At 61.4% G+C, this 113,222-nt stretch carries 108 protein-coding genes, 1 other RNA gene and 1 pseudogene (1 of these 110 running past the window's edge); 45 read left to right on the top strand and 65 right to left on the bottom strand.

Annotation, left to right across the window (positions count from 1 at the left end):
* The 3 genes from BLP82_RS06780 to BLP82_RS06770 form a co-directional block, all read left to right on the top strand.
* Window positions 1–1,310: the 3' portion of a mannose-1-phosphate guanylyltransferase/mannose-6-phosphate isomerase gene (locus tag BLP82_RS06780; RefSeq protein ID WP_092166219.1), read on the top strand. Its footprint begins 142 nt before the window's first position; only the last 1,310 of its 1,452 coding nucleotides appear in the window; its start codon lies off the left edge, out of view; its stop codon occupies window positions 1,308–1,310.
* Between the two features lie 181 nt (window positions 1,311–1,491).
* Window positions 1,492–1,956 (top strand): multidrug transporter, encoded by a 465-nt coding sequence (locus tag BLP82_RS06775; RefSeq protein WP_092166218.1) that lies wholly within the window; start codon window positions 1,492–1,494, stop codon window positions 1,954–1,956.
* 36 nt (window positions 1,957–1,992) lie between these two features.
* Window positions 1,993–2,817, top strand: coding sequence for an SDR family oxidoreductase (locus tag BLP82_RS06770; protein ID WP_092166217.1), 825 nt, complete (start codon window positions 1,993–1,995; stop codon window positions 2,815–2,817).
* A gap of 225 nt (window positions 2,818–3,042) precedes the next feature.
* Here BLP82_RS06770 and BLP82_RS06765 read toward each other — a convergent pair whose 3' ends face one another.
* From BLP82_RS06765 to BLP82_RS06750, 4 genes are read right to left on the bottom strand one after another with little or no spacing between them, the layout of a single operon-like run.
* Window positions 3,043–3,906 carry an efflux RND transporter periplasmic adaptor subunit gene (locus BLP82_RS06765; protein WP_092166216.1) on the bottom strand — a complete coding sequence of 288 codons (864 nt, stop codon included), beginning with the start codon at window positions 3,904–3,906 and terminating at the stop codon, window positions 3,043–3,045.
* A 10-nt stretch (window positions 3,907–3,916) separates the two neighbouring features.
* The gene (locus BLP82_RS06760) at window positions 3,917–4,117 is read right to left on the bottom strand and encodes a DUF1656 domain-containing protein (protein ID WP_003205331.1); all 201 of its coding nucleotides are present in this window, start codon (window positions 4,115–4,117) and stop codon (window positions 3,917–3,919) included.
* Window positions 4,107–6,311 (bottom strand): FUSC family protein, encoded by a 2,205-nt coding sequence (locus BLP82_RS06755; protein WP_092166215.1) that lies wholly within the window; start codon window positions 6,309–6,311, stop codon window positions 4,107–4,109. The genes BLP82_RS06760 and BLP82_RS06755 overlap by 11 nt, the downstream gene beginning before the upstream one ends.
* Window positions 6,308–7,930, bottom strand: coding sequence for an efflux transporter outer membrane subunit (locus BLP82_RS06750; RefSeq protein WP_256576561.1), 1,623 nt, complete (start codon window positions 7,928–7,930; stop codon window positions 6,308–6,310). Before BLP82_RS06750 ends, BLP82_RS06755 begins: the two co-directional genes overlap by 4 nt.
* 321 nt (window positions 7,931–8,251) lie before the next feature.
* Between BLP82_RS06750 and BLP82_RS06745 the strand changes: the two genes are divergently transcribed.
* A complete protein-coding gene (locus BLP82_RS06745; RefSeq protein ID WP_060740766.1) occupies window positions 8,252–9,220 on the top strand; it encodes a LysR family transcriptional regulator in 969 nt (322 codons plus the stop codon).
* 27 nt (window positions 9,221–9,247) lie between these two features.
* Here BLP82_RS06745 and BLP82_RS06740 read toward each other — a convergent pair whose 3' ends face one another.
* Window positions 9,248–9,505 carry a hypothetical protein gene (locus BLP82_RS06740; RefSeq protein WP_092166214.1) on the bottom strand — a complete coding sequence of 86 codons (258 nt, stop codon included), beginning with the start codon at window positions 9,503–9,505 and terminating at the stop codon, window positions 9,248–9,250.
* A gap of 235 nt (window positions 9,506–9,740) precedes the next feature.
* Between BLP82_RS06740 and BLP82_RS06735 the strand changes: the two genes are divergently transcribed.
* From BLP82_RS06735 to BLP82_RS06715, 5 genes are all read left to right on the top strand, one after another.
* On the top strand, window positions 9,741–10,898 hold the full coding sequence (locus BLP82_RS06735) for an efflux RND transporter periplasmic adaptor subunit (RefSeq protein WP_092166213.1): 1,158 nt from the start codon (window positions 9,741–9,743) through the stop codon (window positions 10,896–10,898).
* Window positions 10,895–14,011, top strand: coding sequence for a multidrug efflux RND transporter permease subunit (locus tag BLP82_RS06730; RefSeq protein WP_092166212.1), 3,117 nt, complete (start codon window positions 10,895–10,897; stop codon window positions 14,009–14,011). The genes BLP82_RS06735 and BLP82_RS06730 overlap by 4 nt, the downstream gene beginning before the upstream one ends.
* 9 nt (window positions 14,012–14,020) lie before the next feature.
* Window positions 14,021–14,704: a heavy metal response regulator transcription factor gene (locus tag BLP82_RS06725; protein WP_060740762.1), complete on the top strand. Its 684-nt coding sequence runs from the start codon at window positions 14,021–14,023 to the stop codon at window positions 14,702–14,704.
* Window positions 14,691–16,058, top strand: a complete 1,368-nt coding sequence (locus BLP82_RS06720) for a heavy metal sensor histidine kinase (protein WP_092166211.1) — start codon at window positions 14,691–14,693, stop codon at window positions 16,056–16,058. Before BLP82_RS06725 ends, BLP82_RS06720 begins: the two co-directional genes overlap by 14 nt.
* A 263-nt stretch (window positions 16,059–16,321) precedes the next feature.
* Window positions 16,322–17,815: a sensor domain-containing diguanylate cyclase gene (locus BLP82_RS06715; protein WP_092166210.1), complete on the top strand. Its 1,494-nt coding sequence runs from the start codon at window positions 16,322–16,324 to the stop codon at window positions 17,813–17,815.
* Window positions 17,816–18,064: 249 nt separating this feature from the next.
* Here the strand turns inward: BLP82_RS06715 and lpxC are convergent, their stop codons facing one another.
* From lpxC to rsmI, 18 genes are all read right to left on the bottom strand, one after another.
* Entirely contained in the window at window positions 18,065–18,976 is a 912-nt protein-coding gene (lpxC, locus tag BLP82_RS06710; protein ID WP_003178240.1) for a UDP-3-O-acyl-N-acetylglucosamine deacetylase, read from the bottom strand.
* Window positions 18,977–19,088: 112 nt separating this feature from the next.
* Window positions 19,089–20,282, bottom strand: coding sequence for a cell division protein FtsZ (ftsZ, locus tag BLP82_RS06705; RefSeq protein ID WP_072348503.1), 1,194 nt, complete (start codon window positions 20,280–20,282; stop codon window positions 19,089–19,091).
* 98 nt (window positions 20,283–20,380) lie between these two features.
* Window positions 20,381–21,640 carry a cell division protein FtsA gene (ftsA, locus tag BLP82_RS06700; RefSeq protein WP_003205342.1) on the bottom strand — a complete coding sequence of 420 codons (1,260 nt, stop codon included), beginning with the start codon at window positions 21,638–21,640 and terminating at the stop codon, window positions 20,381–20,383.
* Window positions 21,641–21,655: 15 nt separating this feature from the next.
* A complete protein-coding gene (locus tag BLP82_RS06695; protein WP_042729561.1) occupies window positions 21,656–22,522 on the bottom strand; it encodes a cell division protein FtsQ/DivIB in 867 nt (288 codons plus the stop codon).
* A gap of 3 nt (window positions 22,523–22,525) precedes the next feature.
* Window positions 22,526–23,491, bottom strand: coding sequence for a D-alanine--D-alanine ligase (locus tag BLP82_RS06690; protein WP_092166208.1), 966 nt, complete (start codon window positions 23,489–23,491; stop codon window positions 22,526–22,528).
* The gene (murC, locus tag BLP82_RS06685; RefSeq protein WP_060740758.1) at window positions 23,488–24,948 is read right to left on the bottom strand and encodes a UDP-N-acetylmuramate--L-alanine ligase; all 1,461 of its coding nucleotides are present in this window, start codon (window positions 24,946–24,948) and stop codon (window positions 23,488–23,490) included. The genes BLP82_RS06690 and murC overlap by 4 nt, the downstream gene beginning before the upstream one ends.
* Complete coding sequence (gene murG, locus BLP82_RS06680; RefSeq protein WP_092166206.1) at window positions 24,941–26,011, bottom strand: undecaprenyldiphospho-muramoylpentapeptide beta-N-acetylglucosaminyltransferase; 1,071 nt, start codon at window positions 26,009–26,011, stop codon at window positions 24,941–24,943. Before murG ends, murC begins: the two co-directional genes overlap by 8 nt.
* Window positions 26,001–27,218 carry a putative lipid II flippase FtsW gene (gene ftsW, locus BLP82_RS06675; RefSeq protein WP_092166204.1) on the bottom strand — a complete coding sequence of 406 codons (1,218 nt, stop codon included), beginning with the start codon at window positions 27,216–27,218 and terminating at the stop codon, window positions 26,001–26,003. The genes murG and ftsW overlap by 11 nt, the downstream gene beginning before the upstream one ends.
* Window positions 27,215–28,561 (bottom strand): UDP-N-acetylmuramoyl-L-alanine--D-glutamate ligase, encoded by a 1,347-nt coding sequence (murD, locus tag BLP82_RS06670; protein ID WP_092166202.1) that lies wholly within the window; start codon window positions 28,559–28,561, stop codon window positions 27,215–27,217. Before murD ends, ftsW begins: the two co-directional genes overlap by 4 nt.
* A gap of 5 nt (window positions 28,562–28,566) precedes the next feature.
* Window positions 28,567–29,649, bottom strand: coding sequence for a phospho-N-acetylmuramoyl-pentapeptide-transferase (mraY, locus tag BLP82_RS06665; protein WP_053124966.1), 1,083 nt, complete (start codon window positions 29,647–29,649; stop codon window positions 28,567–28,569).
* On the bottom strand, window positions 29,649–31,016 hold the full coding sequence (gene murF / locus BLP82_RS06660) for a UDP-N-acetylmuramoyl-tripeptide--D-alanyl-D-alanine ligase (protein WP_092166200.1): 1,368 nt from the start codon (window positions 31,014–31,016) through the stop codon (window positions 29,649–29,651). The genes mraY and murF overlap by 1 nt, the downstream gene beginning before the upstream one ends.
* A complete protein-coding gene (locus BLP82_RS06655) occupies window positions 31,009–32,472 on the bottom strand; it encodes a UDP-N-acetylmuramoyl-L-alanyl-D-glutamate--2,6-diaminopimelate ligase (RefSeq protein WP_092166198.1) in 1,464 nt (487 codons plus the stop codon). The genes murF and BLP82_RS06655 overlap by 8 nt, the downstream gene beginning before the upstream one ends.
* Complete coding sequence (locus BLP82_RS06650; protein ID WP_170842280.1) at window positions 32,472–34,211, bottom strand: peptidoglycan D,D-transpeptidase FtsI family protein; 1,740 nt, start codon at window positions 34,209–34,211, stop codon at window positions 32,472–32,474. The genes BLP82_RS06655 and BLP82_RS06650 overlap by 1 nt, the downstream gene beginning before the upstream one ends.
* Entirely contained in the window at window positions 34,211–34,504 is a 294-nt protein-coding gene (gene ftsL, locus BLP82_RS06645; protein ID WP_003178214.1) for a cell division protein FtsL, read from the bottom strand. Before ftsL ends, BLP82_RS06650 begins: the two co-directional genes overlap by 1 nt.
* On the bottom strand, window positions 34,501–35,448 hold the full coding sequence (gene rsmH, locus BLP82_RS06640; RefSeq protein ID WP_371914117.1) for a 16S rRNA (cytosine(1402)-N(4))-methyltransferase RsmH: 948 nt from the start codon (window positions 35,446–35,448) through the stop codon (window positions 34,501–34,503). The genes ftsL and rsmH overlap by 4 nt, the downstream gene beginning before the upstream one ends.
* A complete protein-coding gene (gene mraZ, locus BLP82_RS06635) occupies window positions 35,445–35,900 on the bottom strand; it encodes a division/cell wall cluster transcriptional repressor MraZ (RefSeq protein WP_003205355.1) in 456 nt (151 codons plus the stop codon). The genes rsmH and mraZ overlap by 4 nt, the downstream gene beginning before the upstream one ends.
* Window positions 35,901–36,208: 308 nt before the next feature.
* Window positions 36,209–36,562, bottom strand: an RNA gene (gene rnpB / locus BLP82_RS06630) — RNase P RNA component class A.
* Window positions 36,563–36,636: 74 nt separating this feature from the next.
* On the bottom strand, window positions 36,637–37,542 hold the full coding sequence (gene rsmI / locus BLP82_RS06625; protein ID WP_092166196.1) for a 16S rRNA (cytidine(1402)-2'-O)-methyltransferase: 906 nt from the start codon (window positions 37,540–37,542) through the stop codon (window positions 36,637–36,639).
* A 330-nt stretch (window positions 37,543–37,872) separates the two neighbouring features.
* On the opposite strand from rsmI, the gene BLP82_RS06620 reads away from it, so the two are divergent.
* The 4 genes from BLP82_RS06620 (at window position 37,873) to BLP82_RS06605 (ending at window position 41,317) form a co-directional block, all read left to right on the top strand.
* Complete coding sequence (locus tag BLP82_RS06620) at window positions 37,873–39,684, top strand: penicillin-binding protein activator (protein ID WP_092166194.1); 1,812 nt, start codon at window positions 37,873–37,875, stop codon at window positions 39,682–39,684.
* On the top strand, window positions 39,684–40,046 hold the full coding sequence (locus tag BLP82_RS06615; RefSeq protein ID WP_092166192.1) for a YraN family protein: 363 nt from the start codon (window positions 39,684–39,686) through the stop codon (window positions 40,044–40,046). Before BLP82_RS06620 ends, BLP82_RS06615 begins: the two co-directional genes overlap by 1 nt.
* Window positions 40,047–40,148: 102 nt before the next feature.
* On the top strand, window positions 40,149–40,742 hold the full coding sequence (locus BLP82_RS06610) for a phosphoheptose isomerase (protein WP_007928463.1): 594 nt from the start codon (window positions 40,149–40,151) through the stop codon (window positions 40,740–40,742).
* On the top strand, window positions 40,739–41,317 hold the full coding sequence (locus BLP82_RS06605; RefSeq protein WP_030139689.1) for a BON domain-containing protein: 579 nt from the start codon (window positions 40,739–40,741) through the stop codon (window positions 41,315–41,317). The genes BLP82_RS06610 and BLP82_RS06605 overlap by 4 nt, the downstream gene beginning before the upstream one ends.
* Before the next feature lie 589 nt (window positions 41,318–41,906).
* On the opposite strand, the gene BLP82_RS06595 is transcribed toward BLP82_RS06605, so the two are convergent.
* The 7 genes from BLP82_RS06595 to rplM all read right to left on the bottom strand — a co-directional run bounded on the left by BLP82_RS06595 (window position 41,907) and on the right by rplM (window position 46,784).
* Complete coding sequence (locus BLP82_RS06595) at window positions 41,907–42,320, bottom strand: ClpXP protease specificity-enhancing factor (protein WP_092166188.1); 414 nt, start codon at window positions 42,318–42,320, stop codon at window positions 41,907–41,909.
* Between the two features lie 16 nt (window positions 42,321–42,336).
* Window positions 42,337–42,954 carry a glutathione S-transferase N-terminal domain-containing protein gene (locus BLP82_RS06590; RefSeq protein WP_003178195.1) on the bottom strand — a complete coding sequence of 206 codons (618 nt, stop codon included), beginning with the start codon at window positions 42,952–42,954 and terminating at the stop codon, window positions 42,337–42,339.
* Between the two features lie 151 nt (window positions 42,955–43,105).
* Entirely contained in the window at window positions 43,106–43,888 is a 783-nt protein-coding gene (locus tag BLP82_RS06585) for a cytochrome c1 (RefSeq protein WP_060740747.1), read from the bottom strand.
* On the bottom strand, window positions 43,888–45,099 hold the full coding sequence (locus tag BLP82_RS06580; protein WP_030138561.1) for a cytochrome b: 1,212 nt from the start codon (window positions 45,097–45,099) through the stop codon (window positions 43,888–43,890). Before BLP82_RS06580 ends, BLP82_RS06585 begins: the two co-directional genes overlap by 1 nt.
* A complete protein-coding gene (gene petA / locus BLP82_RS06575) occupies window positions 45,099–45,692 on the bottom strand; it encodes a ubiquinol-cytochrome c reductase iron-sulfur subunit (protein WP_060740746.1) in 594 nt (197 codons plus the stop codon). Before petA ends, BLP82_RS06580 begins: the two co-directional genes overlap by 1 nt.
* A gap of 256 nt (window positions 45,693–45,948) precedes the next feature.
* On the bottom strand, window positions 45,949–46,341 hold the full coding sequence (rpsI, locus tag BLP82_RS06570) for a 30S ribosomal protein S9 (RefSeq protein WP_003205364.1): 393 nt from the start codon (window positions 46,339–46,341) through the stop codon (window positions 45,949–45,951).
* Between the two features lie 14 nt (window positions 46,342–46,355).
* The gene (rplM, locus tag BLP82_RS06565) at window positions 46,356–46,784 is read right to left on the bottom strand and encodes a 50S ribosomal protein L13 (protein ID WP_003205365.1); all 429 of its coding nucleotides are present in this window, start codon (window positions 46,782–46,784) and stop codon (window positions 46,356–46,358) included.
* Window positions 46,785–47,029: 245 nt separating this feature from the next.
* On the opposite strand from rplM, the gene BLP82_RS06560 reads away from it, so the two are divergent.
* Window positions 47,030–48,070 carry an NADP(H)-dependent aldo-keto reductase gene (locus BLP82_RS06560; RefSeq protein WP_092166186.1) on the top strand — a complete coding sequence of 347 codons (1,041 nt, stop codon included), beginning with the start codon at window positions 47,030–47,032 and terminating at the stop codon, window positions 48,068–48,070.
* Between the two features lie 133 nt (window positions 48,071–48,203).
* Here the strand turns inward: BLP82_RS06560 and BLP82_RS06555 are convergent, their stop codons facing one another.
* Window positions 48,204–48,545, bottom strand: a complete 342-nt coding sequence (locus BLP82_RS06555; RefSeq protein WP_371914116.1) for an acyl-CoA dehydrogenase family protein — start codon at window positions 48,543–48,545, stop codon at window positions 48,204–48,206.
* Window positions 48,546–48,578: 33 nt separating this feature from the next.
* Entirely contained in the window at window positions 48,579–49,715 is a 1,137-nt protein-coding gene (locus BLP82_RS06550; protein ID WP_092166184.1) for an acyl-CoA dehydrogenase family protein, read from the bottom strand.
* A gap of 245 nt (window positions 49,716–49,960) precedes the next feature.
* On the opposite strand from BLP82_RS06550, the gene BLP82_RS06545 reads away from it, so the two are divergent.
* Window positions 49,961–50,857, top strand: coding sequence for a GlxA family transcriptional regulator (locus tag BLP82_RS06545; RefSeq protein WP_170842279.1), 897 nt, complete (start codon window positions 49,961–49,963; stop codon window positions 50,855–50,857).
* Window positions 50,858–51,048: 191 nt separating this feature from the next.
* On the opposite strand, the gene zapE is transcribed toward BLP82_RS06545, so the two are convergent.
* The 3 genes from zapE to BLP82_RS06530 form a co-directional block, all read right to left on the bottom strand.
* Window positions 51,049–52,143, bottom strand: a complete 1,095-nt coding sequence (gene zapE, locus BLP82_RS06540) for a cell division protein ZapE (RefSeq protein WP_072409535.1) — start codon at window positions 52,141–52,143, stop codon at window positions 51,049–51,051.
* A 102-nt stretch (window positions 52,144–52,245) separates the two neighbouring features.
* Window positions 52,246–53,601, bottom strand: a complete 1,356-nt coding sequence (locus BLP82_RS06535; RefSeq protein ID WP_092166180.1) for a tryptophan--tRNA ligase — start codon at window positions 53,599–53,601, stop codon at window positions 52,246–52,248.
* A gap of 24 nt (window positions 53,602–53,625) precedes the next feature.
* A complete protein-coding gene (locus BLP82_RS06530) occupies window positions 53,626–54,255 on the bottom strand; it encodes an alpha/beta hydrolase (RefSeq protein ID WP_092166178.1) in 630 nt (209 codons plus the stop codon).
* A gap of 147 nt (window positions 54,256–54,402) precedes the next feature.
* Here BLP82_RS06530 and BLP82_RS06525 point away from each other — a divergent pair, with 147 nt between their 5' ends.
* A complete protein-coding gene (locus BLP82_RS06525) occupies window positions 54,403–54,840 on the top strand; it encodes a Z-ring associated ZapG family protein (RefSeq protein ID WP_003205372.1) in 438 nt (145 codons plus the stop codon).
* A gap of 233 nt (window positions 54,841–55,073) precedes the next feature.
* Here the strand turns inward: BLP82_RS06525 and BLP82_RS06520 are convergent, their stop codons facing one another.
* Window positions 55,074–55,811 (bottom strand): YiaD family glycine zipper/OmpA-like lipoprotein, encoded by a 738-nt coding sequence (locus BLP82_RS06520; protein ID WP_092166461.1) that lies wholly within the window; start codon window positions 55,809–55,811, stop codon window positions 55,074–55,076.
* A gap of 150 nt (window positions 55,812–55,961) precedes the next feature.
* Complete coding sequence (locus tag BLP82_RS06515) at window positions 55,962–57,137, bottom strand: aspartate aminotransferase family protein (protein ID WP_092166176.1); 1,176 nt, start codon at window positions 57,135–57,137, stop codon at window positions 55,962–55,964.
* 98 nt (window positions 57,138–57,235) lie between these two features.
* On the opposite strand from BLP82_RS06515, the gene BLP82_RS06510 reads away from it, so the two are divergent.
* The 4 genes from BLP82_RS06510 to BLP82_RS06495 all read left to right on the top strand — a co-directional run bounded on the left by BLP82_RS06510 (window position 57,236) and on the right by BLP82_RS06495 (window position 61,089).
* Window positions 57,236–58,153, top strand: coding sequence for a LysR family transcriptional regulator (locus BLP82_RS06510; protein ID WP_092166174.1), 918 nt, complete (start codon window positions 57,236–57,238; stop codon window positions 58,151–58,153).
* 243 nt (window positions 58,154–58,396) lie between these two features.
* Window positions 58,397–59,410 (top strand): sensor domain-containing diguanylate cyclase, encoded by a 1,014-nt coding sequence (locus BLP82_RS06505; RefSeq protein ID WP_092166172.1) that lies wholly within the window; start codon window positions 58,397–58,399, stop codon window positions 59,408–59,410.
* Between the two features lie 91 nt (window positions 59,411–59,501).
* The gene (locus BLP82_RS06500; RefSeq protein WP_092166170.1) at window positions 59,502–60,293 is read left to right on the top strand and encodes a DUF72 domain-containing protein; all 792 of its coding nucleotides are present in this window, start codon (window positions 59,502–59,504) and stop codon (window positions 60,291–60,293) included.
* A 91-nt stretch (window positions 60,294–60,384) separates the two neighbouring features.
* A complete protein-coding gene (locus BLP82_RS06495; RefSeq protein ID WP_092166168.1) occupies window positions 60,385–61,089 on the top strand; it encodes a hypothetical protein in 705 nt (234 codons plus the stop codon).
* A gap of 191 nt (window positions 61,090–61,280) precedes the next feature.
* Here BLP82_RS06495 and BLP82_RS06490 read toward each other — a convergent pair whose 3' ends face one another.
* The 10 genes from BLP82_RS06490 to hmpA form a co-directional block, all read right to left on the bottom strand.
* Window positions 61,281–61,595, bottom strand: coding sequence for a helix-turn-helix domain-containing protein (locus BLP82_RS06490; RefSeq protein ID WP_092166166.1), 315 nt, complete (start codon window positions 61,593–61,595; stop codon window positions 61,281–61,283).
* Window positions 61,592–61,936, bottom strand: coding sequence for a toxin (locus tag BLP82_RS06485; protein WP_092166164.1), 345 nt, complete (start codon window positions 61,934–61,936; stop codon window positions 61,592–61,594). The genes BLP82_RS06490 and BLP82_RS06485 overlap by 4 nt, the downstream gene beginning before the upstream one ends.
* A 139-nt stretch (window positions 61,937–62,075) precedes the next feature.
* The gene (gene cyoE, locus BLP82_RS06480; protein WP_063324463.1) at window positions 62,076–62,963 is read right to left on the bottom strand and encodes a heme o synthase; all 888 of its coding nucleotides are present in this window, start codon (window positions 62,961–62,963) and stop codon (window positions 62,076–62,078) included.
* Between the two features lie 11 nt (window positions 62,964–62,974).
* Window positions 62,975–63,310 (bottom strand): cytochrome o ubiquinol oxidase subunit IV, encoded by a 336-nt coding sequence (gene cyoD, locus BLP82_RS06475; protein ID WP_014340102.1) that lies wholly within the window; start codon window positions 63,308–63,310, stop codon window positions 62,975–62,977.
* Entirely contained in the window at window positions 63,311–63,937 is a 627-nt protein-coding gene (locus BLP82_RS06470; protein ID WP_092166163.1) for a cytochrome o ubiquinol oxidase subunit III, read from the bottom strand.
* Window positions 63,938–63,940: 3 nt separating this feature from the next.
* Window positions 63,941–65,971, bottom strand: a complete 2,031-nt coding sequence (cyoB, locus tag BLP82_RS06465; RefSeq protein WP_092166162.1) for a cytochrome o ubiquinol oxidase subunit I — start codon at window positions 65,969–65,971, stop codon at window positions 63,941–63,943.
* A gap of 3 nt (window positions 65,972–65,974) precedes the next feature.
* Window positions 65,975–66,922, bottom strand: a complete 948-nt coding sequence (cyoA, locus tag BLP82_RS06460; RefSeq protein WP_060740731.1) for a ubiquinol oxidase subunit II — start codon at window positions 66,920–66,922, stop codon at window positions 65,975–65,977.
* Between the two features lie 333 nt (window positions 66,923–67,255).
* Complete coding sequence (locus BLP82_RS30240; RefSeq protein WP_139197817.1) at window positions 67,256–67,603, bottom strand: hypothetical protein; 348 nt, start codon at window positions 67,601–67,603, stop codon at window positions 67,256–67,258.
* A 93-nt stretch (window positions 67,604–67,696) separates the two neighbouring features.
* The gene (locus tag BLP82_RS06450; RefSeq protein ID WP_092166161.1) at window positions 67,697–68,206 is read right to left on the bottom strand and encodes a disulfide bond formation protein B; all 510 of its coding nucleotides are present in this window, start codon (window positions 68,204–68,206) and stop codon (window positions 67,697–67,699) included.
* Between the two features lie 365 nt (window positions 68,207–68,571).
* Complete coding sequence (gene hmpA, locus BLP82_RS06445) at window positions 68,572–69,753, bottom strand: NO-inducible flavohemoprotein (protein WP_092166160.1); 1,182 nt, start codon at window positions 69,751–69,753, stop codon at window positions 68,572–68,574.
* A 153-nt stretch (window positions 69,754–69,906) separates the two neighbouring features.
* Between hmpA and norR the strand changes: the two genes are divergently transcribed.
* The 5 genes from norR to BLP82_RS06420 all read left to right on the top strand — a co-directional run bounded on the left by norR (window position 69,907) and on the right by BLP82_RS06420 (window position 75,141).
* Window positions 69,907–71,463: a nitric oxide reductase transcriptional regulator NorR gene (norR, locus tag BLP82_RS06440; protein WP_092166159.1), complete on the top strand. Its 1,557-nt coding sequence runs from the start codon at window positions 69,907–69,909 to the stop codon at window positions 71,461–71,463.
* Window positions 71,464–71,788: 325 nt separating this feature from the next.
* The gene (locus BLP82_RS06435) at window positions 71,789–72,691 is read left to right on the top strand and encodes a chemotaxis protein CheV (RefSeq protein WP_092166158.1); all 903 of its coding nucleotides are present in this window, start codon (window positions 71,789–71,791) and stop codon (window positions 72,689–72,691) included.
* 118 nt (window positions 72,692–72,809) lie between these two features.
* Entirely contained in the window at window positions 72,810–73,139 is a 330-nt protein-coding gene (locus BLP82_RS06430; protein WP_092166157.1) for a hypothetical protein, read from the top strand.
* A 79-nt stretch (window positions 73,140–73,218) separates the two neighbouring features.
* Window positions 73,219–73,968, top strand: a complete 750-nt coding sequence (locus BLP82_RS06425; RefSeq protein WP_092166155.1) for a YkgJ family cysteine cluster protein — start codon at window positions 73,219–73,221, stop codon at window positions 73,966–73,968.
* A gap of 201 nt (window positions 73,969–74,169) precedes the next feature.
* Entirely contained in the window at window positions 74,170–75,141 is a 972-nt protein-coding gene (locus BLP82_RS06420) for a 2-hydroxyacid dehydrogenase (protein ID WP_092166153.1), read from the top strand.
* Window positions 75,142–75,261: 120 nt separating this feature from the next.
* Here BLP82_RS06420 and BLP82_RS06415 read toward each other — a convergent pair whose 3' ends face one another.
* Complete coding sequence (locus BLP82_RS06415; protein ID WP_092166151.1) at window positions 75,262–76,164, bottom strand: DMT family transporter; 903 nt, start codon at window positions 76,162–76,164, stop codon at window positions 75,262–75,264.
* Between the two features lie 139 nt (window positions 76,165–76,303).
* Between BLP82_RS06415 and BLP82_RS06410 the strand changes: the two genes are divergently transcribed.
* The 4 genes from BLP82_RS06410 to fecA all read left to right on the top strand — a co-directional run bounded on the left by BLP82_RS06410 (window position 76,304) and on the right by fecA (window position 81,202).
* Window positions 76,304–77,179 (top strand): helix-turn-helix domain-containing protein, encoded by an 876-nt coding sequence (locus BLP82_RS06410; protein ID WP_092166149.1) that lies wholly within the window; start codon window positions 76,304–76,306, stop codon window positions 77,177–77,179.
* A 129-nt stretch (window positions 77,180–77,308) separates the two neighbouring features.
* The gene (locus BLP82_RS06405) at window positions 77,309–77,797 is read left to right on the top strand and encodes a sigma-70 family RNA polymerase sigma factor (RefSeq protein ID WP_092166147.1); all 489 of its coding nucleotides are present in this window, start codon (window positions 77,309–77,311) and stop codon (window positions 77,795–77,797) included.
* The gene (locus BLP82_RS06400) at window positions 77,794–78,753 is read left to right on the top strand and encodes a FecR domain-containing protein (RefSeq protein WP_092166139.1); all 960 of its coding nucleotides are present in this window, start codon (window positions 77,794–77,796) and stop codon (window positions 78,751–78,753) included. The genes BLP82_RS06405 and BLP82_RS06400 overlap by 4 nt, the downstream gene beginning before the upstream one ends.
* Window positions 78,754–78,862: 109 nt before the next feature.
* The gene (fecA, locus tag BLP82_RS06395) at window positions 78,863–81,202 is read left to right on the top strand and encodes a TonB-dependent Fe(3+) dicitrate receptor FecA (RefSeq protein ID WP_092166137.1); all 2,340 of its coding nucleotides are present in this window, start codon (window positions 78,863–78,865) and stop codon (window positions 81,200–81,202) included.
* Window positions 81,203–81,283: 81 nt separating this feature from the next.
* Here fecA and BLP82_RS06390 read toward each other — a convergent pair whose 3' ends face one another.
* Window positions 81,284–81,694, bottom strand: a complete 411-nt coding sequence (locus BLP82_RS06390; RefSeq protein ID WP_072409467.1) for an HPF/RaiA family ribosome-associated protein — start codon at window positions 81,692–81,694, stop codon at window positions 81,284–81,286.
* A 498-nt stretch (window positions 81,695–82,192) separates the two neighbouring features.
* Between BLP82_RS06390 and BLP82_RS06380 the strand changes: the two genes are divergently transcribed.
* Entirely contained in the window at window positions 82,193–82,510 is a 318-nt protein-coding gene (locus tag BLP82_RS06380; RefSeq protein ID WP_092166133.1) for a DUF3509 domain-containing protein, read from the top strand.
* On the opposite strand, the gene BLP82_RS06375 is transcribed toward BLP82_RS06380, so the two are convergent.
* A complete protein-coding gene (locus BLP82_RS06375; protein ID WP_092166131.1) occupies window positions 82,507–83,007 on the bottom strand; it encodes a phosphate-starvation-inducible protein PsiE in 501 nt (166 codons plus the stop codon). The genes BLP82_RS06380 and BLP82_RS06375 overlap by 4 nt on opposite strands.
* Window positions 83,008–83,312: 305 nt before the next feature.
* On the opposite strand from BLP82_RS06375, the gene BLP82_RS06370 reads away from it, so the two are divergent.
* Window positions 83,313–83,573, top strand: coding sequence for a YebG family protein (locus tag BLP82_RS06370; RefSeq protein ID WP_003205410.1), 261 nt, complete (start codon window positions 83,313–83,315; stop codon window positions 83,571–83,573).
* A gap of 351 nt (window positions 83,574–83,924) precedes the next feature.
* On the opposite strand, the gene BLP82_RS06360 is transcribed toward BLP82_RS06370, so the two are convergent.
* Window positions 83,925–84,944 (bottom strand): Glu/Leu/Phe/Val dehydrogenase family protein, encoded by a 1,020-nt coding sequence (locus tag BLP82_RS06360; RefSeq protein WP_060740711.1) that lies wholly within the window; start codon window positions 84,942–84,944, stop codon window positions 83,925–83,927.
* Between the two features lie 187 nt (window positions 84,945–85,131).
* Between BLP82_RS06360 and BLP82_RS06355 the strand changes: the two genes are divergently transcribed.
* A complete protein-coding gene (locus tag BLP82_RS06355; RefSeq protein WP_060740710.1) occupies window positions 85,132–85,935 on the top strand; it encodes a SirB1 family protein in 804 nt (267 codons plus the stop codon).
* Window positions 85,936–86,065: 130 nt separating this feature from the next.
* Here the strand turns inward: BLP82_RS06355 and maiA are convergent, their stop codons facing one another.
* The 3 genes from maiA to hmgA are packed head-to-tail and all read right to left on the bottom strand — an operon-like array spanning window position 86,066 to window position 89,328.
* Entirely contained in the window at window positions 86,066–86,704 is a 639-nt protein-coding gene (maiA, locus tag BLP82_RS06350; RefSeq protein WP_092166127.1) for a maleylacetoacetate isomerase, read from the bottom strand.
* 11 nt (window positions 86,705–86,715) lie between these two features.
* Window positions 86,716–88,020, bottom strand: coding sequence for a fumarylacetoacetase (gene fahA, locus BLP82_RS06345; RefSeq protein ID WP_092166125.1), 1,305 nt, complete (start codon window positions 88,018–88,020; stop codon window positions 86,716–86,718).
* 3 nt (window positions 88,021–88,023) lie between these two features.
* Window positions 88,024–89,328, bottom strand: coding sequence for a homogentisate 1,2-dioxygenase (gene hmgA / locus BLP82_RS06340; RefSeq protein WP_092166123.1), 1,305 nt, complete (start codon window positions 89,326–89,328; stop codon window positions 88,024–88,026).
* Window positions 89,329–89,480: 152 nt separating this feature from the next.
* On the opposite strand from hmgA, the gene BLP82_RS06335 reads away from it, so the two are divergent.
* Window positions 89,481–90,302, top strand: coding sequence for an IclR family transcriptional regulator (locus BLP82_RS06335; protein ID WP_092166121.1), 822 nt, complete (start codon window positions 89,481–89,483; stop codon window positions 90,300–90,302).
* Here BLP82_RS06335 and BLP82_RS06330 read toward each other — a convergent pair.
* From BLP82_RS06330 to BLP82_RS06315, 4 genes are all read right to left on the bottom strand, one after another.
* The gene (locus BLP82_RS06330; protein WP_092166119.1) at window positions 90,267–90,968 is read right to left on the bottom strand and encodes a hypothetical protein; all 702 of its coding nucleotides are present in this window, start codon (window positions 90,966–90,968) and stop codon (window positions 90,267–90,269) included. The two genes, BLP82_RS06335 and BLP82_RS06330, sit on opposite strands and share 36 nt — an antisense overlap.
* 198 nt (window positions 90,969–91,166) lie before the next feature.
* The gene (locus tag BLP82_RS06325) at window positions 91,167–93,716 is read right to left on the bottom strand and encodes a helix-turn-helix transcriptional regulator (protein ID WP_092166117.1); all 2,550 of its coding nucleotides are present in this window, start codon (window positions 93,714–93,716) and stop codon (window positions 91,167–91,169) included.
* 204 nt (window positions 93,717–93,920) lie between these two features.
* Complete coding sequence (locus BLP82_RS06320) at window positions 93,921–95,288, bottom strand: DUF1329 domain-containing protein (protein WP_092166115.1); 1,368 nt, start codon at window positions 95,286–95,288, stop codon at window positions 93,921–93,923.
* A gap of 22 nt (window positions 95,289–95,310) precedes the next feature.
* A complete protein-coding gene (locus BLP82_RS06315) occupies window positions 95,311–97,104 on the bottom strand; it encodes a DUF1302 domain-containing protein (protein ID WP_092166114.1) in 1,794 nt (597 codons plus the stop codon).
* 648 nt (window positions 97,105–97,752) lie between these two features.
* On the opposite strand from BLP82_RS06315, the gene BLP82_RS06310 reads away from it, so the two are divergent.
* On the top strand, window positions 97,753–98,535 hold the full coding sequence (locus BLP82_RS06310) for an ATP-grasp domain-containing protein (protein WP_092166113.1): 783 nt from the start codon (window positions 97,753–97,755) through the stop codon (window positions 98,533–98,535).
* A 107-nt stretch (window positions 98,536–98,642) separates the two neighbouring features.
* Here the strand turns inward: BLP82_RS06310 and BLP82_RS06305 are convergent, their stop codons facing one another.
* The 4 genes from BLP82_RS06305 to BLP82_RS06290 form a co-directional block, all read right to left on the bottom strand.
* Window positions 98,643–99,554, bottom strand: coding sequence for an SDR family oxidoreductase (locus BLP82_RS06305; RefSeq protein WP_092166112.1), 912 nt, complete (start codon window positions 99,552–99,554; stop codon window positions 98,643–98,645).
* Between the two features lie 348 nt (window positions 99,555–99,902).
* Window positions 99,903–100,805 carry an alpha/beta fold hydrolase gene (locus tag BLP82_RS06300; protein ID WP_092166111.1) on the bottom strand — a complete coding sequence of 301 codons (903 nt, stop codon included), beginning with the start codon at window positions 100,803–100,805 and terminating at the stop codon, window positions 99,903–99,905.
* Window positions 100,805–101,587: a class II aldolase/adducin family protein gene (locus BLP82_RS06295; RefSeq protein WP_092166110.1), complete on the bottom strand. Its 783-nt coding sequence runs from the start codon at window positions 101,585–101,587 to the stop codon at window positions 100,805–100,807. The genes BLP82_RS06300 and BLP82_RS06295 overlap by 1 nt, the downstream gene beginning before the upstream one ends.
* Window positions 101,588–101,728: 141 nt before the next feature.
* Window positions 101,729–102,184 (bottom strand): flavodoxin, encoded by a 456-nt coding sequence (locus BLP82_RS06290; RefSeq protein WP_060740696.1) that lies wholly within the window; start codon window positions 102,182–102,184, stop codon window positions 101,729–101,731.
* 155 nt (window positions 102,185–102,339) lie between these two features.
* Here BLP82_RS06290 and BLP82_RS06285 point away from each other — a divergent pair, with 155 nt between their 5' ends.
* Both BLP82_RS06285 and BLP82_RS06280 read left to right on the top strand, forming a co-directional pair.
* Complete coding sequence (locus BLP82_RS06285; protein WP_092166109.1) at window positions 102,340–102,813, top strand: PAS domain-containing protein; 474 nt, start codon at window positions 102,340–102,342, stop codon at window positions 102,811–102,813.
* A gap of 54 nt (window positions 102,814–102,867) precedes the next feature.
* Entirely contained in the window at window positions 102,868–103,473 is a 606-nt protein-coding gene (locus BLP82_RS06280) for a hypothetical protein (RefSeq protein ID WP_060740694.1), read from the top strand.
* Here the strand turns inward: BLP82_RS06280 and BLP82_RS06275 are convergent.
* Window positions 103,470–104,426, bottom strand: coding sequence for a MerR family transcriptional regulator (locus tag BLP82_RS06275; protein ID WP_092166108.1), 957 nt, complete (start codon window positions 104,424–104,426; stop codon window positions 103,470–103,472). The genes BLP82_RS06280 and BLP82_RS06275 overlap by 4 nt on opposite strands.
* A 219-nt stretch (window positions 104,427–104,645) precedes the next feature.
* Here BLP82_RS06275 and BLP82_RS06270 point away from each other — a divergent pair, with 219 nt between their 5' ends.
* The 7 genes from BLP82_RS06270 (at window position 104,646) to BLP82_RS06240 (ending at window position 109,369) form a co-directional block, all read left to right on the top strand.
* Entirely contained in the window at window positions 104,646–105,206 is a 561-nt protein-coding gene (locus tag BLP82_RS06270; RefSeq protein WP_092166107.1) for an antibiotic biosynthesis monooxygenase, read from the top strand.
* A gap of 209 nt (window positions 105,207–105,415) precedes the next feature.
* On the top strand, window positions 105,416–106,126 hold the full coding sequence (gene folM / locus BLP82_RS06265; protein WP_092166106.1) for a dihydromonapterin reductase: 711 nt from the start codon (window positions 105,416–105,418) through the stop codon (window positions 106,124–106,126).
* Between the two features lie 20 nt (window positions 106,127–106,146).
* The gene (gene folE / locus BLP82_RS06260) at window positions 106,147–106,707 is read left to right on the top strand and encodes a GTP cyclohydrolase I FolE (protein WP_060740690.1); all 561 of its coding nucleotides are present in this window, start codon (window positions 106,147–106,149) and stop codon (window positions 106,705–106,707) included.
* Window positions 106,708–107,088, top strand: a complete 381-nt coding sequence (gene folX / locus BLP82_RS06255) for a dihydroneopterin triphosphate 2'-epimerase (protein WP_025211888.1) — start codon at window positions 106,708–106,710, stop codon at window positions 107,086–107,088.
* Between the two features lie 99 nt (window positions 107,089–107,187).
* Window positions 107,188–107,484, top strand: a complete 297-nt coding sequence (locus BLP82_RS06250; RefSeq protein ID WP_003205454.1) for a DUF1244 domain-containing protein — start codon at window positions 107,188–107,190, stop codon at window positions 107,482–107,484.
* Window positions 107,477–107,815, top strand: coding sequence for a HopJ type III effector protein (locus tag BLP82_RS06245; protein WP_092166097.1), 339 nt, complete (start codon window positions 107,477–107,479; stop codon window positions 107,813–107,815). The genes BLP82_RS06250 and BLP82_RS06245 overlap by 8 nt, the downstream gene beginning before the upstream one ends.
* A gap of 303 nt (window positions 107,816–108,118) precedes the next feature.
* Window positions 108,119–109,369 (top strand): 2-aminoadipate transaminase, encoded by a 1,251-nt coding sequence (locus BLP82_RS06240; protein WP_092166095.1) that lies wholly within the window; start codon window positions 108,119–108,121, stop codon window positions 109,367–109,369.
* Between the two features lie 181 nt (window positions 109,370–109,550).
* Here the strand turns inward: BLP82_RS06240 and trxB are convergent, their stop codons facing one another.
* Window positions 109,551–110,513, bottom strand: coding sequence for a thioredoxin-disulfide reductase (gene trxB / locus BLP82_RS06235; protein WP_003205459.1), 963 nt, complete (start codon window positions 110,511–110,513; stop codon window positions 109,551–109,553).
* 311 nt (window positions 110,514–110,824) lie between these two features.
* On the opposite strand from trxB, the gene cysZ reads away from it, so the two are divergent.
* Both cysZ and BLP82_RS06225 read left to right on the top strand, forming a co-directional pair.
* Window positions 110,825–111,580 (top strand): sulfate transporter CysZ, encoded by a 756-nt coding sequence (gene cysZ / locus BLP82_RS06230; RefSeq protein WP_053125122.1) that lies wholly within the window; start codon window positions 110,825–110,827, stop codon window positions 111,578–111,580.
* Window positions 111,581–111,619: 39 nt separating this feature from the next.
* Window positions 111,620–112,819 carry a glycosyltransferase family 4 protein gene (locus tag BLP82_RS06225; protein WP_092166093.1) on the top strand — a complete coding sequence of 400 codons (1,200 nt, stop codon included), beginning with the start codon at window positions 111,620–111,622 and terminating at the stop codon, window positions 112,817–112,819.
* A 290-nt stretch (window positions 112,820–113,109) separates the two neighbouring features.
* On the opposite strand, the pseudogene BLP82_RS31545 reads toward BLP82_RS06225, so the two are convergent.
* Window positions 113,110–113,222: pseudogene (locus BLP82_RS31545) on the bottom strand (IS110 family transposase); the annotation flags it as partial.

The following is a 113,222-nucleotide window of genomic DNA, read 5'->3' as shown; positions in this document are numbered from 1 at the left end:
TGGACACGCCGATCGTGGTCTGCAACAAAGACCACCGGTTCATCGTCAACGAACAGTTGACCAACCGTAAGCTCGAAGCCCAGCGCATCCTGATGGAACCGTTCGGGCGCAACACCGCACCGGCCGTGGCGCTGACAGCGATGATGCTGGTCAACGAAGGCCGCGACGAGCTGATGCTGGTGCTGCCGGCCGACCACGTGGTGGAAGACCAGAAAGCCCTGCAACGCGCCCTGGCCCTGGCCACCGTGGCTGCCGAGCGTGGCGAGATGGTGCTGTTCGGCGTACCGGCCACCAAACCGGAAACCGGCTATGGCTACATCAAGTCGACCAACGATGCGCTGCTGCCCGAGGGCGTGAGCCGCGTCTCGCACTTCGTTGAAAAACCCGACGTCAAGCGTGCCACCGAGTTCGTCGAGGCCGGTGGTTACTTCTGGAACAGCGGCATGTTCCTGTTCCGCGCCAGCCGCTTCCTCGAAGAGCTGAAAAAGCACGATCCGGACATCTACGACACCTGCCTGCTGACCCTGGAGCGCAGTGAGCAGACCGCCGACACCATTACCTTCGACGAAGCCACCTTCGCCTGCTGCCCGGACAACTCCATCGACTACGCGGTGATGGAAAAGACCCAGCGCGCCTGTGTGGTCCCACTGTCGGCCGGTTGGAGCGATGTCGGCTGCTGGTCGTCGCTGTGGGAAGTCAATGCCAAGGACGCCAACGGCAACGTCACCAAGGGCGACGTGGTCGTCCAGGACAGCCGCAACTGCATGATCCACGGCAACGGCAAGCTGGTGTCGGTGATCGGCCTGGACAACATCGTGGTGGTCGAAACCAAGGACGCCATGATGATCGCCCACAAGGACAAGGTCCAAGGCGTCAAGCAGATGGTCAACACCCTCAACGCACAGGGCCGCACCGAGACCCAGAACCACTGCGAGGTCTATCGTCCGTGGGGTTCCTATGACTCGGTGGACATGGGCGGTCGTTTCCAGGTCAAGCACATCTCGGTCAAGCCGGGCGCGTGCCTGTCGCTGCAGATGCACCACCACCGCGCCGAACACTGGATCGTGGTCAGCGGCACCGCCGAAGTGACCTGCGACGAGAACGTGTTCCTGCTCTGCGAAAACCAGTCGACCTACATCCCGATCGCCTCGGTCCACCGTCTGCGCAACCCGGGCAAGATCCCGCTGGAAATCATCGAAGTGCAGTCCGGCAGCTACCTGGGCGAAGATGACATCGAACGTTTCGAAGACATCTACGGTCGCTCCACCCCGATCGAACGCGGCGTCTCGGTGAAAACCATCGCCCAGTAATGATCGACAACGATCAGTAAAGATCAGCGTTACAAGAAGCCCCCGTCCAGCCCACTGCGTCCCCTATCCGCAGTGGGTTGGGTGGGGGCTTTTTTTGAGTCGGGTGATTGCCTGGCATCATTGCTTCAACATTGCCCGCGCCCTTCGGTAGGATGTGCCTACGGTAACGGAGGCTTCCACCATGCTTATCGGCGTCTTGCTGGTCATCACCTGGCTCATCCTGCTGTTGCGCTACCCGGCCAAGGCCTTGCCGGTCTCCCTGGCGGCCTTCATCGGGCTGGGACTGGTCGCCGCGTGGGTGCTCTGGCAGGAAAACCGCGAGACCCGCCAATTGGAGCGCCTGGAACTGCGCATCCGCTATACCCCCGAACAATGCCCCGCCGACCGGCCGCTGTCGCTGACCCTGAAAAACAACAACGACGTGCCGCTGATCGAGCTGCGCTGGCGGGTCGCGGCCTATGCGCCCGGGGACACCATCAACCTGGCCGACAGCCCCTACAACGCACCGCGCTACCGTGGTCCCGGCGAATTGCAAGCCGGCGCCGACTGGCAAGACTGCCTGCCGCTGCCGCCCCTGCGTCCGGGTTATCGCCCGCAGACCCTGGAGTTTCGCGCCGAGCGATTGCACGGTAGCTTCTCCAACTGATTGCCCTCCCCCAACTTTTTGCACAAGGAACGCGCCATGCCTGTTGCGTTGATTACCGGATGTTCCAGCGGCATTGGCCGCGCCCTCGCCGATGCCTTCAAGGCCGCGGGTTATCAGGTCTGGGCCACGGCGCGCAAGGCTGAAGACGTGGCGACACTCGCCGCGGCCGGGTTCACCGCCGTGCAACTGGACGTCAACGATGGCCAGGCCCTGGAACAACTGGGTGAGCGGATCAACCAGCAATGTGGCGGCCTGGATGTGCTGGTCAACAATGCCGGCTACGGCGCCATGGGCCCGCTGCTGGACGGCGGCGTGCCGGCCATGCAGCGTCAGTTCGAAACCAACGTGTTCGCCATCGTCGGGGTCACCCGGGCGCTGTTCCCGGTGCTGCGTCGAGCCAGGGGGCTGGTGGTGAACATCGGCAGCGTGTCCGGGGTGCTGGTCACGCCGTTCGCTGGCGCCTATTGCGCTTCGAAGGCGGCGGTGCATGCCTTGAGCGATGCCTTGCGCATGGAACTGGCGCCGTTCGGTATCCGCGTGATGGAAGTCCAGCCGGGCGCCATTGCTTCGAGTTTCGCCAAGAATGCCGGCCATGAAGCCGAACAGTTGATCAGCGAACAATCGCCCTGGTGGCCCCTGCGCGATGGCATCCGCGCCCGGGCCAAGGCCTCCCAGGACAACCCGACCCCCGCCCACGAATTCGCCGCTGCGCTGCTCAAGGCGGTTCAACAACCCAAGCCACCCCGCTTGCTGCGTCTGGGCAACGGCAGCCGGGCGCTGCCGTTGATGGCGGGTTTGTTGCCCAAAGGGTTGCTGGAGAAGGGGTTGATGAAGCGGTTCGGGTTGGGAAAAACGCTGTAAGTACCGGAGAAGTAACAGGCATTACTTCTGTGGCGAGGGAGTCGGAGGCGAATACAAAACGCATCTTTAGCGAAGATCCAATGTGGGAGCGGGCTTGCTCGCGAAGACGCCGGCACAGTCGATATCAGTGCAAGCTGAACCGCCGCTTTCGCGAGCAAGCCCGCTCCCACAGAGGATTTATGGTGTGCGAAAAATTTTACTCTCGACCACAAGTAGCCAGTGATCTCAGCGTTTGTCGTTAGGCTCGACCACCACCGTGCAGGTCATCCCCGCCGCCAGCAGCACGCCGTCCGGCACTTCATCCAGATGGATGCGCACCGGCACTCGCTGGGCCAGGCGCACCCAGTTGAACGTGGGGTTCACATCGGCGATCAGTTCGCGGCTTTCGGGGTTGTCGCGGTCGTAGATGCCTCGGGAAATACTTTCCACATGGCCCTTGAGCGTCTCACCGCTCATCAACTGCAACTGCGCCGAATCGCCGACCCGCACCTTGGGCAATTTGGTCTCTTCGAAGAAGCCGTAGACCCAGAACGAATGCATGTCCACCACGGCCATTTTTGCCTCGCCGATGCGCGCATAGTCGCCGCGGTGCACATTGAGGTTGGTGACGTAGCCATCCACCGCCGCGCGAACGTCGGTGCGCGACAGGTTCAGCTCCGCGGCTTCCAATTGGGCCTGGGCCTGCTGGTAGTCGGCCAGGGCCGAGTCGGCGATGTTGCTGGCGTCATCGCGGTTTTCCCGGGAGATCACCAGGCTGTCCAAGTCGGCCCGTCGATGGGCGTTGACCTTGCGCATCTCCCAGGTGGCCTTGCGCGACGCCACCAGGGAACGCGCCTGCTTCACGGCGATGCGGTAATGCTCGGGGTCGATGCGCATCAACAAGTCGCCCTTTTTCACCAACTGGTTGTCGCGCACCGACACCTCGACCACCTCGCCGCTGACATCGGCGGCCACATTGATGATGTCGGCCCGCACCCGGCCATCGCGGGTCCAGGGCGTGTTCATGTAATGGACCCACAGCGTACGGCCGATCCACAACGCCAGGGCCAGTACCAACAGCGTCGCCAGCAGGCTGAAAAACTTTTTCATCGCATCGATCTCAACGATAGACCGTCAGCGCCAGCGCGCCGAACAGACAGGTAAACAGACTCAGGCGCAACAACGCCGGGTGCCAGAAGAAACGGTACAGGTCCAGCCCCGACAGGAAGCGGTCCAAGGCCCAGGCCAGGCCGGCGGCGATGAAGAACATCAGGGTCATGGTGGGCATGTACACGCCATGGAAGGCGATCTCACGGGGCATGTTCAGGTTCCTGGGGAAGCGATGTGGCATGCGCCATGGCATAGCCGGCCAATGGCGATTGCGGGTCCAGCAGCGAAGTGCGGATGAAATGCAGGTAGCTCTTCACCCGGCGCAGGGCCGAGGTGTCGAAATGCGGGGCGAAGGGTTCGTCGGTGGCCTGCACGCGGCCGATGGCATGATCCACCGCCACCAGCGCACGCTCCAGATTGCTCTGGCCCGGCTGACGGAACAGCCGCACCAGCGCCCGCCCCATCACCCGAATCGCCTGGCGCCATGGCTGGCTGTCGGCATACGCCGGGTGCACCGGCAAGATGGCCTGCTCCTTGCGCAACTCAATAATCGCGTGACCGACCTCCAGCACCACGAACATCCAGCGCAGCAAGTCCCGTTGCACTTGGGGTTGACCCGCCGCCAGCCCGTAGGCCTGGTGCAGCAGGTCGCGGGTGCGGCTCTCAAAACTCGAGGCCAGCCCCTTCAGACGACCGCTAATGGCGAACACCACTTGCTCGCGCAGGTCCTGCTCCAATCGGCGCCACAACCAGCGGCTGTTGGGCGGCAGGATGATCGCCCCGGCCGCGGCGCACACCAGCATGCCGAGGATCATCGCGATGTAGTCGTTGATGAAGGCGTAGGGGTTGTAGACCGTCAGGTTATCCGGCACCGAGCCGGTGCAGAAAAAGATCAGCAGCCCCAGCCCGACCCCGGCGTATTGCGGCCTGGAACTGAGGAACGAACCGAACATGATGACGGGGGCGAGCATCACGCAGAGCAACGGAAAACCATCGATCAGCGGGAAAATGAAAAACATCTCGACGAAGCCGACCAGCGCCCCGAACAACGTACCGCAGGCCATCTGGAAAGCCATGCGCTTGGGGTTCGGCGTCGCGGCCGACAAGCCTACGGTGGCGGCGGCGATCATCGTCATGGTCGCGCCGCTCGGCCAGGCCGTGGCGACCCAGTAGCTGCCCAGCACCAACAGAATGAAGGCGGCGCGAACCCCCGATGCCGTGGCGGCCAGCCAGTTGGTCTGGGGCACGAACGGTTCGTCCCAGCGCTCGCGTTCGTGGCGATGTTCGGCCAGGGAGGCGTGGGTCTGGGCGTAGCCGTGCAAGTCGTCGACAAAGCGATAAAGCAGCTCGTAAGCGGTATGAAAGTCCAACTGCTCGCCATCGCTTGGCGCGGTGTCCTGGAACGCTGCCCGCAAGCGCCGTACCTGGGCCGGCAGGTCGGCCTTGTAGTCCGCCAGCGCCGTCGCCAACCGCGCTGCGTCGGCGTCGGTCAAAGCCCGTGCGCTGAAGCCGTCCAGCAGCTCGGCAAGGTTTTGCAAACCAGGCTTGATGGCGTTCACCACATGATCCGCCGCCCCGCTGCGCAAGCGTTCGAGCAGTTGGTGCAAGGCATTGAAACGGGTGGTGACACCCATGAATTCGCTGTTCAAGCGACTGAGCCGGCCATTGCGCCGACGCATGTGGGGGTCTTCGAACACCGTCACGCTGCGCAGGCTCTCCAGGCCGACGGCTTCGGCGATGAAGCGCACGTTACCGGCCTCGAAGGCCTCCCGCTTGCTGCGTCCGCGCAAGCCGTCGGTGACAAACAGGGCGAACACGCCAAAGCGCTGGTACAAAGCGTTGCGCATGGCGGCGCTGGCGGTTTGCGGCAGGATCGCGGCACTGACCAGGGTCGAGCAGAGAATTCCCAGGGAAATCTCCAGCACCCGCCAGACCGCCGCCATGAACGCCCCCTCGGGGTGGGCCAACGCTGGCAAGCCGATCATCGCCGCGGTATAGCCAGCCAGCACGAAACCATAGGCGCGGAAGTTACGATACCGCGCCGCCCCTGCCGAACAGATGCCGACCCAGATCGCCAGGCAGCCAAGGAACAGCTCGGTGTTCTGGGCGAACAGAGCGATCAGCGCCACCATCACCGCCGAACCCGCCAAGGTGCCAAGGAAACGGTAGAAGCTCTTGGCGAACACCTGGCCGCTCTGGGGCTGCATGACGATGAATACGGTGATCATGGCCGTACGTGGTTGCGGCAGTTCCAGGCGCATCGCCAGCCACAAGGTCAGGAACGCGGCAAACAGGACCTTGAAGATATAGACCCAGGTCACCCCGTCGCTGCGGGCCCAGTCGAAGAAACCACGGCGCCATTCGAGGCGATACAGCCAGCGTGCGGGGGCAAGTAAGGACATCATTGGATGCTGCTTACGCATCGTGGCGAGGGCGCTTGCTCCCGCTTGGGTTGTGCCTTGTCGGAGCTGTGTAGGCGCGGTGTAGGAGCTGCCGAAGGCTGCGATCTTTTGATCTTTTGATCTTTCGCTTGAGACTCAAGTGTCTGGGGGAAGATCGCAGCCTCGTTGCACTCGACAGCTCCTACAGAGTCCAGCCCACCGCCCAACGCCGTCACCAGATCGGCATGGGCCGTCAGGCGAGCCGCCTCCACCCGCTGTTGCACCTGTTGCTGCTTGAACAGCAGGCTTTGGGCGTTGAGGACGTTGAGGTAGTCCGTCAGGCCACGTTGGAACGCTACCTTTGCGATGTCGTAGGTACGTTGGGCCGCGGCCACCGATTCGGCGGCGAAGACCTGCTGCTTGTCCATGGATTCGCGACGGATCAACTGATCGGAAATGCTCTTGAGCGCGTTTGCCAGTGTCTGGTTGTAGTGCGCCACGGCGATGTCATACCCGGCGGCGGCCTCGCCCAACTGCGAACGCAGGCGCCCGCCGTCGAAGATCGGCAACGTGATCGCCGGCCCGACGTTGTAGGTGAGTTTCTTGCCGGTCAAAAACTCCAGCGCCCCGCCACCTGTGGCCATGTAGCCGAGGCTCCCCACCAGGTCGACGTTGGGATAGAAGCCGGCCCGGGCCACATCGATGCCCCGGGCCTGGGCCGCCACTTGCCAACGCCCGGCCACCACATCCGGACGCTGGCCAAGCAGTTCGGCGGGCATGGCCGACGGCAGCTTCAAGGGCGCGCCGAGGGCCAGGGTCGGACGTTGCAACTGCGCCCCCGCTCCCGGCCCCTTGCCCGCCAAGGCCGCCAATTGATTGCGGCTCAAGGCGATGGCCTCGTCCAAGGCGTCGAGTTGGCGATGGGTCTCGGGCAGTGGCGCCTGGGCCTGGCTGACTTCGAAATGGGTGCCGATGCCACCGTCCAGGCGCTTCTGCGCCAGGTCGAGAATCTGCTCTTGTTGGCCCAGGGTCGCGGCAACGATATCGCGCTGGGCGTAGTGCAACGAAAACTGGATGTAGGCGCGCACGATATTGTTCTGCAATTCCAGTTGCGCCTGTCGTGCTTCAGCGGCGCTGACGTGGGCCAGGTCAACCGCCCGTTCGCTGGCATTGCGCTCACGGCCCCACAGGTCCAGGGCATAACTCAAGCCCAGGGAAGCATTGTTGTCCCAGGTCGTGGTGTCGGCCAACTCGCCCGGGCCGTAGAACTGATCGGAGGGCCAGTTATGGCGCTTGAGGGTCGACTCGCCATTGATCTGCAACGACTCGGCGGCCTCGGCAATGCCGGCCATGGCCTTGGCCTGGCGTACTCGTGCCGCGGCCATGGCCAGGCTCGGGCTGCCCTGTACGGCCAGGTCGATCCAGCGATCCAGTTGCCGATCGCCATAGGCTTGCCACCACTGGCGGGTGGGCCAGTGGGCGTCGCGGGCGGCCTCGCGGATGGCGGCATCGGTCGCCAGTTGATTGGCCGGCAACACCTGGCCTTGCGGCGCAATACCCCCGGTGCCGATGCAGCCGCTGATGGTTAACGTTAAAACCCAAACACTGAGAGTCTTCAGCTCTCTGCTGATGCAACGCGGCACTTGCGCAAAATTCCTGAGAGAGAGTCGAGAACCTGTAGGAGCACCCTGTGGGAGCGGGCTTGCCCGCGAAGGCGGTTACCCTGGCAACATCACCGCCAACTGACCCACCGCTTTCGCGAGCAAGCCCGCTCCCACAGGTACTGCACCAGACAGCAGGGCCAGACCAGCGCCACAGTGCCGGCAATTCTAGGCATCGCCCTCTCCGGCGATAAGCCGACCTTTCTGCGAATCTTTGTTACCGTTAACGCGATAATCCATTAGTCGGGTCCCGCATCTCTGTAACTTCATGTCACAATTTGCCACCTCCCAAGAGAGCCCTCCATGGACACCTTGCAAAACATGCGCGCGTTCAGCTGTGTGGCCGAAGCCGGCAGTTTCACCGCCGCCGCCGTGCAACTGGATACCACCACAGCCAACGTCTCGCGTGCGGTTTCCAACCTCGAAGCCCATCTGCAAACCCGCCTGCTCAACCGCACCACGCGGCGCATTGCCCTGACCGAGGCGGGTAAACGCTACTTGCTGCGTTGCGAGCAGATCCTGGCTTACGTCGAAGAAGCGGAAGCCGAGGCCAGCGACGCCCATGCGCGACCGGCCGGGCAGTTGAAGGTCCACACCATGACCGGTATCGGCCAGCATTTCGTGATCGACGCCATCGCCCGCTACCGCAAGACGCATCCGGACGTGACCTTCGACCTGACCCTGGCCAACCGGGTGCCGGACATCCTCGACGAGGGCTACGACGTCTCCATCGTGCTCGCCAGCGAACTGCCGGATTCGGGCTTCGTCTCCCAGCGCCTGGGGATCACCTACAGCATTGTCTGCGCCTCGCCCGCCTACGTGAAAGCCAGCGGTTGCCCGCAAAAACCCAGCGACCTGCTCAACCACGCCTGCCTGCGCCTGGTCAGCCCGGTCATCCCGCTGGAAAAATGGGTGTTCGACGGCCCGGAAGGCCAAGAGATGGTCACCATCAACAGCTCACCGTTCCTGGTGAACTCCGCCGATGCGATGAAAACCGCGATCACCAGCGGCATGGGCGTGGGGGTATTGCCGGTGTATGCGGCCATCGAAGGCTTGCGCAACGGCACGCTGGTGCGGGTCATGCCCAACTACCGCTCCCAGGAACTGAACCTCTACGCCATCTACCCGTCGCGCCAATACCTGGATGCGAAGATCAAGACCTGGGTCGAGTACCTGCGCGGCTCGTTGCCGGAAATTCTCGCGGCGCACCAGGCTGAGCTGACGGCTTACGAATTGAGTGGCAGCCTGGCAGGCGCACGGGTCACGAGCTGAAGTCGTCCCCGTGCTTGAAGGAGCAATTCAACGCTTGCCCATGGAACGCCGCGTGCCGGGAGGCGCCGCGCCCGGGGTCTTGGTGTGGCCATTCTTCGCGCCGTTCTTGTACCACGGCTGTTGCCCGGCGCCCTTGGCCGCCGCCAGTTCACCGGGTTTGAAGGGGAATTTGAAAGCCGGGATCGCCGCCTTGATGTCCTCGCTGCTGGAAACATCGCTGTCGGGCAAATCGGCCTGTTCGCCGCCGGGGAGATCGTCCGCGGGCGAAGGTGTCGGGGAAGTCATGTAAGGCTCCGGGTCATGCATGCAAGTCGGGCCCGAAGGGCGAGCCGCGAAAGGCGGCAGTATACCTGCCCGATATCACCGCGCGTTGGCAGTTTCATCCGGCATATGCATTCATCCGACAGCAAGCCGGGACAAAACTGACAAGCCTGTCAGTTAGGCGTCACCTTCCTGACCGGCTCGCAACGCTATATAAGAAAGCTCCAACTCTTGCGTCTCGAACCGGCCCTTCTTATCCATGCGCATCCAGAAGAAAACTGTCCTGATTGTCGTGCTGCTGATCGCCCTGGCGGCCCTCGCCCTCTGGTTTGTGCTCAAGCCCGTGACCGCCAGGCCCGGCGCTCCCGCCGCCGTTCCGGTACGGGCCGTCAGCGTGATGCAACAGGATGTACCGCGCTTTGCCAGCGGCATCGGCACGGTGCTGTCGCTGCACAGCGTGGTGATCCGCCCGCAGATCGACGGCATCCTCACCCGGCTGCTGGTCAAGGAGGGGCAACTGGTGAAGAAGGGTGACCTGCTGGCGACCATCGACGACCGCTCGATCCGCGCCAGCCTCGACCAGGCCCGGGCCCAGCTCGGCGAAAGCCAGGCACAACTGGCGGTGGCCCAGGTCAATCTCAAGCGCTACAAATTGTTGAGCGTCGATGACGGCGTCTCGAAGCAGACCTACGACCAGCAACAGGCGCTGGTCAACCAGCTCAAGGCGACCGCCCAAGGCAACCAGGCGGCCATCGACTCGGCACAGGTGCAACTGTCCTATACCCAGATCCGCTCCCCGGTGAGCGGTCGCGTCGGCATTCGCAACGTGGACGAAGGCAATTTCCTGCGTACCAGCGACGCCGAAGGCCTGTTCACGGTGACCCAGATCGACCCCATCGCCGTGGAGTTCTCCCTGCCCCAGCAAATGCTGCCCACCTTGCAACGGTTGATCGCCGCCCCCGAGCAAGCCTTGGTCAAGGCCTATATCGGCGCCGATGGCGCTACCGGGGAGCTGCTCGGCGAGGGGCGCCTGAGCCTCATCGACAACCAGATCAACGCCAACACCGGAACCCTGCGGGCCAAGGCTGAATTCAACAACGCCGCGCAACGGCTGTGGCCGGGGCAACTGGTGACACTGAAAATCCAGACCGCCATCGACAAGGACGCCCTGGTGGTACCGCCTACCGTGGTCCAGCGCGGCCTGGAGCAACACTTCGTGTACCGCATAAAGGGCGACAAGGTCGAGAGCGTGCCGGTGGAGATGGTTTACCAGGACAGCGACCTGCACATCATCAAGGGGGTGAACGCCGGCGACCAACTGGTGAGCGACGGCCAGTCGCGGCTCAAGCCGGGCAGCCACATCCAGGTGCTCAGCGACCCGCCCGCCCTGGCCAGGACCGCGGAGCCGCAACCATGAAGGGTCGCGGCTCGGTTTCGGCGTGGTGCATCGACCACCCTATCGCCACGGTACTGCTGACGTTCGCCCTGGTGCTGCTGGGGGTGATCGCGTTTCCTCGCCTGCCCGTCGCGCCCTTGCCGGAGGCGGAATTCCCGACCATCCAGGTCAACGCCCAGTTGCCCGGGGCCAGCCCCGAAACCATGGCGTCGTCGGTGGCGACGCCACTGGAAGTACAATTCAGTGCCATTCCCGGCATTACCCAGATGACCTCCAGCAGCGCCCTGGGCTCGACCAACCTGATCCTGCAATTCAGCCTCGATAAAAGCATCGACACCGCCGCCCAAGAAGTGCAGGCGGCGATCAACACCGCCGCCGGCAAACTGCCCAACGACATGCCGAACCTGCCGACCTGGCGCAAGGTCAACCCCGCCGACAGCCCGGTGCTGATCCTCAGCATCAGTTCCACGCTGATGCCCGGTACCGAACTGAGCGACTACGTCGAAACCCTGCTCTCCCGTCAGATCAGCCAGATCGATGGCGTAGGACAAATCTACATCACCGGCCAACAGCGCCCGGCGATCCGGGTCCAGGCCTCGGCCGACCGACTCGCCGCCATCGGCCTGACCCTGGCGGACATTCGCCTGGCGCTCCAACAGGCCAGCCTCAACCTGGCCAAGGGCGCCTTGTACGGTGATTCGAGCATTTCCACCCTGTCCACCAACGACCAGTTGTTCAAGCCTGCGGAGTACGGAGAGCTGATCGTGTCCTACCGGGACGGGGCACCGGTTCACCTCAAGGACATCGCCAAGGTGGTCAACGGCTCGGAAAACGCCTACGTCCAGGCCTGGTCCGATAACGAGCCCGGGGTCAACCTGGTGATCTTCCGGCAACCGGGGGCCAATATCGTCGAGACCGTCGACCGCATCCAGGCGGCCCTGCCCACCCTGCAAGCCATGTTGCCCGCCGCGGTGCAGGTCAAGGTGCTGATCGACCGCACCCAGACCATTCGCGCCTCGCTGCACGAAGTGGAAATCACCTTGCTGATCGCGGTGCTGCTGGTGGTGGCGGTGATGGCGTTGTTCCTGCGCCAGCTCTCGGCGACCCTGATCGTCTCGGCGGTGCTGGGGGTGTCGCTGACCGCCAGTTTCGCCCTGATGTACGTGATGGGTTTCAGCCTGAACAACCTGACCCTGGTGGCGATCGTCATCTCGGTAGGGTTCGTGGTGGACGATGCGATTGTGGTGGTGGAGAACATCCACCGGCACCTGGAGGCCGGCGACGGCATGCGCGAGGCGGCGATCAAGGGGGCCGGCGAAATCGGCTTTACCGTGGTCTCCATCAGTTTCTCGCTGATCGCCGCGTTCATTCCGCTGCTGTTCATGGGCGGCGTGGTCGGGCGCCTGTTCAAGGAGTTCGCCCTGACCGCCACCTCGACCATCCTGATCTCGGTGGTGGTGTCCCTCACGTTGGCGCCGACCCTGGCCGCGTTGTTCATGCGCGCCCCGGTGCATCACGCCCATGGCAAGGCGGGGTTCGGCGAACGCCTGCTGGGCGGGTATGAGCGGGGCCTGCGCAAGGCCCTGGCCCATCAGAAGCTGATGATCGGCGTGTTCGGCCTGACCCTGGCACTGGCGGTGGTGGGCTATGTGTTCATTCCCAAGGGCTTCTTCCCGGTGCAGGACACCGGCCTGGTGCTGGGCACCAGCGAAGCCGCCGCCGATGTGTCGTTCCCGGACATGGTGGCCAAGCACAAGGCCCTGGCCGATATCGTCGCCGCCGACCCGGCGGTGCAGACCTTCTCCCACTCCGTCGGTGTCTCTGGCAACAACCAGACCATCGCCAACGGCCGTTTCTGGATCGCCCTCAAGCCCCGGGGCGAGCGTGACGTGTCGGCCAGCGGCTTCATCGACCGGATCCGCCCGCAATTGCTGAAAATTCCCGGCGTGGTGCTGTACCTCAGGGCCGGACAGGACATCAACCTCAGCTCCGGTCCCAGTCGCGCCCAGTATCAATACGTACTCAAGAGCAACGACGGGCCGAGCCTCAACGCCTGGACGCAAAAACTCACCGACAAGCTGCGCGGCAACCCGGCGTTCCGTGACATTTCCAACGACCTGCAACTGGGCGGCAGCATCACCCACATCAACATCGACCGCAGCGCGGCGGCACGCTTCGGCCTCACCGCCACCGATGTCGACCAGGCCCTGTACGACGCCTTCGGCCAGCGGCAGATCAATGAGTTCCAGACCGAGACCAACCAGTACAACGTGATCCTGGAACTCGATACCGCACAGCGGGGCAAGGCCGAAAGCCTGGCGTATTTCTACCTGCGTTCGCCCCTGAGTGGGGAAATGGTGCCGCTCTCGGCCCTGGCCCGCTTCGATGCGCCGAGCAACGGCCCGCTGTCGATTGCCCACGACGGCATGTTCCCGGCCGCCAACCTGTCGTTCAACCTGGCGCCCGGCGTGGCCCTGGGAGACGCGGTGCGCCTGCTCGACCAGGCGAAGAACGAAATCGGCATGCCGGCCGCCATCACCGGTAGTTTCCAGGGCGCGGCCCAGGCCTTCCAAAGCTCGCTGGCGAGCCAACCGTGGCTGATCCTCGCCGCACTGGTGGCCGTGTACATCATCCTCGGCGTGCTCTACGAGAGTTTCGTGCACCCGTTGACGATCATCTCCACCCTGCCCTCGGCCGGCCTCGGCGCGCTGATCATGCTCTGGCTACTGGGCCAGGACTTCTCGATCATGGCGCTGATCGGGCTGGTGCTGCTGATCGGGATCGTCAAGAAGAACGGCATCCTGATGATCGACTTCGCCCTCGACGCCCAGCGCAACAAAGGGCTGGCGCCCCAAGAGGCGATATTCCAGGCGTGCCTGACACGCTTCCGCCCGATCATGATGACCACCCTGGCGGCCCTGCTCGGTGCCCTGCCGCTGATGCTCGGCTATGGCCCGGGCGCGGAACTGCGCCAGCCCCTGGGCATCGCGGTGGTGGGCGGCCTGTTGGTGAGCCAGGCGCTGACGCTGTTCACGACACCGGTCATATACTTGTGGCTCGAGCGAGTGTTCCATCGGCCCGCCCAGCAGCCAGGGTCGGCGCCGACGGCGGCGCTGGCGAGCACAGACCACTGAGGCGGGGCCATGCGCGTTCTGATCATCGAAGACGAAGAAAAAACCGCGGACTACCTGCACCGCGGCCTGACCGAACAGGGCTACACCGTGGACGTGGCGCCGGACGGCATCGAAGGGCTGCACCTGGCCCTGGAAACCGACTATGCGGTGATCGTGCTCGACGTGATGTTGCCGGGCCTGGACGGCTTCGGCGTGCTGCGGGCCCTGCGCGCCCGCAAGCAGACACCGGTGATCATGCTCACCGCCCGGGAACGGGTCGAGGACCGTATCAAGGGCTTGCGCGACGGGGCCGATGACTACCTGGGCAAGCCCTTCTCCTTCCTCGAACTGGTGGCGCGCCTGCAAGCCCTGACCCGCCGCAGCGGTGGCCATGAACCGGTGCAGGTAAGCATCGCCGACCTGTGGATCGACCTGATCAGCCGCAAGGCCACCCGCGCGGGCCAGCGCCTGGACCTGACCGCCAAGGAGTTCTCCCTGCTCAGCGTCCTGGCTCGCCGCCAGGGCGAAATCCTCTCGAAAACCGCCATTGCCGAAATGGTCTGGGACATCAACTTCGACAGTGACGCCAACGTCGTGGAAGTGGCGATCAAACGCTTGCGGGCCAAGCTCGACGGGCCATTCGAACAGAAGTTGCTGCACACCATTCGCGGCATGGGTTATGTGCTGGAGAGCCGCAGCGATGAGCGTCCCTGACAGCATCGCCCTGCGCCTGAGCGGCATGTTCACGCTGGTGGCGGCGCTGGTGTTCCTGTTGATCGGAGGCGCTTTGTACCAGCAGGTCGACAAGGGCCTGGGCCTGTTGCCCGAAGCCGAGCTCGATGCCCGCTACAGTGTCCTGGAGTCCACCGTCGGCCGCTACGGCACGCCTGAACACTGGGTGAAGATCAACAACAAGCTGCGATTGCTTGGCGAAGAAGACAAACGCATCCATTTCTGGATTGTCAGCGACGATCCGCGCTTTGAATACGGCGATCCCGATGCGCAGATCCGCACCTTTGCCCAAGGCCCGCTGGGTAAGCGCGACCTGACGCTGCCCCATCGGCACTACCCGATGAAAGTGCTGGTGAGCCAATTCCCGGCCAAGGACCAACGCCCGCCGCTGCGCTTCATGATCGGCATCGACACCGAGACCTTCTACCAGACCCAGCATCGCCTGTTGGTGGCGCTGGTGAGCCTGGCGATTGTCGGCGTACTCCTGGCCTCGTTGCTGGGCTACTGGGTCGCGCGCATCGGTCTCAAACCGCTGATCAAGCTGTCCGAAGAAGCCCGGCGCCTGGCCCCACCCCGCCTGTCCGGGCGCCTGCAACTGTCGCCCTTGCCGCCGGAGCTGAGCCAGTTCGTCAGTTCCTTCAACGCCACCCTGGACCGGGTCGAACAGGCTTACTCGCGGCTGGAGTCGTTCAACGCCGACGTCGCCCATGAATTACGCTCGCCCCTGACCAACCTGATCGGCCAGACCCAGGTGGCGCTGACCCGTGGGCGCTCGGCCGAACATTACTTCGAAGTGTTGCAATCGAATCTCGAGGAGTTGGAGCGGCTGCGCTCGATCATCAACGACATGCTGTTCCTGGCCAGCGCCGACCAGGGCAGCAAGGCCACCAAGTTGACCAGCGCATCCCTGGCCGGCGAAGTGGCGACCACCCTCGATTACCTGGACTTCATACTGGAAGATGCCCAGGTCCAGGTCCGGGTCAGCGGCGACGCCCAGGCCAACATCGAGATCGCTCACCTGCGGCGGGCGCTGATCAACCTGCTCAGCAACGCCGTGCAGCACACCGCGCCCGGGCAAGTGATCGACGTGCACATCGAAGCCCTTGGCGACCAGATCACCCTCGCCGTCACCAATCCCGGCGAACCGATCGCCGGCGAGCATCTGCCACGCCTGTTCGAACGGTTCTATCGCGTCGATGCCTCGCGCAGTAACAGTGGCGCCAACCATGGGCTGGGGCTGGCCATCGTCAAGGCCATTGCACTGATGCATGGTGGCGATGTGTTTGTGCACAGCGACCAGGGTGCCAATACGTTCGGGATCCGTTTGCCAGCCTGACGCCTCTCCCCCCATTGGGCTTGTACGCATCATCAGATCTTTCCAGGCCAATGAATGCTGGGCGAAAGCCAACTGTAGCAAAATCGGAATACCGTCCGAACGCGCCCCCAGCTTCCATTAATTACCGGGTAATTGCGCAAAACACTGATTGCCCGCTCTCATTGATCCAAGCACAATCAGCAAAAGGCCAGCATCTGGTTCATTGCCGGTTTGCAATCCTTTGGGACGGATCCCAGCCACATGACAATGCAGACATCAGAACCATGAGCGCGCGCAGTGCGACACCCGGCAACACCCCGCTTTCGAGACGTTCGGAACGGGTATTCGTACTGGCCAGCTCACTGGTTGTCATTGCGATCCTGAGCATCGTGACGTTTCTGTTGATCCGCGAACATGCCGCCGCACAACAGGCGGCGACACGTGCGGCGACCAATATCGTGCAATTGATTGACGCCGATGTGCTGCGTAACGTGGAGCTCTACGATCTGTCGCTGCAAGGTTTGGTCGCCGCCGCCAAACGCGACGACCTGAAAGACGTTTCGCCGACGATTCGCCATTTGGCGCTGTTCGACCGCGCCACCGCCGCCCCCTACAAAGGCGACATCCTGCTGCTCGACAAGCATGGCGATGTAATCGCCGACTCCGCCTCGGTCGAACCGCGCAAAGGCAATTACGCCGACCGGGAATATTTCCAGTCCCATGTCCAGGACCCGAGCCTGGGCATGATGATCAGTCGCCCGTTCCGTTCCAGGAGTCACGCGCAAGATTGGCGCATCAGCTTCAGCTATCGACTGAGCGACGAGCGGGGTGAGTTCATGGGCGTGGCCGAGGCCGCGATGCGCCTGAACTACTTCAGCCAGTTGTTCAAAAGCCTGAACATCGGCCACGGGACGGTCAACCTGATCAGCCGCGATGGGATTCTGTTGGCCCAGGAACCGCCCCTGGCCGACGACATGATCGGCAAGGACTTCAGCAACCGACCGAACTTCGTACGCATCCTGCGTGAAGGTAACGGCAGTTTTACCGGCACCTCCAGTGTCGATCAGACACAGCGGCTCTATACCTTTTCCCAGGTGGGCGACCTGCCATTGATTGTCGTGGTAGCGCTCTCCTACCAAGAGGTCTTCGCCTCATGGCAACGCACGGCGTTGTTGGTCAGCGGCGCCACCGGCGCGCTGTGCATCGGTTTGCTCTGGCTCACCTGGCTGCTGCGCCGCGAATTGCGCCGCCGTTACAGAGCCGAACGGGAACTGGCCCAACTGGCGTCCGTCGACGCCCTCACGGGCCTGGCCAACCGACGAACCCTGGACGAGACGTTGCAACAGGAATGGCTGCGCGCCCAACGTTCGGGCCAACCGTTGTCTGTGCTGATGATCGATGCCGATCATTTCAAGGCATTCAACGATCGCCATGGTCATCAACAGGGTGACGAGGCCCTGCGCACCTTGGCGCAATTGATCGGCCAGCATGTCCGACGCCCCGCCGACCTGGCGGCGCGCTATGGCGGAGAGGAGTTCTCGGTGGTGCTACCGGAGACCACCACCGCTGGCGCCTTCACCATGGCCCAGAATATTCGTGACGCGGTGGAACAACTGCCACCGGTGTCCGAGGGGGAAGCGCCCATGACGGTCAGTATCGGCATCGCCACCTGGACTCAAGGACCGTACAACGAACTCAAACAACTCTTGTTCGCCGCGGACAAGGCGCTGTACCAGGCCAAGGCCAGCGGGCGCAATCGTGTGGTCTGCGCGATGTAACACCGCAACACCCAAAGGCTATGGACACAGCGCGCTCTGTGGCGAGGGGATTTATCCCCGCTGGGCTGCGCAGCAGTCCTACCCACTGCAACTCGGTGCGCCAGGCTGATTGAGTCGTCTGCATTGGGGCTGCTTCGCAGCCCAGCGGGGATAAATCCCCTCGCCACAGGGCTTAGCTGATCCTCAGGAAACAGCCATAAAAAAAGGCCACCCGAAGGCAGCCCTTAAAAAACTAGAGAGGTTTTTTGCTTACACCGCCGCGACAGGGCGCATGTAAGAGATTGGTGCGGTGCTGGCGTCTTCGAACGTCACGACTTCCCAAGCATCTTTCTGCTCAATCAACTTGCGCAGCAGCTGGTTGTTCAGTGCGTGGCCGGACTTGAAGCCCTTGAACTCACCAATCAGGCTATTGCCCAGCAGGTAGAGGTCGCCGATTGCATCGAGGATCTTGTGCTTGACGAATTCGTCTTCATAACGAAGACCGTCTTCGTTCAATACACCATCGGAATCGACCACGATCGCGTTTTCAACACTGCCGCCGAGTGCGAGGTTGTGCTTGCGCAGGTACTCGATATCACTCATGAAACCAAAGGTACGGGCGCGGCTGACTTCTTTTACGAACGAAGTGCTGGAAAAATCCACGCTTGCACTCTGGGTGCGGTCACGGAAAACCGGGTGATCGAAATCGATCTCGAAGCTCACCTTGAAACCTTCGAAAGGGACGAAAGTGGCGCGCTTGTCGCCGTCTTCCACTGTCACTTCCCGCAGGATGCGGATGAACTTCTTGGCTGCGTCCTGCTCTTCCAGGCCAGCCGATTGAATCAGGAATACGAAGGGTCCGGCACTGCCATCCATGATCGGGACTTCGGACGCGGAGAGCTCGACGTAGGCGTTATCGATGCCCAGGCCAGCCATGGCCGAGAGCAAATGCTCCACCGTATCCACTTTGGTGTCACCGTTGACCAGTGTGGTCGACATAGTGGTTTCACCAACGTTTTCCGCGCGAGCAGGAATCTGCACCACAGGGTCGAGGTCGGCACGACAAAACACAATGCCGGTATCGATAGGCGCGGGCTTGAGGGTCAGGTAGACCTTCTCGCCGGAGTGCAAGCCGACACCTGTGGCACGGATAATATTCTTCAGGGTGCGTTGTTTAATCATGGCATGGGCCGCTTCAGCGCAAATTGCGAACTGGTATCAACAAAGGCTGGCGATGATAGCAGACCAGACCTTTGCTGAACACCAATCACCCGTATCCCCCTGATACATTTCATCAATCGGCCTGACGACGCAGGAAAGCCGGGATGTCCAGGTAATCCAAATCGTCTTGCGGATTCATCTTCGCGGCAGTCGCAGTACCGGCCTGGGCCTGGTTGCGCATAACGGTCGGACGGTCCAGGTCACGGTAGTTCACCGCAGGCGCTTCCTGACGCGCAGCCACTTGTTGTTGCGGTTGCGAAGCCATGGAGGTGTGAACGGTGTTGTCGATGACCTTCACAGGCTTCTCGATTTTCGCGCCCAGACCGGTGGCAACCACGGTCACGTGCAACTCGTCGCGCATGTCCGGATCGATAACGGTACCGACCTTGACCATCGCGTGCTCGGAAGCGAAGGCTTCGATGATGCTACCCACGTCGGAGTACTCACCCAGGGACAGGTCAGGACCGGCGGTGATGTTCACCAGGATGCCGCGTGCACCTTGCAGGTTCACGTCTTCGAGCAACGGGTTGCGGATGGCCGCTTCGGTGGCCTCGCGAGCACGGTTCGGACCGCTGGCGCAGCCAGTGCCCATCATTGCCATGCCCATTTCGCTCATGACAGTCCGTACGTCGGCAAAGTCGACGTTGATCATGCCTGGACGCTTGATGATGTCGGAGATACCGCGAACGGCACCGGCCAGTACGTCGTCAGCCTTGGCGAAAGCCGACAGCAGGCTTGCGTCTTTACCCAGGATGGTCAGCAGCTTCTCGTTGGGAATGGTGATCAACGAGTCGACGCTTTCAGACAGCAGACGGATACCTTCGTCGGCGATCTGCATACGCTTGCGGCCTTCGAAAGGGAACGGACGAGTCACCACCGCAACGGTGAGGATCCCCATTTCCTTGGCCACTTCGGCGATGATTGGCGCCGCACCCGTACCGGTGCCGCCGCCCATGCCGGTGGTGATGAACACCATGTTGGTGCCTTGCAGGACTTCAGCGATGCGCTCACGGTCTTCGAGAGCGGCCTGACGACCGACCTCAGGGTTGGCGCCGGCACCCAGGCCTTTGGTCACGCCAGTGCCCAGTTGCAGGATGGTTCGCGCGCCGATGGATTTCAGCGCCTGGGCATCAGTGTTGGCGCAGATGAATTCAACGCCTTCAATGTTGCTCTTGACCATGTGGTTGACAGCGTTGCCGCCGCCACCGCCGACACCGATTACTTTGATAACCGGGCTAGCGGGGATGTTGTCTACGAGTTCGAACATTTTCCCTCTCCTTTCATTCTCTAGTTTTTTCGCCTACTGCGTTTGCTGCGTCTTCCAGCGCCAAGCCTGAAACCTGCCGCGTGAAGCTTTGAAACTGTTTAGAAGTTGCCTTTGACCCAAGCCTGGAGCCGCTCGAACAGCGGTGCCTTCGGCTCGTCGCTGCTGTAGCTGTCGCGGCTGCCAATGCCTGAAAACGAGATCCCGTCGGACTGTTTCTGCAGGCCGTACATCAACAGGCCCACGCCGGTGGAATAGATCGGGTTGCGGACCACGTCATCCAGGCCCTTGACGCCATGGGGCACGCCCAGGCGCACCGGCATGTGGAAAATTTCTTCGGCCAGCTCCACCGCACCTTCCATCTTCGACGTACCGCCGGTCAGCACGATGCCGGCCGGGATCAGGTCTTCGTAGCCGCTGCGACGCAGTTCGGCCTGGATCAGCGTGAACAGCTCGTCGTAGCGCGGCTCGACCACTTCGGCCAAGGCCTGGCGCGACAATTCGCGCGGTGGACGGTCGCCGACGCTCGGTACCTTGATGGTTTCACCGGCACCGGCCAGCTTCGCCAGGGCGCAGGCGTAACGGATCTTGATTTCCTCGGCGTACTGGGTCGGGGTGCGCAACGCCATGGCGATGTCGTTGGTCACCTGGTCGCCGGCAATCGGGATCACGGCCGTGTGGCGGATCGCGCCTTCGGTGAAGATCGCGATGTCGGTGGTGCCGCCGCCGATGTCCACCAGGCACACGCCCAGTTCTTTCTCGTCGTCGGTCAGCACCGAGTAGGCCGAGGCCAGTTGCTCGAGGATGATGTCGTCGATTTCCAGGCCGCAGCGACGCACGCATTTCTCGATGTTCTGCGCGGCGTTCACCGCACAGGTCACCACGTGGACCTTGGCTTCCAGGCGCACGCCGGACATGCCCAGGGGCTCACGCACGCCTTCCTGGTTATCGATCACGTAATCCTGCGGCAGGGTGTGCAGCACACGCTGGTCGGCCGGGATCGCCACGGCCTGGGCCGCGTCGAGTACGCGCTCAAGGTCCGCGGAGCTGACTTCGCGATCACGAATCGCCACGATGCCATGGGAGTTCAGGCTGCGGATGTGATTGCCCGCCACGCCGACGAACGCCGAGTGGATCCGGCAACCGGCCATCAACTGCGCCTCTTCGATGGCGCGCTGGATCGATTGCACGGTGGACTCGATGTTCACCACCACGCCTTTTTTCAAGCCGCGGGACGGGTGTGTACCGATCCCGACGATGACCAGCGTGCCGTCGTCCGCGACTTCGCCTACCAGCGCCACCACCTTGGAAGTGCCGATATCGAGACCGACGATCATTTTCCCGCTTTGCACGTTTGCCATGGGTCCTGCCTCTTCTTAATTCTTCGCGACGGCGGGTTCGGCCGTCGTCGGCGCTACAGGTTCCCGCCAGCCAACGGCCAGGCCGTTGGCGTAGCGCAGATCGATGCGCGCAATGTTCGTAATCTGTTCTTTGAGCGTCTTGTCATAGATGGCGATGAAGCGGCGCATCTTTTCCACCAGGTTGCCGCGCCCGAGCAACAGCTCGATGCCCGGCCCCGAGCTGCCCGCGCCAGTGGTCAGGAACCAACTGCCGCGCTCACGCAATTCCAGGCGCGCGATGGAGAAGCCCAACGGCCGCAACATCTGGCTCAACACCTGGTATTGCTGCATCACTTGCTGCTGGGCCCGCTGTGGACCGAACAGTTGTGGCAAATGTTCATAGTTGGCCAGTTCTCGCGGCGTAAACGCCTGGCCCTGGTTGTTCAGCAACGACTCATCGCCCCAACGGGCCACCGGCAGTTGCTCTTCCAGGCGAATCGACACCTGGTCGGGCCACACCCGCCGGACTTCGGCGTGAGCGATCCAGGGCATCTGCTCCAGCTCCGTGCGCATGCCCGCCAGGTCGATGGTGAAGAAACTCGACGCGACGAACGGGGCGATCCGCTGCTGCACTGCCTGCTGACTGATGTAGCTCAGGTCGCCCTGGACGTTGATCCGGGCGATCGGCCGGTCGGCATAAGGCAGCAACCGTTGCGCGCCTTCATAGGTGCCGAACCCCAACGCCACCAGCAGCACCGGCCAGAACAGGCTCTTGAGAAAACCAAAATTGGCTTTCGGCAAGCGCGCCGACATCGGCTCTTTGGCAACCATTCGGCTGGCACCCCGCGGCACCGGCTTGCGACCGGGTGCGGATGGCTGATGACGAAGCGATGCGCCTTGCATGGCTTAACCTCTTGGCTCTTGAGGGCCGACACTGGCCGCCAGGATCGACAGCACCAGTTGCTGGAAATCCAGACCGGCGGCGCGGGCCGCCATCGGTACCAGGCTGTGATCGGTCATGCCTGGAGCGGTGTTGACTTCCAGGAACCAGAACTGCCCATCGGCGTCCTGCATCACGTCTGCCCGCCCCCAACCGGCGATACCCAGCGCCTCACAGGCCTTGGCCGTGAGGTTCATCAGTTCTTTTTCCTTGGCAGCGTCCAGCCCGCAGGGAATGCGGTACTGGGTATCGTTGGCGATGTACTTGGCGTCGTAGTCGTAGAACGTGTGGGGCGTGCCCAGCGCAATCGGGGGCAACACCTGGTCACGCAGGGTGGCGATGGTGAACTCGGGACCGGTGATCCATTGTTCGACCAGCACTTGCGAATCGTAGGAACTGGCGTCTTTCCATGCCGCGGTCAACTCAGGCAGCGAATTCACTTTCGCCATGCCGATACTTGAACCTTCATGGGCCGGTTTGACGATCAAAGGGAAGCCCAGTTCCGTGGCCGCCGAAATACAATCGGCCTCGCACGCCAGCACGGCGTGACGCGGCGTCGGAATGCCGAGGCTGTGCCAGACCTGCTTGGTGCGCAGTTTGTCCATCGCCAGGGCGGATGCCAGGATGCCGCTGCCGGTATAGGGGATCCCCAGGCATTCGAGCAGGCCTTGCATGCTGCCGTCTTCGCCGCCGCGACCATGGAGAATGATGAACGCGCGATCGATCTTTTCGCTCAGCAGGCGCTGCAGGAAATCGTCGCCCACGTCGATGCCGAAGGCGTCGACGCCGGCGCTTTGCAAGGCTTGCAGCACGGCGTTGCCGGACTTGAGGGACACCTCGCGCTCGGCGCTCTTGCCACCGAACAGCACGGCCACGCGGCCGAAGGCTTTCGGATCGAGGGTCGAGACCAGGTTGGCGTAGGCAGCAGTCATTTCAATTTCCCCTCGCTGGAGGCCACGATTGCTCCGGCGAATAACGGACTTTTCAACAGTTTCGGGGCCAGGCCACCGATGTCGCCGGCCCCTTGGCACAGCAGGATGTCGCCGGCGCGCAGCAACGGCTTGACCAGCGGCGCGAGGTCTACGCCACGTTCGATGTAGATCGGGTCCAACTGGCCGCGTTGACGAATGCTGTGGCACAGCTGGCGGCTGTCGGCCCCGGGGATCGGTTCTTCACCGGCCGGGTAGACTTCCATCAACAGCAGCACGTTGGCGTCGGCCAGCACCTGGACGAAATCGTCATACAGGTCGCGGGTGCGGCTATAGCGGTGCGGCTGGTAGACCATCACCAGGCGCCGCTCCGGCCAGCCACCGCGCACGGCCTTGATCACCGCCGCGACTTCGGTCGGGTGGTGGCCATAGTCGTCCACCAGCATCACGTTGCCGCCGTCCACCGGCAGTTCGCCGTAGACCTGGAAGCGTCGGCCCACGCCCTGGAACCCGGACAGGCCCTGGACGATGGCTTCATCGCTGACGCCTTCGTCGGTGGCGATGCAGATGGTGGCCAAGGAATTGAGCACGTTGTGGTTGCCGGGCATGTTCACCGACACGTCCAACGGCTCGCGATCAGGGCGCAAGACGGTGAAGAACGTCTGCATGCCTTGCTGACGCACGTTGATGGCGCGCACGTCGGCGTCTTCGCCAAAGCCGTAGGTCACGGTCGGACGCTTGATCAGCGGCAGGATTTCACGCACCACCGGGTCGTCCAGGCACACCACGGCCAGACCGTAGAACGGCAGGTTGTGGAGGAATTCGACGAAGGTTTTCTTCAGTTTGTTGAAGTCACCGTCGTAGGTCGCCATGTGGTCGGCGTCGATGTTGGTCACCACGGCCACCAGCGGTTGCAGATGCAGGAAGCTCGCATCGCTCTCGTCGGCTTCGGCGATCAGGTAGCGGCTGGTGCCCAGCTGGGCATTGGTGCCCGCGGCATTCAGACGACCACCGATCACGAACGTCGGGTCCAGGCCACCGGCCGCGAACACCGAGGCGATCAGGCTGGTGGTGGTGGTTTTGCCGTGGGTACCGGCCACGGCGATGCCATGGCGATAGCGCATCAGCTCGGCGAGCATCTCAGCCCGTGGCACCACGGGAATGCGGCGTTCCAGGGCGGTGGCGACTTCCGGGTTGGAGGTGTTCACGGCGCTGGAAACCACCAGCACGTCAGCATCGGCGGCGTTCTCGGCACGGTGACCGATAAAGATCTGCGCACCGAAGGACTCCAGGCGCTCGGTGACCGGGGAAGCCTTCAGGTCGGAACCCGAGACCTGGTAACCCAGGTTCAGCAATACCTCGGCGATCCCGCACATGCCCACGCCGCCGATACCGACGAAGTGGATGCGGCGGATACGGCGCATTTCCGGTTGCGGCATGGCTTTGCGATTCTCAACCATGGGCCACCTCCAGGCAGGTATCGACCACTTGGGCCGTGGCATCGGGTTTGGCCAGGCGGCGGGCGGCGCGGGCCATGTCTTCAAGTCGTTGCGGCTGCATCAAAACCTCTGTCAGGCGGGCGGCAAGATCCGCGGCGCCAGTCGTTCTTTGCGGCATCAGGAAGGCAGCGCCTTCACGGGCCAAATAATCGGCGTTACGGGTCTGGTGATCGTCGATGGCGTGGGGCAAAGGCACCAGCATCGAGGGCAGACCGGCGGCGGCCAGTTCACTGATGGTCAGCGCGCCTGCGCGGCAGACCACCAGGTCGGCCCAGCCATAGGCTTGGGCCATGTCTTTGATGAAAGGCTGCACTTGCGCCTCGACGCCGGCGGCGCGGTAGCGCTCGGCGGTCACTTCATCGTGGTTTTTGCCAGCCTGGTGGAACACTTCCGGCCGCAGGTCGGGAGCGACCAGCGACAAGGCTTCGGGCAGCAATTTGTTCAACGGTTCCGCCCCCAGGCTTCCACCCAGGATCAGCAAACGCGCCTTGCGTCCAGCCAGGGCCGGGCGCGGTGTTTCCAGGAACAGCTCGGTACGCACCGGATTACCGGTGGTGCGGCGGCTGCCCGACAGGGTAAAGGTGTCGGGAAAAGCTTCACAGACCCGGGCGGCCAACGGCACCAGTAACCGATTGGCGGTACCGGCCACGGCGTTCTGCTCGTGGACGATCACCGGCACGCCGGCCAGTTTTGCCGCTACGCCACCAGGGCCGGTCACATAACCACCGAACCCGACCACGCACACCGGGCGCAACCGACGAATGATCGCTCGCGCCTGCCAGATCGACTTGAGCAGCATCAGCGGCGCCTTGAGCAACGACAACTTGCCCTTGCCCCGCAGGCCGCTGGCGTCGATCCGGTGCAGTTCGAGGCCGGCGCCAGGCACCAATTCGTTCTCGATGCCCCGCGGCGTACCCAGCCAGTGCACGGTGTAGCCCCGTGACTGGAACTCCCGGGCACAGGCCAGCGCCGGGAACACGTGCCCGCCGGTACCGCCCGCCATGATCAGCACGTTAGCGCCCATGAGTCGGCTCCTCGGCGAAGTCGCTCTCCTGGAATTCCATCTCTTCGCTGCCCAGGTGGGTTCGGCTCTCCCATTCGATGCGCAGCAACAGACCGAGACAGGCACAGCAGATCACCAGGGAACTGCCGCCATAACTGAGGAACGGCAGCGTCAGACCTTTGGTCGGCAAGAGGCCGACGTTCACGCCGATGTTGATCAGGAACTGGCCGATCCACAGGAACGACAAGCCATACGCCACGTAAGCGGCGAAAAACTGCTTGGCCTTCTCGGCCCACAAGCCGATGTACATGCCGCGCACGCAGACGAACACGAACAGGGCCACGGTGCACAGGGAGCCGACGACGCCCAGCTCTTCGGCCAGTACCGAGAATACGAAGTCGGTGTGGGCTTCCGGCAGGTAGAACTGCTTCTGCACGCTGTTGCCCAGGCCGACGCCCAGCCATTCGCCGCGACCGAAGGCAATCAGGGCCTGGGTCAATTGATAGCCGGAACCGAACTGGTCGGCCCACGGGTCGGTAAAGGTGATCAAGCGCGCCATCCGGTACGGCTGCGCCTGGACCAGAACGGTCACGGCCGCCACCGCCAACGCCACCATCAGGATGAAGCGAAACAGTCCGACCCCACCGAGGAACAGCATCGCCGCTGCGGCGCCCATCATCACTACCGTGGCGCCGAAGTCCGGCTCCATCAGCAGCAGGCCCGCCATGGGCAGCAAGACGATGAACGGCTTGAAGAACCCCATCCAGCTCTCGCGCACTTCTTTCTGGCGACGCACCAGATAACCGGCCAGGAAAATCACCACGAAGACCTTGGCGATCTCCGAGGGCTGCACGTTGAAGAAGCTGAAGCCGATCCAGCGCATCGAGCCGTTGACCTCGCGGCCGATCCCCGGCACCAGCACCATCACCAACAGGCCGAAGGCACCGAGCAGCATCAACCAGCCCAGGCGTTGCCAGGTAGCGATCGGCACCATCATGGTGACGATGCACGCGCCCAGGCCGATCACCAGGTAAACCAGGTGGCGGATCATGTGATAAAGGGTGTTGCCCGACTGCACGGCGGCCACTTCCGACGACGCGGAGGTGATCATCACCAGGCCCAGGCCCAGCAAGGCCAGGCAACCGGCGAGCATCGGGAAATCCAGGTCGATGCCACGTCCGGTGATCAACGGCGACGGGTACGGCTTGATGATGTTCATCAGGCTCATGCCAAGTCCTCCGCGGCCCGGGCAAACAACTGCCCACGCTCTTCATAGTTCTTGAACATGTCGAAACTGGCGCAGGCCGGTGACAACAGCACCGCATCGCCCGGGTGCGCGAGAGCGCGGCATTGCTGCACCGCCTCGTCCAGCGAACCGACGCGAACCAGCGGCACGGCATCGCCGAGGGCCTGGGCGATCAATTCGCGGTCGCGTCCCATCAGCACCACGGCGCGGCAGTTGGCCGCGACCGGATCGCGCAAGTCCTTGAAGTCGGCGCCCTTGCCGTCGCCGCCGGCGATCAGCACGAGCTTGCCTGCGATGTCCGCCCCCAGCCCTTCGATAGCCGCCAGCGCGGCACCGACGTTGGTGGCCTTGGAGTCGTTGTACCAAGCCACGCCATCGAGATCGCGCACCCACTGGCAGCGGTGTTCAAGACCGGCAAACGTGCGCAGGGCCGACAGCATGGCGTCGAACGGCAGGCCGACCGCATGCCCCAGGGCCAACGCGGCCAGGGCATTGGCCTGGTTATGGGCGCCACGAATCTTCAGTTCGCGCACCGGCATCAGGTTCTGGAATTCGAAGGCCAGGTACTTCTCGCCATTCTCTTCGCGCAAGCCGAAGCCTTTGAAATCCGGAACCCCCAGGCCGAAGGACCAGCACGGCATGCCCTCGCCCAGCAACGGACGGGTCAAGGCGTCCTGGCGGTTGAACACCACCTGCCGGGCCCCGCGGAAGATCCGGTGCTTGGCCAGGTGATAGGCCGGCAGGCCGCTGTAGCGGTCCATGTGGTCTTCGCTGACGTTGAGCACGGTGGCCACTTCGGCGCCCAGGTGGTCGGTGGTTTCCAGCTGGAAGCTCGACAACTCCATCACGTACAACTCGATGTCGTCGCTGAGCAGGTCCAGGGCCGGGGTACCGAGGTTGCCGCCCACGGCGACGCGCTTGCCGGCCGCCGCGGCCATCTCGCCCACCAGGGTGGTGACGGTGCTCTTGGCGTTCGAGCCGCTGATGGCAACGATCGGCGCCTTGGCGTTACGGGCGAACAGCTCGATGTCGCCGGACAGTTTCACGCCACGGGCAGCGGCCGCCTGCAGGGCCGGAGTCGCCAGGGCCAGGCCGGGGCTCACGTAGAGCTCATCGGCGCGGCACAGGAACTCGACGTCCAGCTCGCCACAACGCACGTCCACCTGGGGATAGTCACGGCGCAGCGTGGCCAGCTCAGGCGGATTTTCCCGCGTGTCGGCAACGGCAAACGACACGCCCCGGTTCGCCAGGAAGCGAACCAGGGACATGCCGCTCTTGCCGAGGCCGACAACGATGCGGAAGTGGTCAGAAGCGATCAGGGACACTCGTTCTACCTCAGCTTCAGGGTGGCAAGGCCGATCAGCACCAGAATCACGGTGATGATCCAGAAACGGACGATCACACGCGGCTCGGGCCAGCCCTTGAGTTCAAAGTGGTGGTGGATCGGCGCCATGCGGAATACGCGGCGGCCGGTCAATTTAAAGGAAGCAACCTGAATGACGACTGACAGGGTCTCCATCACGAACACGCCGCCCATGATGAACAGGACGATTTCCTGGCGAACGATGACAGCGATGGTGCCCAGGGCCGCGCCCAGCGCCAGCGCGCCGACGTCGCCCATGAAGACTTGCGCCGGGTAGGTGTTGAACCACAAAAAGCCCAGGCCGGCACCGATCAGCGCACCGCAGAACACGATCAGCTCGCCCGCCCCCGGCACATAAGGGATCAGCAGGTATTCGGCGAATTTCACGTTACCCGACAGGTAGCAGAAGATCCCCAGCGCGCCGCCGACCATGACCGTCGGCATGATCGCCAGGCCGTCGAGGCCGTCGGTGAGGTTAACCGCGTTGCTCGAGCCAACGATGACCAGGTAGGTCAGCACGATGAAACCGGCGCCCAGCGGAATGCTGTAGTCCTTGAGCATCGGCAGGATCAGGGTGGTTTCCACCGGCGAGGCGGCGGTCATATAGAGGAAGATCGCCGCGCCGAGGCCGAACACCGACTGCCAGAAATACTTCCAGCGACTTGGCAGCCCGCGGGAGTTCTTCTCGATCACCTTGCGATAGTCGTCGACCCAGCCGATGGCGCCGAAGAACAGGGTCACCAGCAGCACGACCCAGACGTAGCGGTTGGCCAGGTCGGCCCAGAGCAAGGTGCTGATGCCGATGGACGACAGGATCAACGCGCCGCCCATGGTCGGGGTGCCGGATTTGGACAGGTGCGATTGCGGACCGTCGTTACGGACCGACTGGCCGATCTGCAGGTTCTGCAGGGTGCGGATCATCCACGGGCCCAGGAACAGCGACAACGACAACGCGGTCAGCACACCCAGGATCCCGCGCAGGGTCAGGTACTGGAAGACCGCGAAGCCTTTGTGGAACTGTTGCAGGTACTCCGCTAGCAGCAGCAGCATTAATGTTTCTCCGTGGAAGCGCCGCACAGTGCCGCGACGATGTTTTCCATCGCTGCGCTGCGTGAGCCCTTGATCAATAAGGTGGTATTCGGGTCCTGCTCGGCGCCCAGGGCCTGGATCAGTTCGGCTTGAGTGGTGAAATGCCGCGCGTGTTCGCCAAACGCGGCGACCGCATGGGCCATCATCGGACCGACCGCATACAGCGCATCGACCTTGCCGCGGGCATAGGCACCAACGTCGTGATGGCCCTGTTGCGCCCATTCGCCCAGCTCACCGATATCACCCAACACCAGCACGGTGCGGCCGGAGAAACCGGCGAGGATGTCCACGGCCGCGCACATGGACGACGGGTTGGCGTTGTAGGTGTCGTCGATCACGCGCATGCCGTTGCTGGCCAGTTGCGCGACGGAGCGCCCCTTGACCGGCTGCACGGCGTTCAGCCCGGCGATGATGCCCGGCAGCGACACGCCCAGGGCATGGGCGGCAGCCGCCGCGGCCAGGGCGTTGGCAACGTTATGGGTGCCCAGCAGGTTCAACTGGACCCGCTCGGCACCGTCGGGGCTGTGCAGGTTGAAGGCCGGGCAACCGCGGGCATCACGGTCCAGGTCGCTGGCGTAGAAATTCGCGGCGAGGTTGCTCAGGGCAAAGGTCAGCACCTTGCGCTCGCCCGCCCGGGTCTTCCAGATTTCGAAAGCCTTGTCGTCGAGATTCAGCACGGCGACGCCATTGGCATCCAGCCCTTCGATGATCTCGCCCTTGGCCTCGACGATTTTTTCCGGACCGCCGAACTCGCCGACGTGGGCGGTACCGGCGTTGTTGAGCACCGCCACGTGAGGCTTGGTCATGGCCACGGTGTAGGCAATCTCGCCGAGCCGCGAAGCCCCCAGTTCGATGACGGCGGCGCTGTGTTCCGGCGCCAGTTCCAGCAAGGTCAGTGGCACGCCGAGGTCGTTGTTCAGGTTGCCACGGGTCGCCAGCACCGGCCCGCGGGTGCGCAGGATGCTGGCAAGCATTTCCTTGACCGTGGTCTTGCCGCTGGAGCCGGTGATGGCCGCGACAGGGTTGCCATACGCCGCACGGTTCAGTGCACCGAGCTGGCCCAGGGCCTGGCGAGTGTCGTTGACGAGCAATTGCGGCAACGTGCTGTTGCTCACTTCCCGCTCGACCAGGGCCGCGACCGCACCTTTGCCCGCGACCTCATTCAAGTAATCGTGGCCATCGAAACGCGGCCCGGTCAGGGCGACGAACAATTGCCCCGGTGCGATTGCCCGGCTGTCGATGCTGACACCGTCGAAACTGGCGTCCGCGGCGATGAGGCGCGCATTCAGGGCGTTGGTCAGTTCGCTGAGCTTCAGGGCCTTAAGCATGGGCCACCTCCCACGCGGTCAGGGCGTGATCGGCTTCCACCAGATCGGAGAAAGCATGGCGTTCGCCATTGATTTCCTGATAGTCCTCGTGGCCCTTACCTGCCAGGACGATGACATCGTCCACCGAGGCGCTGGCGATCAACTGGGCAATGGCCTGGCCGCGACCGGCGACGAAGATGACGTTATCCACAGCAGTAAAACCGGCGCGGATGTCGTCGAAAATTCGCAACGGGTCTTCGCTGCGCGGGTTGTCGTCAGTGACCAGCACACCGTCTGCCAGCCGCTCCACGACTTCGGCCATCAATGGGCGCTTGCCGCGATCACGATCGCCACCGCAGCCGAACAGGCACAACAACTTGCCCTTGGCGTGAGGACGCAGGGCCGTGAGGACTTTTTCCAACGCGTCGGGGGTATGGGCGTAATCGACCACCACCAACGGTTGGGCCCCACCGCCCAGGCGCTGCATGCGCCCGGCTGGCCCTTCCAGCTTTGGCAACACTTTGAGAATCTCGTCCAACGCGTAGTCCAGGCCGAGCAAGGCGCCGATGGCCGCCAATACATTGCTCAGGTTGAAGCGGCCGAGCAACGTGCTGCGCACGTGGTGCTCGCCCTGGGGCGTGACCAGCGTGGCGCGTACGCCTTCGTCATTGAACTGCGCCTGACGTATATAAAGGTAGGCGCTGGTATCTTCCAGGCTATAGGTGATCAACCGGGACTCGCGCTTGTCGGCGGCCAGTTGCCGACCGAACTCGTCATCGAGGTTGATGACCCGGCATTTCAAGTCATTCCAGGCAAACAGCTTGGCCTTGGCTTCTCCGTAGGCCTGCATGGTGCCGTGATAATCCAGGTGGTCCCGGGACAGGTTGGTCAACACCGCCACATCGAATGCCAGCGCCGTCACCCGGCCCTGGTCCAGGCCATGGGACGAGACTTCCATCGCAACAGCCTTGGCACCGGCCTTCTTCAGGTCCGCCAGGGTCGCTTGCACGGCAATCGGGTTCGGCGTGGTGTGCAGGCCGCTTTCCAGCGCGCCATGAAAACCATTGCCCAAGGTGCCGACAATGCCGCAATGCTGGCCGAGCAGGTCCAACGCCTGGGCCACCAGTTGGGTCACGCTGGTCTTGCCGTTGGTACCCGTCACGCCCACCAGGTTCAGGTGACGGCTCGGATCGCCATAAAAACGCCCGGCGATGTCCGACAGCTGCGCCGCCAGGCCCTTGACCGGAATCAAGGGCACGTCAGTGATGGGCAGCACGGTGGCGCCTTGCACCTCATAAGCCACGGCAGCCGCGCCACGCTTCAAGGCGTCGGCGATATGGTCACGGCCATCGACACGGGCGCCCGGCACCGCCAGGAACAAGTCCCCGGCACGTACATTGCGGCTGTCCAAGGCCAATTCACGAATCAGCAGATCGTGACCGGCGTGGGCGAAAATCTTGTTCAGGCTCAGGGACATCAGCCACGCCCTCCTTCGGCTTTCAAGGGAACGACCGGTGCGGTATTGGCCTGCTGGGTCGGCGGCAGGTTATCCGGGGTAATGTTCATCAGGCGCAGGGTGCCGGACATCACTTTGCTGAACACCGGCGCCGAGACCAGGCCACCGAAGTAGCCCGCCTTGCTCGGTTCGTCGATGACCACGACGATGGCGTAGCGCGGGTCGCTCATCGGGCCGAAGCCGGCAAACAGCGAACGGTAGGAATTCTCGGCGTAGCCTTTGGTGCCCACGGAGGTTTTACGGGCCGTACCCGATTTGCCTGCCACGTGGTAGGCCGGCACCTGGGCGCGATAGACACCGCGCGGAGCCTCGATCACCTGCTGCAGCATGCCCTGCATGGTCTTGGCGACGTTTTCCGGGATCACCTGGGTAGTTTGCGGCGCCTTGTCGGTCTTGATCAGGGTCAGCGGCGCCATGCGCCCGTTGTTCGCCAACGCTGAAAACGCATGGACCAACTGGATCGCGGTCACGGAAACACCGTAGCCGTAGGACAACGTGGCGGTTTCAGCCTTGCGCCAGTCACGGTAGTTAGGCAGGTTGCCGACACGCTCGCCCGGGAAGCCCAGGCCGGTGTCCTGGCCGAGACCGATTTTCTGAGCCAGGCGATAGATCGTTTCGCCGCCGATATCGAAGGCGATCTTGCTCATGCCGACGTTACTGGAGTTGATCAGGATGCCGGTCAGGTCGAGCACCGGGCCTTCGGTCTTGGACACGTCGCGGATGGTGTACTTGCCGATCTGCAGGGTGCCCGGGTACACCTCGACGGTGTCGCTCGGCTTCCAGCGCCCGGTTTCCAGGGCCGCGGCCATGGACACGGCCTTCATGGTCGAACCCGGCTCGAACACGTCGATCATCGCGCGGTTGCGCATCATCGCCGGCTGCAGGTTGCGACGGTTGTTCGGGTTGTAGGTCGGCTGGTTGACCATCGCCAGGATCTCGCCGGTCTTCACGTCCATGATCACCAGGCTGCCAGCCTTGGCACCGTTCTCGACGATGGCATTGCGCAGCTCGCGGTTGGCCAGGTATTGCAGGCGCAGGTCAATAGACAACGCCAAGGGCTTGCCGGCCTTGGCGTTTTTGGTGACTTGGACATCCTTGATCAGCCTGCCGCGCCGGTCCTTGATGACCTGCCGCTTGCCGGCGACCCCGGCGAGCCATTCGTCATAGGCCAGTTCGACACCTTCCCGGCCCCGGTCATCGATGTCGGTAAACCCGACCATGTGGGCCGTGACCTCACCGGCCGGGTAGAAACGCCGGAATTCCTCGATGCCGTAGACACCGGGTACTTTCAAGTCGAGCACGCTCTGGCCCTGCTCGGGGGTCAAGCCGCGCACCAGATAAATGAACTCTTTGTTGGCCTGGGCTTCCAGGCGCTCGGCCAGCGCCTTGGGGTCCTGCCCGAGGGCGGCGGCCAAGGCCGGCCATTTTTCCTTGGCCAACTGCATTTCCTTGGCGTTGGCCCACAAGGTGGTCACCGGGGTACTCACGGCCAAGGGTTCGCCATTGCGGTCGGTGATCAGGCCACGGTGAGCCGGGATCGGAATATGCCGCACACTGCGGGCGTCACCCTGCCCCTTGAGGAAGTCACGGTCGACGACCTGCAGGTCGATGATGCGCCACGAAATCGCCGCCACCATGATCCCAAGCAAGCCCAGGACCAGACGAAACCGCCACGGGAACAGCGCCCCTTCGAGTTTCATCATGGCGCCACCATTTGCACTTCGGCGGCGCCGGGAATGCGCATTTTCAACTGTTCGGTGGCCAGGACTTCGATACGGCTGTGGGCGGTCCAGGTGCTCTGTTCCAGGATCAACCGACCCCACTCGGCCTGCGCCTTGTCGCGCACGCTGAGTTCGTTATAAAGGGTATTGAGCAACTGCCGGTTCCAGTGCGCGCTATAGGACACAGCGATGGCCGACACGAGCACGCCGATAAACAGCAGCAGCATGAAAAAGCTGCCGCCGGGCAGGGGCTTGGCGAAGAGCTTGCTCACCGTAACTTCTCCGCGACGCGCATGACGGCGCTACGGGCACGTGGGTTGGCCTTGAGTTCAGCTTCGGAAGCGAACTGCGCTTTGCCATGGATCTTGATTTTCGGCACGAAGGCTTCGAAACGCACAGGCAGGTTGCGCGGCAGGTTATCGGCTTCACCCTTGGTGAGCTTGCGCATGAACAGCTTGACGATACGGTCTTCCAGGGAATGGAAGCTGATCACCACCAGACGACCGCCGATCTCCAGCGCCTCAAGCGCCGCTTCGAGGCCCACTTGCAGATCGCCCAGTTCGTTATTGACGTGGATGCGCAAGCCCTGGAAAGCCCGGGTCGCCGGGTTCTTGCCCTTTTCCCAGGCCGGGTTGGCCACTTTCAATACCTCGGCCAGGTCGCCGGTGCGCTCGAAAGGCTTGATGTCGCGGCGCTCGACCACGGCGCGGGCCATGCGGCCGGAGAAACGCTCTTCACCGTATTCCTTGAAGACACGGGCGATTTCTTCCACCGGGGCGGTGTTGACGAATTCGGCGGCGCTGATCCCGCGGGACGGGTCCATGCGCATGTCCAGCGGGCCGTCATTGAGGAAACTGAAGCCGCGCTCCGGGTCGTCCAGTTGTGGCGACGACACACCCAGGTCGAGCAGCACGCCACTGACCTTGCCGGCCAGGCCACGCTCGGCGACTTCCGCGCCCAGTTCGGCAAAGCTGCGCTGCACAACGACAAAGCGGCCGTCTTCGGCCGCCAGCGCTTGCCCGGTGGCAATCGCTTGAGGATCCTTGTCGAACCCCAGCAACCGGCCGTCCGGACCGAGCTGGCTGAGAATCAACCGACTGTGCCCGCCACGCCCGAACGTGCCGTCCAGATAGCAGCCATCAGCACGTACGGCGAGAGCCTCGACGGCTTCGTCAAGCAGTACGGTGATGTGGTTAAAGCCGCTATCAATAGTCACAGGATCAAATCACGCAGTTCGTCAGGCATGGCGCCCGGTTGTTGAATAGCAGCGAGGTCAGCGGCAGAAACCGCATTCCAGGCATCTTCGTCCCACAGTTGGAACTTGTTCAGTTGCCCTACCAGCATCGCGCGCTTGTCCAGCTTGGCGTACTCGCGCAGGCGCGGTGGCACCAGGAAACGACCGCTGCCATCGAGCTCGAGGTCGACGGCATTACCGATCAGCAAGCGTTGCAGGCGGCGGTTTTCTTCACGCAGCGAAGGCAGTGCGCGCAGTTTGGTTTCGATGATTTCCCACTCATCCAGAGGGTAAACACACAAACATGGGTCAACGGCGTCGATCGTGACGATTAACTGCCCTGAACTTCGCGAAACGAGCTCGTCACGATACCGGCTGGGCATGGCGAGCCGGCCTTTTGCATCGAGACTGATAGCGTTAGCTCCGCGAAACACGTCAGCGTTTCTCCACTTTTTGGCGTTTTACCTTCAAAAAAACCCACTTCATGCCACTTTCCGCCACTTGCGCACACTATAGGAATGCGCCCACCGCACCGTCAAGGCGCGTAATGAAGGAAAAGCCTTATAGATCGGAGATTTAGGAGCGTTTCAGGAGGGGTAACAAGAATCTGACGTAGGAAAATTCGCTCCAACCTGAAGCAGCACAGGGGGCTGCGCGCACAAGTTAAAGTGATTTATTAAGAGTAAGATTTTTTTGGTATTAGGAACTGCGTCTGCCAGTGATTCCGGCAGGAAGGGAAAAGGTGGAGAGTCGATCTGTAAGCCGGGTTCTGTCTTGAACAGTCATTCGTCTACGATGGCCATCACTGGACATCTTTAGCAACCTACCCGGTCCCAGCGCGGGCCACGCCTTGGGACCCTATTTGGTCTTGCTCCAAGTGGGGTTTACCTAGCCACGAACTGTTGCCAGCCGTGCGGTGCGCTCTTACCGCACCTTTTCACCCTTACCGGCGCCGAAACGCTTAGGCGGTTATTTTCTGTGGCACTTTCCGTAGGCTCACGCCTCCCAGGCATTACCTGGCACTTCGCCCTATGGAGCCCGGACTTTCCTCCCCCCCCTAATTCTCATAGAGGGCAGCGACTGTCCGATCGACTCTCCGCCGCGAAGGTTAACGGTAGAGCGCTTGAAGAACAAGCGCTAAAAGCCCCAGGCCAGCACCGTGTCCCGGTTTCACTGGCCTTTCTGTTTTTCCAGTGCGACCTGATACAGCACATTCTTGCGCTCGCCAGTGATCTGCGCCGCAAGGGCCGCAGCGCGCTTGAGGGGCATTTCCTCCAGCAGCAGGTTCAGGACGCGCATCGCCTCGCCGCTGACGGCGTCCTCGCTTTGCGGCGGCGTCCAGCCCGCCACCAGCACGACACACTCGCCGCGTTGCTGGTTGCTGTCGCTTTCGACAAAGGCGCGCAACTCGCTCAACGGCAGTCCCTTGAGGGTTTCAAAGGTCTTGGTCAACTCCCGGGCCAGCAGCGCCTGGCGTTCGGCACCGAACACCAGTTCCATGTCCTGCAGGCATTCCAGAATGCGGTGCGGCGCCTCATAGAAGATCAGCGTACGCGGCTCTTCCTTTATAGCTTCCAGGCGTGCCCGCCGCCCCACCGCCTTGGCCGGCAGGAAACCTTCGAAGATGAAACGGTCCGACGGCAGGCCTGCCGCCGACAGCGCCGCGATCAACGCGCAAGCCCCCGGCACCGGCACCACGCTGATACCCGCCGCCCGGGCCTGGCGCACCAGATGATAGCCGGGGTCGGAAATCAACGGGGTACCCGCATCGGAAATCAGCGCGACGTTATCGCCTGCCAGCAGCCGGGTAATGAAACGACTGCCTTCGTCCCGCTCATTGTGCTCATGACAGGCCGCCAACGGCGTGGAGATGCCGAAATGTTGCAGCAGGCGCTGGGAGTGACGGGTGTCTTCAGCCGCGATCAGTGCAACCTCCTGCAGGATTTTCAGCGCCCGGGCACTGATATCGTCCAGGTTGCCGATGGGCGTCGCCACCACATAAAGCGAGCCGGCAGCGGAATTCAAAGCACCTGGAGCAGTCAAGACACATACCTCATGATCGGTAAAAACCGCCATTGTAGCGTGTGCAGCCCGTCTCGGCTGTTCACATCAGCCATTGTGGCGAGGGGATTTATCCCCGCCGGGCTGCGCAGCAGCCCCAAAAAAGACTGGAAACCATTCAGCCTGACAAACAGAGGTGGAAGGTCTTGGGGCCGCTGCGCGGCCAGCGGGGATAAATCCCCTCGCCACAGGTTTAGTGCCGCCGCCTGAGTGAGTAGCGTCTTTTGTAGCATGCCGCACTCTTTGAAATACCTAAATTGATCGATTCACACCAGTAACATCGCGCCCCGGCCAGTGCTTGGGTACAATTCGACGCTAATTTGATCTCGTATCAGGAACACTTACATGATCGCTTGCCTGCGGCTGCTCTCCGCCCTCTGCCTCGCTGCCCTCCTGGCGGCCTGCGCCAGCTCGCCCTCGTCCAGCCTTGGCGAACTTCCACGGACCCCGGATGCCAGTATCGAGCAGTTGCTCGAACAGGCCACCCAAAGCAAAACCCCGGAAAAAGCCGCCCTGCTGCGCCTGAGCGCCGCAGACCTGGCCTACCGCCAGGGCAATGCCGGCCAGTCCGCACAGATCCTGCAACAAGTGCCAATGGAACAACTCAAGCCCGGCCAGCAGATTTTCGCCAGCACGCTGTCGGCGGAACTGGCGATGACCCGCAACCAGCCCAAGGCCGCGCTGACCGCCCTGAGTCACCCAAGCCTGCAACACCTGAGCGAAATGCCAGTGGAGCAGCAAGTCCGCACCGGAACCGTCCGCGCCCGCGCCCTCGAAGCCGACGGCCAGACCCTGGCCGCCGCCAAGGAGCGCATCTTCATCGCCCCCTTGCTGAAGGACGACGCCGCGGCGAAAAACCACGAAGCCATCTGGTCGCTGATCGCCTCACTGCCCACCGACCAGTTGCAGCCCACCGCCAACGACGACCTCGGTGGCTGGTTGAGCCTGGCCCAGGCCGTCAAGACCGCCGGCACCCTGGAACAGCAGCAGGCGGCCATCGACCACTGGCGCGAACAGAACCCGAAGCACCCCGCCGCCCTGCAACTGCCGACGCCCCTGGTCAAGCTCAAGGAACTGGCCAGCCAACCACTGAGCAAGATCGCCCTGCTGCTACCACAAAGTGGCCAGCTGGCAGCGGTTGCCAAGGCCTTGCGCGAGGGTTTCATGGCCGCGCACTACCAGGCCCAGCAGGCCGGGCAAACGCCACCAAGCATCCAGTTCTATGACAGCGCCAACCTGACCTCCATGGACGAGTTCTATCGCAAGGCCCAGGCCGACGGCGTGCAACTGGTCATCGGCCCGCTGGAAAAACCCCTGGTCAAGCAGATCAGCACTCGCCCGCAATTGCCAATCACTACCCTGGCGCTGAACTACAGCGAAGGCGAGCAAGGGCCGCCGCAACTGTTCCAGTTCGGCCTGGCACCCGAGGATGAAGCTCGCGAAGTGTCCCGTCGCGCCCGCGCCGATGGCCTGCACCGCGCCGCCGCCATGGTACCGAAGGGCGAATGGGGCGATCGTGTACTGAAAGCCTTCAGCCAGGACTGGCAGGCAAATGGCGGCACCATCGTCGCGATCGAACGGGTCGACCAGCCGGTCCAACTGGCCCAGCAGATCGCCGACATGTTCCAGTTGCGCCAGAGCGAAGGTCGCGCCAAGAGCCTGCAAAGCACTGTTGGCACCACGGTCGCAGCCCAGCCGTCCCGTCGCCAGGACATCGAGTTCATCTTCCTGGCCTCGACACCGCAGCAGGCCCAGCAGATCAAGCCAACCCTGAACTTCCAATACGCCGGCGACGTACCGGTCTACGCGACGTCTTCGGTGTTCAGCGCCAGCGGCGACCAGAACCAGTACAACGACATGAGCGGCATCCGCTTCTGCGAAACCCCGTGGCTGCTCGACGCCAATGACCCGCTGCGCAAGCAGGTCACCGCGCAGTGGCCCCAGGCGGGCGGCAGCCTGGGCCGGCTGTACGCGATGGGCGCGGATGCCTATCGCCTGGCACCACGCCTGGGCCAGCTCAAGACGCTGCCGGACAGCCGCATCGAAGGTTTGTCGGGCAGCCTGGCCGTGTCTCCCACCCAGCGCGTACAGCGTCAACTGCCATGGGCCGAGTTCGTCAACGGCCAGGTGCAGCGCCTGCCGGACACCCAGCGCTGATGCCTGACCGATCACGCCAGCAAAGCGGACGGGATGCCGAGGGCCAGGCCCTCGCGCATCTCCAGCAACACGGCCTGCGGCTGGTGGCGCAGAACTGGTTGTGCAAACGCGGCGAGCTTGATCTGGTCATGCTTGACGGCGATACAGTAGTATTCGTCGAAGTCCGCTACAGAAAAAATACCCAATGGGGTGGCGCGCTCGACAGCATTGACGAGCGCAAGCGCCAGAAGCTGGTGTTCGCCGCGCAGCATTTCCTGCAACGCGAATCTCGCTGGGCCGATTACCCCTGCCGCTTCGACGTGGTTGCCATCGACAGCAACGCCGCCCAGTTGAACTGGCTGCAGAACGCCTTCGACAGTTGAACGCCCATGCCGAGCCGGACACCTTCACCTAACTTTTTTGCTCTTTGCTTTGCGCGCCGCACATGTTTGTGCCTATAAGCCGCGCTACTTAAGGTCACACAGATGGACATGCAATCGCGAATTCGCCAGCTTTTTCAGGCCAGTATCGACACCAAGCAACAGGCGATGGACGTACTTGCACCGCACATCGAGCAAGCCAGCCAAGTGATGGTCAACGCCTTGCTCAACGAGGGCAAAATGCTTTCGTGCGGCAATGGCGGCTCGGCCGGCGACGCCCAGCATTTCTCGTCGGAACTGCTCAACCGCTTCGAGCGCGAACGCCCGAGCCTGCCGGCGATCGCCCTGACCACCGACAGCTCGACGATCACCTCGATCGCCAACGACTACAGCTACAACGAAGTCTTCTCCAAACAGATCCGCGCCCTGGGCCAACCCGGCGATGTGCTGCTGGCGATTTCCACCAGCGGCAACTCGGCCAATATTATTCAAGCGATCCAGGCCGCACATGATCGCGAAATGATTGTCGTAGCATTGACCGGTCGTGACGGCGGTGGCATGGCATCACTGCTATTGCCCGAAGACGTCGAGATCCGCGTACCGGCCAATGTCACCGCACGTATCCAGGAAGTCCACCTGCTGGCGATCCACTGCCTTTGCGACTTGATCGACAGCCAACTGTTCGGGAGTGAAGAATGACCCCTAATCGCCTAGGCCTTCTGGCCTTGACCCTGTGCCTCGGCATCAGCGGCTGCACATCGGTGGTTAACGCCAGCCGGGAGAAGCCGATTGAAGACGACCGCGGCACCCGCACCTTCGGCAGCAAGATCGACGACTCCCTGATTGAAACCAAGGTCGGCGTGAACATTGCCAAGGCCGACCCGGACCTGGACAACAACTCGCACATCGTCGTCACCAGCTTCAACGGTGTCGTACTGCTGGCCGGCCAGACCCCACGCGCAGACCTCAAGGCCAAGGCCGAGCAGGAAGCCAGCGCCGTACAGCGGGTCAAGACCGTGCATAACGAACTGCAGGTTCTGCAACCCTCCTCGCTGCTGGCGCGCCAGAACGATGCGTGGCTGACCACCAAGATCAAGACCCAGATGCTCACCGACGCCAGCATTCCTGGCTCGCGCATCAAGGTTGTGACCGAGAATGGCATCGTTTATCTGCTGGGCCTGCTGACCAAGCAGGAGGCCGCCCAGGCGACCAACCTGGTGCAGGGGGTATCCGGGGTGCAGAAGATCGTCAAGTTGTTTGAATATATTGACTGAGGTAACTCGCGGCTCTTGAGGCTGCATGTGGCTGGAAAAAACGGCGCTCACTCATACAGAGGAGCGCCGTTTTTTTATTTGGTCGGGGGCGCCCAGATCAAGATCAAAAGCAAAAGCAAGGCGGCCTTATAGCCGACCTGTCTCCTCTGGCTGCACCCCAATCAACTGTGGGATCGGGTACAGCCGGAGGAGACAGGCCGGCTATAAGGCCGCCTCGCTTTTGCTTTGCTTTTGCTTTTGATCTGGGCGCCCCATTAACCACGCCGGCCGAACGCAGGCATTGCGCAGTGGGCATCCCGGCATGGATGCCGGGATAGCCGCGCTGGGCCATGGATGGCCCTTCGCGGCGGCCCACGGAGCAATGCCGGAGTGAGGGAACACCGAGCCTAGGCGAGGTGCCTAGTGGTGGGGCAGAAGCGTTTTGCTTACTTTTGCGCTTCTCAAAAGTGAGCCGCCGTAAGGGCGGAACCGCCAGTAGCCGTTACCGCAGAAACGGATATACACACCAATCCAACAGTGAATGCAGCCAAAAAAATGCCCACATCTCACGACACAGGCATTTTCCTCAGCGAACAGATCACCTGCTTCGCTACTTCACCACCTTGAGACTAGGCCGACCACTAGGCCGCGGCGGCTCGTCATCCGGTGGTGGCAGATCATCATCCGGCTCCAACTCTTCTTCGCCGTCCAGCGGCGCTTCCAGCTCAAACACCATGCCCTGGCCATTCTCCCGGGCATAAATCCCCAGAATCGCCGCAACAGGCACGTACAGGGTGTGCGGCACACCACCGAAGCGCCCTTCAAAACTGACGGCATCATTATCCATGTGCAGGTGACGCACAGCGGCTGGCGACACGTTCAGGACAATCTGCCCATCATTGGCAAAACCCTGCGGCACCTGCACCGATGGAAACTCGGCATTGACCAGCATGTGCGGGGTGCAATCATTGTCCACAATCCACTCGTAGAGCGCGCGGACCAGATAAGGTCGACTGGAGTTCATAGCGGCTCCCTAAGCCTTAGCGCATGTCGCGTTCGACACCAGACAGACTCGCCTGGAATGCCTCGCGCGCAAATTGGCGCTCCATATAATCAAGCAGCGGCTTGGCAGGCCGCGGCAGTTCGATACCCAGAATCGGCAAACGCCAGAGTATGGGCAATAGGCAGCAATCCACCAGACTTTGTTCCTCACTGAGGAAAAACGGCTTGTCGACGAACAGCGGCGATACGCCCGTCAGGCTTTCACGCAATTCCTTGCGCGCCACGACCCGCGCCGGCTCCTTGGTCCGGGAATCCAGGATCAGATCCACCAACCCGCACCAGTCACGCTGGATGCGATGGATCAGCAAACGGCTGTTGGCACGCGCGACAGGATAAACCGGCAGCAAGGGTGGATGCGGATAACGCTCATCCAGGTATTCCATCACCACGGTCGACTCCCACAACGCCAGGTCACGATCGACCAATGTGGGCAGGCTGCCGTAAGGGTTCACTTCGATCAGCTTCGGCGGCTGACGACCCGCTTCGACGTAAATGATCTCGGCGCTGACACCCTTCTCTGCCAGTACGATGCGTACCCGGTGGGAATAGTGGTCGGCGGGGTCGGAGTAACAGGCCAACCGATTGGTCACGCCCATGGCGATCCTCCTCGCTTGTTGAAATTATCGAAAAACGGAAAAACGAGCGCGCCCAGAGGGCGTCTCTCGTAACACCTGGCGGGCCAGGCTCGTTACATATCTAGAGACGCCCTTGGGCGCGCACGATTAACAGCAATGGCTTACAGCTTTATCAATGCACGTCTTTCCAGTATTCACGCTTGAGCAGGTAAGCGAATACGAAGAAGAACGCCAGGTACAGCAATACATAGGTACCGATGCGCTGATGCTCCAGCTTCACCGGGTTGGCCGAGTAGGCCAGGAAGGTCACCAGGTTCTTGACCTTCTCATCGAACTGCTCCGGGGTCAGGCTGCCAGTGTTCGGCAATACGGTCAGCTGGTCGCAGGCTTCATGAGTCAAAGCGGAGCCTGTCAGCGGATCGAATTGCTTTTTGCCGTCTTCAACGATCTGAACCTGTTTGCAGCCTACCACCTGGCGCCCCTGGAGGCCGACCAGAACGTTAGGCATGCCGACGTTCGGGAAGACCTTGTTGTTCACGCCCCAAGGACGTGCAGGGTCTTCGTAGAACGAACGCAGGTAACCGTAAAGCCAGTCGGTGCCACGCACACGGGCAACCAGGGTCAGGTCCGGCGGCGCGGCGCCGAACCAGGTCTTCGCGTCCGCAGGCTGCATGCCGATGGTCATGTGATCGCCCAGTTTGGCACCGGTGAACACAAGCTTCTCGAGCATCAGCTCATGGGGGATGCCCAGGTCATCGGCAACGCGCTCATAGCGCTGGAACTTGGCACTGTGGCAACCCATGCAGTAGTTGGCGAACGTACGTGCGCCGTCCTGCATGGCCGCTTTGTCGGAAACGTCGATGTCGACTTTTTCCAGCTCCGGACCACCGTGTTCAGCCGCGAAGGACAGTACAGGCATAGCAGCAAGAATCAGTACAGCAAATAGCTTTTTCATCAGCCAGTCACCCTTTCCGGAACCGGTTTGGTCTTCTCGAGCCTGGTGTAGAAAGGCATCAGAATGAAGTAGGCGAAGTACAGGAAGGTGCAAACCTGCGACAGCAACGTGCGCCCTGGTGTCGGTGCCAGTACGCCCAGCACGCCCAGGATCACGAACGAAATGCAGAACACCACGAGCCAGATCTTGCTCAGCCAGCCTTTGTAGCGCATCGACTTGACGGGGCTGCGGTCCAGCCACGGCAGGACGAACAGCACAGCAATGGCCGCGCCCATGGCGATAACGCCCAGCAGCTTGTCCGGGATCGCCCGCAGGATCGCGTAGAACGGCGTGAAGTACCAGACCGGGGCAATGTGCTCAGGGGTCTTGAACGCGTTCGCCTGCTCGAAGTTCGGCTTCTCGAGGAAGTAACCGCCCATTTCCGGGAAGAAGAACACGATGGAGCAGAAGATGAACAGGAAGACCACCACGCCGACGATGTCTTTCACGGTGTAGTACGGGTGGAAGGCAATGCCATCCAGCGGTACGCCGTTCTCGTCCTTGTGCTTCTTGATGTCCACGCCATCCGGGTTGTTCGAGCCGACTTCGTGCAGCGCGAGGATGTGCAGTACCACCAGGCCGAGGATCACGATCGGCAAGGCGACCACGTGCAGGGCGAAGAAGCGGTTCAGGGTGATGCCCGAGATCAGGTAGTCACCACGGATCCACTGGGTCAGGTCGTCACCGATGACCGGGATCGCACCGAACAGCGAGATGATCACCTGGGCGCCCCAGTAGGACATCTGGCCCCACGGCAGCAGGTAGCCCATGAAGGCCTCGGCCATCAGCGCCAGGTAGATCAGCATGCCGAAGACCCACACCAGTTCACGCGGCTTCTGGTACGAACCGTAGAGCAAGCCACGGAACATGTGCAGGTAGACCACGATGAAGAACGCCGAAGCGCCGGTGGAGTGCAGCAGACGCAGGATCGAGCCGTACTCGACGTCGCGCATGATGTATTCGACGGAGGCAAATGCTTCTTCCGCCGACGGGGTGTAGCTCATGGTCAGCCAGACACCGGTGACGATCTGGTTGACCAGAACGAGCAGTGCCAGGGAGCCAAAGAAGTAGAAGAAGTTGAAGTTCTTCGGAGCGTAGTACTTGCTGAGATGGTCTTCCCACATTTTGGTCGCGGGAAAGCGCGCATCAACCCAATCCATTAGTTTGCTCATCACGCTTTCTCCGTATCGACGCCAACGACAATGATGTCATCGGTCTCATAGGAATGCGGGGGAACTGGCAGGTTCAGAGGTGCAGGCTGCGACTTGTAGACGCGACCGGCCAGGTCGTAGTGGGAGCCGTGGCAAGGGCAGAAATAACCACCGACCCAGTCCTTGCCCAAGTCGGCAGGCGCCACTTCAGGTCGGAACGTTGGCGAGCAACCCAGGTGCGTACAGATCCCGATCAGCAGCAGGACCTCTGGCTTGATCGAACGCGTCTGCGGGTCGACATAGGTCGGTTGCGTAGAGTTCTTCGAGGACGGGTCGGACAACTGACCCTCGATCTTTTTCAGATTCCCCAGGATTTCCTCTGTACGGCGGACGATGAACACCGGCTGGCCGCGCCACTCAGCAATCATCTGCTGGCCTGGCTCGATCTTGCTGACATTCACTTTCACCGGTGCACCTGCGGCTTTCGCCTTGGCGCTGGGAAACCATGACCCCACGAACGGGACCGCAGCCCCCACCGCTCCTGCAGCACCCACCACGGATGTGGCTGCTACCAGGAAGCGACGCCGGCCTGCATTCACGCCGTCATTGCTCATTCAGTCCTCTCCCATCAGCTTTGTGGCCTGTTAGATCAGGCGTCTACTAAGTAAAAATCTGAACTTATAAAAATTTTGCCGAATGGTAATGAAAAGCCCCAATTCTGACAAGGTAATTACCAAGCGGCCAAACCGCCAAGCCTTGTAGTATAGGGGCTCTACGAATGTGGCAAGTTGTCACAGAGCAATTCTTTTGCCCATAAAAAAACGCCCAGCTCCGTGAGGAACTGGGCGCCTTTTGAAAGCGGAAGTGAAATTAACGCTTCGAGTACTGCGGACGCTTACGCGCTTTACGCAGACCGACTTTCTTACGTTCAACTTCGCGAGCATCGCGAGTTACGAAGCCGGCTTTGCGCAGAGCACCACGCAGAGTCTCGTCGTAATCCATCAGGGCGCGAGTGATGCCGTGGCGGATTGCGCCAGCTTGACCACTTACACCACCACCGATAACGGTGACGTAGATGTCGAATTTTTCGACGGTCTCGGTCAGTTCCAGCGGCTGACGAACTACCATGCGGGCAGTTTCGCGGCCGAAGAAGTTATCCAGGGAGCGGTTGTTGATGGAGATGTTACCAGTGCCCGGACGCAGGAAAACGCGTGCGGTTGCAGTCTTGCGACGGCCAGTGCCGTAATTTTGAGTCGCCGACATAATGAACTATTCCGTTAAAACTTCAGTTCTTGGGGCTGCTGAGCAGTATGAGGGTGAGCAGCGCCCGCATAAACCTTCAGCTTACGATACATGTCGCGACCCAGTGGGTTCTTAGGCAGCATGCCTTTAACCGCGGTCTCGATCACGCGCTCAGGGGCTTTGGCGATCAGCTTTTCAAAGTTGATCGACTTGATGCCGCCAGGAAAACCGGAGTGGGAGTAGTACATTTTGTCAGTGGTTTTAGCGCCAGTAACACGTACTTGCTCAGCGTTGATCACGACGATGTAGTCACCGGTATCAACGTGAGGGGTGTACTCAGGCTTGTGCTTGCCACGCAGACGGCTCGCGATTTCGGTGGCCAGACGACCCAGGGTCTGACCAGCAGCGTCGACGACAAACCAGTCGCGCTTTACTGTTTCCGGTTTAGCAGTAAAAGTTTTCATTCTTTATAGCCTCAGGGGCCGCCCTGTAAATTAGACGGCGGATCTTACTGAATAGTGCGTACTTTGACAAGTCAAAGGCAGCCGGATACAGACGCTTTCGGGGGCTCGGGTCGGCGCGTCCGTTCAACGGCAAGATTCTTCGGCGGCGGCGCATCACTTCCACTGCAGAAAGAGGTGCGCAATTATGCAGATTGCGAAAAATATTTCAACCTGCTTTTATGATTGTTTTGCCCAAGGAGTTCCCGATGGACTATCGCCAGCTAGGCCGTACCGATCTGAACGTGAGTGCCCTGTGCCTCGGCACCATGACCTGGGGTGAGCAGAACAGCGAGGCCGAGGCCTTCGCCCAGATCGAACGCGCCAAGGGTGCCGGCATCAATTTCATGGACACCGCCGAGATGTACCCGGTGCCCCCCAAGGCCGAGACCTACGCCACCACCGAGCGCTACATCGGCAATTATTTCAAAAGCCGCGGCGACCGTGCCGACTGGATCCTGGCGAGCAAGATCGCCGGTCCCGGCAACACCATCGACTACATCCGCGACAAGAACCTCAAGCACAACCGCCAGCACATCGTCGAAGCGCTGGACGCCAGCCTCAAGCGCCTGCAAACCGACTACATCGACCTCTATCAGTTGCACTGGCCGGAGCGCAGCACCAACTTCTTTGGCCAACTGGGCTACCAGCACAAGGCCGACGAAACGTTCACACCGCTGGAGGACACCCTCGAAGCCCTGGACGAGCAGGTCCGCGCCGGCAAGATCCGCCACATCGGCCTGTCCAACGAAACACCGTGGGGCACCATGAAGTTCCTGGCCCTGGCCGAGGCCCGTGGCTGGCCGCGGGCGGTGTCGATCCAGAACCCGTACAACCTGCTCAACCGCAGCTTCGAGGTCGGCCTGGCGGAAATCGCCATCCGTGAACAGTGCGGCCTGCTGGCTTACTCACCCTTGGCGTTCGGCTTCCTGTCGGGCAAATATGAGAACGGCGCACGACCGGCCAAGGGTCGTTTGACGCTCTACAGCCGCTTCACACGCTATTTCAACGCTCAATCGGAAGCCGCGTGCAGCCGGTACGTGGCGCTGGCCCGTGAGCACGGCCTGGACCCGGCACAGATGGCCCTGGCGTTCGTCACCCAACAGCCGTTCGTGACCAGCAACATCATTGGCGCCACCACCCTGGAGCAACTGGACAGCAACATCGAAAGCTTCGACCTGAAGCTGTCGGACGAAGTGCTGGCGGGGATCGAGGCGATTCACAAGGATCAGCCGAACCCTGCGCCTTGATCGGCCGGTAAAAAGTCTTCGCGAGCAAGCCCGCTCCCACAGGGGATTTGTGTCTGAACACTCTTTTGTGATCGACGCAGGACTCCTGTGGGAGCGGGCTTGCTCGCGAAGACGATCTTGAGTTCACCCTGGATCAAAGCGACCGCGCAATGATCTCCTTCATGATTTCATTGGTCCCGGCATAGATCCGCTGCACCCGCGCATCCGCCCATGCCCGGGCAATCGGATATTCCCACATGAAGCCGTAGCCGCCATGTAACTGCACGCACTCGTCGAGCACCTTGCATTGCAGGTCGGTGCCCCAGTACTTGGCCATCGCCGCCGTCGGCACGTCCAGCTTGCCTTGCAGGTGCAGTTCCAGGCAGCGGTCGACGAAGACCCGGCCAATCTGGATTTCGGTAGCCATTTGGGAATGCCGCCAGGGACGCTCCGCGTTCCACTTCTGGAGGGTGACGCAGAGCGTCGCAGGATGCATTCCCACGCAGAGCGAGGGAACGATCACGCGGCATCACAGCGACCGCGCGATAATCTCCTTCATGATCTCGTTAGTCCCGGCATAGATCCGCTGCACCCGCGCATCCGCCCATGCCCGGGCAATCGGATATTCCCACATGAAGCCGTAGCCGCCATGTAACTGCACGCACTCGTCGAGCACCTTGCATTGCAGGTCGGTGCCCCAGTACTTGGCCATCGCCGCCGTCGGCACGTCCAGCTTGCCTTGCAGGTGCAGTTCCAGGCAGCGGTCGACGAAGACCCGGCCAATCTGGATTTCGGTAGCCATTTCCGCGAGCTTGAAACGGGTGTTCTGGAAGTCGGCGATGGTTTTGCCGAACGCCTTGCGCTCGCGGGTGTAGTCCAGGGTCCATTGCAGCGCCGCTTCGGCCGAAGCCAGGCCGCCGATGGCGACGGTCAGGCGCTCCTGGGGGAGCTCTTGCATCAGGTAGGCAAAGCCCATTCCGGCCTGCCCGAGCAGGTTGTCCTTCGGCACGCGGACATCCTGGAAGAACAGTTCCGACGTGTCCTGGGCCTTCATTCCGACTTTTTCCAGGCGCTTGCCCTTTTCGAAGCCCGGCGTGCCCGCCTCCACCAGGAACAGGCTGGTGCCCTTGGCGCCAGCCTTGGGATCGGTCTTGGCGACCACAATCACCAGGTCCGCCAGGAAACCATTGGTGATGAAGGTCTTGGAGCCGTTGATGACGTATTCGTCACCGTCCAGCACCGCCGTGGTCTTCACCCCTTGCAGGTCGGAACCGGCGCCCGGCTCGGTCATGGCGATGGCCGTGACCATTTCTCCGGACACCAGTTTCGGCAGGTACTTGTGTTTCAGCGCCTCACTGCCGTAATGCAGGATGTACGGCGCGACGATGTCGGAATGCAGCGAGAAACCGATCCCCGTCAGCCCCAGGCGACCGATCTCCTCGATCACCACCGTGCTGTAGAGGAAGTCCGCGTCCAATCCACCATAGGTTTCTGGAAGGTGCGAGCACAACATGCCCGCCTCCCCCGCCTTGTTCCAGAGCTGGCGATCGACATGCCCCTGTTTTTCCCACTGGCTGTGGTACGGCACGGCTTCTTTTTCGAGGAAGGTTCGTACGCTGTCACGAAACAATTCGTGCTCGGGACTGAACAGTGTTCTTGGGATCATGGCTCACCTATGGTTATTGTTGGACGTGGTTATCCGATAGAGCCTAAGCCTGCGGTGTACGACAGGACACTGGACACATCCGACAAAAAATAAGACGATCCAGCCGTCTAGTGACCACTTTCCCCTATAAAAATAAAAGATGAATTATGTCTATGCACGTCTCCACGCCCTTGAGGCGCGTCAGCATCCTGGCAATCGACCGAGTCTTCGCCTTCACCCTCATGCAAGCCAAGGATTTTTTCCACCTGGCCAGCCTGCGCTATGGCAAACAACTGGGCCACGGTCTGACGCCGGCGTTTGAAACCCGGCTGGTCAGCCCCGATGGCAAACCGGTGAACAGCTTCAGCGATGTGATCATGCCGGTGGACGGTGGCTTGGAAAACACCGACATCATCATCCTGCCGGCCTTCTGGGATGATTTCGCCAGCCTCTGCCAACGCTACCCCCAGATACTGCCCTGGCTACGCGAACAACACGCTCGCGGCGCGGTCCTCTGCGGCGAAGCCACCGGGGTGTTCTGGCTGGCCGAGGCCGGTCTGCTCGACGGCAAGGAAGCGACCACCTACTGGCGCTTCTTCAATGCCTTCAAGGAGCGCTTCCCCCAGGTGCACCTGAACCAGGACAAGCACCTGACCGACGCCGACAACCTGTTTTGCGCCGGCGGCGCGACCTCAGCCTGCGACCTCTATATTTACCTCATTGAACGCTTCTGCGGCGCCAACGTGGCCCAGGCCGTAGCGCGGGACATCCTGTATGAAGTGCAACGCAGCTATTCGCCGGGACGGATCGGCTTTGGCGGGCAGAAACTGCACCAGGACGTGATCATCCTGCAGATCCAGCAATGGCTCGAAGAGCACTTCGCCGATAAATTCCGCTTCGAGGATGTTGCCCGGGAGCATGGCATGAGCATCCGCAATTTCATGCGCCGCTTCCAGACCGCCACGGGCGACAAGCCGCTGCATTACCTGCAACGACTGCGGATCGAAACCGCCAAGGGCCTGCTCTCCGGCAGCCGCAAGAGCATCAAGACCATCAGCTACGAAGTCGGCTACGACGACGCGAGCTTTTTCGCACGGCTGTTCCGGCAACATACCGACTTGTCGCCGAACCAGTATCGGCAGCAGTTTCAGCAGGCGGCGTAGCCCGAGAGCCTGGCACGATCCACTGTGGGAGCGAGCTTGCTCGCGATGGCGGTGGTTCAGCAGCACTGATGTTGACTGACAAGACGCCATCGCGAGCAAGCTCGCTCCCACAGGGTTTTGCAGTGAACGACTGATTTCGAGCATACAAAAAAGGCCTGCGAACGCAGGCCTTCTTTGCTTTGCGAATCGCCCTACGGCTTATGCGCCCGCGACAGGAATTCGTGGGATTGCATCTCCAGCAAACGACTCAAGGTCCGCTGGAATTCGAAGGTCAGGCGACCGCCGGTGTAAAGGTCCTTGAGTTCGACTTCGGCCGAAATGATCAGCTTCACGTTACGGTCGTAGAACTCGTCGACCATGTTGATGAAGCGACGGGCGATGTCGTCGGTGGTGACGCTCATCTGCTCGACGCCGCTGAGCAACACGGCGTGGAAGATCTTGCCCAGCTCGATGTAGTCGTTCTGGCTGCGCGGGCCGTCGCACAGTTCGCGGAAGTCGAACCAGGCCACGTCGTCACAGGTGCGGATGGCGCGGATCTCGCGGTTTTCGATGATCAGCACATCGTTTTCCACCGCCTGGGTGCATTCCGGCGTCAGGGCGCGGAAGCTCTTGCGCAGGCTTTCTTCGGCGGCGGCATCCAACGGAAAGTGGAACAACTCCGCTTGCTCGAGGTGACGCAGGCGGTAGTCGACGCCGCTGTCGACGTTGACGATTTCGGTGTGTTCCTTGATCAGCGCGATGGCCGGCAGGAACCGCGCCCGCTGCAGGCCGTCCTTGTACAGGCCGTCCGGCACGATGTTCGAGGTGGCGACCAGGGTCACGCCATTCTTGAACAGCTCTTCCATCAAGGTGCCCAGGATCATGGCGTCGGTGATGTCGGAAACGAAGAACTCATCGAAGCAGATCACCCGGGTCTCGTCGGAAAAACGCTTGGCGATGATGGTCAGCGGGTTCTTCTCGCCCCCCAGGGTCTTCATTTCCTCGTGCACGCGCTTCATGAAGCGGTGGAAGTGCGTGCGTGTCTTTTCCTTGAACGGCAGCGCTTCGAAGAAGGTGTCCACCAGGTAGGTCTTGCCACGGCCAACGCCACCCCAGAAATACAGGCCCTTGACCGGTGCCTGGTCTTTTTTGCCGAACAGTTTGCCCAACAGGCCCGGCTTGTTGTTCGAGGCCGCGACCAGGTCGTCGTACAGGCGCTGCAAATGCCGCACCGCCGTTTCCTGGGCTGCGTCGTGGAAGAACTCCGGGCGTTTCAGATCAGCTTGATATCGTTCTAGGGGCGTCATATTCGTTAGCAAGGCAACAAAAACGGGCCGTCACTGTAGCGATGGCCCAGAGGAATGGCAATCGGCCCTTATTCGGGCCGATGGTCGGGTAACGCGCCGCGATCAGTCCTGGGCAGGCGTCAGGGCAACGCGCAGCGCATCGATGGCCGCATCCCGGGCGACGCTGTCGGCGAAGGCCGGGCTGTTCGCCACGCACTCACCGTCGAGCCAGACGCTGAAACCCAGGTCGTCGCTGCGTACGTCCAAGGGTTGGCCGGATTGCAATTGCTTGGTCACCTGCCCTGCGGTCTTGCCGTCGGCAAAATTGTTCGACAGCAACAGTTGCTCGCCATCGGCAGAAAGCAGGCGGAAACGGAAACTGCCGTCATCCTCGCGGAAGCTGACGAAACGAGCCGCCTTGGCCGCTTTCTTTTTGACCTGGGTTGCCACCTGGACCTGGCTGACGAACGAACGCAGGCCAACGGCCTCGCGCAGTTCGTTGAGGAACGGCGTTGCCACGGCCCGGGCCTTGCTCGCACCCAGTTGCAGGATGTCTTCAAGGTCCGACGGACGTTCGATGAACTGGTGATAACGCTCGCGCGCTTCACCCAGCTCGCTGTCGAGCAACTGGAACAGGCGGTTCTTGGCTTCGCCCCAACCCAGGCCTTGCAGCAGTTCGCTGCGGAACTCAGCGGACTGGGCCGGGGTGGCGAAGGCCTGGAACAGGGTGAACAGGTGCGAATTGTCCGGATCCTTGGCTTCGCCCGGGGCACGGGAGTCGGTGACGATCCGCGAGATCGCGTCCTTCATGTCCTTGGCGCTGCTGAACAACGGGATGGTGTTGTCGTAGCTCTTGGACATCTTGCGGCCATCGAGGCCCGGCAGCGTGGCGACGCTTTCTTCGATCAGCGCTTCGGGCATGGTGAAGAACTCCTTGCCCTGGCCGAACAGATGATTGAAGCGCTGGCCGATGTCACGGGCCATTTCCACGTGCTGGATCTGGTCGCGACCGACCGGGACCTTGTGGGCGTTGAACATCAGGATGTCGGCGGCCATGAGGATCGGATAGCTGTAGAGGCCCATGGTGACACCGGCGTCCGGGTCTTCGCCGGCCTCGACATTCTTGTCCACCGAGGCCTTGTAGGCGTGGGCACGGTTGAGCAGGCCCTTGGCGGCAACGCAGGTCAGCAGCCAGGTCAGTTCCGGGATCTCGGGAATGTCGGACTGGCGATAGAACGTCACGCGGTCGACATCCAGGCCGCCAGCCAGCCAAGTGGCGGCGATCTCCAGGCGCGAACGCTGGATACGCAGCGGGTCATCGCACTTGATCAGGGCGTGGTAGTCGGCCAGGAAGTAGAACGAATCGGCGTTGCTGTCGCGGCTGGCGAGAATCGCCGGACGGATGGCGCCGGCATAGTTGCCAAGGTGCGGGGTGCCGGTGGTGGTGATGCCGGTCAGGATACGGGTACGCGTCGTCATGGGTTATCGCTTGTCAGACTGCTATCAATTCGAGAGGCGCGGCAGGATCAGATCCTTGAGATCGGTCAGCTTGCCATGAAAAAAGTGTCCGCATTCTGCCACTTTCAGCAGCTCATGGGGGCGTTGGAGCGTGTCGGACCATTCGTAAACCAGCTGCGGATCGACCACTTCGTCGGTTTCCGGCTGGATCACGGTCAACTCGCCACCGGTCGACAAGGGCGATTGCTCGTCCAGGCGCATCACCGCCGGGGCCACCATGAACAGGTGCTTGACCGGTTGCCCCTGGGCTTCCAGGCGCCCACCGAGGCTGGCGGCGACAAAGCCGCCGAAGGAAAAACCGAACAGGGTCAGGGGCAATTGCGGGTATTTTTCACGCAACCATTGGGCGACAGCCTGGGCATCATCCACTTCGCCGGTGCCCATGTCATGAGTACCTGCGCTGGCCCCCACGCCACGATAATTGAAACGCAACGTAACCAGCCCGGCATCACGGGCAGTGCGTTGCAGGGTCGAGACCACTTTGTTGAGCATGGTCCCGCCTTGCACCGGATTCGGGTGGCAGATCAGTGCCAGGCCACGGGGGGCCTCGCTGTCCAGGTACAAGGCTTCCAGTTGGCCCACGGGGCCATCGATGACGACAGGGGTTTCGCGCATAAGCAAGGGAAAGAACTCCGTGACCCCGAATTGGGTCGACTCGTCTAGCTAAAGTCTGTGCCTGGCATGATTGCGATGTTCTTCGCGGTATACAGCGCAGGTCCGAGCCGTTAACGTAAAGCAAAGCCGTTTATAGAGGAAGGACTCGTGGAACACTCGCTCTTAGTTTGGTTGTTGCCGACTCTTGCCCTGGTTGCCGGTGTCGCCATTGGATTCCTGCTTGCCCGACTGCTGCCCAATGCGGTGCCCAACAGCACGCAACGTCAGCTGGACGACATTCAGGAACGTTTCGACAGTTATCAGAATGAAGTGGTCACCCACTTCAACAGCACCGCTTCTCTGGTGAAAAAACTCACCCAGAGCTACCAGGATGTCCAGGATCATTTGTCCGAGGGTGCCAATCGCCTGGCCCTGGACGAGCAGACTCGCCAGCGCCTGCTCGCCGCCCTGCAAGCCGATGCGGCACAGACTCCACGGGAACGCCTGACCCCGCCAAAAGGGATCCAGGAACCGCCGCGGGACTACGCCCCCAAGGCCCCGAATTCACCCGGCATGCTCGATGAGCATTACGGTTTGAAGAAGTAATTTGCGAGCGACACCCAAAAGCCCGCCCGATCAAATGATCGGGCGGGCTTCATTTTAGTCCAGGAAAATCCCCCTGTGGGAGCGAGCTTGCTCGCGATGATGGCGGCACATCCCACATCAGCGGCTCAGGCAGACCGCTATCGCGAGCAAGCTCGCTCCCACAGGGGTTGGCGCCAGCCACAAAAAACGGGGGCCCTGTTTCCAGAGCCCCCGTTTCATTTACCGCCCAACCGTTATGGGTACTGCTGGTAAGTCTGCCCCTGCTGCTGCGGCGCCTCCTGGTATTGCTGGCCAGGAATCGCCTTGAGGTTGACCTCGACACGACGGTTTTGCGCGCGGCCATTGACATCGGCGTTGCTGGCCACCGGGTTGTCCGGGCCGGCGCCACGGGACGAGAGGTTGGCACCGCTCACGCCCTGGGACGTCAGGTAGGTCGCCACGCTCTGGGCACGGCGCTGGGACAGGTCCATGTTGTGCTGGCGGCTGCCGGTGCTGTCGGTGTAACCGACGATCTCGATCTGGTTCTGGTTGAACTCCTTGAGGGAGTTGGCCAGGTTGTTCAGCGGCTGGTAGAAGCTGGACGCGATGTTCGCCGAGTCGGTGGCGAAGGTGATGTTGCCGGGCATGATCAGCTTGATCTGGTCGCCCTGGCGCTGCACTTCAACGCCGGTATTGGCCATGCTGGCGCGCAGTTTCTTTTCCTGCTGGTCGGCGTAGTAACCGTAGCCGGCCGCGGAAGCCCCCACCACCGCCGCACCGATCAACGCACCCTTGCCCCGGTTATCGTGACCGATGGCCGCACCGGCCAACGCCCCCGCCAGTGCACCGAGGCCGCCGTACTTGGCGGTTTTGCTCATGCCCGACGATTCGGTAGAGGCCTGGCCCTGGTTGTCATAGGGGTTAGGCGACGCACAGCCGGACAACAAGGCCACAGCAGTAGCGACAACGATCAAGCGACGCGAGGTGAACATGGAATGCTCCTGGTTTTCAGTCTGAAGTGCCAGGGCGTAGGCAATCGACTCTGGCAGGCGTTGGAACGCGGCAATCGTTAAAAATTCCGTCCCGCTGCGTTGCGCTTCGCCCGGCTGCTTCATGAAAAACCGTCGTCTGGGCCGGTTGCCTCAGCCCTGGGCCAGGCAGCGGCTCACGCCCCTGACAATCATCTCCACTTCCCGCCCATCGATCGTCAGCGGCGGCAGCAGACGGATGGTCTGGCCCCGGGTGACATTGATCAGCAGGCCGTGGTCCCGAGCGGCGCGAAGGGTCAGGTCGCGGACCGGTTGCTTGAGTTCGATGCCGATCATCAAGCCCTGGCCGCGAATCGCCAAGACATTCGGGTTGTCCGCCAGCTCGGCCCGCAGCCGGCTCAGCAATTGTTCGCCCTGGTGCCTGGCGTTCTCCACCAGCGCTTGTTCCTCGATGATGTCCAGCACCGTGCAGCCGACCCGACAGGCCAGTGGATTGCCGCCGAACGTACTGCCATGGCTGCCAGGGGTAAACAACTCGGCAGCCTTGCCCCGTGCCAGGCAGGCACCGATGGGCACACCGTTGCCCAGGCCTTTGGCCAGGGTCATGACATCCGGCACGATGCCCTCGTGCTGGAATGCGAACCATTGGCCGGTGCGACCGATGCCGGTCTGGATCTCGTCGAGCATCAACAGCCAGGCGCGCCGACTGCACAGCTGCCGCAAGGCCTTGAGATAACCCGGTGGGGCGAGTTGCACACCGCTTTCACCCTGGATCGGTTCCACCAGCACCGCGACGATGCGCTCGGCGTGAGCCTGTTGAATCTGTTCCAGCGCCGCAAGATCGCCGAACGGCACCTTGATGAAATCCCCCGGCAACCGGTTGTAGCCCAGCCGCACGGACGGACCGTCACTGGCGGACATGGTGCCCAAGGTGCGCCCATGGAACGCGTTGTCCATGACCACCACCAAGGGCTGCTCGATACCCTTGTGCCAGCCGTAGAGGCGCGCCAGTTTCAGCGCGGTTTCGTTGGCCTCGGCGCCAGAATTATTGAAAAACGCCCGCTCCATCCCCGACAGCCGGGTGAGCTTTTGCGCCAGGCGTTGCTGCCAATCGATGCTGTACAGGTTGGAGGTGTGCAACAGCAGACCGGCCTGCTCGCTGATGGCGGCCACCAGCCGCGGGTGGGAATGGCCGACATTGGTCACCGCCACGCCCGCCACCGCATCGAGGTATTCGCGACCGTCCTGGTCCCACAGGCGCGTCCCCAAGCCATGGGTGAAATTCAGCGCCAGGGGTTGGTAAGTGGTCATCAGGCAGGCAGCGGTCATGGCATCAAGCTCCATCGGGTGGTTTTTTCCAGTATGGTTAGCCACCAGGGCTGGATAAACGCTGATTTACTTCAATCATTTAAAAGCCGAGCTTGATAATGGACCTGTTCCAGGCAATGACCGTTTACGTGAAGGTGGTGGAAACCGGGAGCCTGACGGCGGCGGCCCAGGCGTGCGAAATGTCCACCACCATGGTGGGCAATCATCTTCGTGCCCTGGAGCAACGCCTCGGCGTGCGCCTGATCAACCGTACGACGCGGCGCCAGCGTCTGACAGAATTCGGCTCGACCTACTACCAGCGCTGCCTGGAAGTACTGGGGCTGGTGACCGACTCCGAACGCCTGGCCGAACAGACCCAAGGCGAGCCCACCGGCACTCTGCGCATCACCGCGCCGCTGACCTTTGGTACCGAACGCCTTTCGCCGGCACTGGCCGAATTCAGCCAGCGCTTCGCCCAGGTCAAGCTCGACGTGGTGCTGACCAACCAGCGCCTGGACCTGCTCGACCATGGCTTCGACGTCGCCATCCGCCTCGGCCATCCCGACCCGAAGCTGATTGCCCGTCCGTTGCTGGACTACACCCTGACCATCTGCGCCTCCCCTGCTTACCTGGCCCGGCGCGGCACGCCGGAACAACCGGCGGACCTGCAACGACACGACTGCCTGTCGTTCGCCTATTCAGCAGCAGATGAATGGCGCTTCGCCCAGGATCACTGGCCCATCAACGGGCCGGACGGCGAGATCAAAGTCCCGGTGAACGGACCGATGCTGATAAACAGCTCTTCGGGCTTGCATCGCGCCGCCCTGGCCGGGATGGGCGTGGTGATGTTGCCCGATGCCCTGGTGGCCCAGGACCTGAAGGAGGGGCACTTGGTGGCGTTGCTGCAGGGCTACCAATTGCCCCATCGGCCGATGAGCCTGATGTACGCGCAGGATCGCTACCGCTTGCCGAAACTGCGCAGTTTTGTCGAGTTCGCGCTGGAGAAATGGGGCAAACCCCAACCCCCAGCCCAATGATGCTGTGGCGAGGGGATTTATCCCCGCTGGGTTGCGCAGCAACCCCAAGACTGTCGGTTCACATCGCAGGTGATGTCGGGTTTGATGACTTTTGGGGGGCCGCTACGCGACCCAGCGGGGATAAATCCCCTCGCCACAAAAGCAAACCCCGTCTGAACATCCGCCGCTAGTTCCCCACCCCCCCATCAGCTACTCTTCTTCTTGGACGAGCATTTTGATATCAAGGCCGACGAGGAAACGACGATGGGAGACGCCTCGAACATCGACATGCTGCGGTTCGACCTGTCCGATCTGGACGAAGGCGTACTGCACACCATCCTGGAACTGGTCAGCGATGGCATCTGGGACTGGAATGCCAACACCGGCTTCGTCTACCGAAACCCCGGCTGGTACACGATGCTTGGTTACCTGCCTCATTCACTGGACAACACCGTGTTGACCTGGGAAAGCGTGATCCATCCGGAGGATTACCCACGGGTCATGGCGTTGTTCGACGACTACCTGGAACAACGATCCCATCGCTACCAGGCCGAGTACCGTTGCCGCATGCGCGACGGGGCCTACATCTGGATCGAGGATCGCGGCTACGTGATCGCCCGCAACCCGGACGGCACGGTGGCCCGCATGATCGGCGCCCATCGCAGTATCGATGACAAGAAGCGCCTGTTCGAGCAACTGGAACGGCGTAACAAATCCTTGGAAGCCATCATCGAAGAACGCACCCGCGAACTGTCCCGGGTCAACCATCAGTTGCAGCTCCAACTCGACGAGAACCGCAGGCTTGCCGAAACCGATGCCCTGACGCGGGTCGCCAACCGTTATCGCCTGGACCAGGCGCTGCCGCTGGCCTGTGAGCGCGCACAGCGTTTCCGCGAGCCGTTGTCGTTGATCGCCATGGACGTCGATGACTTCAAGGACATCAACGATCGCTACGGCCACGCCTTCGGTGACGCAGCGCTGGTGCAAGTGGTGCAGAGCGTCAAGCGCTGCGAGCGCGGCAATGACTTGCTGGTGCGCTGGGGCGGCGACGAATTCATCATGATCTTGCCCAACACCGCCCTGGCCGACGCCCGCCTGCTGGCGGAAAGCATTCGTCGTGGCCTGTCCGACCTGCTGCCGGTGGGCGACTTCCAGATCACCATGAGTTTTGGCGTAGTGCAGCGCTTGGAGGATGAACAGCACTCGGCGTTGCTGCACCGGGCGGACCAGGCGCTGTATCGCTCCAAGATGGCGGGCAAGAATGTGATTTGCGAATGAACGGTACCCTGGCCCAAACACAAAAAAGAATGCAGACATGAGGCGTTGGCAGCGGTCATAGCCTGTATACCTCGCGATCAGGCCTGCGCCCTTGCCAACTCGACTTCCCTCCTCCTCACGCCTTTACCTGGGCTGCGCCGGCTGGTCGCTGCCCCGGGAGCATTGGCCGGCCTTTACTGTCGACGGGACGCATTTGCAGCGCTACAGCAGCCGGTTCCCCGCCGTGGAGATCAACAGCTCGTTCTACCGGCCGCATCGCCCCGCCACGTATGGGAAGTGGGCCGGCAGCGTTGCCGGGGACTTCCGCTTCTCGGTCAAGGTGCCCAAGCAGATAACTCATGAACGGCGGCTGATCGACTGCGAAGGGCTTGTGGATGAATTCCTCGGGCAATGCTCGCAACTGGAAGAGAAGCTTGGCTGCCTGTTGATTCAGTTGCCACCGTCGCTGGCCTTCGAGGCTGCCGTGGCCGAAGTATTCTTCAAGGCCTTGCGAGACCGTTATCAAGGTCATGCGGTGCTTGAGCCACGACACCCGAGCTGGCTCGTACCCCAGGCCGCGACGATTCTGCAAGACGCGTGCATCGGCCGCGTCGCCGCCGATCCGTCACCCTTGCCCGGCGGCGATCAACCCGCTGGCTGGCCTGGCATTCGCTACTACCGGCTGCACGGTTCGCCACGGATCTACTACTCAGCCTACGAAGACGCCTGGCTGGAGCGCCTCGCCCGAACCTTGCAAGCCGATCCCGACACGCCGACCTGGTGCATCTTCGACAACACCGCCAGTGGCGCCGCGACCGCCGACGCGTTGCGCTTGATGGACCTGATGCAGGACGCAAAGCCGTCACCGGCAACAAATGGTCAGTTGCTGCCGGTCCGACCGTGACAACACCGCTCGGGTCCAATAGATTAGGCGACCGGAAAAAAGCTCAATGCCTTTCTCGCCTCATCCCGCTAACAGAAGTAGTGAAATTTCAATGTCCGATTCCAACACCGCTGAATCCGTAGTCACCCTGTCGTCCAAAGCGGAATACGAAAACTCCATCAATCTTTCACAGCATCTGCCCCAGGCCAAAACCATCAGCGAAATGGTCCTCGATGCGTTCCAGTCGAACCGCGAAAGCGACCAGATCCGCGAACTGCGCAACGCCATCCGCCAGGCCCACGATGCCTTCGACGACGACAAGGCCTACGAACTGATGGGCCAGCTCAAACAGCTCAAGGACGCCGAAGCCGCCGACTTCGCGGCCCTGGAAGACCTGAGCAGCCGCTTCCCGATCAGCCGCATCCTCTCCAGCTACAAGGACGACCCGTCGTTCCAGGAACTGGTCTACGGCCTGGCCCTGAAAGTGCTGAACCAGACTCACCAGGCCATCAGCAACCCGAGCGGCAGCAAGGGCAAGGCCTCGCGGGCCAAGAAGGAAGCCGAGGTGTTTGTCATCAGCAAGGACGGCATCAGTGTCACCCTGCCCCTGCGCACGCCGCGCTCCAAGCCGAACGTCGACCGCGAGGCCTTCGAGTTCCTGGGCTTCAACTTCATAGGCGAAGGCGACGAAGCCGAGTTGGAAAGCGAAACCTTCCTGGACAATGACGGCACCGAACAACCGGCCACCCGCAAAGGCATCGTCACTGCGTTGCAACAGCAGAAAGCCTTCGACGGCTACAGCATCGCGCAGCAATAAGCCTCACCCGAGGACTCTGTGGGAGCGAGCTTGCTCGCGATGAGGCCGGCACATTCAGCACTCATGCAGGCTGAACCACCGCTGTCGCGAGCAAGCTCGCTCCCACAGGAACATCGACGGCCCGCAAGCCCCATGAAAAAAACCCGCGCTTCTCTCGAAGGCGGGGCTTTTTCATGGGGGGTATGAATGCCTCAAACAGTGCCGAGCCGCTCGACCATGTCTGGAAACTTCTCGACCAGTTTGATCAACAAAGCCGCCTGGGCATTGGGTTTGGACTTCTCCTGCTCCCAATTCCTAAGGGTGCCAGGACTGGTCCTGATGCTCTTGGCAAAAACGGCCTGAGACATATGGAGCTTGTCGCGCAACGCTACGATTTCTTGCGCCGACACCTCGGGAACCGGTTTGTCTTCGATCGATATCTGACGAAGGGTAATCTTACCCTCCCGTTGAGCAGCCATCTCCCCGACGCCTTGCATCATCTCGGCAAACAGATCACGTTTTTTCATAAGGTCCCTCGCACTTTCAACTCTGCTTCTATGGCGCGCTTGAGCATCTTCTCTTGCTCGGAGGTCAGGTTTTCCAACTCGTCCTTGTTATAGATCGCGAACATCCAGAACTGACGATCATTCATGAGCCAATAGTAAATGACTCGCAACCCGCCACGTTTGCCTTTCCCACGACGTTCATCGAACCAGCGCAGCTTACGAAAGCCGCCGGTACGTGGCATGACGTCACCGACTTCTGGATGCTGCAGCATATAGGACTGAAGCAGGCGATATTCATCGTCACTCAGATAATGACCAACCGTGGCCGTGAACGTAGTCGTTTCAAAAAATAGGGTATGCATGGCAGAAACTATAGGCAAATTGCCTACAATTCAACAAACCATAATCTATTGCGATGAATGACAGCCAATCCATGCCCCACCTAGACAAAAAACCCCGCGCTTCTCTCGAAGGCGGGGCTTTTTTTGCAACGTCTGAAGCTTAAGGCGCGTACGTCAGCAGCAGCTCACTCGGTACTTTGAAGTCCAGGGACATCATGACGCTCAGGGCGGTGATGGTGAAGATCGAGAACACGAACAGCTTGCGTGCCCAGACCGTGTCATCCACCGCCTTGTAGCCGGTCCAGGCCATGTACAGCCAGTACATGCCCATGGCGGCGGCGACGGCGAGGTAGCTCATGCCGGCGTAGCCGCTGAAGGTCAGCATCAAGGTCGCCACCAGGAAGGCCAGGATGTAGAGCAGGATGTGCTTCTTGGCTACCAGGATGCCGCGCTTGACCGGCAGCACCGGAATCGACGCTGCCAGATAGTCGTTGAAGCGGAAGATCGCAATGGCGTAGGAGTGCGGCATCTGCCACAGGCTGAACATCACCAGCAGCGTCAGCGCCGCCATGTCGAAGCTGTTGCTCACCGCCACGTAGCCGATCACCGGCGGCATCGCTCCCGACAGGCTGCCCACCAGCGTGCCGTGGACCGACTTGCGCTTGAGGTACAGGCTGTAGAGGCCGACGTAGATGACAAAACCGATCACCGCGAACAACGCCGCCAACGGATTGGCCACCCAGTACAGCAGCGCCACCCCGGCCACGCCCAGCACCGTGGCGAATGCCAGGGCCAGTTGCACCGGAATCAGGCCCTGGACCAGCGCCCGATTCTTGGTGCGTTCCATCTTGATGTCGATGTCGCGGTCGATGCAGTTGTTGAACACGCAACCGGACGCCACCACCAGGGAAGTGCCGATCATCGCCGCCAGGAAGATGGCCAGATCGACATGCCCTTTCGAGGCCAGGAAAAACCCGCCTGCCACAGAAAGCACGTTACCGAAAATGATCCCCGGCTTGGTGATTTGGATAAAGTGCTTCAGGGACATCCGGACTTTCCTCAGTGCGCCATCATGTTGGTGTGGATGCTGAACATGATCCACAACGACAGGCCAACCAGCAGGACAATCACGATCGCGGCAAAGACAAACGCGACCACGTTGTTACGTTGGGCGGCGGAGCGGTCCAGGTGCAGGAAGTACACCAGGTGCACCAAGACCTGGACCACGGCGAAGATCAGGATGATCCACAGGGTCAGGCTCTTGGGCAGCGACGGGTACATCACCAGGCCGAACGGGATGACGGTCAGGATCACCGACAGGATGAAACCGATGGCGTAGGACTTGACGCTGCCGTGGCCGGCGTCATGGCCATCATGGGAATGTGCGTTAGCCATTTACAGGGTCCCCATCAGATAAACAACGGTGAATACGCAGATCCACACCACGTCCAGGAAGTGCCAGAACAGGCTCAGGCAGCTCAGGCGCGTCTTGTTGGTGGCGGTCAGGCCGTTTTTCTGGACCTGATACATCATGATCGCCATCCAGATCAGGCCGCTGGTCACGTGCAGGCCGTGGGTGCCGACCAGGGTGAAGAACCCGGACAGGAAGCCACTGCGGTTAGGACCGTAGCCCTCGGAGATCAACATGTGGAACTCGTTGATCTCCATGCCGATGAAGCCGGCACCGAACAGGAAGGTAATGGCCAGCCAACCCAGTACCTGGGTTTTCTTGCCTTTGAACAACGCCAGCATGGCGAAGCCGTAGGTGATCGAACTGAACAGCAGCAGCGCGGTTTCGCCCAGTACATAAGGCAGTTCGAAGATGTCGTGGCCCGACGGGCCACCGGCGACGTTGTTAACCAGCACCGCGTAGGCCGCGAAGATCGACGCAAACAGAATGCAGTCGGTCATCAGGTAGAGCCAGAAACCGAATACGGTCATCTCGCCCGAGTCGTGGTGATGGTCATCGTGCCCATGGTCATGACCATGGGCGTGTCCAACAGTGGTCACTAAGTTCGACATGGTTTAAGCCTGTTCCAACGAGGTTTCAACACGGGTGGCGGAGGCGGGGACTTTCCCGGCCGCTACCAGGCGCTTGTGCTGCTCGGCTTCGATGCGCTCGATGACATCCACCGGCACCATGTAGCCCTGATCGTCACGGGCGGCATGGATCACGAAATACACCACGGTGCCGACCAGGCTGGCGATGGCCAGCCACCAGATGTGCCAGATCATCGCGAAGCCGAACACGGTCAGCAGCGCCCCCATGACCACACCGGTGGCGGTGTTGTTGGGCATGTGGATCGGCTCGTACTTGGCCGGGACCGGATACGCGGTACCGTTTTCCTTGGCTTCGGTGAACGGGTCGATCACGTCCGCTTTCGGCAGCACGGCAAAGTTGTAGAACGGCGGTGGCGAAGAGGTCGACCATTCCAGGGTATGGGCATTCCACGGGTCGCCGTGTTCGCACATGTTCTCTGGCTTGTTGCGGTCGCGCACGCTGACATACAACTGGATCAACTGGCAGGCGATGCCGACAGCGATCATCACCGCACCGAACATGGCGACGTACAGGTACGGCACCCACTCAGGGTTGGTGGTGGTGTTCAAGCGACGGGTCATGCCCATGAAGCCCAGTACATAGAGCGGCATGAACGCGACGAAGAAGCCGGTGATCCAGAACCAGAACGCTGCCTTGCCCCAGCCTTCGTGCAGCTTGAAGCCGAACGCTTTCGGGAAGTAGAAGGCAAAGCCGGCGATGTAGCCGAACACTGCGCCACCAATGATCACGTTGTGGAAGTGCGCGATCACGAACAGGCTGTTGTGCAACACGAAGTCAGCACCCGGGATGGCCAGCAGTACGCCGGTCATGCCGCCGATGGCGAAGGTCACCATGAAGCCCAGGGTCCACATCACATGGCTGGTGAAGCGCAGACGGCCCTGGTAGATGGTGAACAACCAGTTGAACAGCTTCACCCCCGTCGGGATCGAAATCAGCATGGTCGCCAGGCCGAAGAAGGCGTTGACGCTGGCACCCGAACCCATGGTGAAGAAGTGGTGCAGCCAGACCATGAAGCCCAGTACCGAGATCGCGCCGGAAGCGTAGATCATCGAGTGGTGGCCGAACAGTTTCTTGCCGGAGAAGGTCGAGATGACTTCGGAGAAAATCCCGAACGCCGGCAGGATCAGGATGTACACCTCAGGGTGACCCCAAGCCCAGAACAGGTTGACGTACATCATCGGATTTCCACCCAGCTCATTGGTGAAAATGTGGAAATCCATGTAGCGGTCAAGCGTCAGCAAAGCCAGGGTAGCGGTCAGGATCGGGAAGGAAGCGACGATCAGGACGTTGGCCCAGGTGCAGGTCCAGGTGAAGATCGGCATGTCCATCAGCTTCATGCCAGGGGTACGCATTTTCACCACGGTGGCGAGGAAGTTGACCCCCGTCAGCGTCGTACCCAATCCGGAAAGCTGTAGCGCCCAGATGTAGTAATCCATCCCCACGCCCGGACTGTATTGCAAGCCCGACAGCGGCGGATAGGCCACCCAGCCAGTCTTGGCGAATTCGCCAACGCCCAGGGACAGGTTGATCAGCACCACGCCGGACACCAGCAGCCAGAAGCTCAAGGAGTTCAGGAACGGGAAGGCAACGTCACGGGCGCCGATCTGCAGCGGCACCGCAAGGTTCATCAGGCCGGTGAAGAATGGCATCGCCATGAAGATGATCATGATCACACCGTGGGCGGTGAAGATCTGGTCATAGTGTTCAGGCGGCAGGTAGCCAGGCGAACCCTCGGTGGCCATGGCCAGCTGGGTACGCATCATGATGGCGTCGGCAAAACCGCGCAGCAGCATGACCATGGCGACGATGATGTACATCACGCCGATTTTCTTGTGGTCGACCGAGGTCAGCCACTCGGTCCACAGGTAGGTCCACTTCTTGAAATAAGTGATGCCTGCAAACAATGCCAGACCACCGAGCGCGATGATGGCGAGGGTCACCATGACAATCGGCTCGTGGAACGGGATCGCTTCCCAACTTAATTTACCAAACATCGTTTACTCCTCTGCCCCGGCAGCTGAATGCGAGCTCATGTCCATCCCTTCCATGTTGTGAGCCACTTCCTTCTCGTTCTTCTCGTGGTGCATCGGCTTGCCTGGATTCATCCCTTCATATTTGTCGATGATGGTCTGGAACAGGTTCGGCGTAACCGACGAGTAGAGTTCGACTGGGTTGTTCTGGCTCGGTTTGGAAAGGGCTTCGTATTCAGCTTTTTCAAGCTGTTTAGGTGCCTTCTTCACATCGTTGACCCAGGCATCGAAATCTTCTTGGGTCGTGGCGATTGCTTTGAACTTCATGCCGGTGAAACCCGCGCCGCTGTAGTTGGCGGAGATACCGTCGAGTTCGGCGTTCTGGTTGGCGATCAGGTGCAGCTTGGTCTGCATGCCCGCCATCGCGTAGATCTGGCCGCCCAGGCCCGGGATGAAGAACGAGTTCATCACAGTGTCGGAGGTGACCTTGAAGTTGATCGGCGTGTGGGCCGGGAACACGATCTTGTTGACGGTGGCGATGCCTTGTTCCGGATAGATGAACAGCCATTTCCAGTCCATCGAAACCACTTCGATGGTGATCGGCTTGACGTCCGAATCCAGCGGACGGTAAGGGTCCAGGGCGTGGGTCGACTTGTAGGTGATGTAACCCAGGGCAATGATGATCAGCACTGGAATCGTCCACACCGCCACTTCGATCTTGGTCGAATGGGACCATTTCGGCGTGTACGTGGCCTTGGTGTTGGTTGCGCGGTACTTCCAGGCGAACAGGAAGGTCATGACGATGACCGGCACGACGACCAGCAACATCAGCAGTGTGGCGGTGATGATCAGGTTTCGTTCATCCAGGCCGACCTGGCCCTTGGGATCGAGCAAGGTCATGTTGCAGCCTCCCAGCAGCAACGTGCCGAGCAGCGGCAACAAGCCTAGTAATCGGGGGTACCTGTTTTTACTCATCTCACGACCTCTAAAGCAGCTTGCGCAATGCAGTTGGGTTTTGATCGCCAACACTTCACCCTGCCAAGGGTTGGCATTTCTTGGATTGAATAAGGGCTGCCCATCGAACGTCAGCGGCTGTTCGACACATCCCGGGCCAGCAGTGAGTTCTTATTCGTTGGTCAAAAGGCCTAGTTCAAGCCCAATTCCATTTGGTGCGGGTAGTTGGAGGCACCGACACCTGGGGTCGCATGGGGCGCTGGCGCCCTTCGACCACTCTCATGCTCAAGTCTGAGCCGGGTCGGAAAATCGGTGCGGGCGATTGTAGTGAGGTGACGCGCTGTAGACCATGTCTCATCCCGAAATAATTTTTAACCGATTCGGCAACAATCTCTTGCTGATATTGCAACGGGCCAGCATGGTATCGAAATTCATTCTCAACAAGAACCCCAAAAAACGTAGGTCTACTACGCCCGATTTAGACAGCTCGAGAGGCTCTTCAAGAGGTTTTTTGCCCGGCAAATGCCCAGTTTTCGGGGCCTCCACCGCCTGACGCGTCGCTGTTAAAAATGCCTGCCGCAGGCGATACGCCAGTTGCGAAATCAGACATTTTTTTGTTACAGGAAAGCGTGCGTTATCTCTCTCGCAAAGGCTGAGCGCCGCAAGATATGTGACAACGTGTCGCACATTGCCGAAGGTCATTCTTGCCTCGGATCAAGGACGCTCCGTCTTGAGCGTGAAACGTAAAACGCCCCGGCTCTCCAGGAGAGAACCGGGGCGTTTCATCGAGGCGTTTCAGCGAAGCGGTTTGCGGTTACGCGATACCAGCAACGGCACCAGAACCACCGTCAACACGAAGGCCACCAGCGCCCATTGCGCCAGGGACAGACCCAGGATCGGTGGGTAAGGCGTGGAGCAAAAGCCATCGACCTGGAAACCCAGCGGGAAGATCTTCGCCAGCGGCAGGTCATCGACAATCGGTTGCAATACGTCGATGCCGCAACTGACCGCGGGGAAGAACTGGGTGTACACGTGATGCCCTGCCACACCGGCACCGGCCAAGGCACAGAGCACTACCAGACCTTCGAAGATCGTCAGGCTGCGGCGGGTGCGCATGGCGGCGCCGATGAAGGCGAAGATCGCGATCAGCAACAGCGCATAGCGTTGCAAGATACACAGCGGGCACGGTGCCTCGCCGAGGGCCACCTGCATGTACAGCGCACCGCCGATCAGCGCCAGGCAGATCAGCCCCAGCAGCACCAGATAGTGTCGCTCACGGCCTAGCCGCATCATTTCCTCACTCATTGCGTTTCCCTTTGTCTGCATGGATCGACGCGCAGCCTCGCGACACCCGGCGCGCAATCGGATGTATCGAAGTCTACACGCTGACCATGACAGTGAACGAGCAGCGAGCGTCGACATTGGAGGGAATAGACCGCAAGAAAGTTAAGCGGGGATTAATTCTGGCAGTTGGACAGGGATGGACCTGCCGCCGCTATCGCGAGCAAGCTCGCTCCCACAAGGAGTTTGCCCTGGCCTTATGGTCAGCCACCTTGTGGGAGCGGGCTTGCTCGCGAAAGCGATGGGTCAGCTTGCATCAATGTTGGATGTGCCGCCGTCTTCGCGAGCAAGCCCGCTCCCACAAGGGATCTGTGGCGGGCGTGGAGACCTTACTCCAGCGCCGCCGCCGGACCGAAGAATTCGTAGCGGCTCTGCCGGTCCGGCACGCCCAGGGCCTTGAGGTGGCGCTTGACGGCGCCCATGAAACCCTTCGGCCCAAGGAAATAGGCGTCCAGGTCACGCTGCTCCGGCAGCCATTGCGCCAATTGCTCCTGGCTCAGCAGCCCCACCTTATCCGCCGCCGGGCTCAAGCCGTCGTCTTCGTCGTAGCAGTAGAAGCGCTTGAGTTGCGGATGCCGCGTGGCCAAGTCGTCGATCCAGTCGCGGAAGGCATGGGCGCGGCCGTTACGTGCACAGTGGATGAAATGCACCGGCCGCTCGGTTTGCAGTGCCGCCTGCAACATGGCCAGGGTCGGCGTGATGCCGACGCCGCCGCTGATCAGCACCAGCGGCTTGTCGCTGGCGGTCAGGTAGAAATCCCCGGACGGCGGGAACAACTGGATACGGCTGCCGACGTCGAAATGATGATGCAGGTGGTTCGACACCCGCCCGCCCGGCTCGCGCTTGACGCTGATCCGATACTGACCATTGTCCGCCAGGGCCGACAGCGAATAGTTACGGCGCACTTCCTCGCCATCGAGGATGAGCTTCATGCCGATGTACTGGCCCGGCTCGGCCACCAGGATCGGGCCTTTGTCCGCCGGCTCGAAGTAGAACGAGGTGATCTCCGAGCTTTCCTGGACCTTGGCCGCCAGGATGAACTCACGCTCGCCACGCCAGCCGCCCGGCGCCTCGGCCTTCTTGTCGTACATGCCGGTTTCGGCACCGATCAGGATATCGGCCAACTGGTTGTAGGCGGCGCCCCACGCCGCAATCACCTCGGGCGTGGCGATCTCCGCGCCCAACACCTCGGCAATGGCTCGCAGCAGGCACGCGCCGACAATCGGGTAGTGTTCCGGCAGGATCTGCAAGGCAACGTGCTTGTTGACGATTTTCGCCACCAGGTCGCCCAACTGGTCGAGCTGGTCAATGTGCCGCGCATACATCAACACGCCGTTGGCCAGCGCACGGGGTTGATCGCCACTGGCTTGGTGAGCCTGGTTGAACAGCGGGCGCACTTGCGGGTATTCGGACAGCATCATGCGATAGAAGTGAGTGATCAGCGCTTCACCCCCGCTTTCAAGCAATGGCACGGTGGAGCGAATGATGGCGCGTTCTTCTTGGCTGAGCATAAGGTGACTCCATGCAAGGACTTGAATAACAACTACGGCTCTACTATCAGTTTCCGTGCCACAATTTATTTTCTTATTTTTCAATTAGTTAAATAAAAAGTAGTCATAAAGACACAGAACGATTTAGAGTCTTTTGGACTACATGGAGTCCTTATGACTGCAACCTCTCTGCTCACAGCCTTGCTGCCCCTGGTGGCGGACCTGTCCCGCGAACTGCCTGAAGGCGAGCGCTATCGCCGCTTGCTGGGCGCCCTGCGTGCGCTGCTGCCCTGTGACGCAGCCGCGCTGCTACGCCTGGACGGGGACTGCCTCGTGCCCCTGGCGGTGGACGGTTTGAGTACCGATACACTGGGCCGACGCTTCCGGGTCAGCGAACACCCACGCTTCGAAGCGCTGCTGGCAAACCCGCAGCCCACCCGTTTCGCCGCCGACAGCGGCCTGCCCGACCCGTACGACGGGCTGGTCGAGGGGCTGGCCGAGCACTTGGAGGTCCACGACTGCATGGGGTGTCCGCTGTTCGTCGACGAGCGCCCCTGGGGCCTGCTCACCCTGGATTCCCTGGACCCGGAACGCTTCGAACCCATCGACCTGAGCGCCCTGCAAGCCTTCGCCAGCCTCGCCGCCGCCACGGTCAGCGCCGCCGAACGCATCGAGCGCCTGGCCTTGAAGGCCGAGGATGAGCACCGTCGCGCCGAGGTCTATCGCCAGGCCAGCGGCCAGCAACATCGCGACATGGTCGGCCAGAGCAAGGCCCACAAGCGCCTGGTGGAAGAGATCGCGCTGGTGGGCGGCAGCGACCTGACCGTATTGATCACGGGCGAGACCGGTGTGGGCAAGGAACTGGTCGCCCAGGCCATCCATGCCGCGTCGAAACGCGCCGGGCAGCCGCTCATCAGCCTCAACTGCGCCGCCCTGCCGGATACGCTGGTGGAAAGTGAACTCTTCGGCCACGTACGAGGCGCCTTCACCGGGGCGACGAACGACCGGCGCGGCAAATTCGAACTGGCCGACGGCGGCACCTTGTTCCTCGATGAGGTGGGTGAGTTGTCCCTGACGGTCCAGGCCAAGTTGCTGCGGGTGTTGCAAAGCGGCCAACTGCAGCGCCTGGGTTCGGACAAGGAGCACCGGGTCGATGTGCGCCTGATCGCGGCCACCAATCGCGACCTCGCCGAAGAAGTGCGCAACGGCCGTTATCGGGCCGACTTCTACCATCGCTTGAGTGTGTACCCATTGCAGGTACCGGCGCTGCGTGAGCGCGGACGGGACGTGCTGCTGCTCAGCGGCTTTTTCCTGGAACAGAATCGTTCACGCATGGGCCTGGGCAGCCTGCGCCTGACCAACGACGCCCAGGCCGCACTGGTGGCCTACGACTGGCCGGGCAACGTACGCGAACTGGAACACCTGATTGGCCGCAGTGCCCTGAAGGCCTTGGGCCGCTGCCCGACGCGCCCGAAGATCCTCAGCCTCAGCGCCCAGGACCTGGGTTTGCCCCAAGCCCCTGTGGATAACCCTGCCCCATCATCCACCGGCCCGACACCGGCACAGGTGGGCGTGACGGGAGACATGCGCGAAGCGGTGGACGAATTCCAACGCAATTTGATTGCCGCCTGCCTGGAGCGGCACCAGCACAACTGGGCCAGCGCCGCCCGGGAGCTGGGGCTGGATCGGGCGAACCTGGGGCGGATGGCCAGGCGGTTGGGGCTAAAGTAGTGTCCTTGAGCAGCCACTGAGGCCCTCTGTGGCGAGGGGATTTATCCCCGCTGGGCTGCGCAGCAGCCCAAAAATCTACCAACCCGGAGTATCAGACTGAATGCGTTCAGCCTTGTTTGGGGTTGCTGCGCAACCCATCGGGGATAAATCCCCTCGCCACAGGTAAATCCCTCGCCACAAGATGAGCGTCCGCAGGCCGCTGACTTGAAATTGGCTGTCGACCGCTTTCGTCCTAAAGCCTGCCCCCGACAAGTCGATAACCCAATATCAAAAGCTGTTTTGGCGATCTTCAGGCTCGCCCCACCTTTTTCCACAGAAGGTTTTTATGTCTTCCAACAAAGCCCGCGCAGATTCACTTTCGCTTCTGCTGTTTACCTTGCGCAGCGGCAAGCTGATGGCGATCAACCTGCTCAAGGTCAGTGAAATCATTCCCTGCCCACCGTTGACCAAACTGCCGGAGTCCCATCCGCACGTCAAAGGCATCGCCACCCTGCGCGGGACGTCGTTGTCGGTGATCGACCTGAGCCGCGCCATTGGCGAGCGGCCGCTGGAAGATCCGGACGGCGGTTGCCTGATCGTCACCGACGTGAGCCGTTCCAAACAGGGCCTGCATGTGCAGGCGGTGAGCAAGATCGTGCATTGCCTGACCACCGACATCAAACCACCGCCCTACGGTTCCGGCGGCGTGCGGGCGTTCATCACCGGCGTGACCTCGGTGGACGGTACGCTGGTGCAGGTGCTGGACATCGAAAAGGTCATCCACGGCATCGCCCCGGCGCAGATCGAAACCGCGCCGACCGAACTGAGCATGGAAGACGCCGAAGTACTGGGCAACGCCCGGATCCTGGTGGTCGATGACAGCCAGGTCGCGCTGCAGCAATCGGTGTACACCCTGCGCAACCTGGGCCTGCAATGCCACACCGCCCGCAGCGCCAAGGAAGCCATCGACTGTCTGTTGGAGCTGCAGGGCACTGCGCAGGAGATCAACCTGATCGTTTCCGATATTGAAATGTCGGAAATGGACGGCTACGCCCTCACCCGGACCCTGCGCGAAACGCCGGATTTCGCGCACCTCTACGTGTTGCTGCACACGTCGCTCGACAGCGCCATGAACAGTGAAAAGGCGCGCCTGGCCGGCGCAAACGGGGTGCTCACCAAGTTCTCGTCACCGGAGTTGACCAAGTGCCTGATCACCGCGGCCAAGGCCGTCGCCGAACAAGGGCGCTGACACCCACCCGCGGCAATGCAGGCCGAACGCCGGGAGGCTGCGATCGTCGCGGCCTCTGAACACTGCTCCAACCTCAGGCATACTCCTGCCCTGGTTCCCCTGAACAAGGACATTGTTGATGAAAACCCCTGCGCTGATATTCCTCGGCCTCACTGCCGCCATGGCCTTTGAGGCTCAGGCTTCCAGCCCCGACGCCTGGGCCGCCTACGACAAAAAAGTGCTCGCCAGTTGCCTGAAGGCCAGCGGCCTTAAAGACCCCGAACCCGTCGGCACCGCCGCGCAATTCGACGACCGGGTGGGCTACACCGCTGTGTTGCTGCAAGGCCAATACCCTCAGAAACACATGAAGGGCGCAACCGGCACCGAGTTGTGCCTCTACCGCAAGAAAACCGGGACCGCCTTCGTCACCGAATGGGACTCGATCCGCCCGACCGACGCCCCTCGATGAATGGCGCATAACTTGCTTCGCAGGGCTTATCGCGGCGTTTTTCCGGCGCCGCTTTCAGCCTATTGCCTTTGGTCGATCAATGAACACCACGTTTTCCTGTGTAGGGTGCGGTAAATGCTGTACCGGCCATCACGTTCCCCTGACCCTCGACGAAGCCAGGATGTGGGCCAATGACGGCGGCCAGGTGATTGTCCTGGTCGAGGCCTTCCTGCCCAATGGCCTCGGCCTTCCGGTGGCGCAACGTGAACATGCCGAACGACGCTCGGCGGTGGTCCGTAGCGGCACGAGCGACGCGCGGGTAGCGATCACGTTCGCCGCTTATAACGTGGGTCGTTGCCATAATCTGGACGACGAAAACCTGTGCCGCATCTATGAGCGCAGACCCTTGGTGTGTCGTATTTATCCCATGGAAATCAATCCACACATCCCGCTCGATCCCGCCGCCAAGGATTGCCCACCGGAGTCGTGGGAAACGGGGCCGCAGTTGATACTGGGCGGTGAATTGGTGGACCAGGAACTGGCCCGCTTGATCGAGCGTTCACGCCAGGCCGATCGTGAGGAAATCGCGATCAAGGAACGCATCTGCATGTCTCTGGGCATCCACACGACGGCGTTGAAGGGCGACGGATTCACGGCCTACCTGCCGAACATGGCTGCGTTTGCCGCCGCTATCGATCAAGCCCGCTCGCAGCCGTTGGACCTGGCGGCTGGCGAATGGCAGTTCCACCTGTCCGGCGAGGACGTGGCCAACCAGGTTTCGGCCAGCGGCGCGCGGGTGGTCACTGAAGCACCGGTCACCTACGCCTTCATTTCCCTGCGGGCCGCCTGAGTTTGTAAAGATCCCCTGTGGGAGCGAGCTTGCTCGCGATAGCGGTCTGTCAATCAATTGCGAGTGACTGGGCTGGCGCCATCGCGAGCAAGCTCGCTCCCACAGAAGACTGGTGTCGGTGCGATTACACCCTGCCCTCTCGCCTAACCCGCGCCAGGAATGTTAGCGTGCTTGGTATTCCTTGCAGATGAGCCTTGCACGATGAAAAAAACCGTACTTGCCTTCAGCCGTATCACGCCCCCCATGATCGAACGCCTGCGCCAGGACTTCGACGTGATCGTCCCCAACCCGTCGAACGGCGACATCAACGCGCAGTTCAACGAAGCCTTGCCTCACGTCCACGGGCTGATCGGTGTCGGTCGCAAGCTCGGCCGCGAGCAACTGCAGAGCGCCGCGAACCTGCAAGTGGTTTCCAGCGTGTCGGTGGGCTACGACAACTATGACCTGGCCTACTTCAATGAACGCGGGATCATGCTCACCAACACCCCCGACGTGCTCACCGAAAGCACCGCCGACCTGGCCTTCGCCCTGCTGATGAGCAGCGCCCGGCGCGTGGCCGAACTGGACGCCTGGACCAAAGCCGGGCAATGGCAAGCGACGGTCGGCCCGCAGTTGTTCGGCAGCGACGTGCATGGCAAGACCCTGGGCATCGTCGGCATGGGCAACATCGGCGCAGCCATTGCCCGGCGTGGCCGGCTGGGGTTCAACATGCCGATTATCTACAGCGGCAACAGTCGCAAGACCGAGCTGGAAAACCAGCTGGGCGCACAATTTCGCGAACTGGACCAATTGCTGGCCGAAGCCGATTTCGTTTGCCTCGTGGTGCCGTTGAGCGAGAAAACCCGCCATCTGATCGGCCAGCGTGAACTGGGCCTGATGAAACCGAGTGCCATCCTGGTCAACATTTCCCGTGGCCCTGTGGTAGACGAACCAGCGCTGATCGAAGCATTGCAGAACAACCGCATCCGCGGTGCCGGGCTGGATGTCTACGAGAAAGAACCATTGGCCGAATCGCCGCTGTTCCAGCTGAAAAACGCCGTGACCCTGCCCCACATTGGCTCGGCGACTCACGAAACCCGTGAGGCCATGGCCAATCTGGCTGTGGATAACTTGCGCAGTGCCTTGTTGGGCGAGCGACCGCAGAACCTGGTCAACCCGCAAGTCTGGAAATAAATCCTCCGCAAAAGCCCCCGGGGGAACACACCGTGGCGAGGGAGCTTGCTGTGGCGAGGGGATTTATCCCCTCGCCACAGCAAGCTCCCTCGCCACGGTATTCTCGCCAGGCGTTCTGTCTCAGCGTGCACCCAGCGCGACATTCGTCGCCACCGGCCGTGGCTTACGAAACACCAGCACGTTCCCCAGCATCACCAGCACCAACCCCACCAATGCCGGCACTGTCCACTGGTAGCCCTCGACAAACGCCGAGACATTCAACGCCACCACCGGGAACAGCACGGTGCAATAGGCCGCCCGCTCCGGCCCCATGCGCCCGACCAGTGTCAGGTAGGCGGTAAAGCCGATCACCGACCCCGGAATCACCAGGTACAACAACGAGCCGATGTAGCGCGTGTTCCATTCCATGTCGAACGGAATGCCTTTGAACCCACACCACACCGCCAGCATCGCTGCGCCATAGGCCATGCCCCAGGCATTGGTGGTCAATGGCTTGAGGCCGGCTTTCTGTTGCAGGCTCGACAGCATGTTGCCCGCCGAGAAACACAACGTCCCCAGCAGCGCCAGTGCCAATCCGAGCATCGTTTGCGGGCTTGCGCTGTGGCCGGCCAGTTCCGGCCAGAACAGCAAGGCCAGCCCCGAAAGCCCCAGCGCGCCCCCCAACAGCACGTTACGGGCAATCCGCTGACCGAAGAAAACCCGGGCATTGAGGGCGTTCCAGAGGGTGGCGGTGGAAAACACCACGGCGACCAAGCCACTGGGGATCCATTGACTGGCAGTCAGGAAGCACATGAAGTTGATGCAGAACAGGCACAGGCCCTGGGCAACGCAAATCAAATGGCCGCGCCGATTCATCACCTGCAAGCGTCGGCTGAGCAGGAGCATGGCAAACAGGATCAGCGCCGCGAGACCGAAGCGATAGACAATCGACACCGGGATGGCGACCACGCCCAACTGCAGTTTCAGGGCGATCCAGGTCGTGCCCCAGATGAGCACGGTAAGCAGGTACAACGAGAGGTTCATGGTGACGGCTCCTGACAATGACCTTCAGTGTCACGCCACCGCCGCTGCGGCACTTGCATAAACTTGCGGTTTTGTCGGCTGGCGGGCTGGCAGGAGCGGGGCGAGGGAGTAGGATGCAAGGCGTTGGAGAGAACCGATCATGCCCACATTGCAAAGCCTGCAAGTCTTCCAAGCCCTCAACAGCTCGCCCAATGCTCGCCTGGAGCACAGCGCCGAGCTCGGAGACGGCATGGCGGCCGCTTTGTGGAGCAACCAGCACGACGCCCAGGACTACGAGGCACCGACCCACCATACGTTGTCCTGCTACATCGCCGGTGGCACCGGTACGTTTCGCCGCGAACGACCCGAGACCACAGGGGCGCCGGGCAAACTCTGCGTACTGCCCGCCGGACATGAATCGGCCTGGGTCATCAACGGCGACATTCGCCTCGCCCACCTGTATTTCAGCGCGGAACAATTCGCCCTCGGGTGCATCACGCTGCTGGACCGCGAACCGCGGCAGGTGCAACTGCACGAGGAAACGTTCCTCGACGACCCGCAGCAGGCGCATCGCTTTCGCCAGTTGATCGCGCTGAACTGGGACGAACCCGGGGAACGCCTGTTGACCACCAGTTTGGCCCATGACCTGCTCAACCACCTGCTGCTCAGTCAGGTCGGCCAGCGCCAGGGGCTTCGCCTCAAGGGCGGCCTGGCGGCTCACCAGCGGCGGTTGCTGGTGGATTACGTCGACAGCCACCTGGCCGACCCCATCAGCCTCGGGCAATTGGCGACGTTATGCGCGTTATCCGAATACCACTTCGCGCGGATGTTCCGCGAAAGCTTCGGGCTGCCGCCCCATCAATATGTACTGGCCCGGCGCCTGGCTTGCGCGCAACACTTGCTGCGTACCACGTCACAACCGTTGGGCGAGGTGGCACTGGCCTGCGGATTTGCCAGCGCCAGCCACTTCACCAACCGTTTTCGCCAGACCTTGGGGGCGAGCCCCGGGGAATATCGACAGGCATTCTTGCGCTAGGCACCACCACGCTCCGGCCAAATGAAACAACCAGGCACTGATCCCGATTGCCGTAGCCACTGCCGCGCCTCTACAATGCGAACAATTCTTGTTCTCTAGCACAGCTCAGCGCTGTCGGGATGTTCCTCGTTGCCGCCTGCACACACCGTCGAAGTGCTCTACAACGCCCATCACAGTTGGCTCAACAGCTGGTTGCGAAGAAAACTCGGGTGCCCCGACAGTGCCGCCGACCTGGCGCAGGACACGTTCATGCGCGTGCTGACGACGCGCGATCCGCAGCCTGTCCTGGAACCCCGCGCATTCCTTACGACCATTGCCAAGCGCGTACTGTTCAACCATTACCGCCGCCAGGACCTTGAGCGCGCCTACCTCGACACCCTCGCCCAACTGCCGGAGCAGGTGGCGCCGTCGGAGGAAGAACGGGCAATCATCCTGCAAACCCTGACGGAACTGGACCAACTGCTCGATGGGTTGCCGCGAGCGGTCAAGCAGGCGTTTCTGCTGGCCCAGGTCGATGGCCTGACCTACAACGAAATCGCCCGTGAACTGGGGATTTCCCTGGCAACGGTCAAGCGCCATCTGAACAAGGCAGCGATGCGCTGCTACTTCGCCTTATGACCCCGTCGATCAACGGCGCACCTGACGTCAGCGCCCAAGTCGCCGAGCAGGCCGTGCACTGGCTCCTGGAAATGCAGCAAGGCCCACTCGACACCCGCCAACAGCAAGCCTGGGAGCAATGGCTCGATGCTCATAGCGAACATCGCCGTGCCTGGGAACATATCCAACGGGTCAATCAACGGCTGCGCAGCGTATCCCCTGCGTTAGCCCATGCGACCCTCAATGCACCGAAGTCCGCCATGCGGCGGCGGGCGCTCAAAACGTTACTGGTACTGGGGGCCGGCTCAACGTTGGCCTGGGGCCTGCGTGAACGCCAGTGGCTGCCACCCTTGATGGCCGACTTTCGCAGCCCGGTGGGCGAACGGCGTCGCCTGATGCTGGATGACGGCAGCCAGTTGCAGCTCAACAGCGGCAGCGCGGTCGACGTTCGCTTCGACGCTCACCGTCGCTTGATCCGCCTGCTGGAGGGTGAACTGTTGTTGACGGCGGCCCGGGACCCCAGGCCCCTGCACGTACTGACCGCCCATGGCCGGCTGGAAAGCCGCAACGCCCGGTTCAACGTACGCGAATATCCGGAACACACCCAGGTGGCGGTGTTTGAAGGCGAGGTGGACATTCACAGCCGACACGGCCCGTCTTCGTTGCTGGGTGCATCACGGCAACTGAGCCTTGGCATCAACGGCGCCGGGCCCGCCACGGCGCTGGATGCCAACAGCGGTGCCTGGACGCAAGGCATGCTGATAGCCGCGCACATGCGTCTGGCGGACTTTCTCGACGAACTCGGCCGGTACCGCCGCGGCCAATTGCACTGCGACAAGGCGGTTGCCAACCTTCTGATCTCCGGAACTTATCCGCTGGACAACAGCGAACGAATCCTCGATCTGCTGGAAGTCAGCCTACCGGTCCAAGTACGCCGCTTTACCCGCTATTGGGTCTCGGTCGAGGCCCGTGCTTGAACCATGACCGTCCTGCCGAAAAAAAACCTGCAACCGTGAGCTGTTTTCCCTGCCTCGGGTGACAGAGAAGGAAAGCCACTTCGATACAACCTTCTCGAGACCCTCATCCATGCCGCAACAACCTACCCGTCTCACCCCACTGGCCCGTACCATGCGTCAATGGCTCCTGGGGGCCAGCTTGAGTTTCGTCGCACTGCCTTGCGTACAGGCTGCCGATGCCAAGGCCTATCACATCGCGCCGTCGTCACTGGAAAATGCCCTCAATCAGTTCGGACGCGAGGCCGGGGTGCTGATTTCCTTCGGCTCGCAGACGACCGCTGGCCTGCAGAGTCGCGGCCTGGAAGGCAGCTACAGCCCAGAGCAAGGGCTGAGCGCGCTGCTCGAAGGCACAGGCCTGCAAGCCCGGCCCGAGGGAGATAACGCCTTCAGCCTGCAACCGGCCACCAACACCGCGATGGACATCGGCACCACCACCGTGGTCGGAGACTGGCTCGGCGACGCCGCGCAAGCCAATGTCTTCGAACACCCCGGCGCCCGTGACGTTATCCGTCGTGAAGCGTTCGAGCGCCAGGGTGCGACGCAGGCGCGGGATGTACTCAATCGCATTCCCGGCGTCAATGCACCGGAAAACAACGGCACTGGTAGCCATGACATGGCGCTGAACTTCGGTATTCGCGGGCTCAACCCACGCCTGGCCTCACGCTCCACGGTGCTGATGGACGGCCTCCCGGTGCCTTTCGCACCTTACGGCCAGCCGCAACTATCGTTCGCACCGGTCAGCATGGGCAACATGGACGCGGTGGATGTCGTACGCGGCGGCGGCGCAGTGCGCTACGGCCCGCAAAACGTCGGCGGCGTGGTCAACTTCGTGACGCGGGCGATTCCCGATGCACCCACGGTAAAGGGGGGCTTCCAGACCGAGACGAGCCCATCCTCCAGCCATGACGGTTTCAAAACGTACTCCAATCTGCTGGCGGGCGGCACCGCCGACAACGGCTTGGGCGGTGCCCTGCTGTATTCCGGCACCCGTGGCGGCGACTGGCGCGAACACAGCGACACACAAATCGATGACCTCATCCTCAAGGGCAACTACCAGCTGGACGAGGCCAACAGTTTCAATGCCATGGCCCAGTATTACGAAGGCGAGGCCGACATGCCCGGCGGCCTGAATGTCGCCGACTATGATGCCAACCCGTATCAGTCCACACGTCCGAACGACCGTTTCTGGGGCCGTCGCACCCTGGTCAATTTCGGCTACCGCTACCAGCAAGACCGCCGGGAATTCACCGCCAGTACGTTTTTCACCAAGACCTTGCGCAGCGGCTATCTGGACCAGGGCACCTTCCTGTCCCTGTCACCTCGCGAATATTGGGTACGCGGCCTGGAAACCCGTTTCGCCCAAGGTTTCGACCTCGGCCCGACCAGCCATGAGGTCGGCGTCGGCTATCGCTACATCAACGAGGCCGGCCACGAACTGCGATACCGCACGCCGATCGCCAGCAACGAATTGCCGACAACCTCCAGCCGCAACGACCGTGATACGCGCGGGGGCACTGAGGCCAATGCGTTTTTCATCGATGACCGGATCGACATCGGGAAATGGACCATCACGCCGGGTGTTCGCTACGAAATGATCGAATCCCAGCAAACCAACAACCTGACGAATGTGAAGTACAAGGGCGACTACAACACGGCCTTGCCGGCATTGAACGTGCTGTATCACCTGACCGATGAGTGGAATCTGTACGCCAACACCGAAGGCTCGTTCGGCAGCGTGCAGTACAGCCAGATGCCCAACCGTGTCAGCAGCGGTGAAGTGAAACCGGAAAAGGCCCGCACCTGGGAACTCGGCACCCGCTACGACGATGGCAACCTGCGGGCGGAGATCGGCGCGTTCCTGATCAACTTCGACAACCAGTATGAAAGCAACCAGACCAACGACTCGGTCATTGCCCGAGGCGAGACTCGCCACCAAGGCATCGAAACCAGCATCAACTACGCCCTTGATGGCCTGAGCCCTGCACTGGCCGGTTTCGACGTGTATGCCACGTATGCCTTCGTCGATGCCACCATTCGTGAAGACGGACCGAACAAAGGCAACCGCGTGCCATTCTCTTCGAAGCACAAAGGCACACTGGGCGTGGGTTATACGGACGGGCCGTGGAAGCTGAACCTGGACAGCACCTATCAGAGCGCGCAGTTTGCCGACAATGCCAACACCCGGGCTGAAAGCGCCGACGGCAGTACCGGCAATATCCCCGGCTACATGCTGTTCAGCAGCCGCGCTGCCTATGATTTCGGCCCGCAACTGTCGGACCTGAACGTGGCGGTGGGCGTGAAGAACATCTTCAATACCCAATATTTCACCCGCTCGTTCGACGACAACAACCGAGGCAAGTACGTGGGGGAACCGCGCACGTTGTATGTGCAGACGTCCGTGGCGTTTTGAGTCGGGGCTACGGTGAACCGCTGAAACAAGACGGGCCTGCGATTGCAGGCCCGTTCGGTGAGTGACTTTAAGCGAGCAGGCTCAGCCGTTGAGGGCGGCCCGTTCGTTCTCCAGGAATTCTTCTTCCAGCAGCGCATCGGCCAAGGCAACGGATTCGGTCGGTGTCGCAATGGCAGCGCGCTTGCCGCGCAGTTTGCCGAACAAGTGCTCCAAGGCGTTTTCAAGCTTGGTGGCCGCCCCCTCGATCGCCAGTTCCAGCGAATCGGCCTTGTGTGTCACGGAAATCGGCTGGTGGCCTTTAGGCCGCGCTTCAAGCTGGCAACGCAGGTCATGGGGACCGGGCTTGTCGCCGTTCTCGTCCCGCAGATGAACCTCGACCCGTGTCAGGTCTTCTTCATAACGTTCGAGCGTGCTTTCGATGGTAGTACGTACCCACTCCTCCAGTCGGATGCTGCTTTGAATATGGTTATCGCTGTTGACTTGGATTTGCATAGTTCATCCCTTATTTCAGCTAGCTCGCCGGGGGCCATCGACGTGAATGCAACGGCCCCTTGAATACAGAGTCGGGCTGGCGGAAGAACAATTCAACCCCTGGAAAAATATAAATATCCATTTGCAAATAAAGCCGGACAGCGGACAAAAGCACTGTTACTGTCGGGAGTTGCCCCGCCCTGCCCACCCGCCGCAAATCGTCTCCCTCCCTGCACCGTCAACGAACATCCACACGTTATTGCCCCGAAACGGGCAGCCGCATTCCAGAGCGTTCGGCGCTTGGACGCCGGGATCATTGTCCAACAGTTTTTCCGGCATGCCACTTGCTAACACCCTATAGGAGCCGCCGCAGGCTGCGATCTTTTGATCCTGAGACCTGCCCGGCCCCAGGAATCTGGAGATGAACACGATCATGGAATGGCCGATGGTCCGGTGTTGCGAACTAATCCCGATCACGGCCGGTCAACAACTGCACGTTCAATCAGGCGGTGACGCATCATGGACAACCCTTTTCAGATCATTACCGACGCTTTTGCGCCGCACTATCAAATCAACCTGAGCATTCAGGGCCTGGACGGCAGCATCATGCTGACCCTGTCCAAGAGCGGGCGCATCGTCGCCAAACGCATGATCAGCGCCCAGCAACGCAACGACCCGGAACGGCTCAAGCGCCTGGTGCAAAGCATTCAGTTCGGCATCGCCATCGAGCAGGGCCACAGCGCCGTGGCCATCCTCGAAGCCATGACCGGCGGCGAGAACATCAAGCTGCCACCGCCGCATGCACAGGGTGCGGTACCTTCTGCCGCCGGCCTTTAAATCTCACCTTTCTCCACTTCGGCATGTTCGCTGGAACCCGCGCCGACCTTGCGGTGCGGGTGCTCGATCTTCACCGAGGGGAACTGCGACGAAGCGTAGCGCACCACCAGGATCGAAAACGCCAGCAGCAGGATGCCACCGCACAGGTAAATGATCCCCAGGTCGGGCGGGCTGTGGTGGGAAACGTTGGAAATCAGCAAGCGCGTCAGTGCGGTGATCGCCACGTAGATCAGAAACCGTACCGGCATGTGGTTGGTCTTGAAGTAGATCCCGACCATCGCCCCCAATTCCAGGTAGATGAACAGCAGCAGGATGTCGTCGATCTTGATGTGCCCCGTCTCGAGCATCTGCAAGAACTCCATCACCGCCGCCCACGCGGTGACCGCACCGATGGCGAACAGCGCCAGGTAGTGGAAGGTCTCGACGAACAGGTTTCCCAGGGACTCGGCCAGTTGATGGACGTTCTGGCGCAGGTTCTCGGCCCAGTTTATTTTCACGATGTAGTTTCCTTAGGTCGGTTCGACCGGATGATGCGGGTTGGACGTGACGGTTGTTCTGCATGCAGAAAAAAGGCCAGCGACTGAGGGTGAGATGGCGATAGGCTGGTATCCGGCACTTTTGGGAGCTTCATGCGGCTTTGTCCCGAGCAAGCTTTGCTCCCAAAAGCTTCGCTCTCACATGCCGAAATCGGTCTACATTAAAAAGCCACTATCCAAAGCAACAGGATTCGCTTATTCTTTTGCCTGTATATAAACACAGTAGTCGCAAAGACAAACCAATGTGAAGGCATGTGAGGTGGTGAATGGCCGTCGAAGTGGTATACCGCAGCAGCCGAGATCTGGAGCGCTTGTTCATGGATAAAGCCGAAGCTGACCGTCATGACAAAATGCTGGAGCTCGCCGAATTGCTGGCCGAAGTGTTGCAAAAAGCCGTTCCATCGCTGAGCGAGCAACAGGTCGAAGAAGCCGGGATCTACATGGCGAAGAATCGGGATGTGTTCGCCAAGGCTTTCAAGAGCCAGCCGGACGCCTTGTCCGAACTGCTCAACCCGTCGGACGAGTAACCCAAAAAGATCGCAGCCTTCTGCAGCTCCCGCATGGAATAACCGTGCAGGAGCTGCAGAAGGCTGCGATCTTTTTAGTAATAACGACGCGAATCTGATCGCCGACCTGCTGGAACAACCGGACAACGCCGCACGCCTGGATAACACCCGACGCCGGGTGATGCATTTGTGTGAATGCTTTCCGGTGTATCTGCTGAGGTAATGGCAGGATAAGGGCAGGACGCCTTACGCAAGAAATAAAGGCGAGCAAACTGTGGGAGCGAGCTTGCTCGCGATAGCGGTGTGACGGTCGATAAAGACGTTGAATGCACGGCCGCAATCGCGAGCAAGCTCGCTCCCACAATTGGATTTTCAGCGGTACAGCAGACGCTCCGCCAACTCATCGGCCACCCGCGCCGGTGAGCGCTTCTCCGCCTGGGCGTGGGCGAAGACTTCCGTGAGCCTGGCACCGATCTTCGACAAATGTGCGGTGATCGTCGACAGTTCTTCGCCGCGATGCTTCAGCGCGACATAGATCAGCCCACCGGAGTTGATTACATAGTCCGGCGCATAAAGAATCCCGCGCCTCTCCAACTGGTCGGCCACCTGCAGGCTGCTCAACTGATTGTGGGCCGAGCCGGCAACGGCCGAGCAGCGCAGTTGCGCCACGCTGTGGCTGTTGAGCACCCCGCCCAGGCCGCAGGGGGCGAGGATGTCGCAGGGGGTGCTGAGCAGCGCGTCGTTGGCGATCGGATGGGCGCCCAGTTGCTCCATGGCCAGTTGCACCTTGCCAGGGTCAATGTCACTGACCAGCAGTTCGGCACCCGCCGCGTGCAGTTGTTCGGCCAGGGCATAACCGACATTGCCCAGGCCCTGGATCGCCACCCGCAGGCTTTCGAGGTTATCGCTGCCCAGGCGGGCCATGGCGGTGGCACGGATGCCGGCAAAGACGCCCATTGCCGCGTGGGGCGCGGGGTCTCCCGAGGCCGTGGTGCTGGTGACATGGCGGGTCTGCTGGGCGATGCAATCCATGTCGGCCACCGACGTGCCGCTGTCGATGGCCGTGATGTAGCGCCCGTCCAATTGCTCGATACAACGACCAAAGGCTTCGAACAGTGCCGCCCGACTCTCGACATGGGCCGGACGCATGATCACCGCGACCCCGCCGCCCACGGGCAAGCCGGCCAGCGCCGCCTTGTAGCTCATGCCTTGAGCCAGGCGCACGGCATCTGCCACGGCACTTTCGTCGTCGGGGTAGGCAAGATAACGACAGCCCCCCAGGGCAGGCCCGGGACGGCTGCAATGAATAGCAATCACCGCCTTCAACCCGGTCGTCGGGTCTACGCTTAGGTGCAGCGATTCAAGGCGGGAGCTTTGCATGAGAGCAAACATCGTAAGGCTCCCGAATCACTTTTGTTTGTTTCGCCAGTATAGGCGTGCAGTCGAAAATTGCTGGAGCACGCCGGAATAAGTCGCCAGGGCGGTCAGTCTTTTTTGGCATAACCTGTGACAACGGCTGTTCGAGACTGGACGAAAATCCATGGCAGGGCTAAAACGGGAGCATAGCCCGGAGAGTTCGATGAAACCGCGCCAAGCCTTTTTTGATTGTCTGCACCGCTCACCACCAGCGCTGTTCGAAGCGGCGTTGTGGATCGCTGCCGAACATGATCGCGACGTCGACGTCCCGGCCTTGCTGAAGGATTTCAAGGAGCTGCAACAGCGGGTCAGCCATGGCCTGCCGATGCTGCCTGTCAGCGAGCTGGGCCAGCCCTTGTTGCGACGGCTCAATGACCTGGGTTTCGCCCAAGACGACTTCACCCCCCTGCGACCGCGCGCGGCGTTGCTGGACCAAGTCCTGGCACGCAAGCGCGGGCAGCCCCTGGCCCTCGGGCTGATTGCCCTGGAACTGGCCCGCGGCCTGGAAATTCCGATGGTCGGTGTCAATTTCCCCGGGCACTTCCTGTTGAAGGTGCCCGGCGCCGATCACCTGCTCGATCCGTGCGGTGGGCGCCGGTTGTACCCCAATGATTGCCGGGAACTGCTACAGCGCCAATACGGCGCGAACATGCTGCTCAAGGCGGAACACCTGGTCAACGCCGAGCCGATGCAGATGCTGCAGCGCCTGTCGCGCAACCTGCGCCAACTGCATCTGGCGAACGACGATTACATCGCAGCCCTGATCGACGCCGAACGGGTGCTGGAACTGGGCAACGCCAGCGCCGCCGATTACCTGGCCCGCGCCAGCCTGTATCAGCGACTCGATTGCCCCAACGCCGAACGCTTCGACCTGGAGCATGCCCTGATGCTCAGCGACGATCCGATCCAGCGAATCCGGCTGACGGAGCGGCTGGGGCATTTGCCGCCGAATTCGGTGGTGCATTGAGCGGTGGCAGGCATACAGATTCAGGTTGCTTGTTGAATCGCTATCGCGAGCAAGCTCGCTCCCACCGTTGATCCGAATCAATGTGGGAGCGAGCTTGCTCGCGATAGCGATGCAACGGCCTACATCAATATCAAGCCGGGGTATCCGGCTGCCTCGCCGGATGCGCCTGTTGGAACGCTGGATGCCCAGCCGCCAATGCCGCCACGCGACGGATCCGTGGATACCCCTGCAAGGAAACATTGAACCGCTCGGCAGCGTACAACTGCGGGATCAAGAACACATCCGCCAACCCCGGCAGCGCGCCGAAGCAGTAGCCGTCGTCGCCAATCAACTGCTCCACCGCCGCCAGGCCCTGGCTGATCCAATGCCCGATCCACTGCGTCACCTGCGCTTCATCGTGGCCCCACTGCCGCAGCTGGTTGAGCACGCTGACGTTGTGCAGGGGATGAATGTCGCAACCGATCAATGCGGCGACCCCACGCTCGTGGGCGCGCACCGCCAGGTCGGCACTGAGCAGCGGCACCTGGGGATAACGCTCCTCCAGGTATTCGATGATGGCCGGCGATTGCACCAGCAACGCGCCCTCATCGGTACGCAGCGCCGGCACACGGCCCTGGGGGTTGATCGCCAGGTAGGCCGGCTGGCGATGCTCGCCCCCAGGCGCAGCGATCAGGTTGACGGGCAAGGCCTGGTAATCCAGGCCCTTGAGCGCCAACGCAATGCGCACCCGATAGGACGAGGTGGAGCGGTAGTAGGTATAGAGTTCCATGCGCTCCCCCCTCAACGCGCCGGCAGGATCTTGCCCCGGCACTCGCCAAAACCGATGGAGGCGAAACCCTCGCGGCGGCAACGGGCCCGCAAGATGATTTCGTCACCGTCCTCGAGGAATCGGCGCACTTCGCCAGACGCCAGTTCGATCGGTTTCTTGCCGCCTTCGGTGATTTCCAGCAGGCTGCCGAATTGATGGTTTTCAGGCCCCGACAAGGTACCCGAGCCAAACAGGTCACCGGCCTGCAACTGGCAGCCGTTGACGCTGTGGTGCGCGACCATTTGCGCCACGGTCCAGTACATGTACTGGGTGTTGCTCAGCGTCAGGCGCTGGGCCGGCAGGTTCTGCTCGACCATCGCCTCTGTCAGCAACAGGACTTCCAGCTCGATATCGAAGGCACCGCCGGCCTGATCACGCGTGTCCAGCAGATACGGCAGCGGCTGCGGATCGCCTTGCGGACGCGCCGGTTGCGGGCGGCGGAACGGTTCCAGGGCCTCGGCCGTCACCACCCACGGCGAAATGCTGGTCAGGAAACTCTTCGACAGAAACGGCCCCAGGGGTTGGTATTCCCAGGCCTGGATATCCCGGGCCGACCAGTCGTTGAGCAGGCAGAACCCGCCAATGTGCTCGGCGGCATCGCCAATGGGGATTGGTTCGCCCAGCGCATTGCCCTTGCCGATCCAGATGCCCAGCTCCAGCTCATAGTCCAGCCGCGCGCACGGGCCGAAGGTCGGCTCGGTCTGGCCGGCCGGCAGGGTCTGGCCCTTGGGACGGCGCACGTCGGTGCCGGACGGGCGAATGGTCGAAGCGCGACCGTGGTAACCGATGGGCACGTATTTGTAGTTGGGTAGCAATGGATTGTCGGGGCGAAACAGCTTGCCGACATTCTGCGCGTGTTCGATACCCACGTAGAAATCGGTGTAGTCGTTGATCCTGGCCGGCAGGTGCATCTGGCAGTCGGCGGCGAGGAGCAGCAGCTTCGCCTCCAGGGCTTCCACTTGGCCACGCAACGGACTGTCTTCGCGCAACAGCTCCAGCAGTCGTTCACGCAGGGCAACCCGGGCGCTGCGGCCCAGGTCGAAAAACCCATTCAACTGGCCGCCGGCCATGGCTTCGACGGCTTGTTGCGCCGCGCCATCAAACAAGCCCGCTTGCAGCGCCACCTGCAGATCGAAAATCCGCTCGCCAATCGCCACGCCGCTGCGCAAGGCACCGCCATCGACGCTGAAGACACCCAATGGCAGGTTCTGCAACGGGAAGTCGGCGTGGCCGTTGGCACTGGCGACCCAGCTACGGGCAGGGGAAAGTTGAGTCATGGGTTATCTCCGGGTCGGGTCGAACGTGACAGGCAGCGAGGCCCAACATGCATCGTAGTCGGTTTGCAGTTGCGGGCAGTCCAGGGCGAAACGGCTTGGGCGCAAGACCTGGCTGGTCTCGAACATGAAGGCCATGGTGTTGTCGATTTTCGCCGGCTGAAGATCAGCGTTGATCGCCTTGGTACAGGTCTCGCCGTCCGGGCCATGGGCGCTCATGCAGCTGTGCAAGGATGCACCACCCGGCAGGAAACCTTCGGCCTTGGCATCGTAGGCGCCCTGGATCAGGCCCATGAATTCGTTCATCAGGTTGCGGTGGAACCACGGCGGACGGAAGGTGTTTTCCGCCACCATCCAACGGGGCGGGAAAATCACGAAGTCGAGATTGGCCAAGCCGTGGACACTGGTGGGCGAGGTCAGCACCGTGAAGATCGACGGATCCGGGTGATCGAAGCTGACCGTGCCAATCGTGTTGAAGCGACGCAGGTCATATTTGTACGGCACGTTGTTGCCGTGCCAGGCCACCACGTCAAGAGGCGAATGATCCAGCTCGCAACCCCACAACTCACCGAGGAATTTCTGCACCAGGGTGGTCGGTTGCACGAGGTTCTCGTAATGGGCGACCGGCGTCAGGAAGTCCCGCGGGTTCGCCAGGCCGTTGCTGCCGATGGGCCCCAGGTCCGGCAGGCGCAGCGGCGCGCCATGGTTTTCGGCGAGGTAACCACGGGCCTGCGGGTCGAGCAGTTCAACGCGAAATTTCAGCCCCCGAGGCAGCACGGCGATTTCCAGCGGCGCCAGTTCCAGCACGCCCAGTTCGGTGGCGATCCGCAGCCGTCCCAGTTGCGGCACGATCAACCACTCACCGTCGGCATTGAAAAACACCCGCTCCATGGATCGGTTGGCCCGGTAGTGATAAAGGCTGACGCCGGCCGGTTTTTCCGCACCGGCATTGGCCGCCATGCACACCAGCCCGTCGATGAAATCGGTGGGCTCGGCGGGAATGTCCAGCGGGCTCCAGCGCAGGCGATTGGGCGTGACCTCACCCAGCGGACCGCCCGCCAATTGCCGTTCGAGCTTGGTGAAGGCCGGGTGATTGGCCGACGGCCGGATGCGATACATCCAGGTGCGCCGAGCTTCGCCGCGGGCCATGGTGAACGCTGTGCCAGAGAACAACTCGGCGTAGAGACCGTACGGGGCTTTCTGCGGGGAGTTCTGGCCGATGGGCAAGGCGCCGGGCAAGGCTTCGCTGGCAAATTCGTTGCCCAAGCCTGACTGGTAAGCCAGGTCCGACGTGGTGGAATCGAGGTTCATGGAGCCTCCTGGGACTGCGGTCTGTCACTCAATGAAGTGGTTGAGGCGCACCGGGTTATTTTTATCGTAATTCAATTACGCATAACGTAATTTGCTCGACAGCGACCGTCAAGCTATAAAGACGCCCATTCGCCTCTGGACCCTGTGCCTCCATGGAAACCCCGCTCAGCAACGGTAAACAGAAAGTCCGCTCGGCCGAAGTCGGCACCGACATTCTCAAGGCCCTGGCCGAACTCTCCCCCTCCACATCACTGTCGCGCCTGGCCGAGCACGTGCAGATGCCGGCGAGCAAGGTCCATCGCTACTTGCAGGCCTTGATCGCCAGCGGGTTCGCCGAGCAGAACGCCGCCACCAACCACTACGGCCTGGGCCGCGAGGCCCTGCGCGTGGGCCTGGCCGCGTTGAACGGCATGGACGTGCTGCAAGTGGCCGCCCTGCCCCTGGCCGAGTTGCGCGATGACTTGAACGAAACCTGCTTCCTGGCGGTGTGGGGCAACCATGGCGCGACCGTGGTGCGTATCGAACCTGCCGTACGGGCCGTGACCGTGGTGACGCAACTGGGATCGGTGTTGCCGCTGCTCAGTTCGTCCACGGGGCTGGTGTTCAGCGCTTATCTGCCAGCGCGCGAGACGATCGGCCTGCGCGAGCAGGAAGTGCAAGGCACCGAGCACCACGCCCTGGCCGATGATCGCGCCTATGCCAGCCTGTGCGAGCAGATTCGCAGCCGTGGCCTGCACCATGTGCATGGCTTGCTGATGCCGGGCGTGGACGCCTTGTCCGCCCCGGTCTTCAATGCGGTCGGCGAGGTGAAGGCCGTGATGACCATCGTCGGCCCGACCTCGCTGTTCCATGCCGACGAAAACGGCCCGGCGGCGCAACGACTGTTGGCGGCGACCCGGGCCGTGAGTTGGCGGATGGGATATGAGGCGGGTCCAGGATCAGCCCAGGAAATCCGGGACAATCCTGATCACTAGATCATTGAGATGCGGGGTGATCAGTTGCGGATGGAGGTGACGCTCCTCCCCGCTGAAGCCGACGGTATAAATACCTTGGTGGCTGCCCTTCGAATGGAAGGGAATCACATCGTTCTTGAAATGGCCCAGTAGATACTCAACCAGCCGCTCGGAAGACAACACCATGCGCCTGCCGGGGCCATGGTCAATAAAGCTGGTCACGTATACGCCCTCCGGATAGATGTTGGGCGCATGAACTTTCAAGGCACCGTGCACATCCTCGGCGGTCAATGGCCTGAGGGGACGCGGGGATAAATCGATTGCAGGTTTTTCCGTCAAACTTGCAACGACGTCTATGACGATTTTTTCAAAGGCGATCAAGTCCAGCGTCTTTAGCCGGTCTTCGGCAGCAAAGGAATAACGCCTGCTGAACACATTACTGATTCCTTGCGTGTAGGTTGGCAGGCTTTGCTTTTCAACCCAGGCCAGCGTTTCCTCGAATAACGTTCGAGAAGTTCCTGTTTCGAGCGTGGGGAAGTCCATCAACGTATTCACATAGGCAGTGAATGGGTTGACGCCCAATGGTTCCAGGTAATGATCCAATAGCACCTGCACGGCAAAATCCACGCGGGTGTTTTTCAGTGCTGGAAGCCTTTCGGAGTGAGAAGAAAACAACGGGGTATTCATAAGACATCCTTGTCATTTCATGGACTCGAACTTCCTGTTCGAGCCGTTATGGGGTGTGCGCCTGATGCGACAACATGGCATCTGGTCAACTTAAGCGGCAACTTAAAAGTTGAACTTAAGTCGGGCCGTTATACACAGGCCAGCGCCCGACTGTAAAAAAGCAAGTGTAAGCGAGCGTGAAGTTTCAACTCATTGCAGCTAACCCATCACCCCCATGCCCTTGGCTTTTGCCACCGCCTGGGTACGTCGCTGCACACCCAACTTGCTGTGGATGCGACGCGCATGGGTTTTTACCGTGTGCAACGAGATGAACAACTGTTCGGCGATCTGTTGGTTTGAATGCCCTTGGGCAATCAGCTCCAGAACCTCCAACTCGCGATGACTGAGCAACGTCTCCTCGGCGGTGACGGGCGACTCGACCTGTTCTGCCGATTGCCCCCAGCGTAACAACTCGGGCTGGCGCAAGCCCAGTTCGCACAACGCTTGCTGGGCCCGCCAGCACGTGACTCGCTCGAGCCCCTCTCGCAACAGTGACCGGGCCTGGGCACGATCGCCGGACAACCAGACGACCTCCGTCAGCACCAGGTGCAGTTCGGTTTCCAGGCTGTGCATTTCACCGTGCTGCGCCTGGGCGATCATGGCCTGCAGGCGCGCTTGTGGCGCCTGTGCCCGCTGCAAGTAGACCTCGGCCAGCACCAGCAGGTATTCAAGTCGCGCAATCAACTCCAGGGTCGCGGGAGGCGCGTGCTTGGCCTGGGGTCCGCGAAAATGCCGCAGGACGCGGGTCAAGGCTTCATGGGCCAGTTCCGCCCGCCCCTGTTGCAACCAGAACTGGCAGCTGGTTTGCAACAACACACCACGGTAGACGGTGTCGGGGATGTGCCGCTGCTGCATGACCCGCTCGGCATCGCGCAGGTGCATGAAGGCCTCGCCGTAGTCGCCCTGGTTGGCAGCCAGGCAGGCCTTGCCGAGGAAGCCATAGAGCACCTGTTTATCCTGGCTGTGCAGGCCCGTTTCCAAGCCCGTTTGAAAGTGCTCGGCGGCCCGTTCCTCAAAGCCCATGCGCAACGCCAGGCGCCCGCGCCGCAAGGCAATCCGTCCCAACAACGCGGAAAAGTCCTGGCCCGGTTTATCCAGCAGTGCCTGGACGGCGGCCAGCAAATGATCGGCCCGATGCGGCGCGCCGCGTTGCTCCAGGACCTGGGCGTGGTCCAGTTCCAGCAATCCTTCAAAGACCAGCGAACCCTGCGCACGCGCCAGGCATAACGCCTGGCGGTTGATCCATTGCGCCGAGGCCAGTTCGCCAGCCAGCAGCGCCTGCTGCGTCAGCCCCCCCAGGCACAGCACCCGTTGGGACCAGGCCTCGGGGTCCAGGCTGGCCTGGGCCTGGAGAAAATGTTCGCGCGCCGCTTCGCCATCGCCCGAGAGGTGCAGCAACCAGCCGCGCAAGACCAGCCACCTGGCCAGCACCTGTCGCTGCCGACAGGCCGAAGGCTGCGGCAGGAACCTGGCCAGTTGCTCGATGCACGTCGACGCCTCATCGAAGCGTCCGGCGAACAACAGCGCAGCGGTGACCAACCCCACCGATTGCGGCGTATCAAGGGTCAGCGCTTCGCCTTGTTGATCGTGCAAGCTCAGCAACAGCACCGCGTTACGGCGCTGCAAGACGTGCTCGAAATTCAGATGCTGCAAAAAGCTGACGGCGGTCTCGAACTCCTCGGCCAACATGGCTTGCTCGAACGCCATTTGCCAGTCCTGCTCGGCGGCAAACCACTGACAGGCCCGTCGATGCCAGGAGCGCCCCTGGGACCAAGGCTCTTCACGCACCAACCGGGCCAGGGCCGGGAAGATTTGCAACCAATCCGAGGTCTGCTCCCACGGCTCGATGAAACACCCCAACTCCAGCAACAACGGCAGGCATTGGGCGCCCACCGTGTCGCCGAACAAGTGCTCGCACAGCCGGGCATTGAACCGCGGCAGATGCGCCAGCACGCGCCAGGCCTGTGCCAGATCCGGGGTCAGCGTGCTGAACAGTTCGTACTCCAGGTAGTCGAGCAAGGTCCTCGGCCGCCCCGGTGTCGCATGACTGCGCGCCCATTCGCAGCGCTCAAGCAGGGTGATGCGCACCCCGGCACACCAGCCACCATTGCGCTGAATCACCTCGCGAGCCGTGCGGGCAGCCTGGGGAGCGGGCAGATGACGAAGCAGTGGCTGGACATCATCAGGGGTGAAGAACAATGCCTGCGGGTCAAACTCGTGCAGTTCGTCATCGAGCAACAGTCGCGGCCAGTTGCAGTGGGGGCGGCGGCGGCCATTCAACCACAGGTGCAACGCCGGGCTGCTGGTGTTCAATAAACGGTCGAGCAGTTGATCCAGCTCGGGGTTCGGCACCCGGCAATAGTCGTCCAGGAATAACCAGGTGGGTGTTTGCAAACGTGCCAGATGGGCCAACAAACCCGCTTCATCCAGCACCGGCAGCCCGAGGGTCTGCGCCAGGTGCTCGCACATTTGCGCCGCACTCAACGCCACGCCCCCCAAGGGCAACCAATGCAGCCGACAGTCACTGGGCGCCTGCAGGAAGCACTCGGCGAACAACGCACTCTTGCCGCTGCCCGCCGGCGCGCAGAGCAATTTTACCCGCGCCTCGGAAGCCAGCAGCGGCTCGCTCAAGGACCGCCGCGGCAGATGCGTCGAGGACAGGCGAGGCAGCAATCCTGGACGGTCCGGACACGGAGTCATGGCGGTCATGTGAGTGATCCTGTTTATTGTTATCTCACCACCCTAGCCCTGTGTCGCCGACCTTTGGAGAAGTATTCAGCGCGCTGATTGGCGCCCATAAAAAAACGACCGGCAGAAGGGGCTGCCGGTCGTTCATGATCATTTCAAGTCAGACACAGTTTGTGGCGAGGGGATTTATCCCCTCGCCACAGTCATCTTTCCAGCCCTCAGTGCTTAGCGAACCCCGGTCGAGCGCAGCGCCGCCGGCGTGTAGTCGGCTGCCCGGGCTTCGAAGCCGTACTCGTAGCTGTGTTTCTCTTCGTTCTTCATCCCCAGCGCGATGTAGCGGCCGGCGATGATGTCGTAGAGCGCCTCCAGGGTGTAGCCCGGGTTCTGATGGTCGTAGTAGAACTGGGCATGACCTTCGGCCACCCGCCACAGTTGACCGCGGCCGTCGTAGTGGTCCACCAGCGCCGCCTGCCAGCTGTCTTCGTCGAAGTACATGTGGCGTTTGGCGTAGATGTGCCGCTCGCTGGGCTTGACCGTCCCGACCACTTCCCAGACCCGGTGCAGTTCATAGCGGGTCAGGTCCTGGTTGATGTGGCCTGCCTTGATCACGTCGTCGTACTTGAGGCTGGGCGAGTCGAGCTTGTAGCTGTTGTACGGGATGTACATTTCCTTTTTGCCGACCAGCTTCCAGTCGTAGCGGTCCGGCGCGCCGGAAAACAGGTCGAAGTTGTCGGAGGTGCGCAACCCGTCGGCGGCGGTGCCCGGCCCATCGTAGGCCACTTGCGGGGCACGACGCACACGGCGCTGGCCGGCGTTGTAGATCCAGGCCAGGCGTGGTTCCTTCACCTGGTCGAGGGTTTCATGCACCAGCAGCACGTTACCGGCCAGGCGTGCCGGGGCGGTGACCTCCTGCTTGAAATAGGTCAGTACGTTACTGGCCTTTTCCGGGTCGGCATCCTTGATCAGGAAGGGCACGGCGATTTCTTCTTCGAAGCGGATCGGCGTGAAGCTGCCATTGGTCTGTGGCGTGGCCTGGGTAATGATGCGTCGCAGATTGCCGCCGTGATAACGGGTGATGTGGTTCCATATGACTTCCACGCCGTTCTTGGGGATCGGGAAGGCGTAGTAGCGGTTGCCGGTGAAGTTGGACAAGCCGTTACCGTCGTTGATGGACGTCACGTTGAGGGCGCTGCGCTTGGCCGACTCGTAGATTTCCGGCGGCAACGCGACGCTGCGATGGGTCGGGTAGACCGGGATCTTGTAGGTCTCCGGGTAGCGTTTGAACATCGCCACTTGCCCTTCGGAGAGTTTGTCCTTGTACTTGTCCACGGTCGCGGCAGTGATGGTGAACAGCGGTTTTTCATTGGCGAACGGGTCGGCCAAAAATCCCTTGCTGTCCACGGCCCCGGCGTTTTTCGCGATGCCACCGGTCCAGGCCGGGATCGAGCCATCGGCATTGCCGGCTTTTTCCGCGCCCAACGGCGTGAGGCTGGTGCCCAGTTTATTCGCTTCCTCCGGCGAAACCGCCGCCATCACGTTCGCCGCCAGCAGGCTCAAGGCCAGGGCACCGCATTGCAGGATCATCTTGCGCATTGGGTTTTCCTTGTCAGCCAGATCAGAAGTTCACACCGAAGCTCAGCGCGAGGAAATCGCGGTCTTCGAGAACGTTGTAATCGCCGCCAAAAAAGTCGGTGTAGCTCAAGCTGGCGGTGTAGGTGTTGCGGTAATCGGCATCGACACCAACGCTGATGGCCTTGGCACCTTCGTTGAACAGACCGTTGGGGCCATAGCCGGCCACGTCGTGGGACCAGGACACGTTGGGCTTGAAGTTCACCCCGCCGATCACGTTGGAGTAATCGAGGATCGCCCGGGCGCGATAGCCCCAGGACGTCGAGGTGACGAAACCATCGGTGTCGCCCTGGAAGCCGTATTGGCCATAGACCGAGTCACGGCCATAACGCAGCTTGTCCTTGGACTCCAGGCCACCGACATGCACCACCGCCGCTTCGCCGACCAGCGTCAGGCGATCAGCCCCCAGCACCTGATCGAAGAAGTGCGTCAGGGTGCTCTGTACCTGGGTCACTTCCTTGCGCCGGTAACCGGTGTTGTCGGCTCCCGGTGCGGTCGCGATGGGCGATGCCGCGCCACCGGCAATCGGATTGACCAGGGCCAGGGTCAGGTCGTTGGTATTGACCTGCACCGGCGCGTTGGGACGGTAGCTGATTTCCCCGGTCCAGGCGGTGCCGGTGGGCAACGTCGTGGAGAAACTGGCGCCGTAAAGGCGGATGTCTTCCGGGTATTCAAGGTAGTACCCACCACGGCCCAGCATCACGCTTTGCGCCAGACCCGCACCGCTGCCAGGGGCCAGGCCGTTGGCGATCGCGACCATTCCCGGCAACGCCGCCAGCGTCGAAAGCCCCGCCGTGGTGGTTCCGACGGTAGGCGTACGGCTGTGGTAGTTCATGAAGTACAGGCCGTACTCGGTATCGTCGCCAAGCCAGCGCAACGCCGTGCCCCACTGGCCGGAATCGCGGGCGTCGCGGTCGCCGCCACGGGGAATGATCACCCCTTCGCTGGACACCTGGATCCCCTGGCCGAATGCCTGGGTCAAGGGCACGAACGGCGCAATCGCCGGACTGCCCACGGTGTAGCCACTGGTGCAACCGTCGGCCACCACGTCGTTGCCGAAGAACGTGCCGCAGTTATCCACCACGGTCTGGTCCCACTCCAACTGGTAGAAACCTTCGATGGTGAGCTTGTCGGTCAGGCCCTGGGAGGCGAACAGCATGTTCACCGGGATCAGGCCTTCCTTGATCTCCGCACCGGGGCGACGGAACGCGGACACGTCCACCGGGTTGATGCTGTTGATGGAGTTGCCGATGAAGGTGCTTTCCCCCCAGCTGACCACCTGCTTGCCGGCGCGCACGGTGCCCGGCAAATCGGCGATGGAATAGTTGTGATAGACAAAGGCATCGAGAATCTGTGCCCCCGAGGACTTGGCGCCTTCCTTGCGATTGCTGTCGCTGATGTCCTTGAACTCGCGGCCCTCATCCTTGAGTTCAAAGTCGTACCAGTACTTGCCACGCACGAACACACCGGTATCGCCGTACTTGAGCTCGAGGTCGTGCAGGCCCTTGAAGATTTTGGAAAAGGTCTCGCCTTTCTTGAAATTCAGCCGTCCGTCATCACCGGTGGAGGATTGGCCCCGCCCGCCGTTGACCGTGCCGACCAGATCCTTGTCGGCATCGCGCATGCCCCAGCTCGCGCCCACGGACAGCGAGGAATCGAACTGACCCTCGATCTCGCCAATGTTGAATGAAACGGCCTGCGCCTGGGCACAGCAACCCAAGGCCACCGCGACGGCCAGCGCCTGCGGCTTGAAGATGGCGCGCATTGTTATTGTTGTCATGCGTCTTCCCCAGTGAGTGACAGAGGCTTCACCCTACTGCCGCACGCCATGGGCGATAAGCGCACCAAGGAGGTATTCGCGCTGTACCTCAAAAGGATTACAGCCCCTGCGGGACGGGCGTTTGCGCGCCCCATGGACGGACTGGATGATGGGCCATCAGCGCCACGCATATTCCTGCCCCGCCTGCGACTGTTACGCGCCCTGCAACGGTGCATGTCCGGATCCGGGCTGTTTCCCGTCGGGCTCGTTCCCTATGCTGGCCGGGCTTGCAGGGCAACGGGCCTGCAAGCGCAAGTCGCCATGGCTTTCCCTCCAGCCTGGCGCACCGTCATTCGGATGGATTGGTGTATCGGTCCATCATCCCGTGTTTATCGACGTTGGTTTGTAGCTCCTTTGCAACGTCACGCTTAGGCCGCTGCTTTTGGCAGCGGCCTTTTTTATGTGCGGTGATTTCCGAGTTAAAACTTCTTGTTTCCTACGTTGTTGTAGGAAAGGTTAATCTGCACGGCTTATGTGATCGAAATTGTAGTCCTTTGCCTCGCCTTGGATGCTGAGGGATAGATGATCAGAAACGGCTGAAAACAAGCGCTCATGAAGTACCAACCCCAGCAGCATTTGCTCCGCCACTTTCTATAGGTAAAAAGCAATATGCATCTCCTTTACCCTAGCGACCCATTTGATAAAAAACGTCCTGATGAGCAGTACGCTGAAGAGTACGAAGCGGTAATGACTGCGGGACTGAGGACTGTGCTGTTCTCTTTTGAAGATTTCGAAGCAGGCCTTTTCAAGACTTCTGCGCCCCTCACACCCGGAAAATCGATTTTGTACCGTGGGTGGATGCTGACACCCGATGCTTATGCCGCTTTGGTTAACCAACTGCGTGAAAAAGGCGTCACTGAAGTAACCAACGCCACACAATACCAACACTGTCATCACTTGCCACAGTGGTATCCGTTGTTGGCTGCCTGTACGAGCGAAACGGTGGTGCTGGACAGCGATGCAAACTTCGCTCAGGCACTCGAAGGCCTGCAATGGCCAGGCTATTTCATCAAGGACTATGTAAAGTCACTTAACACTGGTGGTGGCAGCCTGGTGGACAGTCCCGAAGACATAGCGCCGCTTGTTGAAGAGATGCGCCAATATCGGGGACAGATTGAAGGCGGTATCTGCGTCAGACGACGAGAGGAATACCTTGAAGAAACCGAGCGTCGTTATTTTGTACTCCACGGGCGGGCCTACGGCGTCACCGATGAGATTCCTGAGTTGGTGACCGAGTGCGCACGGTTGATCGACAGTCCTTTTTTTTCGGTCGACGTAGTACTCCGGTCAGACGGTGTTCTGCGGGTGGTCGAGCTCGGCGATGGGCAGGTATCAGACCGCAAGGAATGGCCCGCCGCGCGCTTTGCCTGGATGTTGAGCCGTACGGAATAGGTCTTTGCCCTATCGAGACCACCGCGAACCTGGCGGCCCGGGTGAACAAAGAATTGTCCATGAGCACGCTTGCCGCGCCTGGCGGCAAGCGGCACGAGCGGTGAGAGTTAGATAGCGTGGCGTTGCAGATTCGCCATCATTTCCTTCAACGCTTCAAGGTTGTCGTTCGGGTGTACCGCATGCTCGAAGTCGCAGATCTGCTGCCAATGGGCGGCGACGTCTTCGGGCGAAAAGCCTTTGCGCGGGTCGAAGCCCGCACCCAGGCTGCGCTCCCAGCGCACCTTGCCCATCCAGCCGCCGCCCACCTCGAACAAGCCGGAGGTTTCCTGGCAGGCCTCACTGGCCAAGTACACCACCAGCGGGCTGACGAGTTCGGGCTTGAGTTGTTCGAACACCTGCGGCGGGATCAGGCCTTCGGTCATGCGGGTGCCGCCAGTAGGAGCGATGGCATTGACCAGGATGTTGTTCTTGCGGCCTTCGATGGCCAGGGTTCGCGTCAGGCCATAAAGGCCGAGCTTGGCCATGCCGTAGTTGGATTGGCCGAAGTTGCCGTAGATGCCCGAGGTGGACGCGGTGAAGATCACCCGCCCGTAGTTTTGCTCACGCAGGTGCGGCCATGCGGCCCGGGTCACCTTGTAGGCACCCTCGACGTGGACGCGGTAGACCAGGTCCCAATCGGCGTCGTCCATTTTGTGGAATGTCTTGTCCCGCAGGATCCCGGCATTGTTGACCACCACGTCGACGCGACCGAACGCATCGAGCGCGTTTTGCACCAGCTTGTCGCCATCGGTGACCGAGTCGTGGTTGGCCTCGGCAATGCCGCCCGCCTCGCGGATTTCGGCGACCACCCGATCCGCTGCCGAGGCATTGGCCCCATCCCCTTGCGCCGAGCCGCCAAGATCGTTGACCAGCACTTTCGCGCCTTGCCTGGCGAACAGCAACGCATGGGCGCGCCCCAGGCCACCGCCGGCTCCCGTGACGATCACGACTTTATCTTCGAAGCGCACAGACTCACTCATGGCAGAACTCCAGCAGGCGGATAGGACAATGACCACGAGTGTCCGGCACCTGTCGGCCGGTCACAATCAACACGATTGGCAGTGAATGGTGGCCGATAAGGTGGGGGGATGATGCAGGCCCAAGCCACGGCGGAGCATTCGACTTTCCTGTTGGCAGGAGGACCGCTATCGCGAGCAAGCTCGCTCCCACAGGGATTTGCAGTGGAACGCAATCTTGTAAACGCCCGAAAACTGTGGGAGCGGGCTTGCTCGCGAAAGCGGTCTTCCAGTCAGAATGGATGTTGGCTGTGCTGGCGCCTTCGCGAGCAAGCCCGCTCCCACACAGGTTCGCTTCTCAATGCCAAGTCGTCAGGTACAGGCCATTTGTCTGTGCGGCGCGGCGATGGCTTCGCGAAACGCCAGGTAATGCTTGAGCACCTGCACCGATGCCTCGGTGTGCGGGTAATGACCGATGTCAGGCAGCAACACCGTGTCCGGGTTCGGGATCAGGGCCTCGTAGCGCGCCACCATGTGTTCACCGGAAATCGGATCGACGGCGCCGTCGATCACCCGCAACGGCACTTCGCCGCGCTGCATCGCCAGCACCCAGCGATCCCGCTGCACACGGCGCTCGGGAATATAGCCGATGAGTTTGTGCATGATCCGCGGACCGTGATGAGCCTCCACCAGGCTCCAGAAGTCATCCAGCTCGCTTTCGGTAGGGCCGGTCCTGGGGCCGAAAATCTGCCGAAAGTTGCAGGCCAGGCTTTCCCGGGAGAACATCCGCCCCAGCAGCCAGCCCAGGGGGCTCAACAAGAGTTTCTGGGCCCATACCGGGCGGTGGGTTTCGGGGAACAGGCCGCCATTGAGAAAGACACAACTCTCAAGATGGATGCGTGCTTCGTAATGCCGAGCGAGCAGTTCCTGGGCCACGCTGTCACCGTAATCGTGGGCCAGCACATGCACCGCCCCCTTCACATTCAGGTGCGCCAGCAAGGCCTGCTGCAGATCGGCTTGCTCCAGCAGGCTGTAGACATGATCCATCGGTTTGGCGGAATCGCCGAAACCGAGCATGTCGCACGCGATCACCCGGTAGCGTTGCGCCAAGGGTTGCCACAAGTAATGCCAATCCCAACTGGCGGTGGGAAAACCATGGATCAACAGCAGCGGCTCGCCCTGGCCCGCCACCCAATAACGGATGGCGTGGCCACGGAACAGGAAAGTCTGGCTGCGCTGGCGCCAGATACGCAGGGGAATCTGGGCCAGGGCCATCAGCTTCTGTACCCGGTGTCTTGTTGATCGAGCTTGCGCAGCAACGCCGGCCAGGCCAACGCGCCGCCCATGCCTTGGGCGCTTTTGGTCACTCCGGCGATCATCGCCCGGGCGCCGGCCAGAATCTGCGGTTCGATGGCAATCAATTCAGCCCCGCCGTTCTGGGCCAGGACCTGGATGTCACAGGCTCGTTGAAAGGTGAACATCATCAAGAAGGTATCGGCGATGGTCCCGCCGCATGTCAGCAGGCCATGGTTGTGCAGCATCAGGAAATTGCTTTCGCCCAGGTCGGCCTGCAGGCGTGCCTTTTCTTCGTGATTCAAGGCCACCCCTTCGTAAGCGTGATAGGCCAGGCTCGACAGCACGAACAGTGCTTGCTGGCTGATCGGCAACACGCCTTGCTTCTGCGCCGATACCGCCACTCCGGCGGCGGTGTGGGTGTGCAGCACACAAGCCACATCATGGCGCACCTCATGCACCGCGCTGTGGATGGTGTAGCCGGCCGGATTGATCTCGTAGGGGCTGTCCATCAACTTGTTGCCGCCCTGGTCAACCTTGACCAGGCTCGAAGCGGTGACTTCATGGAACATCAACCCGAACGGGTTGATCAAAAAGTCCTCGGTGCCGGGAACCTTCGTAGAAATATGGGTGAAGATCAGGTCATCCCAACCATGCAGCGCGACAAGCCGATAACAGGCGGCAAGGTCTACCCGGGTTTGCCATTCGGCCGCACTGACCTGTTCCTTGATACTGAGTGTCGTTTGGACGGGCGCTACGCTCACGGCTCTGACCTCTGGTTTCTTGTTATAGGAGTCTTGTCATCAAAACGTCGTACGCAAGAAAACTCAGTCTAGTCAGGTCTTTCGGAGGTGGTAGTTGCATTGGCAGCCAGCTTACTGGCCAAACGAGTCACCGCCTGCGCTTCAAGACCGCAACGTGTCGATCAACTCGGCCAGCCACGGCTCGGCGTCAGTTTCCGGCGTGACGCTTTCGCTGGCATCCAGACGCAGCATCGGCAGCAGCTCGCGAACGCCCAGTTCGGCGAACAATTCGCACATCTGCTCGCCGCCGGCGCAGAAGGTATCCCCATAGCTGGCGTCGCCCAGGCCAATCACTGCGCCAGGCAAGCCGCGAAAGAACCCTGGCAATTGGTCGCGGATGGTCGAATACAACGGCATCAGACTGTCTGGCAGCTCGCCCATGCCGGTCGTAGACGTCACCGCCAGCAAGGCTTCTGGCGCGAATGCCTGGACATCCGCCAGGGTCGCACGAGGATCGTGCCAGGCGTCGAAGCCCGCATCGCGCAGCAGTTTGGCGGCGTGCCGGGCGACTTCTTCGGCGGTGCCATACACTGAGCCGGAAAGAATGGCGACTTTCATCAATCTGATCCTGATCCTGAAAAAAGAGCCGGGATAGTACCAGTTGCACCCACAAGGCTGCGAATGGCTCTCAACGGCAGTAATGGGCAGTGGACAGCCTTTCGATTTCTTTTAAAATGCTGACTCAACAGGGATGTTCAAAAGGGATCTTTCAAATGATCAACGCTCAACTGATGCAATTGGTCATCAATGCTTCCAACGACGGGATTGTCATCGCTGAAAAAGAAGGCGAAGACAATATCCTGATCTATGTGAACCCGGCCTTCGAACGCTTGACCGGCTATCACCGCGACGAAATCCTTTACCAGGATTGCCGGTTCCTGCAGTCGGGTGATCGGGACCAACCATCCCTGGAGTCGATTCGCAAGGCCTTGCGAGAGGGCGGTGCCTGTCGAGAGGTGCTGCGCAACTACCGCAAGGACGGCACGCCGTTCTGGAATGATCTGTCATTGTCCACGGTAAAAAACCAGGCTGACGGGTATACCTATTTCGTCGGTGTGCAAAAAGACGTCACGACCCAGGTCAAGGCTCAACAACGCGTCGCCCAGCTGGAAAAGGAACTGGCCGAAGCCCGGGAAACGATTGCCCGGCTTGAGGCGACGAACGGTGCAAACAAAACCCCGAATTAACGGTCAGTCACTACAATCACCAGTGAAAATGTAAATTATCCTTTCGAGCCGACCATGCAGCGCGATGCCCTTCTGACGCAGGATGAACTGGATTTCATCCGGACCATGCAACACAACCCGCAGTTGAACGAGCGGGATGTCACGTCGAGCTTGCTGGTCAACGGTGGGTCGCAGATCCGTGATTTGTTGACGCGCCTGGCGGCGAATGAGCAGGTCACGCTGCAAGCCAATTTCGAAAACCAGCAAATGACGTTTCCGTTGCATCTGGTGGAAGACGAATTCCATGCCATGCACCTGCGCCTGGGGGTGCCCAGCATCTACGAAGACGGACCGAAGATACGCCCGTGGCGCCTGACGCTCGACGAGCCGGTGGCGCTGGAAAATATCAAGGGCCAGCCGGGACCGCTCTGGGTCCACGAAGTGTCCTGCAAAGGTGTATTGCTGGAAAACCGCAGCCGGACCAAGCCACCGAAGCAGTTTGCCTTGTGGTTCAGCCCCTCAGGCTACGAAAGAATTTCGTTGCGTGGTGCCTTCGAACGTGAAACCGATCGAGGTTTGCTGGCCTATCACCTGAACCAGAATGACCAGGACGAGACTGAGCGCCTGCGCCAGTACATCCTGCAGCAACATCGCCTGACCCATCCCTCCATGCATCTCTAGGTGTCGAGGTTGCCTGCCAGAAATTGACGCAGGCGCTGGCGCATCACTGTTCCTTCGTTACCCAGGCAACCGATCGACGAGCCAGCCAGGCTTTCCTGCGCCAGGTCGGATGCTTCACCGGCCAGCATCAACGGACAATCCAGGCTCATCGCCAATTTGCCCAAGCGCTTGGACAAATCCGGGACCGGCGCATGATTGGAAACCAGCACCAAGGCCAGCGGCTGGATCTTCTGGCACACCAAGGTCAGTTCGTTGAATGGCAGGCCGATCGACAGCGCCCTGACGCCCACGTCCGCGCTGGACAGGAACAGCGCCGCGACCAGCAACTCCAGCTCACGGCACTGGCCGGCCAGGGCACAGACCAGGACCCGCGGCGAATGACCTTCGCGCTTGAACAACAGCCGTTGGATGATGCGCGAACGCAGGAACCCGTCGAAAAACACCCATTCACTGATTTGCCCGAACTCTGGCTGGCGATATAGCATTTGTCGCCAAAGCGGCATCAGGATGTCCTGGAATACGACCGGCACGGTGTAGGTGGAAAAGACCTGGCCGTAGACGCGATCCAGCTCCACATCGTCAAAGTTGCCAACCGCGTCCGCTACCTGTTGCTGCCACCGGGCGTGATCAGCCTTGACCAGGTCGGATGAAAGCAGCGTGGAGACCGGTTGCACCGCCTCGGTCTTGGCCAGGATCTTGCCTACTTTACTGACTGCCACGCCGCGCTCGATCCATGCCAGGATGCTGCGAACCTTTTCGATATCGCTCAACGAGTACAGGCGATGCCCGCTTTCGGTGCGAGTCGGCTGGATCAAACCGTAGCGCCGCTCCCATGCGCGTAGGGTCACGGGGTTCACGCCGGTCATGCGGGCGACTTCGCGAATGGGAAACAGATCTTCCCTTTTCAAGGCTGATGCCTGGAAAACAAAGCTATCCTCTGTGATTACGCTCATTTTGGCAGACAATTCCGGCTGGCAATTGGATCCTATCTTCCTCCTCCAAGACACGTCATGACAAGGGCAAACGTATTCAGGTGTACGGTTTTGTTGTTTTACGCACAATCGGGAATAATCCTTGCCTGTTTTTTGACGACCAGACGCAACCACCACCCCGGGGGCGTCCCCCGCAAACCTCCTATCCGGAGCGCTGCGCCTGTCTTACGGAGATACATAATGTCGACCTCACCCGTCACGTTGATGGTGGCCCGCCGCGTCGCCAATGGACGCTATCAGGATCTGATAGCCTGGTTGCGCGAAGGCGAACAATTGGCCACCGATTTCCCGGGTTACCTGGGGTCCGGCGTGCTCGCGCCACCGCCCCAGGACGATGAATTCCAGATCATTTTCCGTTTTGCCGACGAGCAGACACTGCACGCCTGGGAACACTCCGCCTCGCGCACGGCCTGGCTGGGACGGGGCAGCGATCTGTTTGCCCATCCCTCCGAACATCGGGTGCGTGGTATCGAAGGCTGGTTCGGCGCGGTCGGCCAGCGTCCGCCACGCTGGAAACAGGCCGTGGCCATCTGGCTGGCGTTTTTCCCCGTGTCGCTGTTGTTCAATTTCCTGTTGGGACCACTGCTGGGCGAACTGGGCCTGTTGAGCCGCGTGCTCATCAGCACCGTCATCCTGACACCGTTGATGGTCTACCTGTTTATCCCGATGTCGACCCATCTGCTGGCGAACTGGCTCAACGGCGCGCCGCAGCAAGCGTTGCCGGCTACGCGCAATCATTGATGCCACCGGCCTCGACAGTCCTCCTGTGGGAGCGAGCTTGCTCGCGATAGCGGTGTGACAGTCGATGAGGATATTGAAGGTCAGTCCATCATCGCGAACAAGCTCGCTCCCACAGTGGGCAACTGGTCGCGACCGGATTGATCTTTGTACATAGGACGCGCCCCGTGTCGCTGTTATAGTTTTGCTCTTGCCGTGAACCGAGCCGTCCCATGTCCAGCGTCACCGCTCCGATCCTGATCACTGGTGCAGCCCAGCGCGTCGGCCTGCATTGCGCCCGGCGCTTGCTGGAGGACGGGCACCCGGTGATCGCGACCTATCGCACCGAACGCCCCGGCGTGCAAACGTTGCGGGACCTGGGGGCAGTGGTGCTGTTCGCCGACTTCTCCAGCGAAACGGGGATCCTGGCCTTTATCGAGCAACTCAAGCAACACACCGACCGGCTGCGGGCCATCGTGCACAACGCCTCGGCCTGGCTGGCCGAAGGCCCGGGCAGCGAAACGGCGGCCTTCAACGCCATGTTCGGCGTGCACATGCTTGCGCCTTACCTGATCAACCTGCATTGCGCCGAGTTGCTGCTGCGTTCAACGCCGGCGGATATCGTGCACATCAGCGATGACGTGACCCGCAAGGGCAGCGCCCGACATATCGCCTATTGCGCAACCAAGGCCGGCCTGGAAAGCCTGACCCTGTCGTTCGCGGCCAAGTTCGCCCCGGCGATCAAGGTCAACGGCATCGCCCCGGCCCTGCTACTGTTCAACCCCGAAGACGACGCGGCTTACCGCGCCAAGGCCCTGGCCAAGTCCGCACTGGGTATAGAACCCGGCAGCGAAGTGATCTACCAGAGCCTGCGTTATCTGCTGGACAACCCTTATGTCACCGGCACGACCCTGACCGTCAACGGCGGGCGGCACGTCAAATAGCCTTGTTTCGAGGATGCACCATGACGCTATCCCTGCCCCAGAACTACCGCGAGATCCTCATCGGCCTGGGGGAAAACCCCGAGCGCGAAGGTTTGCTCGACACTCCGGTGCGTGCCGCCAAGGCCATGCAGTACCTTTGCCACGGCTATGAACAAAGCGTCGAGCAGATCGTCAACGGCGCGCTGTTCGCCTCTGACAACGATGAAATGGTGATCGTCGCCGACATCGAACTCTATTCCCTGTGCGAACATCACCTCTTGCCCTTCATCGGCAAGGCCCATGTGGCTTATATTCCTACCGGCAAGGTCCTGGGGCTGTCGAAGGTCGCCCGGTTGGTCGACATGTTCGCCCGCCGCCTGCAGATCCAGGAGAACCTGACCCGGCAAATCGCCGACGCGGTGCAGCAGGTCACCCAGGCCGCTGGCGTGGCGGTGGTGATCGAGGCCCAGCACATGTGCATGATGATGCGCGGTGTCGAAAAACAGAACTCGACCATGAACACCTCGGTGATGCTCGGCGCCTTTCGCGATTCCAGCACCACGCGCCAGGAGTTCCTGCAATTGATTCGACGGAGCAAGTAAATGCCACAACTTCAGCCAGCCATGGCACGCATCAAGGTCAAGGACCTGCGCCTGCGCACCTTCATCGGCATCAACGAGGATGAAATCCTCAACAAGCAGGATGTGTTGATCAACCTGACCATCCTCTATGCCGCGCAAGAGGCGGTGCGCGACAACGACATCGATCACGCGCTGAATTACCGCACCATCACCAAGGCGATCATTGCCCACGTGGAAGGCAACCGCTTCGCCCTGCTCGAACGCCTGACCCAGGAATTGCTCGACCTGGTCATGGCCAACGAGTCGGTGCTGTACGCCGAAGTCGAAGTCGACAAGCCCCACGCCTTGCGATTCGCCGAATCAGTGTCGATCACACTCGCAGCAAGCCGGGCTACTTCGTAGCAGCTGCAAGCCTCAGGCTGTAAGCTTCAAGCCTGACCACCGCAAATCCACTCTTGCAGCTTGAAGCTTGCCCCTTGAAGCTGCCTCGCAGAGACCTCCATGAACGACCAACAACGCCTCGAACTCGAAGCCGCCGCTTTCCGTCGGCTGGTTGCCCACCTGGACAGCCGCAAGGATGTGCAGAACATCGATCTGATGAACCTCGCCGGCTTCTGCCGCAACTGCCTGTCCAAGTGGTACAAGGCCGCCGCCGATGAGCGCCAGGTCGAGGTCAGCCTCGACGACGCCCGCGAAGTGGTCTACGGCATGCCGTACGCCGAATGGAAAGCCCAATACCAGAAAGAAGCCAGCGCCGAACAACAGGCGGCGTTCGCCAAAGGAAAACCCGATGCCTGATCTCAATACCCTGCGCACCAGCCTCCAGAGCGGCGAACATGTCTTCGCCGACACCCTGGCTTTTATCACTGCCGCCTACGACTACCAACCCCAAGCCTTCAACAACGGTGGCGTGCAAAACGCCGCCGGGCAGAACGAAGGCTCGTGCAAGACCCTGGGCCTGGCCCTGCTCGAAGGCTTGAGCGATGAAGAAGCGCTGCTGGCTTTCGGCGAACATTACCGTTCGGTACTGGCCACACCCGAAGGCAGTGATCATGGCAATATCCGCGCGCTGATGGTTCATGGCCTGGCAGGCGTGAAGTTCGACGAGCAGCCGCTGCAACGGCGCTGATCGGTCCTGCCTGCGTGGTGAGGCCCGCTTTTGTGGCGAGGGGATTTATCCCCGCTGGGCTGCGCAGCAGCCCTGAGACCTGCCGCCTCGGTGTGTCAGACTGATTGGGTAACTGCTTTGGGGCTGCTGCGCAGCCCGACGGGGATAAATCCCCTCGCCACAAGGGCTGAGCTCATCCTGGCTGACCAATACTTTCCAACATCCCGACTTTTAAGATTGACCCGGCAACTTTATTTCGTTTGCCGGCCCCCTCTGCTCGCGGCTTAGATAACGGAAATTTCTCCTTCGTCCGGGCCGTCATCCATGAGCAGCGAAACCATCAGCCAATCGATCTCCATCGTGCATCCCGTCCGCCTCAGCCACGGCAGGAACGCCGAGGTCTGGGACACCGATGGCAAACGCTACATCGACTTTGTCGGAGGCATTGGTGTGCTGAACCTCGGCCATTGTCATCCGCGCATTGTCGAGGCGATCCGCGAACAGGCTACGCGGCTGACTCACTACGCATTCAACGCCGCCCCTCACGCCCCCTACATTGAATTGATGGAACGCCTGGCTGCGTTTGTCCCGGTGGATTACCCAGTCAGCGGCATGCTCACCAACAGCGGCGCCGAGGCGGCGGAGAACGCCTTGAAGATCGTGCGGGGCGCCACGGGCCGTACCGCCGTGATCGCATTTGACGGTGCCTTTCATGGCCGCACCCTGGCGACCCTCAACCTCAACGGCAAGGTCGCGCCTTACAAACAGAAAGTCGGCGTCCTGCCCGGGCCGGTGTATCACCTGCCGTACCCCAGCCGGGATAACGGCGTCACCTGTGAAGAAGCCTTGAAGGCCATGGAGCGGCTGTTCAGCGTCGAGATCGATGTGAATGACGTGGCCTGTTTCATTGTCGAACCGGTGCAGGGCGAAGCCGGCTTCCTGGCGATGGACGTGCCTTTCGCCCAGGCCCTGCGGCAGTTCTGTGATGACAAGGGCATTGTGCTGATCATCGATGAGATCCAGTCCGGCTTCGGCCGCACCGGCCAGCGCTTTGCCTTCTCCCGATTGGGCATCGAACCGGACCTGATCCTGTTGGGCAAAAGCATTGCCGGCGGCGTGCCCCTCGGTGCGGTGGTGGGACGCAAGGCGCTGCTGGACAACCTGCCCAAGGGTGGCCTGGGCGGCACCTACTCGGGTAACCCCATCGCCTGCGCCGCCGCACTGGCGACCCTGGACGAAATGACCGACGCCAACCTGCACGCCTGGGGCGTGCAACAGGAAGAGGCGATCGTCAGCCGCTACGAATCCTGGCGCAGCCGCGGGCTAAGCCCTTACCTGGGCCGCCTGACTGGCGTCGGCGCCATGCGCGGCATCGAGCTGAGCCAGGCCGACGGCACCCCGGCTTCGGCGCAATTGACGCAACTGCTGGCCCTGGCACGGGAATCGGGCCTGCTGCTGATGCCCAGTGGCAAGTCGCGACACATCGTGCGGTTGCTGGCGCCATTGACGACCGAGCCGGCAGTGCTGGCAGAGGGGCTGGATATTCTGGAGGCATGCCTGGCGAAGCTGTCCTGAAATGCAGTGCTTCTGAGGACACAAAAACCCTGTGGGAGCGGGCTTGCTCGCGAATGCGGTATGTCAGTCAACACTGTGCCGGCTGATCCACCGCATTCGCGAGCAAGCCCGCTCCCACAGGGTTTGCATGGAACCTAAGTAGAAAAAAACCGGCCGAAGCCGGTTTTTTATGCCCAATGGATCAGAACGAAGCGTTCTGCAGGCCATCCAGGTAACGCTCGGTATCCAGGGCTGCCATGCAACCGGCACCGGCCGAGGTAATCGCCTGGCGGTAGACGTGGTCGGCCACGTCGCCGGCCGCGAAGATACCTTCGACGCTGGTGGCGGTGGCGTTGCCGTCGCGGCCGCCCTTGACCACCAGGTAGCCGTCCTTGAGCTCCAACTGGCCTTCGAACAGCGAGGTGTTCGGCGTGTGGCCGATGGCGATGAAGACGCCGTCGACCTTGATCTCGTCAAAGCTGCCGTCGTTGTTCTTCAGGCGGGCACCGGTCACGCCCATGTTGTCGCCCAGCACTTCGTCCAGGGTCGCGTTGAGCTTGAGGATGATCTTGCCTTCGGCGACGCGGGCGTTGAGCTTGTCGATCAGGATCTTCTCGGCGCGGAAGGTTTCGCGACGGTGGATCAGGGTGACCGTGCTGGCGATGTTGGCCAGGTACAGCGCTTCCTCGACCGCGGTGTTGCCGCCACCGACCACCGCCACTGGCTTGTTGCGGTAGAAGAAACCGTCACAGGTGGCGCAAGCCGACACACCTTTGCCCATGAAGGCCTCTTCCGACGGCAGGCCCAGGTAACGCGCGCTGGCACCGGTGGCGATGATCAGGGCATCGCAGGTGTAGGTCGCGCTGTCGCCGGTCAGGGTGTACGGCTTGGCGGCGAAGTCCACGGCATTGATGTGGTCGAAAACGATCTCGGTCTCGAAGCGCTCGGCGTGTTCCTTCATGCGCTCCATCAAGGCCGGGCCGGTCAGGCCATGGACATCGCCCGGCCAGTTGTCGACTTCGGTGGTGGTGGTCAATTGACCGCCGGCCTGCATGCCGGTGATCAGCAACGGCTTGAGGTTGGCACGGGCCGCATAGACCGCAGCGCTGTAACCGGCAGGGCCGGAACCAAGGATAATCACTCGCGAATGACGCACTTCAGACATGACCTGCTCCTGTTGACCGGACCTCGCGGACCGGAACGCCGGGTGAGCGGCGTGAATAAAAAAGGACCGTTGACGCACTTGGGGAAGGCTTGGGTTCGACAGTCCTGGGAAAGAATGGGTGCAGCGTATCGAGGGAGCGAAGATTAAGGAAATACGGTTTAACAATCCAGCTCATAGGTGAGCTCTATCCGCAGCGGCCCCTTCAATAGGCGCATTCGCTGCCATAAAGGTTGTTACGCGCCATGTCGCCGCTTTCCCGCGCTGGGTAAAGCCGGTAAGGTCGGCGCGTTCACCTTCGCTCGGAGTCACCTATGCCCGCCCCCGTCCTGTCCGGCCCGCAATATTTGCGAGAAGGCCTCAAGCTGGTCCTGAGCCCGGGCCTGCGCCTGTTCGTACTCTTGCCCCTGGCGATCAACCTGGTGCTGTTCGTCGGATTGATCTACCTGGCCGGCCATCAGTTCAGCCTGTGGGTCGATACGCTGATGCCGTCGCTGCCAGAGTGGCTGAGTTTCCTCAGCTATGTGCTCTGGCCACTGTTCGTGGTGCTCGTCGTGCTGATGGTGTTCTTTACCTTCACCATGCTCGCCAACATCATCGCCGCGCCGTTCAATGGCTTTCTCGCGGAAAAAGTCGAAGTGGTCATCCGTGGCACCGACGACTTCCCGGCCTTCAGCTGGGCCGAATTGATTGCCATGATCCCCCGGACCCTCGGTCGGGAAGCGCGCAAACTCGGCTATTTCCTGCCCCGCGCCCTGGGGTTGTTCGTGCTGTCGTTCATCCCCGTGGTCAATCTGGTGGCGGCACCGCTGTGGCTGCTGTTCGGCGTATGGATGATGGCGATCCAGTACATCGACTACCCGGCGGACAACCACAAGCTGGGCTGGAACGAAATGCTCGCCTGGCTGCGGGAAAAACGCTGGCAGAGCCTGGGTTTTGGCGGCAGCGTGTACCTGGTGCTGCTGATCCCGGTGGTGAACATCCTGATGATGCCAGCGGCAGTGGCCGGGGCGACCTTGTTCTGGGTGCGCGAGCAAGGCGCCGAGACCGCCCTGGCCCGTCAGGGCTGAGCCGTCACAAATCCATCATCCTGGCGTCACAATGACGAAATGGCCCCGGTCGACACTGGGGTCATGACCACACCCCTGCACATTACCCTGATCACCGAAACCTTCCCGCCGGAAATCAATGGCGTGGCCAATACCTTGGGTCGCCTGTACGACGGCTTGCGCGCTCGCGGGCATCAGGTCGAGTTGATACGGCCTCGCCAGGCCGACGACTTACGCCAAGCCGGTGACGAGCAGTTGCTGCTGTGCCGGGGCTGGCCGCTGCCGGGCTATCCGGGCTTGCAGTGGGGCCAGGCGTCGATGCACAAGCTGCTCAGGCGCTGGAAACGTCATCGTCCGGACGTGCTCTACATCGCCACGGAAGGGCCGCTGGGTTTGTCGGCGCTGCGGGCTGCACGGCGCCTGGGCATCTCGGTGGTCAGTGGTTTCCACACCAATTTCCAGCAATACACCCAACAGTACGGCCTCGGGCTGTTAAGTCGCGTGCTCACCCATTACCTGCGCTGGTTTCACAACCGCTCCAGCCTGACCCTGGTGCCCAGTCTCAGCCAGCGCCTGGAACTGGAACGACGGCATTTCGAGCGCGTGGCGTTGTTGTCCCGTGGCGTGGACAGCCAACTGTTCCATCCGGTCAAGCGCTCGCCAAGCCTGCGCGAAGCGTGGGGCCTGGGCGACGACGACATCGCCGTACTCCATGTCGGACGCCTGGCACCGGAAAAAAACCTGGGGCTGCTCAAGCGCAGTTTCGAGACGCTGTGCAGCGCTTTTGCGGGGCGACGGATGAAGCTGGTGATAGTCGGCGACGGCCCGCAACGATCCGAGCTGGAGCAGGCATTGCCCGAGGCGATCTTTTGCGGCTCGCAACGCGGCGAGGCGCTGGCCAGCCACTATGCGTCCGGGGATGTGTTTGTCTTTCCGAGCCTGACCGAAACCTTCGGCAACGTGGTGTTGGAGGCGCTGGCGTCCGGGCTGGGTGTGGTGGCCTACGATCAGGCCGCGGCTGCGCAACACATTCGCCACGGCTATAACGGCGTGCTGGCGATGCCGGGGGATGAAGAGGCGTTCTGCGATGCCGCCCGTTGGCTGCTGGAGGAGCGCGAGACCTTGCGTTGCGTGCGGCTCAATGCGCGCCAGCATGCCAGTCGCCAGGGTTGGGCGGCGGTGATCGAGCAATTTGAAGCGCAACTGCGAGGGGTTTGCGTGGGTGAGCAGGTGATGCCTGTTGCGCCGACTGTGCGCTGAGTCTTCGGCGATATTGAGATCGCCATCGCGAGCAAGCTCGCTCCCACATCTATGGTCCTCTCAGTTTCTGCAATACTGAATTTGGATGCGTGATTGGCTTGCCGCAATCTATTCGGCGTCGAAAAGATAAATTCGCGCCGCGATGAAAATCGCGCCTGACAGTCCTGATTAGGGTAGATCGGCTTTAGAGCCGTGTGGGAGCCCAGGTTTTCTGTCAGGTCGGTAGGCCGTTTACGTCATCTGTTATCCAGCATCGCAAAACCAGGTGGGTGGTGCTCGGTAACGCAGGGTCAAGCGTTCTGTGCGCTTGGCCCTGCCTCATATATTCCATGGGTATGCGCTAAGGCCCAGGCTATGCGCGCCAGTTTGTTCGCCAACGCGCACACCACAACATTGCGATGGT

Origin of the sequence: Pseudomonas sp. NFACC37-1 (assembly GCF_900101575.1) — a bacterium.
Classification (GTDB): domain Bacteria; phylum Pseudomonadota; class Gammaproteobacteria; order Pseudomonadales; family Pseudomonadaceae; genus Aquipseudomonas; species Aquipseudomonas fluorescens_AA.
The sequence above is the reverse complement of the archived record's forward strand: the minus strand, read 5'-3'. Positions and strand labels throughout refer to the sequence as shown.

Coding starts and splice junctions, on each gene's coding strand:
- ftsW (WP_092166204.1), bottom strand. CDS start 27,218: ATGAGCCTGATGAACATCATCAAGCCGTACCCGTCGCCGTTGATCACC.
- BLP82_RS06305 (WP_092166112.1), bottom strand. CDS start 99,554: ATGAGTGAGTCTGTGCGCTTCGAAGATAAAGTCGTGATCGTCACGGGA.
- BLP82_RS06250 (WP_003205454.1), top strand. CDS start 107,188: ATGAACGACCAACAACGCCTCGAACTCGAAGCCGCCGCTTTCCGTCGG.
- BLP82_RS06400 (WP_092166139.1), top strand. CDS start 77,794: ATGACCCCGTCGATCAACGGCGCACCTGACGTCAGCGCCCAAGTCGCC.
- cysZ (WP_053125122.1), top strand. CDS start 110,825: ATGCCCGCCCCCGTCCTGTCCGGCCCGCAATATTTGCGAGAAGGCCTC.
- BLP82_RS06520 (WP_092166461.1), bottom strand. CDS start 55,811: ATGTTCACCTCGCGTCGCTTGATCGTTGTCGCTACTGCTGTGGCCTTG.
- hmpA (WP_092166160.1), bottom strand. CDS start 69,753: ATGCTCAGCCAAGAAGAACGCGCCATCATTCGCTCCACCGTGCCATTG.
- cyoE (WP_063324463.1), bottom strand. CDS start 62,963: ATGTCCCTGAAGCACTTTATCCAAATCACCAAGCCGGGGATCATTTTC.
- BLP82_RS06310 (WP_092166113.1), top strand. CDS start 97,753: ATGCATCTCCTTTACCCTAGCGACCCATTTGATAAAAAACGTCCTGAT.
- BLP82_RS06735 (WP_092166213.1), top strand. CDS start 9,741: ATGCGCATCCAGAAGAAAACTGTCCTGATTGTCGTGCTGCTGATCGCC.
- BLP82_RS06380 (WP_092166133.1), top strand. CDS start 82,193: ATGGACAACCCTTTTCAGATCATTACCGACGCTTTTGCGCCGCACTAT.
- BLP82_RS30240 (WP_139197817.1), bottom strand. CDS start 67,603: ATGACCTTCGGCAATGTGCGACACGTTGTCACATATCTTGCGGCGCTC.
- fahA (WP_092166125.1), bottom strand. CDS start 88,020: ATGACTCAACTTTCCCCTGCCCGTAGCTGGGTCGCCAGTGCCAACGGC.
- BLP82_RS06420 (WP_092166153.1), top strand. CDS start 74,170: ATGAAAAAAACCGTACTTGCCTTCAGCCGTATCACGCCCCCCATGATC.
- lpxC (WP_003178240.1), bottom strand. CDS start 18,976: ATGATTAAACAACGCACCCTGAAGAATATTATCCGTGCCACAGGTGTC.
- BLP82_RS06530 (WP_092166178.1), bottom strand. CDS start 54,255: ATGCGCGAAACCCCTGTCGTCATCGATGGCCCCGTGGGCCAACTGGAA.
- BLP82_RS06765 (WP_092166216.1), bottom strand. CDS start 3,906: ATGAAAAAGTTTTTCAGCCTGCTGGCGACGCTGTTGGTACTGGCCCTG.
- BLP82_RS06330 (WP_092166119.1), bottom strand. CDS start 90,968: ATGAATACCCCGTTGTTTTCTTCTCACTCCGAAAGGCTTCCAGCACTG.
- BLP82_RS06595 (WP_092166188.1), bottom strand. CDS start 42,320: ATGAACTCCAGTCGACCTTATCTGGTCCGCGCGCTCTACGAGTGGATT.
- BLP82_RS06315 (WP_092166114.1), bottom strand. CDS start 97,104: ATGACAACAATAACAATGCGCGCCATCTTCAAGCCGCAGGCGCTGGCC.
- BLP82_RS06695 (WP_042729561.1), bottom strand. CDS start 22,522: ATGCAAGGCGCATCGCTTCGTCATCAGCCATCCGCACCCGGTCGCAAG.
- folM (WP_092166106.1), top strand. CDS start 105,416: ATGTCCAGCGTCACCGCTCCGATCCTGATCACTGGTGCAGCCCAGCGC.
- BLP82_RS06370 (WP_003205410.1), top strand. CDS start 83,313: ATGGCCGTCGAAGTGGTATACCGCAGCAGCCGAGATCTGGAGCGCTTG.
- trxB (WP_003205459.1), bottom strand. CDS start 110,513: ATGTCTGAAGTGCGTCATTCGCGAGTGATTATCCTTGGTTCCGGCCCT.
- BLP82_RS06725 (WP_060740762.1), top strand. CDS start 14,021: ATGCGCGTTCTGATCATCGAAGACGAAGAAAAAACCGCGGACTACCTG.
- BLP82_RS06280 (WP_060740694.1), top strand. CDS start 102,868: ATGCAGCGCGATGCCCTTCTGACGCAGGATGAACTGGATTTCATCCGG.
- maiA (WP_092166127.1), bottom strand. CDS start 86,704: ATGGAACTCTATACCTACTACCGCTCCACCTCGTCCTATCGGGTGCGC.
- hmgA (WP_092166123.1), bottom strand. CDS start 89,328: ATGAACCTCGATTCCACCACGTCGGACCTGGCTTACCAGTCAGGCTTG.
- BLP82_RS06245 (WP_092166097.1), top strand. CDS start 107,477: ATGCCTGATCTCAATACCCTGCGCACCAGCCTCCAGAGCGGCGAACAT.
- BLP82_RS06535 (WP_092166180.1), bottom strand. CDS start 53,601: ATGACGACGCGTACCCGTATCCTGACCGGCATCACCACCACCGGCACC.
- BLP82_RS06270 (WP_092166107.1), top strand. CDS start 104,646: ATGTCGACCTCACCCGTCACGTTGATGGTGGCCCGCCGCGTCGCCAAT.
- BLP82_RS06355 (WP_060740710.1), top strand. CDS start 85,132: ATGAAACCGCGCCAAGCCTTTTTTGATTGTCTGCACCGCTCACCACCA.
- folX (WP_025211888.1), top strand. CDS start 106,708: ATGCCACAACTTCAGCCAGCCATGGCACGCATCAAGGTCAAGGACCTG.
- BLP82_RS06275 (WP_092166108.1), bottom strand. CDS start 104,426: ATGAGCGTAATCACAGAGGATAGCTTTGTTTTCCAGGCATCAGCCTTG.
- BLP82_RS06410 (WP_092166149.1), top strand. CDS start 76,304: ATGCCCACATTGCAAAGCCTGCAAGTCTTCCAAGCCCTCAACAGCTCG.
- BLP82_RS06770 (WP_092166217.1), top strand. CDS start 1,993: ATGCCTGTTGCGTTGATTACCGGATGTTCCAGCGGCATTGGCCGCGCC.
- BLP82_RS06755 (WP_092166215.1), bottom strand. CDS start 6,311: ATGATGTCCTTACTTGCCCCCGCACGCTGGCTGTATCGCCTCGAATGG.
- BLP82_RS06605 (WP_030139689.1), top strand. CDS start 40,739: ATGACCCCTAATCGCCTAGGCCTTCTGGCCTTGACCCTGTGCCTCGGC.
- BLP82_RS06690 (WP_092166208.1), bottom strand. CDS start 23,491: ATGACTGCTGCCTACGCCAACCTGGTCTCGACCCTCGATCCGAAAGCC.
- cyoA (WP_060740731.1), bottom strand. CDS start 66,922: ATGAGTAAAAACAGGTACCCCCGATTACTAGGCTTGTTGCCGCTGCTC.
- BLP82_RS06435 (WP_092166158.1), top strand. CDS start 71,789: ATGTCTTCCAACAAAGCCCGCGCAGATTCACTTTCGCTTCTGCTGTTT.
- BLP82_RS06290 (WP_060740696.1), bottom strand. CDS start 102,184: ATGAAAGTCGCCATTCTTTCCGGCTCAGTGTATGGCACCGCCGAAGAA.
- murF (WP_092166200.1), bottom strand. CDS start 31,016: ATGCTTAAGGCCCTGAAGCTCAGCGAACTGACCAACGCCCTGAATGCG.
- BLP82_RS06745 (WP_060740766.1), top strand. CDS start 8,252: ATGGACACCTTGCAAAACATGCGCGCGTTCAGCTGTGTGGCCGAAGCC.
- BLP82_RS06610 (WP_007928463.1), top strand. CDS start 40,149: ATGGACATGCAATCGCGAATTCGCCAGCTTTTTCAGGCCAGTATCGAC.
- BLP82_RS06585 (WP_060740747.1), bottom strand. CDS start 43,888: ATGAAAAAGCTATTTGCTGTACTGATTCTTGCTGCTATGCCTGTACTG.
- BLP82_RS06300 (WP_092166111.1), bottom strand. CDS start 100,805: ATGGCCCTGGCCCAGATTCCCCTGCGTATCTGGCGCCAGCGCAGCCAG.
- BLP82_RS06425 (WP_092166155.1), top strand. CDS start 73,219: ATGAACACCACGTTTTCCTGTGTAGGGTGCGGTAAATGCTGTACCGGC.
- BLP82_RS06325 (WP_092166117.1), bottom strand. CDS start 93,716: ATGACCGCCATGACTCCGTGTCCGGACCGTCCAGGATTGCTGCCTCGC.
- BLP82_RS06550 (WP_092166184.1), bottom strand. CDS start 49,715: ATGATCCCAAGAACACTGTTCAGTCCCGAGCACGAATTGTTTCGTGAC.
- BLP82_RS06470 (WP_092166163.1), bottom strand. CDS start 63,937: ATGTCGAACTTAGTGACCACTGTTGGACACGCCCATGGTCATGACCAT.
- BLP82_RS06580 (WP_030138561.1), bottom strand. CDS start 45,099: ATGAGCAAACTAATGGATTGGGTTGATGCGCGCTTTCCCGCGACCAAA.
- cyoB (WP_092166162.1), bottom strand. CDS start 65,971: ATGTTTGGTAAATTAAGTTGGGAAGCGATCCCGTTCCACGAGCCGATT.
- BLP82_RS06450 (WP_092166161.1), bottom strand. CDS start 68,206: ATGAGTGAGGAAATGATGCGGCTAGGCCGTGAGCGACACTATCTGGTG.
- BLP82_RS06760 (WP_003205331.1), bottom strand. CDS start 4,117: ATGCCCCGTGAGATCGCCTTCCATGGCGTGTACATGCCCACCATGACC.
- ftsZ (WP_072348503.1), bottom strand. CDS start 20,282: ATGTTCGAACTCGTAGACAACATCCCCGCTAGCCCGGTTATCAAAGTA.
- BLP82_RS06775 (WP_092166218.1), top strand. CDS start 1,492: ATGCTTATCGGCGTCTTGCTGGTCATCACCTGGCTCATCCTGCTGTTG.
- BLP82_RS06720 (WP_092166211.1), top strand. CDS start 14,691: ATGAGCGTCCCTGACAGCATCGCCCTGCGCCTGAGCGGCATGTTCACG.
- BLP82_RS06360 (WP_060740711.1), bottom strand. CDS start 84,944: ATGTTTGCTCTCATGCAAAGCTCCCGCCTTGAATCGCTGCACCTAAGC.
- mraY (WP_053124966.1), bottom strand. CDS start 29,649: ATGCTGCTGCTGCTAGCGGAGTACCTGCAACAGTTCCACAAAGGCTTC.
- BLP82_RS06620 (WP_092166194.1), top strand. CDS start 37,873: ATGATCGCTTGCCTGCGGCTGCTCTCCGCCCTCTGCCTCGCTGCCCTC.
- BLP82_RS06430 (WP_092166157.1), top strand. CDS start 72,810: ATGAAAACCCCTGCGCTGATATTCCTCGGCCTCACTGCCGCCATGGCC.
- zapE (WP_072409535.1), bottom strand. CDS start 52,143: ATGACGCCCCTAGAACGATATCAAGCTGATCTGAAACGCCCGGAGTTC.
- rplM (WP_003205365.1), bottom strand. CDS start 46,784: ATGAAAACTTTTACTGCTAAACCGGAAACAGTAAAGCGCGACTGGTTT.
- BLP82_RS06555 (WP_371914116.1), bottom strand. CDS start 48,545: ATGCATCCTGCGACGCTCTGCGTCACCCTCCAGAAGTGGAACGCGGAG.
- BLP82_RS06715 (WP_092166210.1), top strand. CDS start 16,322: ATGAGCGCGCGCAGTGCGACACCCGGCAACACCCCGCTTTCGAGACGT.
- murG (WP_092166206.1), bottom strand. CDS start 26,011: ATGGGCGCTAACGTGCTGATCATGGCGGGCGGTACCGGCGGGCACGTG.
- ftsA (WP_003205342.1), bottom strand. CDS start 21,640: ATGGCAAACGTGCAAAGCGGGAAAATGATCGTCGGTCTCGATATCGGC.
- BLP82_RS06415 (WP_092166151.1), bottom strand. CDS start 76,164: ATGAACCTCTCGTTGTACCTGCTTACCGTGCTCATCTGGGGCACGACC.
- BLP82_RS06740 (WP_092166214.1), bottom strand. CDS start 9,505: ATGACTTCCCCGACACCTTCGCCCGCGGACGATCTCCCCGGCGGCGAA.
- BLP82_RS06390 (WP_072409467.1), bottom strand. CDS start 81,694: ATGCAAATCCAAGTCAACAGCGATAACCATATTCAAAGCAGCATCCGA.
- BLP82_RS06495 (WP_092166168.1), top strand. CDS start 60,385: ATGTCCGATTCCAACACCGCTGAATCCGTAGTCACCCTGTCGTCCAAA.
- petA (WP_060740746.1), bottom strand. CDS start 45,692: ATGAGCAATGACGGCGTGAATGCAGGCCGGCGTCGCTTCCTGGTAGCA.
- BLP82_RS06335 (WP_092166121.1), top strand. CDS start 89,481: ATGGAAACCCCGCTCAGCAACGGTAAACAGAAAGTCCGCTCGGCCGAA.
- folE (WP_060740690.1), top strand. CDS start 106,147: ATGACGCTATCCCTGCCCCAGAACTACCGCGAGATCCTCATCGGCCTG.
- BLP82_RS06650 (WP_170842280.1), bottom strand. CDS start 34,211: ATGAAACTCGAAGGGGCGCTGTTCCCGTGGCGGTTTCGTCTGGTCCTG.
- fecA (WP_092166137.1), top strand. CDS start 78,863: ATGCCGCAACAACCTACCCGTCTCACCCCACTGGCCCGTACCATGCGT.
- BLP82_RS06485 (WP_092166164.1), bottom strand. CDS start 61,936: ATGCATACCCTATTTTTTGAAACGACTACGTTCACGGCCACGGTTGGT.
- BLP82_RS06490 (WP_092166166.1), bottom strand. CDS start 61,595: ATGAAAAAACGTGATCTGTTTGCCGAGATGATGCAAGGCGTCGGGGAG.
- rpsI (WP_003205364.1), bottom strand. CDS start 46,341: ATGTCGGCGACTCAAAATTACGGCACTGGCCGTCGCAAGACTGCAACC.
- BLP82_RS06225 (WP_092166093.1), top strand. CDS start 111,620: ATGGCCCCGGTCGACACTGGGGTCATGACCACACCCCTGCACATTACC.
- BLP82_RS06730 (WP_092166212.1), top strand. CDS start 10,895: ATGAAGGGTCGCGGCTCGGTTTCGGCGTGGTGCATCGACCACCCTATC.
- norR (WP_092166159.1), top strand. CDS start 69,907: ATGACTGCAACCTCTCTGCTCACAGCCTTGCTGCCCCTGGTGGCGGAC.
- BLP82_RS06655 (WP_092166198.1), bottom strand. CDS start 32,472: ATGTCCCTGAGCCTGAACAAGATTTTCGCCCACGCCGGTCACGATCTG.
- murC (WP_060740758.1), bottom strand. CDS start 24,948: ATGGTTGAGAATCGCAAAGCCATGCCGCAACCGGAAATGCGCCGTATC.
- BLP82_RS06505 (WP_092166172.1), top strand. CDS start 58,397: ATGGGAGACGCCTCGAACATCGACATGCTGCGGTTCGACCTGTCCGAT.
- BLP82_RS06615 (WP_092166192.1), top strand. CDS start 39,684: ATGCCTGACCGATCACGCCAGCAAAGCGGACGGGATGCCGAGGGCCAG.
- BLP82_RS06515 (WP_092166176.1), bottom strand. CDS start 57,137: ATGACCGCTGCCTGCCTGATGACCACTTACCAACCCCTGGCGCTGAAT.
- cyoD (WP_014340102.1), bottom strand. CDS start 63,310: ATGGCTAACGCACATTCCCATGATGGCCATGACGCCGGCCACGGCAGC.
- BLP82_RS06560 (WP_092166186.1), top strand. CDS start 47,030: ATGGACTATCGCCAGCTAGGCCGTACCGATCTGAACGTGAGTGCCCTG.
- BLP82_RS06510 (WP_092166174.1), top strand. CDS start 57,236: ATGGACCTGTTCCAGGCAATGACCGTTTACGTGAAGGTGGTGGAAACC.
- BLP82_RS06320 (WP_092166115.1), bottom strand. CDS start 95,288: ATGCGCAAGATGATCCTGCAATGCGGTGCCCTGGCCTTGAGCCTGCTG.
- rsmI (WP_092166196.1), bottom strand. CDS start 37,542: ATGGCGGTTTTTACCGATCATGAGGTATGTGTCTTGACTGCTCCAGGT.
- BLP82_RS06590 (WP_003178195.1), bottom strand. CDS start 42,954: ATGGGCGTGACCAATCGGTTGGCCTGTTACTCCGACCCCGCCGACCAC.
- BLP82_RS06285 (WP_092166109.1), top strand. CDS start 102,340: ATGATCAACGCTCAACTGATGCAATTGGTCATCAATGCTTCCAACGAC.
- BLP82_RS06240 (WP_092166095.1), top strand. CDS start 108,119: ATGAGCAGCGAAACCATCAGCCAATCGATCTCCATCGTGCATCCCGTC.